This is a genomic window from Flavobacterium jumunjinense (assembly GCF_021650975.2).
Classification (GTDB): Bacteria; Bacteroidota; Bacteroidia; order Flavobacteriales; family Flavobacteriaceae; genus Flavobacterium; species Flavobacterium jumunjinense.
Map to the genome: position 1 here is coordinate 3,112,248 of NZ_CP091285.1, position 115,343 is coordinate 3,227,590.

Consider the following 115,343-nt stretch of genomic DNA (forward strand, 5'->3'; position numbering starts at 1 on the left):
AATAATACGGGTGATGTTTTGTTCCAATAGTTCTCATCTATTGTCCAAATATAGTTGGTTTCTTCTTTTTTTAAAGTAACCAATTCAGCACCCAAAGTAGTTATGGTTGCTGAAAGGGTATTGTTTTTTAGTGTAACTATCATATTTTTTTAGTTTTCTGGTAAACCTTTCCAAGTACGTATGGATCTTGAAAACAGGAATAATGCTATTATTGAAATGATAAAATTAATTAAGAACATATAAGGAACAAAATCAGTTAATGTATAGTAGAATTCTGTTCGAGTATTTGTTCCTAATTCATTAAAAATGTAAGTGTCTTTATAATGTTCAAGTATAATAAAATAGATAAATGGAATTACCATACTAAATGTCCAAGTTGATAAAATTAGAGCAATTTCTGTAAATTTTTTATTCTTTTGAATATGTGTGTTGATGATATAATATCCAATAAAGAACAGGATAAAAAGTAAACAAATTGATAGGTAGGTAATAGTTTCGTCTATAGTATAATTGTATAAATAACGAATTAAAACTGAGCCTAAACCAAAAATAATATTTAAAACCCCAAATACAATTAATGCAATTAACCACGATTTTCCAGAAGTGGTTTTAAAAGAGAAAAGCAATAATGAAAATGCCAATGCTCCATATAAAAATGCCAAAATTGCGTTATATTCAAAAAGTGGGTCTACATGAGCATTACTTACTTTATTATATTTTTCTTTAAGGATATCATATTGAAAAAAGTATTTAGAATATTTTTTACCATTTGTATGTCTTCTGTAGTTCTCTTTTGAGTAATCATAATAGTTTTGATTTTCTCTATCATCTTCTCTAAAATCATAAGCAGTAATATATGAAAATTCAGTAAAATCAGGTGCTTTATAGGTAATAGAAAACCATTTGTTTAAATCTAAATTGGTCTCTAATTGATGTTCTTTATATATTTTTAAGAAATCATTCATTAAGTTTTTTACAGCTACTTTATTATTAGTGTGTAACCAATTTTTAATTTGTTCTTTTAACTGAATTTCTCTTTCGTAGTTTATGATGTCGAAATTATCTATTTGTCTATTAATAAGTGAGTTTTCATTGTATTTTGTGCCTTTATAATATAAATGATCTTTATAGAAATAATGATAGCCGTTTCTATTATATTCTTCATTGTCATACTCATTATATTCATTTTCATCTGCGTTCTCTGCTATATAGTTTTCTTGTTTTATAGAGTCCCTTTCCGTTTCTGCGAAACTTCCATCTATAAAAACATCAGATAAACAAATTGTTTCACATCTTTTTTGTGTTTCTTCATAAGAATAATAACTTCTTTCTCTTAGCTGTTTTCCTAGATAAAAAGGTAATGCAAATGAAATAAAGATGTATGAAATAATGAAAATTTGTAGCCATTCATAGAATAATGCATTTTTGCTTTTTTTGTATAAAGCTTTAAAAGAATTATTTCGTAAATAATAAACAATCCATAAAATAATGATAATTAAGCTTAATAGAAAACCAAAGAAATTAATCGCAACTTCATTATCAGGATCATAAGTTTTTCCTGTAAAATCAATTGAGCCTTCGGCATAGCCTAAAATGAAATAGATAATATGATAAATGAGTCCAATAATGAGCATTGGAACAAATTTTGTGTTCCACAATAATGGATATTTTAGTAAAAGTTTTTTTTGAATATCTTTAAACATGTTGAATGTGTTTTAGTTGACGAAAAAGCGACGTGTTGAGTTAGAAATATTTCGCATATAACTTATTGCAATTGATTGATTAATAATTGCTTTCATAAAATCATGTATGCTAATGTTTTCGGGAAAAGTTGCAATATAAGTTCCACCATTTTGTTCTAATGAAATGATGTTAATAACTGTAAAAGCACTTTTTAAATCGCTCAAACTTTGTGTGCTTTCAAACTCTATAATACAATGCTTTGCAATGTCGTTTTCGGCATTTAAATTCTTTTGGGTTCCTTGTTTTAAAAAAACAACTTGGTTAGAAGTTTTTTCTACTTCATACAATTGTTGCGAGCTTAAAACAATAGCAATGGGTCTAAAGGGAGAATTTGCAATATTTCTAAAATCGTCTAAAACTGTTTGTTGTGCTAAAATGTCAAGATTTGCTAAAGGTTCGTCAATCAGTAATATTTTAGGTTTTCGGAGTAACATTCGAGCCAATTCAAATCGCATTTTGTAACCCGATGATAAACCACTCCAATTGTGGTTTCTGGATTTACGTAGTCCTAGTCGAGTAATTATTAAATCGATAACCAAATTATTTTCTTCAGGAAGATAACCATAGCAACTAGCTGTAAACTCTAAGTTTTCATACATTGAACCTCTCCACGTATCTGTGCGCTGCGGAATGTATACAAGTTTGGTTTTTAAGTCGTAACCATCTTCATAATCAAAATGATACTTAATAGTTCCCGAAGTAGGATTAAGTTCTCCACACAAACTACGAAGTAAGGTTGTTTTTCCGTTTCCATTTTCTCCTACTAAACCAATAATTTCTCCTGTATTTATAGCCAGATTGATTGGTCCCAAGGCAAAATTAGAATTGTATCTTTTTTCTAGATTTTCTACTTCTATAATGGTTTCATGCGGACGAGTCTCTTTTTTGTCTAGAAAATGATAAAGTTCATTAAGAAGTGTTTGTAATTTTTCTTTTCTCCCTGTATCATTTTTCTCATTGCCATCAAGCCAGTTTAAATACTGATTTGTCTTTGCGTAAAATTCGATATTTTCTGTATCGAGAGTAAAATCGATTACTCGTTTTGTTACTTGATTGTATTCTTCAAATTGAAGGAGTTCTTCTACTTCTTTGAACTGTTTTTGAAATTCAGTCATATATTATTGTATAAAATTTCGTTTTAATAAAGAATAAATTACGGAGTCAATAAATCTACCGTCATAATATTCATTTTCAACTAAATGTGCTTCTTTTACAAAACCGTTTTTTTGGAGCACACGTTCTGAACCTGTGTTTTTTGGATCAATTATTGCTTCAACAGAGTGCATCTTCATATCGTTGAAAGCATATTTCAGAATGGTTTTAATAGCCTCAGTTGCATATCCTTTTCCATGATACCCAGGCAGAAACATATAACCAATTTCACAACGAAAATGTTCTGGTTTTATTCTGTAATGCCCAATTAATGCAATGAGTTTATCACTCCCTTTTTCTGTAACTACCCAGTTGATCCCTTCATTTGTTTCAATTTTATCTTGAATCATTTTGATGTGTGCCAAAGCCTCTTCGGTTGTTGTTACTAAAGGTCTAGGAATGTATTTCATGTTTTCGACATTTCCCCTAAGCGCAATTATCTCATTGGCATCATTTTCATTTATTGCACGATATAGTAAACGATCGCTTTCTAGGTTTGGGAAAGGGGAGAAAGTATAGGACATATTTATGTGTTTTTTATTGGGTAAGTTTTTATTGCTTCATCTTGTTTTTTGCTAAAGAAAATAAGCATACAAATGGCTCCAATTGTAGCGACAAGCATGTCTGATTGTGTGTCCCAAATGTATCCTTGTGTTCCTAAGAAGGCATCTCCACCTTCTCCAGTGGCAATTGAAACCCACCATTCAATCCATTCATAGGCTGCACTAATAGCTAAACAAATAGAAACGATTATAAAATTGAAGTAGCTTTTGTTGGCAATTACATTCCTACGAAGGAATAGTTCTCGTATAATCATTGCGGGAACAAAACCTTGTGCAAAATGACCAATTTTATCATAATTGTTTCGTGAATGATGTAATGTTTCTTTTATCCAATCGAAAAAAGGTACTTCAGCATAGGTATAATGTCCGCCAAGAAACAAAATGTAACAATGAATCAGTATAAAAAAATAGGTAAAGTTGGTGAATTGAAAATTTTTATAGGTGAGAACCAATATAAATAAACCTATAATTGCAGGTAATACTTCTAAAAACCAAGTAAAATATTCTTTTGGTTGTATACCCGAAACAATGAATCCGATAAAGAAGAGTAGAATAAAAATTTGTTTCGTTTTCATTTGTAAGAATGTTACTTCATTCAAAAATAGTCAAAACAAATTGTTTTTTCGAAATATGATGTAAAAAAAGTGTCTCTTAATTATTTAAAATTAAGAGACACTTTTTTATAGCAGTAACTATTTACTATTTTTTATTGTTGTATTTTCTAGTAAATAATTTTAAGTTTTCTGGATTGATGTTTCCTTCAAAGTCAACCACATTGTCAAGAAATAGTAATTGTATAATTTTCTCAAAATTTTTATCTATTAATGTAGTTGATAAAACTGTAGTTTCATTTTGAGGAAATACAATTCTCACATAATCGTCATTTAAATAAGATAATGTATTGTTGTTACTAACTTCTATATATATAAGTTCTGTTTTCGATCCTAATTTGAAGATAGAAATTTCACTTCCTAAATTTCGTTTGTCATAATCAAATACCTTTTGGTCATTCGCTATTACGCTACCTCTTTTTAAATCTATTTTTTGTGCTTGAACATTAAACCCTATAATAAATAATAATAGTAGTAATGAGTAATTTCTTTTCATTTGTGTTGTGTTTAGTTAATAACGAAATTCGGAGTGCAAAATTAATACTTTTTTTAATTAAAATAAAACTTTAATCCAACTGATTTTTAGTGAACTAGATGTTTTATCGGCTCACTACATTCAAGAACTATGCCAAAACAAAATGTTTGAAAAAATGGAGATATAAGAAGAGTGAAGAAGAAATATACTTCTTGTTTTTAATATGTTAATTAGTTTGTTTTATTGTTATTAAAAAGCGTTTTTTGTTATGAAATTGTTATTTAAAAATAGTATTGAATGTTCTTAATTCTCCATTTTTAAATTCAAAATATATTTCTGAAAAAGAATCTCTTAATCTATTACAGTATACTTCTTCGATCCATTTTTTGTTTAAAAAGATGAAATTGATATAACAATCATTATTTTTTTGATCTATTATGGATAAAAAATCTCTTTCAATGGGAGTATAATCAAAATCAAAAAATGTGGTTTTATTTATAATTTGTGCAATTGTTTTTAATGTTTGATCTTGACAATCAGAAGAAGATGGGAAAACGTGATAGCATATATCTCCAATATCTATTTTTGATTGAAAACGTTCTAATTTCCAAGCATAGATTTTTAAATCCTTATTTTTTCTAGAATTTTTATTTGGAATAATTTCTAGACTCTCTTTAGCTATTAAACGTATTGTGTCCATTTTTTAACAACCTACACTTGTGTGAATACCTACAGGTTTTATGATTTTATTTTCTTCTTCTGCGGGTTTAGATAAGTATAATGTAGGACTAGAAGCATTATAATGACTCGATGTATCTAGTATTAAATCTAATTTTTCATCTCCATCTATATCACCAGCAAATAGGATTCTGACCATAGTATCATCAAATTGAGGACTTGCTAAGAGCAGTTCTGTTACTTCTTTTCCGTTTACTGTTGTGGTCAAATAGAGTTTGTAGTTCCAAACGATATACCAATCGGAACTTTCTGTCTCTTTTCTTTTTCCGCCAGTTGCAAATAGTTTGTAGGCTTTGTTTTGGTAACTGAATGAGACTGTATCTTGTGGGTAGATGTATTCAGGTAGATTATAGTTTTGAATTTTTCTTTCAGAAAGATAAGGTTGCGCTTCTATTAAAAGAAGCGATGTGTCTTTTGAAGATATTGTTATTTTCCAACCTGTTTTATCCTTTTCGCTTTCGTCTAGAACAACATCATGAATTCGTTTGGCAATTAATTTTGTTTCGGTAAGTTGATATTCCTTTTTGTTTTTTACAAGAGCAAACCATTCTTTGTTTAAAAACGACTCATCTATTTCATCTTCATGAAAAGTACTTTCAATAAGTATTTTGGTGGTTAATAAAGTATCAATCGGATAGTAGTCTGTATCGTAGGTAATAGTATCTATTTCTTCAACAATCTCTTCAATATCACTGATTGTGTCTATTTGAGTTGCTTTAATCTCTGGCTCTGGGGTTTGTTTGACTTTAGTATCATTACAACTGAAAATTGCAATAAAGAGTAGGGGCAAAACTGAAATTCTAAAAACTTTTTGCATGTTCATTATTTTGAAAGTTCGTCTAGTCTTTTACGCTCGTTTGTAGATAGTCCATCAATTCCTTTTTTGCTTATTTTTTCTAACAATTTATCAAGTTCTTTTTGCTTTCTTACTTTTTCAGCATTGTATTTATCGTCTATAGTATAGTATTTATCATCATCTAAGGATGATTTTGCTTTGTTTGAAGAAGAGAATAGGTTTGTTTTCTGTATTAGCCAATAGCCAAAAATGAGAACTATAAGGGGAATTAATACTGATGCATCAGAAAAAGCTAAGTTGTGTAGTAGAAGCGTAAAGGTATTCATTATTATTTTTCTTCGGTTTGCAGTTGTATTTTTTTACGAAGATAAAAAAAGTATTTAAATATTTTTTATTTTGGCACTATATGGTAAACTGAGTTAATGATTTCATTGTTTTATTGCTTCGTATTTTATTTTTTCAATTTTTTCAATTTCATATTTGTCGCCCAAAAAAGTGATAAAAAATAAGGATTCAATAGGACCGTTTTTCTTCTTTTCATAAAGAGTAAATTTTTCCCAAAAACCAGGGTGACAATTTATGTTTATTACTGTTGTGTCATTATAGTTCCTTAAATAATCAATTTCAAAATTATCTAAAGGGTATTTATCGTGTATTTCTTTTTGATAGACTTCAGCTTGTTTTAATTTTTTACTTTTACTCTTCTCTTTAATATGTATGGTGAAACTATTTTCATACGTTCTCCATTTATCATAGCTTTTTAAATGAGGAATATAGATGTTTTTAAATTCTAAAGCTGTATTAAGTACATACCTTGCTTCTTTATAATTATCAGTATAGAATTCGTAATTTTTAAAAGTTGAATCCTTTTCTACAGAGAGGAATGGATTTGTTGTTGTTTTAAAATTACTATTTTCAGTTCGAACAAAATTGCACTCAGAGTTGTAAGCAATTTGCTCAATAATTTTTTTGTCTTTTATAAGATAGATTGTATAATCAAATCCGCATTTGGCTACATAATTAACTTTTTCTCCTTGCCAATTTTGCACTAAAGCTTTTATTTTTTCAGGATTATTTAGAATGATGCTTCTAGCTTTTGTACTATCACTTATAACTCCTCCATAATAATTTATGTATAATTCGTAGCCTGTTTCTATAGTATTAAAGTTCTCAATTATTTGTGTTTGAGAAAATGTACTGCTACTTGTAAAGAAGAGTAGTATTTGTAGTATTGTTTTCATTGAAGTATTGTTACATTACATTATTTGATAGTACTAAAGGATAGCTTTCCTATTTAAGAATTAGATAATCCTTAAAACCTTAAATTTCTAAGAATAATTTTATCGGTAAGCTACCAAATTAGATGAGTTTTTTATTCGATTGATAATTCGATTGTTTCATTAGAATAGTTTGAAAAGCTATCCATATTTCCCTTTTTTAAATCAACTTTCAACTTTAATCTTGGGTCGTTAATAGTATACTTATCAATCAACTCTTTTGAAATAATAATCCTTATTTCTGTTTTCTGATTTGGTTTTAAAACTTCTTTGCTATAATTTATATATGCAATTGCCTTGTTCATTTTAATATCATAAATATGGAAGTCTTTCTTACCAGTATTCTTTAAAACAAAAACATAGGGCTTTGATACGTCTTTTTTTAGTTTTTTATATTTTAATTTATTTTCTGATATTTCAAAACTTATTTCTTTTGTAGGCGCTTCATATTTAATTCCTATTTGAATTTTATTACCATTACTAGAATTAATAGGAAATGATGCGTAATTTCTATTTTCAGCTTGTTCTGCAATTAGTGTTATTTTTAAGTCTCTTGTTTCTCCAACTTTTACAGGTGCATTTCCCCAATCAAATTTTAAGGCTGGACTGTTTAATAAAGTTGGCTTTTCAAACGTAATTTCTTTATTTGAGTTGTTTTTAATACGAATCACTTTGGTTAAGTCTTCTTTTCCATCTGTTTTTCCAAAGTCAACTAGTAAATCTCCAATATTATTTTCTTGGTCGATTGCAAGATCATTCATATTGAGTATTTGCAATCCATATTTCGTTTTAAATTCTGTTGCAAATTTTTCAATTTCGTTAGCACTTGTATCATTTTTTCCTTTATTTTCAATCTCTTCAATAATGTAAGAATTTAGATTTTCAGACCATTGCATTAAGCCTAAACTCATTTGGTCTAATAATAGGGGTTGTTTTTGGGTAATCAATTTCCCTGTTTTTGAATTGAAAAAAGTTATAAGACTATCAATTTCAGATTCTGTGTAATTTTGAGAATAAATGGGTATTACTATTAACTTAAACTCATCAATAGATTTTTTACTAACCTTATTTTTTAAGGCTGTCCAATAATTGTCATGAATTACTAAGTTGCTTTTTTTTTGAAACTTAATTGTTTGAGTAATTTGTTTCTCGATAGTACTAATAGTTCCATCGCGCTCTATTAGTTGTTCTATTTTCTCTTCAATGGTTTGTGCATTTCCTTGAATCGATAGGAATGTTAATATTACCAAGTATATTGTTTTTACCATGGGTTTTGCTTAAATATTATTAATGTTAAATTATTAGTGTAGCATTCATGTAAATCTAGTAAAAAGTTAATAAGTATAAAATTACTTTGATGCTTTTGTAGCAACGCTTTAAAATATAAGGAATTTCCATTTGTACCCATTTGTTGTTGAGTTCTTTATTTATTGATATAGGTTATATTAATGTTACTTTTCACTTTTAATTCGCAACTTGTTACAGCAGGAAATTTTGTATCATTAATAAAATTATAAAGTTTTTTTTCAAAATAATCTCTAAATTTTTCATTTTCCGGATTTTGAAATTTAACTTTCACTTCTAAATTGGATATTCTTCCAGATTTATCTAGGGTGAATTTAGCAGAATTGTATGAAAAATATTTTTCGACTTTGTAAAAATAATCTTTAGGATATTCAAACGAAGCAATGAATTTATGTTCTAAATGATCTAAAAATTGCTGAAAACTTTCTTCTCCATTTTCTGCATAATTTAAATCGCATTCGGACACTTCATATATCCTATTTGGATGTGTTTTAACGTAATCTGTTTCCACAAGATTACATAAAGAATCAATATAATTAATCCCATATTTTTTCTTTATATGATCATGCATTATGCTTTGGTAGCAGTATTTTTCAAATCCAATTATTCGTAAACAACTTGCATCTGAAGGTAAAAAAACTGTATCTAAAATGATATTGTTTTTTGCTAACAACTTCTCCATGAGTTTTAGATGATGATCATAGCTATTATTGAAATTTTTACGGTAATAGATGGAGTAGAGGTTGTGTAGTGATAACTTCCCTTTTTTTATATCCTCTTTAGCTCTTTTCTTCTTGTTAATGCAAGAGGTATCAATAATTATCATCTTTTTGCCGTTATGTTTATAATAATCTTCTTTACTGTATATTTTGATAGCAGACTCTTCCTCTTTTCTATTTTCTTTCTTTTTAGTACATGAGAAAATCAATATAGAACACAAAATAAGGAGTATATGTTTCATGAGTTTTGAAAATTAATTGACGGATATTAAGGCTTATATTGATGCGATTTACAGTTTTTTGTGGGGACTGTTTTTGTTGATTTAATTAAAAATTTCAATTTAAAGATGACTTTGCAATAATTTTATATTTTAAATATAGGAAAAAATGTTAGAAGTTATTCAAAGTATTTTATTTGTAGCGTATTTGGATTCGTATTTTTCTCGTTTAACTTACAGTCTATCTTATGATTATTATTAATTCTATACGTTTTGTTTATTTTTATCATGAGGGTTGAGAATTATGAATTCTAAACTGTGATTATTTTTTCAATTTAAATATTATTACCACAATTTTGTGATAAACTTTTTTTAAAATAAAAAACAATCACAAAAACGTGATAGTATAAAAATTCACAAAAAAAGAATCACAGGATTTAAAATATTTTTGATCTTAAAAAAGTATAGTCCGTTATTTAATCGGTTAACTTTCTCATAACCCATTCTAATGGTCCATTTTTTTTATGTTTTAACCATGTAACAGCAAAAAGTATACAAAGTAAGCTAAAACATAATGCATAAACCACTGAGAACTCAATAGTATAATTACCCATTTTGGATGGGTTTATGAAATCAACAATTCCCATTCCAATGATCACATGTGCAACATAAAAAGTTAATGCTAGTTGTCCAGTTTTATTTAAAGCGTTAATTAGGATATGGTTTTCAAAACGTTTGGCAATAATAATACATGCAGAAATTAAGGAAAAGGCAAGTGCAATACCATTGAACATATAAATTGGTAATGGAGGCATTGGATTTGTTCCAAGTATAGCGGTTAGCTCGGTATACGCTATTTTACTTCCTTCGGATAAAAACAATATGAATAAGTGTGATGAAATTTGTATGGCAATTAATGCTGATAAACTATACCAGAATATTTTTTTTACGATTTTTACGTCATTTAAATTTTGTTTCCCAAACCAATAACCAAATAATATAAATGCAACCCAAGGAATTACAGGATGGAAACCATTAAATAAAAGATTTTTTAAAAAAGCTTTTATCGACCAGAAGTTCAAATATTCTAAAGAATTGAAGTCCCAATCAATTTCATAATTCAAAAGCAACATTAATAAAGGAAAAAAAAGAATTATTAGTACTCCATAAATTAGAATAGTTTTTTCCTTACTTGTTGAAAGCAAAAGAGTAATTAGCATATATACTCCATAAAAATGTAAAATATCAGCTGGCCATATTGTTATATATGAAATTCCAACAACGAATAGGAATAGAGCTCTTTTTGCGACCCTATTTCGTACAGATTTGAGTTTCACTTTATCCTTGTTTTTAATAGCAGTGTTTGTCATTAATGCAAGTCCAATACCTGCTAAAACTACAAAAGTTGCTGCTGCTTTGCCATCCAAAATGTTCGAAAAAGTTTTTAGCCAATTTTGTCCGTTTTCACCAAAAACAACTTTGAAATTCACAATTATCATTCCAATAACAGCTAAAGCTCGAGCTACATCTAATCCTACTATTCTATTGTTCATTCTCTTTCTTATCTATAATGTTTAGAAAGTTTAAAAACCATAATAGCCAAAGTAAATTCAGATAACTAAAATTATTACCTATTCTCATGTTATAAAAATTAGGTAGTCCTATTATTCCTAGAAAATCAGAGTACCATTTATTAAAAAAATTATATTTCATCATTAGTAATTAAAATGTTTTCAAAATTATTATTAATTTAATTTTGAAATTTGTCATTTTCAGACAATTTTACTTTATAGGAATATATATATCTGTAATAAATTTCTTTTTATTTTCTTCGTTTGAATAAATTTCTAAAATTGGTTTGTCTATTAATTCTTGATTAATGGTAGTCATCCAATTTGCAAATATTTTAGTGTAAGTTTCAAATGAACTTTCGTGGCTTCCAATATGTTTAAATTTGGCATATTTTTGCTGATTAATCATTTTTACGTTATATAGACCAGTTTGAGGAAATACTTCAAATTCAGGAATGGTTATAGCGGCATTGTATCTACAATTATTAGTATCGGTTATCTCGTTATCGTCTACTATTTCTGCTAAAAAAAGAGTAGTATCATTTAATAAAATATTTTTTTCTGCATAAGTCAATAATTTGTTCCAGACAGTATCTATTTTTTTTATGTCTTTATAATCGCCTTTGTAGGGTAAATACAAAATTTTATACTTTGGAAGTATTACAATCTCATAATCAATTTCTTGGTTTGATAACGTAAAATTGTGATTATCTAAATAAGTAAAAGGGATATCCACTTTAATAACTTTTTTTCTATACTTTAATGGAGAAATTTCGAATCTACTTTTAAATGCTTTACTAAATACTGCTAAGTCATTAAAACCAACAATTGAAGCAACATCTGCAATTGTAGAGTTGGTGAACTTTATATATTCTGCTGATTTTTCAATTCTAATTCGCTTTATATATTGTCCTATTGATTCTTGATGTATTGCTTGAAAAATTCGATTAATATTTCGATAGGAGTAGAAACAAATATTTTCAATTTCTTTTGCAGTTATTTCTCTTTTAAAATTATCATGAATAAAATCAATTAGCGTTTTGTATCTATCTATTTGAGTTTTATTTTTCACAATTAAATAATCTTAAAAAGGTTAATTAAGAAATAATATAATGTATTTTTTAAATATTTTTCAGACTAGCTGATGGTGTTAATAAATAATTTAAAAAAGGTTTTAAAAATCGCCATAAAAAAGTCACAATAATTAATCCGATAACTATATAAAAAACTATTTCTCCAAATTCCATTTATACGTTTTTTTAGTTGCTAATCCCATATTTGTGGTCGTTCAATTCCAATAGTTCTTAAGTAACTTAAAATTTGTCCTGTATGAACCGATTCATGATATGCAATACGATTTAAATAATCTCCGAGTTTTTTAGACTGTCCAACTTCTTTTCTTTCAATTCTTACGTTTTCTAGATCTGATTCGTTTAGATTACTTATCATATCTAAGAATGCTGTTCGATATTTTTCAGAAAATTCTAGTTCATTTTTTAAATCTGAATATTTAAGCGCTTTCCAAGGTGATGAGTAATTACCTAAATTACCTCTATTCTCAATTATTTTATGAAATAGATGCTCACCTTCTAAAACGTGTCTAATCATTTCAATAATTGTAAAAGCATTTTCATCGGGTTTCCAATTAAGGTACTCATTTGGAATTCCACTCCATAAATTGATACTTCGTCTTCTAATTTCTGAAAAATTTAATAAGATAATTTCGTTTGAATTCATTGTCTTTAGAAGATTGTATTATAAAATACCTCTAGCTTTAATTTCAAGGTATTTATTGATGGTGTCGAGTGTAAGGTTTTCGGGTTGTGTAAGTACCGAATAAATACCGTATTTACGAAGTTCGTTTACAATTAATCGTTTTTCGAATGCAAATTTTTCAGCAATAACTTTGTCATATATTTCTTGTACGGTTTCAGCTTTCTTATTTATTAGATCATTCAATTCGGTATTGTTAAAGAAAACAATAACTAATAAATGGTTTTTTGCAATTCCTTTTAAATAGGGTAGTTGTCTGTGTAGGCCGTCAAGAGTTTCGAAGTTGGTGTAGAGCATGATCAAACTTCTTTGGTTAACGTGTTTTTTGATGTCTACATACAATCGACTGAAATCACTTTCAAAATAGTCGGTTTTTATGTTGTATAAACTCTCCATGATTTGTTGCATCTGACTCTGTCTTTTTTCTGCAACAACACGATTTTCTACTTTTTTTGAAAAAGTAAACATTCCTGCTTTGTCTTGTTTCTTAATAATTACATTAGACAAAACTAGGGTAGCATTTATAGCATAATCAAGTAAACTTAAACCGTTAAATGGCATTTTCATAACACGACCTTTGTCAATTGCCATATAAACGTTTTGCGATTTTTCATCTTGAAATTGGTTCACCATTAATTGGTTGCGCTTAGCAGTGGCTTTCCAGTTAATCGTACGAATATCATCGCCTTGCACATACTCTTTAATCTGTTCAAACTCCATGGTGTGTCCAATTCTCCTTATTTTCTTTAATCCATATTGGAATAAGTTATTTGAAAAAGCCATTAAATCATACTTGCGTAATTGAATGTAAGAAGGATAGGTGGGCACCATTTGATCTTTATTGAACGTGTATCTTTTGGCAATTAAACGTAAAGGTGAAACAGCGTAAAAATTAAGGCTACCAAAAGAATATTCACCACGTTCTGTTGGGCGAAGAAAGTATTGGTATTCGTCGTTTGACGAGGCTTTTACTTTTCGTTTTACTTCAAAATTTCGTTCTTGAAATTGAAATGGAATTTCATCTATAATTTTAGCTACTATCGGAAAAGTATATTTGTTTTTTATCTTAATTATAATAGGATTTTCATCTCCATTAGATAATTTTTCGGGGGTAATTCTGCTTGCTTCTATTTTGTTTCCAAACCCAAATAATAATAAGACATCTATGGCTGTAAAGACTAATAATACATACAACAAATACCATGTTGCGTTATAGAACATGGGAAAAAAATAAGCAACAACGAATAGGAATATGATTCCCATTAGGCAATAAAAAAAGAAATTATTGAGAAAGAGTTGTTTTATAAATTGCTTCATTCTTGTATTTGTTAGCTAACAATATTTTTATTCTTTTTGTTTACCAAAAAGTGTTTTCTAATTTTTATCTTGGAATCTCTACAGAATCGATAATCTGTTTGATAATTTCTGTACTTGTAATACCTTCCATTTCGCGCTCTGGTGTAACAACAACTCTATGTTGTAATACAGGAATAGCAGCTTCTTTAATGTCATCTGGCGTAACAAAGTCACGATTCTTTAGTGCTGCAAAACCTTTAGAAGCATTTAAAATAGCAATAGATGCTCTTGGTGAAGCTCCTAAATATAAAAACGGATTTTCACGTGTGTTTAAAACTATTTTAGCAATGTATTCTACTAAATTTGGCTCAATTAGAACTTGTTTTACCAATGCTTGAAATTCTAGAATATTACTTTTTGTAATTACTTGTGCAATGGTTGCCAATTTATCATTGTTTTGTAGCTCATTTTCTTTTTGAAGTATAGCAATTTCTTCTGATAAATTTGGATAATCGATGTTTATTTTGAATAAGAAACGGTCTAACTGTGCTTCTGGAAGACGATAAGTTCCTTCTTGTTCAATTGGGTTTTGTGTAGCAATAACAAGAAAAGGTAAATCTAACTTATAAGTATGTCCGTCAGCAGTAATTTGACGTTCTTCCATTACTTCAAACAAAGCAGCTTGTGTTTTTGCTGGAGCACGGTTAATTTCGTCAATTAAAACAAAATTAGAAAATATTGGTCCTTTTTTAAATTCGAAACTCGATTTAGATAAATCAAACACAGAAGTTCCTATAATATCAGATGGCATTAAATCGGGTGTAAACTGAATACGACTAAAATCTAAACTTAAGGTTCTTGATAGTAGTTTTGCAGTAATTGTTTTTGCAACTCCCGGAACACCTTCTAAAAGTACGTGTCCGTTTGAAAGAATTGCAACAAGTAGTTGATCTATCATTCTAGATTGTCCAACAATTACTTTTGAAATTTCTGTTCTTATATTATTTACACTTTCTTGAAGCGGTGTTAAATTTAATCTAGATTGAAAATTTACATTTTCGTTTGTATTTTCAAACGTGTTTGTGTTTAATTCTTCGTTGTTTTTGAAATTATTTTCCATATTTTGTTTTTTTTATTGAACGCAGGCAATGCTGGTTTATATTTTATATCTAAAGTAATAAGTACTATATATTTAATTTTTCGATTGCATTATTGAACTCAACTAAATCTTTATCAGAACTATTGGTTTGGTTGCGATATTTTTTGATGAGTCGGATAATGTTTTCTATATCGGTTTTATTTTTACCTGTTTTCTGATGCAGTCGATTGATAAAACTTTCATTTAAATCGAAAGTATCCATTAAGTACTCATTTCTGATTCTTTCAAGGAGAAACTTAATTTTTTTATCAATAATATCTTGGTGGTTTCCTTCTTGATAGTACAGATTTCCAATTGTTTTTGTAAAATCGATAGTAGTATTTTTTAAAGGTTCTATTATAGGAATTACACGTTGTTTTCTTTTGGCATTAAAAAACATGAAAACAAATATACTGATGATTGCTATTTTCCAAGCCCAATTTAATGCGGGTTGACTAAATATATAATCCATTGGATGATCTACGCTGTTGCGTGTTTCTTCTAAATACCAATATACTTTGTCTGTGTTAATATGCGACAATACTTGTTCTGCATATTTGTAGTTTTCTTTATCGAGCAAATAATAATTAGTGAATATTGCTGGTTGCGTATGAAAGTAAAACATTCCATTTTTATATGGAATTCGCACAAAGTTAGGATAAGAATCTTTATTGGTGTTTTTTTGATAGCCTAGGACAGTAGTTTTTGTACTATCGAAATCTTTAATATAAACATCATTAATCCCTTTTAGGTAATTATAACTTTCTTTGTCTTTTATGGAGAACTGAAGTGTATCTGAAAAATTACTAGTATAACCGTAATCAAAGTTCAATGAGTCTTTCAAAATTTCTGGAAAGCTACTTGCGCTAATAAAAATTGAATTTCCGTGAGAAGCAAAATACAAAAGTTCCTCTGTGGATTCATCATCAATCATGAAACCTTCATCAATAAACAACATAGAGCCTTTAATACTGTAACTACTATCGCTATAGGAATATTTATAATCTAGAAACTCATAGGGTGTGTTTCCAAACTTTTCAACTTCCTTATTTTTAAAGAAACCATCTATTTCTTGATTTAAAACATAAAGTCCGTATGGGATTTTATCTTTTATACTATAGGTTGGTGTCCAATCTATAGGTTTTGGTCTGTTAGCATCTATAGTTATTATTCCAACGAGAATAAGAACTAAAATAAAGATGTATATTTTTATACTTTTTGGCATTCTATTTATCTTGTATTGCTTTTAAAAAGGCTGCTTCTGCTTTTGAAAAATCTTTTTCATTAATATCAAATTCACCATACCAGCTATAGTCATAGATGTAAGAAAGGTATTGAAAGCTTTCTTTTAGCTGTGTAGATTTAATTTCATATAGATAATCGGAATTGGTTTTTTCAATGTCCCATTCGATTACTTCTTTATCTGTAAGCGATTTTAATAACCACAAATAATAATAACGAATGGTTAATCGATAATCATTCTCTTGTTTTGATTTTTTGATAATCTCTTTAAAATCTATAGAATGAATGTTTTCTTCAACCATTTCAGAAACGGTAATTTTCTTTTTGTTTTTACCAAAAATCCATTGTCCTTCTTTTTTGATAATTAGTCTAACAATCATATAAATTACAAAACCCACAATTCCGTAGGCTATAATTTTCATTATAATTTCTAAACCAGATATAGAACCATCAATATTACCAAGATCAAATAATCTAGAAATAAAATTGCCAACAGCTTTCCAAAAACGATCCCATGCAGACATTGTTTTCGTGTCTATTACAGTTTCATAAATGAAATCCTTGTCTTTGTATTTTTCTTGAAAATTAGGTTCGAAAGTTTTTGATTCTACTGTTAATACTTCTTTAGTGTAAGAAATAGTATCAGTTGAAGTAGTATAATTCTCGTAGTCTAACAAACTTATTGTATCAATAGCCATTTCAGATTGAGATAATCCGATAGAAGTTATTAAAAGAAAGAGAAATAATAGTTTATTCTTCATTTTGTCCAATTAAATCGATGTCACTTTTAATACTATGGCTTTCTTCTTCATCTTTAACACTGTAATAGATAACTCCTTGATTTACGAAAATTAAGTTTTGAAGTGTAAAACTAGATATAGTGTAAACAATCATAAGGATATTCATTGCAATCATAATTGCAGAGTAAGGTTCTGCGCTTTGAGATTCTGTATCAATAGATGCCATAAAGCCTGCAATAGTAATGATATAAGGAACAAATGAAAAAATACCTACAATCATTTGTACTATAATGTACATTATTACTGTTGAACCAATTATTGGCCAAAATTTCATTTTTAATAGGTTAAAACCATTTCCTAAAGATTGAAAATAACCATTTTCTGTTGTTATATAATCATAATAGCATAAAATCATCCAACTCATTAAAGCAGGACCAACGATTAAAAGTAAAGGTATTCCAATGATTATTATTGTTAAGAGAAACATTATTCCCATTAGGATGAAAATTAGCGGAATCATAACAACTAAAGAGGCTAAAAAAAAGATAATTGTTCTTCCAGCTTTTTCTTTCATTATTGCTATAATGCTTTCTGTAGTAATTGTTTTTTTCTCGGCTACTAATTTTAAATAAGCAATAGGGTAGGTATAGTTTATTAAACTAGCAAGCATGACTATTAAGAAAAGGAAAATTCCAAGACCAATAAAAATTCCTAAATTGCTATTTAGAAACAATGCCATTCCATCCGAATTATTTCTGTTTGCATTAGAAAACATTCCTTCAAAGAATATGCTTGTAAAGAAATATAGTGTGGCAACAAGAAGTAACAGAACAATTCCATTAATAATGAAATAATTCTTAAAATAACTTTTACCTTCAATTTTTAAAAAATCAAAAGTATCTCCAACAAATTCACTAAAACCCCTTTTTTTATATAATTGAAACATTTTTTGCTTTTAATTTTTTATTTACGATGAATGGATATATTAGATAATAAAAACTAATTATCCCTAAAGTAGTTAGTATTATTCCAACACTTAATACCTTAGGCATGTCTATAGAATATCGGGTAATAAATCCTTCTAGAAAACCTGCGATTAGCGTAAAAGGCATTGTGCTTAGGAAAATTTTAAACGTATTTTTAAAACCTATCTTAAAAGAGTTAAATCGTGAAAATGTTTTAGGAAATAATATACTTGCTCCTAAAGCAAAACCTGCTCCAGCTTCTATTACCATGGCAAAAATTTCCATAGAACCATGTATCCAAATTCCTCGAACACTTTCCCAAAAAACACCTTGTTGATAGAAAAATGTTTGAAAAGACCCAAGCATAATACAGTTTTGAAGAAGAACCCAAAAGGTTCCTATTCCTAAAAATATTCCAAACAAATAGGATAATGCTCCAACTTTTAAATTATTAAGAGTTATACCTACAAAGCTTCCCCAATTACTTCCACTTTTATAAACAGCTACAGGATTTCCATCTTTAATGTTTTCTAGCGTCATGTTTACATAATGATCGCCTAAAATTACTCTAACGAAAGAATCATCGTTTTTTGCAGAAACAACACCAATTGATGTTAAGAGGATAAAAATGATAAACGCATAAAAAATATAGCGTCTGTACTCATAAACAAGAAGAGGTACTTCGGTTTTAAAGAAATAAACCAAACGATTTGTGTCTTCTCTTTTTGTTTTGTAAATTTTTTGATAAGTCTGCGAAGCTAAATGATTTAAGTAAATAACAGTCTTACTTTTAGCGTAATATGTTTGTGCATATGCTAAATCATTTACCAAATGAATATATAAACTTGCTAATTCATCAGGATTTTTCTTAGATTTACCGAAAATTGCTTGCTCAAATTCAAGCCATTTTTCTTTATTTTGTTTTATAAATGCTACTTCTCTCATGAGGTGCTAAAATAGAAAATTATGTCACAATTAACTATAACTACTACACAAAATGTTTCAATAAATTTTACAGCAGCGTCTGTAGGAGAAAGAATGCTAGGATTGATCCTTGATTTGCTAGTCATGATAGCCTATTCTATAGTGGTTGCTTTTATAATAGACGCTTCAGGGTTAGATAGTTATATTTTGTCTTTAGATTTTTGGTCTCAAACTGCAATATATATAATTGTTTATTTACCAATTATCTTTTACACAATCGTTCAAGAAAGTATTTTTGAAGGACAAACTATTGGGAAAAGAATAATGAAGACTAAAGTGATAAAAATAGACGGTTATCAGGCGGGTTTTGGAGACTATTTAGTGCGATGGTTGTTTCGTTTAATAGAAATAATACCACCATTCGGTATTATTGGTTTGCTTGCTGTAATTTTTAGTGGTAAAAATCAAAGATTGGGAGATATGGTCTCAGGAACGGCAATAATTTCTTTGAAAAATAAGATAAATATTAATCATACTATTCTTCAAGAAGTAAACGATGACTATGTGCCTACTTATCCTTTGGTGATTAAATTATCTGATAATGATGTTCGAATTATTAAAGAAACTTTTGAAACTGCAGTTAAAAATAGAGACTATTCGACTTTAATAAAATTGAGAGAAAAAGTCATTTCTGTTACAGGAATAAAGAATCAATCAGGAAATGATCAGGATTTTATTAGAACATTACTAAAAGATTATAATTTTTACACACAGAATATGTAGTCAATTTTAAAGGGAATAGTAACTGAATGAAAATCAAAAAGAATATAATTGGAATTTGTGGTAGCGCAAGTCAAAACTCGAAAAATCTTTTTATACTAAGATATTTATCTGAATATGGTAATTCTGATTTTAATTTTGAAATTTTAGATGATTTAACTGTATTACCTCATTTTAAAACAGAATATACTGATGAGAATGTACCTTTAGAAGTTGTTGCTTTTAGGAATAAAATTGCAAATGCAGATGGAATTATTATTTGTACTCCAGAATATGTTTTCAGTATTCCTAGTGGTTTGAAAAATATGATAGAATGGTTCGTGTCAACAACTGTTTTTTCAGATAAACCAATAGGTTTAATAACTGCTTCATCAAGTGGTAATAAAGGACATGAAGAATTGAAGTTAATCATGAAAACTGTACAAACAAAATTCATAGGAGAAACAACACTTTTAATTAACGGAATAAAAGGAAAAGTGAATGAAAATGGAGAAATATCTGACGTAAATACTGAAAAAGAATTGAAAATATTCTATCAATCGTTTAAAGAACTAATAGAAAAATAGAGTGTTTTTCAAGATTTTACCTTGTCAAATATAAATACCCATTCAAAGGCTCTGGATAACTAGGATCGTTAAGGTAGAGTATATAAAAATAAGTTCCGTCTGGGGCATGTTTCGATCCAATTCCTTCTTCAATTTTACCTTTCCAATTGGGTTTGTTGTTGTCTCCTGTCCAAACAAGTTTTCCCCAGCGATTATAAATTTCAAGTTTAAAATCAACAAAAATATCTCTTAAACCATCAATAAAAAAAGAATCATTTAAGCCATCATTATTATCAGAAACAGCATTGTAAATAATTGGAGGACAATTTTCAGTTAACAAAGTGAATGATGTAATAGCAAAACAATCGTTATCTTCAATTCGTATAAAAATTTCTTTCGGAGTAGTTAATGCTTCATAATTTGAAGCATTAAAAATTGGATTAATTGCATTTATAGCATCATCATGACTTTCATAAAAAGTAGCCGAATGGGAAATATCTGTTTTTACTTCGTTTTCATATGCTGAAAAATCAAATATACCTCTAGTTAAACCTAAGTTACAACTCAAGACAGGGTTTAAATCATTAAAATCGGGTGCAACTAATAACTCAATATTTATTGTATTGGTATTGTTGTTTTCTGCTAATTCAGTTACAATTCCAGTGCCATCTCCAATGTCATCTACTACAGCTAAAACAGTGAAATTAAGAGGTGTTGTTGAAGGAACGGTAATAATTGCACTTCCTGTTTCGTTGCCACCAATTGGAATTATATTTTGCGTCTGAGAAGTACCCACTAAAATTCCGTTAACATAGAAAGCAATTGGGGTATTGGATTGTAAATCGTTTGTACTATTTATATTTGAGACTGTATAGGTAATTGGAACTTCTCTTGAATCGCAAGTCACGTTAAAATCATTAAGTACTATAGTCGCATCAGGGAGTTGACTATTTAGTTTTGTAACAATGGCATTAATCATTACATAATCTTGCCCAGAAGTAAGCTCTATAGTAGCACTTGTATCTCCAATCGCTATATTGTTTTGAATATTATAAATATCCAAATCCATATTGTAAAGTTCGTTGGAGTTTGTAACAGTATTAGTTCCATTAAAAGCATTATTTGCAGGGTTTAATGGCGGATTACTTAAAATAGTTCCATTAATCCTTAAGGTTTCATTTACAGCAAGTCCAGAATCGCCTTCCCAAGCTAAAAATCCAATTCGAGCATCTTGATTATCAATAACATTAAGAGCATCTAAATTTACAGTTAATAAATTCTGAACCTGCGAAACTACTTGCAAACCATCGTAAATATTTAATTGATTTAATGGTAATGCGTTATTTTGATAGACAACAATTATAGCCCAGCCCGCAAAATTGGTTCTGTTTTGGTAATGCAAATCAATAAAAGAAGTAACATCTAAATCAGAAACAGTATACGTTCCATTTCCAGTACTTTGTACAAAAGAAGTAATATCTGTAAATGCACTAAAAAAATTAAATTGTGTAAATAGAAGATTAGAGAAAGTTCGTTCCGCAGTAATATCTACACCATTCAATTTAATGTCGAAATCACCTGTTCCACAACCAGCCCAGTATAAATAAGCACGTTCAATAACATCACTAAAATCTAGAGTAAGATCTGCTGATGAACTTGTAAAGATTGAAGGACTTGGTTGAAAAGAGTTTTCTTGTGGGTTTAACGTATTTCCTACGAAAGTAAAATCATATCGTCCATTAATTTGGGTATACAATGATATATCTTGACCTATAGCAAGTAAAGGAAAAAAAATAATAAATAAGTAACCATAGAAAGTACTTTTTAGCTTCATTATAAAGAAGTTGTAGTCGGATTTGAGTACCAATATAATAATTTATTTAATAATAATTAATAGATAGGCAGTTGAAGAATTAAAAAATTAGTAATTTTCGGCATTAATTCTACTATTTTTGAAAAGATATCACGTAAAAAAATATACAAAAGAGTATTATAGGCTATGGAATGACTTTGTTGCTAATGCAAAAAACGCAACATTTCTGTTTCATAGAGATTTTATGGAATATCATAGTGATCGTTTTGAAGATTATTCCTTGTTAATTTTTGATGAGAAAGATAATTTAAAAGCAATTTTGCCTGCAAATAGAGTAGGAGATACAGTGTATTCTCATCAAGGTTTAACCTATGGAGGATTGGTTCTTTCATCAGAAACATTTTTATCGGAAGTGATATTTATGATGAGAGCATTATTATTGTTCACAAATGAGAAAGGAATTAATAAAATGAACTTAAAAATTTTACCTTCTATTTATTCTATTATTCCATCAGATGAAATGGAATATATCCTGTTTTTATTAGATGCTAATTTATTTAGAAGAGATAGTATTGCTGTGTTGGATTTAGAAAATAAATTAAAAATATCGAGGGTTAGAAAAAGAGGCATTAATAAAGGTAATGCTAATGGAATTGTGGTTAAAGAAACGGATTCTTTTGAATCTTTTTGGAATGAGATATTAATCCCCAATTTAAAATCAAGATATAATGTTCTTCCTGTTCATACCTTAGAAGAAATCACCTATTTAAAATCGAAGTTTCCTTTAAAGATAAGACAATTTAATGCTTATCATGAAGACAAAATAGTGGCTGGTGTAACTGTTTTTGAAAAAGGAAGGGTTGCTCATCCTCAATATATTTCTGGAAATAAAGAAATTAATAATACTTTAGGAAGTTTAGACTATTTGTATCATTTTTTGATTGAAAATATTTATGCAGAAAAGAAATATTTCGATTTTGGTATTTCTAACGAAAATGGTGGAATGAATTTAAACGAGAAATTGCATTATTGGAAAGAATCTTTTGGAGCAAGGACAGTTATTCAGAATTTTTATGAAGTTGAAACTAAGAATTTTGTTAAATTAAATGATGTGCTACTATGATAAAATTTCTTGATCTAAATAAATTAAATAAACAATTTGAAGCTGATTTTCAGTCGAAAATGAAACAATTTTTAGATAAAGGTTGGTATATACTTGGAGAAGAAGTAAAAACATTTGAATATGATTTTGCAGCATATTGTGGGACTAAATATTGTATTGGTGTAGGTAATGGTCTAGATGCTTTAGTCCTTATTTTTAAAGCCTATATGCAATTAGGAAAACTAAAAAAGGGAGATGAGGTTATTGTACCAGCTAATACCTATATTGCCAGTATTTTGGCTATTCTTCAAGCCGATTTAGTACCTGTTTTAGTAGAACCAAAAATAGAAACCTATAATTTGGATCCTGATTTAATTGAAGTCAATATATCTAGCAAAACGAAAGCAATTTTAGCGGTACACCTTTATGGTCAATTAGCAGATATGAATGCAATAAATCACATTGCAAAAAAACATAATTTATTAGTAATTGAAGATGCAGCACAGGCTCATGGAGCTATTTTAGATGTTGCAAATGATGAATTTGAGTTTAAAAAAGCAGGGAATTTAGCTAATGCTGCGGGTTTTAGTTTTTATCCTGGTAAAAACTTAGGAGCATTGGGTGATGCAGGTGCAATAACTACAAATGATGATGAACTAGCAGCAGTACTTTTTTCGATGCGTAACTATGGTTCTAAAGTTAAATATCATAATGAAATGATAGGAGTTAATTCTCGTTTAGATGAATTACAAGCCACCTTTTTAAATGTAAAATTGCCTTATTTAGATGAAGAAAATACGACTAGAAGAGCTATTGCGAAACGTTATTTAATTGAAATTAAAAATGATAAAATAATACTTCCATTTTGGAATGAATCAGATAATCATGTTTTTCACCTGTTTGTTATTCGAACAGAAAACAGAGAACAGCTAGCGAACTATTTAAAAGAAAACGGAATCGAGACGATGATCCATTATCCAATAGCACCACATCATCAAGAGGCTTTAAAAGACATGAAATCGATGTGTTTTTCAATTACTGAAAAAATACATGATGAGGTATTGAGTATTCCTTTGAATTCTGGTTTGACCAATGGAGAAGTGAATAAAATAGTAAAAGTAATAAATGAATATTAAATGTACATTACAAATAAAATAATTAAACGAATATTTATAAAGTTAAAGATTTATAAATATAAAATGTTGTCTTCTTGTATTAATGTTAAAGGTAATCCATTAACGCATCAGGCTATATTGTACAATGGAGAAGGAAAGATTTTTTTTGGTAATAATGTGAATATAGGTTTTGAAAAATCAAAAAATTTTTACTCTCATTACGCTTATTTTGAAGCACGCGGGAGTAATAGCGAAATTAGTATTGGGAGTAATGTTTATATAAATAATGCCTTTTCAGTAGAGAGTGTTTCAAAAATAATAATTGAAGATGATGTTTTGATTGGTGTTAATTGTTCAATTTTTGATAGCGATGGACACCATTTAGATGTTGACAAAAGACATGTAGGTATCCCAAACTCTAAGCCAATTAAGATTTGTAAAAATGTATTTATTGGTGACGATGTTACAATCTTAAAAGGAGTAACAATTGGAGAAAATTCAATTATTGGATGTAAATCATTAGTGAGTAAGAGTATACCTAAGAACTGTGTTTATGCAGGTAACCCAGTTAAATTCATAAGAGAAATAAATTAATGGATATTTTAATTAAATCGTTTAATAGACCATACTACTTGGATAGATGTTTATTTAGTATTCAAAAATTTGGCATTAATTTTACAGGTAGTATATATGTATTAGATGATGGAACACCGCAGAAATTTTTGGATAAAATAGTTTTAAAATATCCATATATAAAAATTGTTAAAACTGAGTTTTATGATAAAAAATCAAAATTAATTCAATCAAACTCAATAAAGGAAATTTTAGAGATACCTATTAAAACTTGGATTACTTGTGCAGGAAACACATCAGAATATTTTTTATTGATTGAAGATGATTTTTGGTTCATTAGATACTTCAATTTTGGATTTTTTAATGGAATAGTAAAAGATAATGATTTAGCAATTTTAAAATTAATTTGGTTAGGAAATAAAAAGGTTATTTCAGGAATTACTCAGAGAGAGGAAAAAAAATATTTAATATACAAACCTAATTTAGATAGTTTTAACCCTTTTTATTTTAAACTTTTCTTTTGTACAAATAGATTTAAAATTAGAAAAATATTTAAACAATTAAATGTGTTTTCTGATAAGAAATGTTTAAATTATTATTCGATTTATTCAGTTGCTGGTGCCGTCTTTAATAAAGAATACTTTGTTAATTTATGGAAAAATAATAATGGGAAAGTTGATGAAAAGCTACAAATTTATAACGCATTAAAATTTTTAGGAAAAAAAAATCATTTTAAATTTGCAAGAACAAATGTAGAATATTTCAAAACTGGATTTATTTCTTCTGCTACAAATAAAAAAGATAACAATATTCAGATTGACATGTTTCAGTTTAATAATGTTTTAAACGAATCTTGGTTAAAGGGAGAGTTTCTAACTACACAAGATTTGAAAAATGATATTTGTGAGGAAAAGATAATGAGAGTTTTAGAAAATCATAAAGAAGAAAATCATATAAAAGGAGAATTGTGGAAGAGTTGGGTTTTAAGTTTTAAAAATCAATTTAGAGCTATTGGTTGTAAAATTGATTAAAATGGGTGATAAAGAAGAAGGTTTTCATAAGTCAATTGTAAGGGCTACTGGAATATTTGGCTTTGTACAAGTCATTAAATTATTTGTAAAAGTAATTGTTGGGAAATTTACAGCTATTTTTTTAGGACCAGAAGGTGTTGGTCTTGTTGGTTTACTTACTAATTCGTTAGACTTAATAGGTTCTTTTACTGGGTTAGGTTTTAATATTACAGGTTCTAGAGCAATTGCAATAGCTGATTCTGACTCTGATGATGTAAAAGTTTCAGAAACTATTGTAGTCTTGAATAAATGGGCATTAATAATAGGAGTTTCTGGAGCAATTCTTTCTTCTGTTTTTTCTAAATGGTTAAGTGTTTTAACATTTGGAACAAGTGATTATTATTATTGGTTTATTTTTTTATCATTATATTTTGTTTTTTCAAGTTTTACAGCAGCATATGGTGCAATTCTGCAAGGGAAAAGATTATTGAAATATATTGCTTTATCTTCAATTATTAGTACTTTCATTATTGCATTAACAACTTTTTTACTGTATTATTTTTTTAGAAAAGAAGGAATAGTTATTGTCATAATTGTTACCTCTCTAATTACTGCAATAGTAAATTTTTATTTTGTAAATAAAATTAAAACTGCCAATGTTATTATTTCTTTTAAGGAAATAATAAAAAAAGGAATACCAATTATTAAGACTGGTTTTTTACTATCGATTAATGTTATTTTTGGAAGGATTTGTTTTTACATTATTAGGTTATTTCTTAATCAAGGTGGTGCGAGTGCAGAAATATTAGGTTTCTATGAAGTAAGTCTTGTAATTTTTGTTTCATATTTAGGTATTGTTTTTACCGCAATGAGCACGGATTATTTTCCTCAATTAACCTCTTTTAAAGATGATAAGTTAAAGTTTTTAAAATTAGTAAATCATCAAATAGAGATTAGTGTGTTAATAATTACACCATCGATATTATTTATTTATTTAACGGGACCCTATCTTTTAGAGTTTTTATATACTAAAGACTTTAAAGCGGTATATTTAATATTAAAATTAGGATTGTTAGCAATGCTTTTTAAAGCAATTATTTGGCCATTAGGTTTTATGATTTTAGCAAAAGGTGATAACAGACAGTATTTTAAACAAGAAATTGTTTCAGATTTTATGAATATAAGTTTTACAATATTTTTTTATAATTATTTTGGATTACTCGGAATTGGGATTGCGATGTTAATGAATTATGTACTATATGGTATATATATATATTATTATTTGAATAAAAAATATGATTTTGTTTTTTTTAAAGAGGCAAAAATCATGGTATCTGTCTCTTTTATTCTGTTGTTTATAGCGTCATTATTAGTGTTGTATTTTGATTTTTGTAATATTATTTTCTATTTAATTTTGATTCTTTTAATATCAGTTATTTACTCATTATCAATTTTAAATAGAATAATTGATTTAAAGAAAATATATGAAAATATAAAAAACAAGTTTAATAAATAATATTACATTTGTAGGATAAAACTTTAAACAAATTTGCTTTATGAAGAAATTTTTATTTTTATTTATAGGTATTCCATTCTTAGTTAATGCTCAAATTAATACCTCTTCTGGCGGGGCTTCTAATGTTTTACCAAATGCAACAACTACTAATACAAATGTTGGAATTGGTACGGATAATCCACAGTATAAGTTGCAAGTAAATGGAGAGGTAGAAGCTAAACAAGGTATTTTTACTAGTGGCTTAGAAGATGGAGCTGTATTTAGTCCAGGAGGTGAAAGAAACGATAAGAGTATTGTTTTTGCAGCTGGAAGAAAGATTGGTTCTGGTTCTGGTTATGTTAATACACGGATGGTTAATATTTTTGATTTTCCTGTTTCAAACTTGAATCCAAAATCAGTTATTTGGTTTAATATTGTAGACAGAGCAGATGTGGATAGATATAGAATGTTTGCAAGTACAGGTGGCGATACAAATATGATTTTGTATAATAAAACCCAGCAAGAGATTTTTAAAATTTATGAAGATGGCTCAGATAATGTTTCAGTTCAGTTAGCTAAACCTAATTCTAAAATAGGTATTGGTACTAGTACTCCTTTAGCTAATTTAGAAGTCGCTGGTTTACCGAATGGTACTTATAATTTTGTAGACAGAAATGATAGATGGGAAAAAACGTTACTACTTAATGTAGGGTCTTTAGTTAATAGATCTTCTGGTCCAGCAAATAGATTGTTAACATTTGCAGATTGGCCTGCTTCAAATTTAAATCCTAAAGCAGTATCATGGTTTAGTATTGAAGATAGAAATGATAATAATAGATTAAGACATCGTTCAGAAACAGATGGAACTAGTTCATTTCAAATAAATGATAAAACTCAGTCAAGTGTTTTTTCTATTTATGAAGATGGAACAAATGCTTTTATTGATTTAACAAAACCTGAGTCATATCTTACTGTTGGTGGTAAAGCAGTCTGGCCTGTTGAGCATAACTTTTGGGTTAAAACTGGTTCTTCAAAATTTGAAGGTGATGTCATAGCTGCTACAAATATTGGTATTGGTACATCTACATTTGTTGACGGTGCGGATACATTTAGGTTATCAGTAAAAGGAAAAGTGAGAGCAGAAGAAGTAAAAGTTTATGTTGGATGGGCAGATTATGTTTTTGCAAAAGACTACCAATTACCTTCGTTAGAAGAAGTAGAAGAACATATCAAAGAAAAAGGACATTTAATAAACGTTCCTTCTGGTAAAGAAATTGAAGAAAATGGTCTTTTTGTTGGAGAAATTACAAAAATTCAACAAGAAAAAATAGAAGAATTAACTTTGTATTTAATTGAACAAAAGAAAGAAATTGAAGTTTTGAAAGCCCAAATGAAATTATTATTGGAGAAAACCAAATAAAGGAAATTAGGTTATGAAATATTTATATATAATTTTCTGTGTCTTGTTTTCTTGTTTTTCTTTTTCCCAAGATTATAATAATAATTGGGTTTTAGCTAATTCTAAAATAAGTTTCGATACAAATCCAGCCACTTCAAGCGCTATCTCGAATGCTAATAAATATGGTTTCGCATCAGTAAGTGATCCAAGTGGAAACCTGCTTTTTTATACAGATGGTGTAAAAGTTTATGATAAGACATTTGGTATGATGCAAAATGGGTATCTTACTTACGGGATTAATCTTTTCGATGAAAGAAGAGTGCAGCCTGTTATTATTGTTCCTCATCCTGGGAATGATAAGCAATATTATGTCTTTGTAAGTGACGTTCAGGACACACTTTGCGGATCATGTAGTAGTTTAACTCAGTATAGCTATTTTATTGTTGATTTTCAAGATCCGACTTATCCAAATGGAAAAGTAATAGAACCTTCTACAGGGAGTTCTTTGTTTACAAATACAGGTTATTTTGGACCTTTAACTTTAGTTAAAAATGCCTCGAACGATGGCTATTTTGTGATATTGCATACAAATCCAAGCCAAACAAGTGGTGGTGGATTACACAGTTATAAAATTGACTCAAATGGTATAAATTTAACCCCAATTTTAACAAATTTACCCAATAATATAAATTATTATAATTTTTCTGACGCACGTGATTTTCGTTCTAATACTAAGGCAATAATGAGGTTTGGTATGAATAATACTAAATTTGGAGAGCTTTTAATAACAAATAGTTTTCACCAGGGACCAAATACTAATACTAATTTAAGTAGTTTTTTCACAATGGATTTTAATAATGTTACTGGTACATTCAGTAATTTTCAAATGATTCAAAGTAATTCTTCAAGTGCTTATAAAGATTTTGAGTTTTCAAACGATTCTGAAAAAGTATACTTTGTAAATAATAATGTCTTTGTTAAAGACTTAGCGAATCTAAGTTTACCAGATAGAAAATTAGCTGCGAATAATAGTCCAAGTGCATTTCCTTCAGCTTTACATGTTCAAAGAGATAAAAATAATGATATTATCGTGAGTAATAAAAACTCTAATATTCTATATAAATTGGATAATGTTAATTCTTATAATGCGTCAAGTATTATAACAAATTACTTGTCTTTAAATAGTGCATTAACAGATCATTATTTACCTCAATTCATTCCAAGTTTGTCCGATTCTTGTTTGTCCGATGTGGTGTTAACAACAAATGTTAATTCAGGAAGTGAATTCGTTCAGTCATCAAATTATATAACTGCAAAAAATGCTATTAATTCAAGTGCAATAGCAATTTATCACGCTAACGAAAGAGTGATTCTTGCAAATGGTTTTCATGCTAAGTCTGGAGCAATTTTCAAAGCATATATTGAAGGTTGTACTGGTGTCTTTCAATCAAAGAATAGTGATCAAAAAGACGAGACAAATAATGTTAGAAATGACATTAATGATTTAGTTAAGTTATATCCGAACCCTAATAATGGTAATTTTGTAATTGAGATTGGTGATCATAATTTTAAAAACGGAACAATTGAAGTTTTTGATAGTCATGGAAAAATTATTTATCAAAATAATTATTTATCGAAAGAAATGAATATTTCATTAGAGAATATTGAAAAAGGAGTTTATTTTGTGAAATTAATTTCTAATGACGGTAATATTGTTTTTGATCAAAAATTTATTAAACACTAAATTAATTGAATTTTAAAAGACTTATTTTTAACTAAAAATAAGTCTTTTTTTTTGCTTTAATTGCTAATAATAGAAGTTTTAAAACACTTCTAAAATTTCTGGAATATATAAATTTATGCATTTCAAATGTCATTCGTTTTAAAATTGCTTTATGTTCTCTCTTTGTTTTGTTTAGAACAATTATTTTTTCAAAAATAGTTAAAGTAGATTGATGGAGATGTTTTGATTTTTCATTATTTCTTTTTAGAAAATGTGCACTTAAAGAGTTAGGTAGTTCTCTTTTTTTAGCCAATACTTCAGGAATATATTCAAAATTATATAACCTTGATGCTCTAACCCATAAGTCTAAATCTTCATAAGCAAGGTTTTCGTCATAAAAACCAACAGTTTCAAATACTTCCTTTTTTACCATTGAAGCAATTGAACAAATTTTCGTACTTCTACTTATTACCATTTCATATATATCACCACTTTCAGGTTTTTCTTTTCCGTTATAATAAATAGAAATGAATTTATCATTTTCATCAAAAAGTTCAATATTTCCGTAAACTAATCCTAATTTTTTGAATTTTGAATTTGTAAAAGTCTCAACTTGACGTTTAATACAATCTTTTAATAAAACATCATCAGCAGCTAGATCAACGAAATACTCACCTCTGGCTTTTTTTGCTGCATTATTAAAAGTTTTTGTATTACCCAAATTGACCTCATTTGGGATAAATAAAACATCAGGATGATTGATTAGCCAATCTTTAATAACTTGCTGAGAGCTGTCATTACTACAGTCATCTGTAATTATTAATTCAATATTAGGATAGCTTTGATTCAGTACAGAGTTTAAAGCAGATACAATATAATCTTGATGGTTATAAGAAATACAAATAACACTAACTAAAGGAAATTTTTGCATAGAGATAAATATCTTATAGTATATTTGCTACGAAAGTAAATAAACAAAGGTGATTGAGCAAAATAAAAAATATAAAATAGCAATTGTTGCCTATAATTTAAATACAGGAGGGTTAGCAAAAGTTATAATAAACATATTTTCGCTTTTAAGTAAGGTAGGTAATGTTGATGTTAGTTTATTATTATTAGATAATGAGGTTGAATATGAAGTGCTTGGAAAAGTGATTAATTTTGGAGTCCATACAGGTAGTAATAATACTTGTCATTTTAAGAAAATTAAAAAATATATTTTATTTAAGAACTATTTAAAAAAGCAAAAATTTGATTTTATTATAGATCTACGTTATAGAATTAATCCGATAAGTGAAATTTTTATTACTAAATTTTTATATCCTAGAACAAAAATTATTTATACAGTTCATAGTTCAAAAATTGATACTTATCTTTTAGATAGTACTTTTTTAACAAAGTGGCTGTATGGTAAGAGTTATAAAATTGTATGTGTTGCAGAAGCTAATGAAAAAAAAGTTATACTTAGACATCAATTAAAAAACACCCTGACAATTTATAACCCAATTGATTTTGAGGAAATTGATGAAAAAAGTAATGAAGAAATTGAATTCGATTTTGAGTATATAGTAGCAGTTGGAAGAGTTGTAGCTTTAAAACAATTTGATAAATTTATTGAAGCTTATTCAAAATCGATTTTAATAAATAAGAATGTAAAACTAGTAATTATTGGGGACGGTACTGATTTTGAAAAGATAGATAATTTAATAAAAAAAATGAATTTAACAAATGATGTTTATCTTATAGGTAATTCAAATAACCCATATAAATACATGAAAAGAGCCAAGTTTCTTGTTCTTTGTAGTCAATACGAAGGATTTCCTTTAGTTCTATTAGAATCATTGGCTACTGGTGTTCCTGTTATAAGTTTTAATTTAGATTCTGGTCCAAATGAGATTATTAATCACCAGTATAATGGATTGTTAGTAAAAAATCAAAGTTTTGAAGAGTTAACAAATGCAATTGATCTATTATTTAATGATAAAAAGTTGTATCATACTTGTAAATTAAATGCTAAGTCTAGTGTTTTACAATTTTCTTTGGAAGGAATAACTAAAGATTGGTTAAATTTGATGCAAATAAAATAGTATGAATATAGAAAAAATTCAAATACCTAAGATTGAAGATAGAAGAGGTAATCTTTCTGTTATAGAAAAAAATATAATCCCATTCGAAATTAAGCGTGTTTATTATTTGTATGATGTTCCATGTGGTGCTGAAAGAGGAGGGCATGCTCATAAAGAACATCAAGAGTTTTTAGTAGCACTTTCTGGCAGTTTTGAAGTAGTTTTGAATGATGGAATTAATAGTAGAGTAATTGTTTTAAGTAGGCCATATGAAGGTTTATTGATAGGAAATGGTATTTGGAGAGAGTTAAAAAACTTTTCTTCAGGTTCGGTATGTTTGGTGATTGCATCAGAAGTTTTCGATGAGGAAGATTATATTAGAGATTTTAATGATTTTTTGAACGTAGTTAAATAGTTTTTTTTAATAACTCCTTGTATATTTCTTTTTGTTTATTAAAATGACTTTCAAAATTTCTTGTTTTTGAAAATTCAAATCCATTATTTGAAAATTCTTTTTTTAGGGTAATATTTGTTAGTAATGTCTCTATACAATTTGTTAATTCATCAACGTTTCCAAATTGAAAAACTAGACCACATTTATATTTTATTACTTCATCTTTGAGTCCTAATAAATCACTAATGATAATGGTTTTTTTGAAAGCAAAGCTTTCTAAGACAATGTTTCCGTATGATTCTAAAATTTCACTTGGAGCCACAACAAATTTAGCATTAGAATATACTTTTTTGAGTTCGTCACGATTGGTGTTTCCTAAAAAAGAAACGTCTTTCAGATTATTGATTTTACAAAAATCAATTAGTTCCTCCATTTCACCACCTTCACCTGCAAAAACTAATTTTTCTTCGGGATATTTTTCCTTGATTTTTTTAAATGATTTAAGTAATGTAAAAACTCCTTTTTCTTTAATTAGTCGGCCTACATAAAGAATATAATTGTTATTATTTCCTATGTTATTTTGGGGTGTTAGTAGTAGAGGGTTAGGCAATGTTTCACCTATTAAATCAAAGTGTAATCCAATTATTTTTGTCAGATTTTTAGAAGGAGTAAGGTAATAATCTACATATTTGTTAATGTAATGTTTGTGATATTTTTGTTTTAGTAGTAATAAAGAACCTATAATAAAGTTTTTCTTTGGTAGATGGTTAAAGATACAATCTAAAGAATTTCGATGTTCTGTAATAATTTCACCTCTATTATTTATCATTAAGTTTTTCGGACATATATAATAATAGTCTCTAAAAGAATAAAGTATAGGAATATTCTTTTTTTTAGCATACTTCATAAAATGAGGAGTAACAGGAGCTCCAATGCTATAACAATGAACAATATCAGGATTAAATCGATCAATCAAATGAATGATTTCTTTGGTAGAATTATAATTATATAATTTTTGTATCCAGTTTGTTTTTTTTGTTGAAGAACCATACCATTCATATGTGATTCTAGATTCGTTATTTTCTGAATATTTTTTTAATTCTAATAGGTAATTTTCTACACCACCAATAATTAGTTTATTATTGAAATTATTTATTATTAGAACTTTCATTGTATTTAATCTTTAGTGTACAAAAATAACCTAATCTAAAAAAATTAAACACAAAAAGCTTGGGATAGTTACCAATTAAATTATTCTTAATTGCTTTTTCTAAAACTTTATAAAGTATACTTATGCATATATCTAATTTTGCTTTTTCTAGTTTAGATGTAACCTGAGTAAATTTAATATACTCCTCATCTATAAAATTTTTGTTTGTAATTTCATGTAAATTTTCAAGTGATTGCTTCATTTTGTTGTAAAAAACGTCATTTGTATCTAAATCTTCATGTTGTACAGGATTATTAATATGAAAAACTGAAGCATTTTCTTGCATTAGTTTATATGAAAAAATGGTATCATCATGTCCATACTTTATAAAAACATCATCGAATTTTACTTTTTCAAATAGTGTTCTTTTAATTAATGTATTATTGAATAGTAAACATTTGAAAGGATTTTTAGTCCTAAATATTGGTTTTTGATCCTCCATATACTTTCCATATTTCCATCGTAATAAGTAGTTGCTTTCAGGTTTTTGATCTGAATGTACTCTTCCTCCATAAACTACATCGTATTGTTTGGTTTCGGATATAAAGTTCCAAATATATTTTTCACTTATAATTTTTGAATCTCCATCAATGAATAGTAAATATTCGAACTTTGAGTTTTTTGCTAAAATATTTCGATTCTTTCGATGCGCAACATTATCTTCAAGTTCAATGAAGGAACAATTAGAGAGATTGTTAATTTTCTCGTTTTCCTTGTTTAAAATTGATTTTGATGCATCATCTTGGCATAAAATTTCAAAATTAATTTTATTACTTATACATTGTTTCCATAATTCTTCAACTAAAGGATATGCATTGGTATCATATATAGGAATTAAGATTGAAAGCATTAGGATTACATTTAAAATGATTAATTTTGTTAAAAAGACACAAAGTGAATAGAAATCAATTAGCAGATTTAATTTTCTCAAAAATAGAAAAAAATAAAGATACTTTAGTTAAACAATTTCAATATTCTAAACCCGAAATCGGTTTTTTTTATTTAGACGATTTATTGCCTGAAGATATTGCGTTAAAAATATTTAATTTTTTTCCTAAGCCAGTAAATATGGTTTTGAAAAAAAGCTTGAGAGAAAATAAGTATGTTGCAGCTCAAATGAATCAATATGATAGCATATTAGAGGAAATTATTTACGCTTTTCAAGATATTCGTATAGTTACATTAATTGCTGAAATTTGTGTCATTAATGATTGTTTTCCAGATGAGAAACTATATGCTGGTGGAATTTCATTAATGGAAGAAAAGCAATATTTAAATCCTCATTTAGATAATTCTCATGACAAAGAAAGAGAACGTTGGAGAGTATTAAATTTATTGTATTATGTAACACCTAATTGGAAATTAGAATATGGAGGAAATCTTGAATTGTGGCCAAATGGATTGAAAAACAAACAAATTACTATAGAAAGTAAATTTAATCGTTTGGCAGTTATGGCTACACATAATAAATCTCTTCATTCGGTATCTCCTGTTGTTGTTAATAATAAGAGATGTTGTGTTTCTAATTATTATTTTTCGAATTCACCATTACAAGTAACAGATTCGTTCCATGTCACTTCATTTAGAGGAAGACCTGAAAACAAAATAACAGATATTATTTTGCAAACCGATACTTGGTTGAGAAATGGAATAAGAAAAATTTTTAAAAAAGGAATAAAAGAGAATCCTCATTATTATAATAAAGAAAAATAATTACACCGTCCTTTGTACTACTTCAAAAACTTTTCCAGCTTCAAATTTTAGTGTTTTTGCAGGATATTTTAAAAGTAGTGCATAGTCATGAGTAGCCATGATGATGGTTTTTCCTGTACTATTAATCTTTTTTAATAACTCCATTACTTCAACACTAGTTTGCGGGTCTAAGTTTCCTGTTGGTTCATCGGCTAATATCAATTCAGGATCATTTAATAAAGCTCTAGCAATAGCAATTCTTTGCTGCTCTCCGCCAGATAGTTGATGTGGCATTTTTGAAACGTAGTTTTTCATTCCAACCTTGTCTAAAACTTCATCAATTTTTGTATCCATTTCTTCTGCCTCACTCCAGCCAGTTGCTTTTAAAACAAAAAGTAGATTTTGCTTCACATTTCTATCTGGTAGCAATTTAAAATCTTGAAAAACAATTCCTAATTTACGTCTTAAGTAGGGAATATCTTTTTCTTTTAAATTTTTCAAATCATAGCCAACAATTGTACCTTCTCCTTCTGTTAAGAATAAATCGGCATAAAGTGTTTTTAAAAAACTACTTTTTCCTGAACCCGTTTTTCCAATTAAATAGATAAAATCTCCATTAGTAACATCTAGACTAACATTTGTTAAAATTGGATTTTTTTCTTGAAAAATAGTAATATCATTTAAAGAAAGAATGGTTTCAGACATGGTTTTTTAAAGTTTAATGATGTAAAAGTAATAACTTAGTACTCTCTTTCAAAATTTTAAATCAAAATCCATCAAAAATAGTGTTAATGTTGATAAACTAGTTCTAGTTTATTACAATAATTTGTTAAGTACCTTCGTTTATAGTAGTAATAAATTATATATTTGAAGTCAATAAAATAAAAGCAAAAAATGATAAAAATACTGAAATTAGCCTTACTTATCCTATTTGTTAGTCCACTAATGGTTTCAGCACAACAATCATCTGTTTACACGCATCAATTAAAGGAGTATGATAAAGCAGTAACGTTGTATAAAGACAAACAATATCAATCCGCTCAAATTTTATTTGAAAGGGTTAAAAAAGAGAATTCTAACTTAGAAATACAATCAGATTGTTCCTATTATATTGCGAATTGTGCCATTCGTTTAAACCAAATTGGTGCAGATGATTTAATAGAGCGATTTGTAGAAAATTATCCAACAAGTACAAAACAAAATCAAGCTTATATTGAAGTAGCACATTACTATTTCGATCAAGGTAGTTATGCAAAAGCACTTGAATGGTTTGATAAAGCAAATACGGGTTCAATGTCATATGAGGATCTTGAGAAATTTAATTTTCAAAAAGGATATGCCTATTTTACAGTAAAAAATACTAGCGAAGCATCAAAACACTTTAATAAAGTAATGAATTCTAAAACCTATGGTAGTCAAGCAAAATACTATTTAGGTTATATGTCTTACGAAACAGACGATTACAATAGTGCAAATGAATATTTTGACCAAGTTCAGGATAAAGATAAGTACAAAGAAAAAATGGGCTATTTTCAAGCCGATATGAATTTTAAACTTGGTAATTTTCAAAAGGCAATTGATTTAGGTTTAGCACAAATTGAAAAATCTAATGCTTTAGAAAAAGGAGAACTGTCTAAAATAATTGGAGAAAGCTATTTTAATCTAAAGCAATATGATAAAGCATTGCCTTATTTGTTAGATTATAGAGGTAAAAGAGGAAAATGGAATAATACAGATTATTATCAACTAGGTTATGCTTATTATCAACAGAAGGATTATGAAAATGCAATAGCTCAATTTAATAAGATAATCAACGGAAAAGATCATGTTGCTCAAAATGCCTATTATCATTTGGCAGAAAGTTACTTAAAAACAGATAAAAAGCAAGAAGCTTTAAATGCTTTTAAAACAGCTTCTGAAATGGAGTTTGAAGCAAAAATTCAAGAAGATGCTTATTTGAATTACGCAAAATTGAGTTATGAAATTGGTAACCCATATCAATCTGTTCCTGAAATTTTGAATACCTATTTAGAAAAATATCCAAATAATCCAAACAAAGCAGAAATCAATAACTTATTGATTAACTCTTACATTACTTCAAAAAATTATAAAGAAGCTTTGGTTTTATTAGAAAAAAATAAATCACCAGAGAATAAATTAGCATATCAAAAAGTTACTTTTTATAGAGGTTTAGAACTGTATACAGATAGTAATTATCAAGAAGCTTATGGTTTGTTTAAAAAATCAATTTCAGAGAATAAAGATGCAAAGTTTACGGCTCGTGCAACATTTTGGAAAGCAGAAACGGAGTATAATTTAGACCAATATAAAGAAGCATTATTAAGTTTTAAACAATTTGTTAATTATAAAGAAGCTTCTTCAACACCAGAAATTAAAAATGTGAATTACAATTTGGCTTATTCTTATTTTAAATTGAAGGATTATGATAACGCAATAAAATATTTTAATGATTTTACTAAAGAAATCATGAATGATAATGTTAGAAAAACAGATGCCTTTCTTCGTTTGGGAGATTGTAATTTTATTTCCGCAAAATATTGGCCTGCAATGGATGCTTATAATAAAGCTATAGAAATGAAAAGCGTTAATGCTGATTATGCTGCATTTCAAAAAGGAATTAGTTATGGTTTTGTAAGTAAAAATGATAGAAAGATTGAAGACTTAGAAAAATTTGTAAAAACATATCCAAGTTCGCAATATACTGATGATGCTTATTATGAGTTAGGAAATACTTACGTAAATGAAAATAATGAAACAAAAGCAGTAAGTACCTACGATAAATTAATTGCTAATTATAGTACAAGTTCCTATGTGGCTAAAGCAATATTAAAACAAGGTTTAATTTATTACAACAACAATAAAACGGAACCAGCTTTAGTGAAATTCAAGAAGGTGGCTGCCGAATTTCCTGGAAGCTCGGAATCATTAGAAGCGGTTGCAACTGCACGTTTAATTTATGTTGATAGTGGAAAAGTAGAAGAGTATTCAGATTGGGTTAAAACATTAAGTTTTATTGAAGTCTCTAATGCCGATTTAGATAATACCACATATGAGTCTGCCGAAAAGCAATATTTAATGAATAATGCAAAACAAGCAATTTCTGGATTTAGTGGTTATGTTGCTAAATTTCCAAACGGACTTCATGCTTTAAAAGCAAATTTCTATTTGGCACAATTGTATTTCGCAGATAAATTAGAATCGAATTCAGTGAAGCACTATGAATATGTTGTTAATCAATCTCGAAACGAATTTACAGAACAAGCATTAGCTAGGTTGTGTCAAGTGCATTTAAAAACAAGTGATTTCGATAAAGCAATTCCAATTTTAAAACGATTAGAAAATGAAGCCGATTTTCCTCAAAATAAAACCTATGCACAATCTAATTTGATGAAATCATATTATGAAAAAACAAATTATTCAAGTGCAGTAATTTATGCCGATAAAGTTTTAGCTAACGATAAAATTGATGATAGAATTAAAAGTGATGCTCAAATAATTGTTGCACGTTCTGCTATTAAAACGAATGATGAAACTAAGGCAAAACAAGCCTATGCAGATTTGTTGAAAATTGCAAAAGGTGAATTAGCAGCTGAAGCATTGTATTATGATGCTTACTTTAAAAATAAAGAAGGAAAATTTGATGCATCGAATAAAATTATTCAAAAAATTGCAAAAGATTATTCAGGATATAAATATTATGGAGCAAAAGGATTAGTAATTATGGCTAAGAATTTTTATGGACTAAAAGATAGTTTTCAAGCAACTTATATATTAGAGAGTGTAATTAAAAACTTCGCTGACTATAAAGATGTTGTTGAAGAAGCAAAAGTTGAGTTGACTAAGATAAAAGCAGAAGAATCTAAAACCAATTCATCAATTACTAATTAAATTTCTGTGTAACTCAAAGGTTTATTTAAGAAACCTTACGCAACAATTAAAAATATGAGAAAAATAAAAAATATAGTATTCCTAATTACAGTATTATCTATTCAGTTCACTTTTTCCCAAGTAAAAGATGAGAACATAGGCTCTGAAGTAGTAAATATTGTAAAACCATATACACCAACCATTTCAGATGCTTTTAAAGTTAAGGAAACACCTGTAATGGAAGATGATGATAATACTCAAAAAGAAATTATTAAATATAATATTTTTTCATTTCCAGTAGCATCAACATTTACACCTGCAAAAGGAAAAGCGGCAGGAGTAGACAAAACGGAAAGAGAAAAATTATATCGTAATTATGCAACTTTAGGGTTTGGTAACTATCCAACAGTAAATGCAGAATTATTTATCACAGAGAACTTCGGAAGAAATAGCTATGTGGGTGGAATGCTTCGTCATTTATCTTCTCAAGGAGGTATTAAAGACTTAGTGCTAGATGATAAATATTACAATACAAGTTTAGATGTAACTTATGGAAGTCGCGAAAGAGATTTAAGTTGGAATGTAGATTTAGGTGTTAAAAATCAAATTTACAATTGGTATGGTTTGCCAACCACAAATATCTTTTTTGATGAAGCAACAATAAAAGCAATCAACCCAAAGCAATCCTATAATACAATTGGTTTGGGAGGAAAATTGAATTTAGAGAAGAGTTTCTTTAAAGAAGCAAGTTTAATGTTCAAGCGTTTTTCAGACGGATTTGGTTCAGGGGAAAATCGTTTCTATTTAAAACCTAACTTCAATTTTGATGTAATGGATCAAAAAGTAAAAGCGAACTTTATTATTGATTATGTTGGAGGAAAATTTGAGAGAAATTATACAGCATTAGAAGAGATAAAATACAGTCATGTTATTTTTGGTGCAAAACCAAGCATATTATATCAACAAGATGATTTTTCTGTGCAATTAGGAGCAGGAATTTTCTATTCGACAGGGAAAATTAATGGAATAAGCGATAGTAAATTATTTGTTTATCCAAATATAAAAGCATCTTATAGAATTGTAGGTGATATTTTAGTTGGGTATGCAGGAGCAGAAGGAGGATTAAACCAAAACTCCTATGCAGAGTTTGTAGATCAAAATCCATTTGTTTCTCCAACCCTAATTGTAGCGCCAACAGATAATAAATATGATATTTATGTTGGACTAAAAGGGAAGTTGGCAAATGCAGTAGCCTTTAATGTTCGTGGATCTTTTAATAATGACGATAATAAAGTATTGTTTGTAAGTAATCAATATGTTTTAGGAAACGTGAATACAGAAGGATATACAAATGGAAATTCTTTAAATGTTGTCTACGACAATGTGAAGACAGCAAGTTTCTTTGGAGAAATTAAAGCCGATTTTTCTAAAAGAGTAGCATTAGGAATAAATGCTACCTATAATAATTACACAACAGAGACTCAAGCTGAAGCTTGGAATTTACCACAGTTAAATGTAGGAACTACATTAGATTTCGATATTAATGACAAATGGTATGCTGGAACAAATGTTTTCTTTGTAGGGGAACGTAAAGACATCGTTACTGTTCAAGATGATTTAACAATTAATCCAGGTACATTTTCTCAAAAAGAGGTAAGCCTAGATAGCTATTTCGATTTGAATGCTCATATCGGTTATAAATATAACGATAGGTTAACTGCATTTTTAAGAGGAAATAATTTAGCGAATCAACAATATAATAGATGGTCAAATTTTCCTGTGCAAGGAATTCAAGTGCTTTTAGGAGCGAATTATAAATTTGATTTTTAAGAATTAAATAGAATCATAGACAAAAGTTCATTGAGAAAATTTTTCTTAATGAACTTTTCTCATCTTATATAATTACATAAATGACTTTAAAGCAAAAAGTATACAATTGTTATAATAATCTACTCGAAGAAAAAATAAAGACACTTCGAAATAGAATTGAAGATCTGTCTCAGGATGCTCAAAACGATGCAAAAGGTTCTGCAGGAGATAAGCATGAGACAGCTTTGGCAATGATGCATTTAGAACAAGAAAAACTAAGCAAACAATTAAAAGAAGTAATAGCTCAAAAAAACATTCTAGAAAGTATAAACGATACGGTTATTAATACGAATGTTGGTTTAGGAAGTTTAGTCTATACAGATAAATTTATTTTTTTTATAAGTATTGCAATGCCTAAGATAACTTTAGATAATAACGATATTGTTGCGCTTTCACTTGATTCTCCTTTAGGTATTGCAATGAAAGGAAAAACAAGTAAAGAAGAATTTGCATTCAATAATATGAAGTATGAAATTTTAAAAATAGAATAACTAAATCTATTTTTTTGGATTAATGGTTAAATAAATTGCCCTCTATTTATTTAACCATTTTTGTTTTTTATATTAATAAAATTCTAAATCCGCGGATTTTATTTGCTTTTGTAGGTTTTTTTGTAATTTTTAATTTTAACTATAAATTATTAGGTTTTTTCTTATTTAATAATAAATATTTGTAGAATTTTCTTGTTTATTTTTTTAAAGTCCAGTTCGCTGTGTTTTATCTATTTTTTTAACTTTTTTATTAGGAAAAATCTATTAGTTAAAAATGCGGCTCAGTGTTATATTTTTCCTATAATTCTTGTTAAAGTTTGAGTAGTGGTAAAAAACTAAACTTTTGTTTTATAGTTATTTAATAAAAGTTAGTTTCCCTTCAAATTGCACTTCACAAAACTCCTATTTTATTCTTGAAAAATTGAAAGTAGTTTTGAGTAATAACTTTTAATTTTAAAAAAATGAAAAAAATTTTTACTCTAGTTTTGTCTATCTTTTTAATTATGTCTTGTCAAGATGATAACAGTTCATCTGACTTTAATAATGGGAATGACAAATATTTAATCTCGCAATTGCAGGCTGAAAACATTGCGAAAAAAGTCATTGAAGGAACAGCTAATACTTCCGAAATTACATTAAAATTGAACACTATTTATGATCAAAACCAAACGCCAAGTATTTATGTTTTCAACACAAAAAAACAGAACAAGGATTATTTTATTTTAATTTCTGGAGATAAACGTACAGAAGATATCGTTCTTGGATTTGGAAAAGATAAAATTGATTTGGAAGATGCTCCAGAACAATTGAAATACTGGCTATCTAAATACGAGGACTTAATTAACAATTTTAGAAAAAAATCAATAGAAGATATTACAAAAGTTAATACATTCGAGAAAAGAGTAAATCAAATTGCTTCTAAATATAATGTTTTAGAAAATATTGATTACTATAAGTCAAATCAGAAATCAACTTATGTTTATACTGTTCCATTTGTTACAACTAGATGGAATCAAGGCTGTGTGTATAATACTTATTCACCAGAACAAAATTCTAGTCCGTCATTATCAAACTGTGAAAAATCACTACCTTGTGGTAAAGCATATTCAGGTTGTGTAAGTACATGTTTGTCACAGGTTGTTAATTATTATCAATCAATGCCTGCTTATGATTATTCTTTACTATATGATTCATATGACGAAAGTCATTTAGATACGGCTGCTGGAAATGAAGTAGGTAAGTTGATGAAAAGAGTAGCAGACATTATGAGAATGAATTATACTTGTACGGGATCAGGATCTTATGCTAGCTATTATTTACCAAGATACTCTACTTATACTAGTTTAGGATTTACAAGCCCTTTGAAAAAGTATTATTTTAACGGTACAGATAATGTGCTTTTTTCAAATATTAAAAATGAAATAGAGTCTAAGAATATAGTAGTTTTTTCAGGTCAAGATACTGTGGCTGGTGCAGGACATCTATGGTTAGCAGATGGTGGTTATTTTATAGATAGTTTAACTGGAGGTACTTCTTATCTGCACTTCAACTGGGGTTGGGGTGGAAAAGCAGACGGATGGTTTGCTTATGCAGATTTTAATAGCGGAAAATATAACTTTAATAGTGGAACAACAGCTTTCTATAATTTCAGAAAATAGGCTTTAATAATACACAATCTCGAATTGTTATTTTTTGTTTTTTAGCAGAGACCCTTAAAAATATTTTTTTAGGGGTCTTTTTTTTAATAATTAGTTTTTATTTTCTCTAAAACCTTAAAACAGATCCTTTATTAAATATTTATTTATAGTTGTTAACAAAAAACACATTTTTACAGTCTTTAAATTACATAAAATATGTAAATTATTTATTTTAGTTTTAATTTGTAATTAAAAATGTTTTTATGATTTATTTTTAAAACATAAATATTCAATTTTGCTTTATCAATGAAACGAAAATAAGATATAAAAAAATAAATTATAAAGTTATGTGTGGAATTTTAGCCATTATCGGAAAAGGGAAAGAAGAAACTTTAGTGCAACAATTATCTAAAAGAATGAGTCATCGTGGACCAGACGAAAGCGATATTCATATTACAGAAAACGGACATATACTTTCGCATGAAAGATTATCGATTGTAGATCTACATACAGGAAAACAGCCTATTCAAGGAACATCTTCTGCTTGGATGATACATAATGGCGAAATTTATAATCATGAAACTTTAAGAAAAACAATTTTAAAAGAACATACTTTTAGAACAACATCAGACTCAGAAGTAATTGTGCATCTCTATGAGGAATTCGGATATGATTTTTGCGATTATTTAGATGGCATGTTTTCATTTGTAGTTGTAGATGGAGATGATTTTATTGCAGGGCGAGATCCGTTAGGAATTAAACCATTATATTATGGAATTGACGAAAGAGGAAGATATTATTTTGCAAGTGAAATGAAATCAATAGCAGATCAATGTAAAACTTTTTCAACATTTCCTCCAGGACACTATTATACTGCTAAAACAGGATTTGTTAAGTATTATAAACCAGAATGGGAAGAACAATCTAAAGCTATTGAAGAATTAGATTATACAACAATTAGAGAATCACTTACAGAAGCGGTACGAAAAAGATTAATGGCAGACGTTCCTTTTGGTGTCCTACTTTCTGGAGGATTAGATTCTTCCTTAACATCTTCTATTGCAAAACGTTTATTAGGAGATTCTCAAACACTCCACTCTTTTTCAATTGGTTTAGATGAAAATGCACCAGACTTAGTAGCTGCTAGAAAAGTGGCAAAGGTTTTAGGAACTGAACATCATGAATTATACTTTACTATCGAAGAAGGAATAAAAAACATAGAGAAATTAATTTGGCATCTTGAAACATATGATGTTACTTCAATTAGAGCGAGTACACCAATGTTTTTTATGTCTAAAGAAATTACAGATTTAGGAATAAAAATGGTGTTGTCTGGAGAAGGAGCTGATGAAATTTTTGGAGGATATTTGTATTTTAGAAATGCACCATCAGCAGAAGAATTTCAAAAAGAAACAATTGAAAGGGTGCAAAAGTTATTTACGGCCGATTTATTAAGAGCAGATAAATCAACAATGGCTCACGGTTTAGAAGCGCGTGTTCCGTTTTTAGATAAGGAATTTCTAGAATTGGCAATAAAGATTAAGCCTGAAGAAAAGCAACCTAAAACCTATAAAGGAATTGAAAAATACATTCTAAGAAAAGCTTTCGATACACCAGAACAACCTTATTTGCCAGATGAAGTATTGTGGAGACAGAAAGAACAATTTTCAGATGGAGTTGGCTACAACTGGATCGATCAGTTGATTGAGTTTTGTGCTTCTCAAGTTTCAGATAGTGAATTTGCTAAAGCAAAAGAATTGTTTCCATATAATACACCAACAAGTAAGGAAGCTTTTTATTACAGAACAATATTTCATAAACATTTTCCACAAGAAAGCGCTGCGCAAACTGTAAGAAAATGGATTCCTAAATGGCAAGAAAATGAAGATCCAAGTGGTAGAGCAAACGCGGCACATGTAAAAGCAGATGTAGGTATTGCTAAAGAAAAAGAAACGGTTTAAAATTTGATTTTTTATTTATTTTTAAGACGTCAGCTATATTGGTTGACGTTTTTTTATTTTTAATGGCTTAAAAGTGGTTTAAAATGAAAATTTTCAACATTTGTTAATAACTTCTGCGGAAAAATAATTCTTTATGAACTAAATTTTTTACAGAATCGTTATATTTGTCTGTTTAATAATAATGAGTCTTTTATAAGAATTAAAAATATGAGTGAAGAAGTAAAGAAAAACAATTATTCGGCCGATAGTATTCAAGCATTGGAAGGAATGGAGCACGTAAGAATGCGTCCTTCGATGTATATTGGAGATACTGGAGTTAGAGGGTTGCATCATTTAGTATATGAAGTTGTTGATAACTCAATTGATGAGGCTTTAGCTGGACATTGTGATACTATAGCTGTATTTATAAATGAAGATAATTCTATATCGGTAGAAGATAACGGTCGTGGTATTCCTGTAGATATTCATAAGAAAGAAGGTATTTCAGCACTAGAAGTTGTAATGACTAAAATTGGTGCGGGTGGTAAATTTGATAAAGATTCGTATAAAGTTTCAGGAGGACTGCATGGAGTTGGTGTTTCTTGTGTAAATGCATTATCAGACGAATTAAAAGCAACAGTTTTTAGAGATGGTAAGATTTATGAACAAGAATATGAGAAAGGTAAATCGTTATATCCAGTAAAACAAATTGGAACTACAGATAAGAGAGGAACAATGGTTACTTTTAAACCAGATCCTACAATCTTTACTCAAACTTTAGAGTATTCATATGATACTTTAGCAGGACGTTTAAGAGAGTTGTCTTTCTTGAATAAAGGAATTACAATTACTTTAACAGATAAAAGAAATACAGATAAAGAAGGTAACTTCGTTTCAGAGATATTTCATTCTAAAGAAGGGTTAAAAGAGTTTATTAAATTCTTAGATGGAAATCGTGTGCCTATCATTAGTCATGTTATTAGCATGGAGAATGAAAAGGATAACATTCCTGTAGAAGTTGCACTTATATATAATGAAAGTTATAACGAAAATATATTTTCATACGTAAATAATATTAATACCCATGAGGGAGGAACGCATTTGCAAGGTTTCCGTATGGGATTAACGCGTACATTGAAAAAGTATGCTGATGCTTCAGGATTATTAGAAAAATTGAAATTTGAAATTTCAGGAGATGATTTCCGTGAAGGTTTAACAGCAATTATTTCCGTAAAAATTCAAGAACCTCAATTCGAAGGTCAAACCAAAACAAAATTAGGAAATAGAGAAGTAGTTTCTCCGGTTTCTCAAGCAGTAGCAGAAATGCTAGAAAATTATTTGGAAGAAAATCCAAATGATGCAAAAATTATAGTTCAGAAAGTTATTTTAGCAGCTCAAGCTCGTCATGCAGCTAAGAAAGCAAGAGAAATGGTACAACGTAAAACCGTAATGGGCGGTGGAGGTTTGCCAGGTAAACTTTCAGATTGTTCTGAGCAAGATCCAGCAAAATGTGAAATTTTCCTTGTTGAGGGAGATTCGGCTGGTGGAACAGCAAAGCAAGGTAGAGATAGAATGTTTCAAGCAATTTTACCTTTAAGAGGTAAGATTTTGAATGTTGAGAAAGCAATGCAACATAAGGTGTTTGAAAATGAAGAGATTCGTAATATTTTTACCGCATTAGGAGTAACTGTAGGAACAGAAGAGGATAGCAAAGCCTTAAATCTTACAAAATTACGTTATCATAAAGTAGTGATTATGTGTGATGCCGATGTCGATGGTTCCCATATTTCAACACTTATTTTAACATTCTTCTTTAGATTCATGAAAGAACTAATTGAAGGAGGACACGTTTATATTGCAGCACCACCTTTATATTTGGTTAAAAAAGGAAATAAAAAGGAATATGCATGGAATGATAATCAACGTGATCAAATAGCAATGCAAATGGGAGGAAGTGTAAATATTCAGCGTTATAAAGGTCTTGGAGAGATGAATGCGGAGCAATTATGGGACACAACATTAAATCCAGACTTTAGAACACTTCGCAAAATAACAATCGATAGTTTGTCAGAAGCTGATAGAGTATTCTCAATGCTAATGGGTGATGAGGTTCCACCTCGTAGAGAGTTTATTGAAAAGAACGCAGCTTACGCTAAAATCGACGTATAAATGAAGAAAATCATAACGTGTTTTGTTTTTTTGTTAGCTGTTTTGAAAGCTAATGCACAAGCACCAACTGATTTTGATAAAATAGGGTATCTGTTATCAGATGCCCTTTTGTATTCTGAACAATATATATTACCAATTACAGATGCTGCTGTATATCAATCTTCTTCAGCTTGGGTCTTGTCTCCAAAGAAAAAAAAAGTTTGGGATGTAACATTAGGAATACATACAAATATATTTTTCGTTCCCAAAAAAGACAGAGAATTTACTATTAAAAATTCTGATTTTCAATTTTTCGAGATTGAAGGAAATTCAACCGCTACTGTACCTTCTGCATTAGGAAATGATGATCAAGTTTATCTAACGGGAGAAATTGGAGGAGAACAAGTCCGATTCGAAACGCCAGAAGGTGTCAATCAAGAAAGTATTATTTATCCGTATTTACAGGCAAGCGTTGAGTTACCTTTGGGTTTTGAATTCACAGGTAGGTATTCTACAAGAACAAAACTTAAAAAGGGGTATTATCAAGTGTATGGAGCAGGATTAAAATATAACATAAGTCAACATTTCTTAAATTGGAAGGATAAAAATATTCATTTAGCCATTGCAACAATATATTCGAAAGAAGATATAGGTTTCGATTTCTTAGATATTAATACTGCCTATGGAAATTTAGGAATTAATCAAATTAATGGAAAAGTTGATACATGGCATTTTAATGTTGTTGGTTCTAAAGAATTTAATAATTTTGAATTAATAGGGAATTTCATTGTAAATAATAGTAAATTTGAATACTTAGTAAGTGGACCAGAAGGATCTATTGAAGGATTTATTCCAGTTCAAGCTATAATTAATGATTTGCTAAAAACTATAGAGAAAGATAAGGTCAATTATGTCTTTGAAATCTCAGGTATTTATCATATTAATAAACTTGCTTTGCAAAGTTCATTTGCTTTTGGTAAATTTGCTAATCTCAATTTAGGAGTACAATATAAATTTTAAAAAAAAATAAACATAAAAAAGATGAAAGTAACTATAGTAGGTGCTGGAAACGTAGGAGCAACATGTGCAGACGTAATTTCATATAGAGGAATTGCAAGTGAAGTTGTATTGTTAGATATTAAAGAAGGTTTTGCTGAAGGTAAAGCTATGGATATTATGCAATGTGCTACAACTACAGTTTTTAATACAAAAGTATCTGGAAGTACAAGCGATTATTCAAAAACTGCAGGAAGTAATGTAGTTGTTATAACTTCAGGAATTCCTAGAAAACCAGGAATGACTCGTGAAGAATTAATTGGTATAAATGCTGGGATAGTAAAGTCTGTAGCAGAAAATGTATTAGTTCATTCTCCAAATGCAATTATAGTTGTAGTGTCTAATCCAATGGATACAATGACATATTTAACATTAAAAGCAACTGGATTGCCAAAAAACAGAGTAATTGGAATGGGTGGAGCTTTAGATAGCTCTCGTTTCAAATATTTCTTGTCTCAAGCTTTACAAAAACCAGGAAATGATGTTCAAGGAATGGTGATTGGTGGTCATGGAGATACAACTATGATTCCTTTAACAAGATTAGCATCTTACAATGGTTCGCCAGTTTCAAACTTCTTGTCTCAAGAAGAGTTAGACAAAGTAGCGGCTTCAACTATGGTTGGTGGTGCAACTTTAACAGGTTTACTAGGTACATCTGCTTGGTATGCTCCAGGTGCATCTGTAGCGTATTTGGTAGACAGTATTTTAAACGATCAAAAACGTATGATTCCTTGTTCAGTAATGTTAGAAGGAGAGTATGGACAAAGTGATATTTGTATCGGTGTACCTTGTATTATTGGTAAAAACGGTATCGAAGAAATTGTTGATGTAAAATTAAATGATGCAGAAAAAGCATTATTCGCTAAAAGTGCGGAAGCAGTTCGTAATATGAATGCTGATTTAAAATCGGTATTATAATACTTAAAAAAAGAGTACACGAAAAACTGTCATATTGCTTGACAGTTTTTTTTATATAGTCATCAATAAGATAATAATGAAAAAAACCAGTTTTATTAGGAAATAAAATTGGTTAATCTTATTGTAAATTATATATTTGTTCGTTTTTATAAAATAGAATAATTAATTTATAGTAATAATGCAGAATAAAGGACTAATTAAATTTTTCGCAATTCTTTTCGCGTTGGTTTGTATTTATCAACTTTCTTTCACTTTTGTAGCTACTAAATATAGCAACTTAGCGAAAGAAAAAGCTAAAAATGATTTCACAAAAGAATTAAAATATTTAGATTCGATAGGGAAAGAAGAAGTTTTCTTAGGGAAAACTTACAATGAAGTAAGAGATAATCAATTACAAAAAGGGCTTGACCTTGAGGGAGGATTAAACGTAATCCTTCAAATATCTGTTAAAGATATTTTAGTTGGTTTATCAAATGAATCTAAAAACTCAGGTTTTCTTAAAGCGCTAAAAGATGCAAAAGAAAATCAAGAAGGAAATCAAGATTTTATTGATGCTTTCTTTAAAGAAGCAAATGCAGCTAATTTAAAATTGGCAAGTATTGATATCTTTGCAAACAGAAGTCTAGATGAGGATATAAAGTCAAATATGACTAATGACCAAATTGAGCCAATCATCAAGAAAAAAGTAAATGAATCAGTAGAAAGTGCTTTTGGAGTTCTTAGAAAACGTATTGACCAGTTTGGTGTAACTCAACCAAATATTCAAATGTTAGGAAGCTCAGGAAGAATTTTAGTTGAATTACCTGGAGCTAAAGATGTAGATCGTATTAAAACGTTATTACAAGGTACAGCAAAATTAGAATTTTGGGAAACATACAAAATTGAAGAAGTAGCAAATTATTTAATTGCTGCAAACGAAGCATTAAAAGCTACAGAAAAACAAGAAGTAAAGGCTGAAACTAAAGAAGTTGTTGCTGATTCTACTTCAAATAATTTATCTGAATTATTAACAGATAAGGCAGACACAACTAAAACTGTATTTAATCCATTATTTGAAAAATTACAGATTACTCAACAACAAGGTTTTTCTGTTTTAGGATATGCTAAAATTTCTGATACTGCTTTAATTGGTGGATATTTAGGAAGAAAAGATATAAGAGCAAATTTATCAAACGATATTTCAAATGTTAAATTTGTATGGGGTAAAGCTGATACTAAGAATCCTGAAATTGTTGAACTTTACGGTTTAAAAAGAGGTAGAGATGGTAAAGCACCAATTAGTGGTGGTGTAATTGATGATGCAAGAGATACTTTCGATCAACAAGGTAGACCAGCTGTTTCTATGCAAATGAATGGAGCTGGAGCACAACAATGGGAAAAACTAACAGGAACAGTTTCTCAACAAGGAAATGCAATTGCTATCGTTTTAGATAATATTGTATATTCTGCACCAGGTGTAAGTAGAGGAGCTATTTCAGGTGGTCAATCTGAAATTTCAGGAAGTTTTACAGTTAATGAAACTAAAGATTTAGCTAACGTATTAAGAGCAGGTAAATTACCAGCTGAAGCTAAAATTGTACAATCTGAAGTTGTTGGTCCATCATTAGGAGCAGAATCAATTAGAAGTGGTATGTTATCATTTATTATTGGTTTTTCTTTAGTATTATTATGGATGGTTGTTTATTATGGTAAAGCAGGTTTCTATGCAAACTTAGCTTTGTTAGTAAATATTTTATTCATTTTTGGAGCACTTGCAAGTTTTGGAGCTGTATTAACATTACCTGGTATTGCGGGTATCGTTTTAACAATTGGTATGGCAGTAGATGCTAACGTAATTATATACGAAAGAGCTAAAGAAGAACTAGATTCTGGTAAAACAGTTGAAGAAGCTGTAAATTATGCTTATACTTGGAAAGGTGCAATGTCTTCTATTGTAGATGCTAACGTTACAACTTTCATTACTGCTTTAATATTATTTGTTTTAGGAACAGGACCAATTAAAGGTTTTGCAACTACTTTATTAATAGGTATTTTAACTTCATTAGTTACTGCGATTTTTATTACAAGAATTTTCCTAGACTGGAGTTTAAGTAGAAATGAAAAAATAGAATTTTCAACGTCAATTACTAAAAACTGGTTTAAAAACTTAAACTTTGATTTCTTAGGAAAACGTAAAATTGCTTATATGATTTCTGGTACATTAATTGTATTAAGTTTAATATCATTATTTACTAAAGGATTAAATCAAGGTGTAGATTTTGTTGGAGGTAGAACTTTTCAAGTACGTTTTGAAAAACCAGTCTCCGCTCAAGAAGTAACAAAAGATTTAGTTGCTGTTTTTGAAAGTGCAGAAGCAAAAATATTTGGTAATGACAAGCAATTGAAAATTACTACTAAATATAGAGTTGATGAAGAAGGTACGGGTGTTGATGCAGAAGTAAACACAATGTTATTTAACGCTCTTAAGAAAAACTTACCAGCTAATATGACTGAAAAAACTTTTGTAAATTCTTACGAAGGTAAAAATGCGGGTATCATGCAATCTTCTAAAGTATCGGGAACAATTTCAAAAGATATTAAAACTAACTCTATTTGGGCTGTTTTAGGATCTCTATTTGTAGTTTTCCTTTACTTAATGATGTCGTTTAGAAAATGGCAGTTTGGTCTTGGTGCTGTTGCTGCTGTTGCACATGATGTTATCATTGTATTAGGTATTTTCTCATTCTTTTATACATTCTTACCATTCAACATGGAAATAGATCAAGCATTTATTGCGGCAATCTTAACTGTAATTGGATATTCATTGAATGATACGGTAATTGTATTTGACCGTGTTAGAGAGTATTTAGATTATAATTCATCATCAGATTTCAAAGGATTAGTAAATAAAGCATTAAATACTACATTAAGTAGAACAATTAATACATCTGCAACTACATTAGTAGTATTGCTTGCAATTTTCTTCTTCGGAGGAGATTCAGTAAAAGGATTCGTATTTGCTATCTTAGTGGGTATCTTAGTAGGAACTTATTCCTCTTTATTCGTTGCAACACCTGTAATGAATGATACTATGAGTGATAAAGAAGCTAAGAAAATGGCTGAGTTTAAAAAAGAAGAATAGTTTTAACACATTATATATAAAAAAAGACCTGAATTTTCAGGTCTTTTTTTTATATTTATAATTCTAAAATATATAAAATGAATGTATATCGTTATTTAATGCTTGTTGCTTGTTGTTTATTCTTATCATGTAATAAAAATGTTGTTATTAGTGAGTTTGATAATGACTTTAACGACAATAGATGGCTTACATCTGAAGTTAAATCATTTCATGTAGCATTAGAAAGTGATGTTGAAAATTCTAATTTACAATTGAATTTTAGTCATATTTATGATTTTCAATTTCAGTATGTTCCATTTGAAGTTACAATAACTTATCCAGACGGGAGAAAAGAAGTTGTTCCAATGAATGTGAAAATTAAAGATGATAACGGTAAGGATTTAGCTGATTGTTCAGGTGATATTTGTGATTTGCACACTATTATTAAGGAGAATGTCAACTTAAAAAAAGGTGCGTATACATTTGAAATTAAAAATGGATTTAATGGTCAGTTTTTACCTAATGTATTAGGTATTGGAATACTTGCTGAGAAAAAATAGTATTATTCTATATTAACAATTTTGTTTTTTATTGCATAAAGGACTAAACCTATTCGAGTTCTTATTTCTAGTTTAGCAAAAAGATGCTCTCTATATCCATCTATAGTTTTCGGACTTAGACACATTTCATCTGCAATTTCTTTGTATGTTTTTTCTGTGCAAGCATGTTTTATAAAAATAATTTCTTTTTCCTTTAATTCAAGTTTGATATTTTTATCATTATCTAATCTGTTAATTAAAAGACCAGAAACTAACTCTGTAAAGAAAAAACCTTTATCGGAAACTGTTTTCAAAGCTTCTTCAAAAATTTGTGGGGAAGTATCTTTTAGTAAATAGCCTTTTGCTCCATTTTTCATCATTTTTATAATTGTCTCTTCATCATCATTTACAGAAAGGGCAATTACTTTCAATTCTTCTTTGTTAATCTTTATCCATTCCATGGTTTTTAAACCATCCAAAATAGGCATATTAACATCAAGTAAGACAATGTCTATAGCATCTAAATCTATCTTATTGGCTGTAACACAATCAATAAAGTCTTTACCATTTTCAAAATTATTAACCACAGTGAAATCTTCGAAACTATTAATCAAAAACTTTAGGGATTGTGAAAATAATAAATGATCATCTATTATTATTACTTTGTTTTTAGCTTTCATTTTTTTTGTTTAATGTATATTCTAAAACTAGAATAGTTCCGTTATTGTTTGATTCGATTATTGCATTTGCTCCTATAAGTTTAGCTCTAAATCGAATATTGTTTAGACCTAATCCTTTACTCCCTTTGTTAACATCAAAACCAACTCCATAGTCTTTCAATTTAATCAATAATTTTTTGTTCTCACAAATAACATCCATTTCTAATTTTTTACTTAATGAATGTTTTAAACTATTATGTATTGCTTCTTGAAAAATACGATAAAGTATTAACTCATGTTCAACATTAATTTTCGGAAAATTATCTTCATGATTAAAAACACATTCAATGTTTTTTAACTTTTGAATCCTATCAAAATCATTTTTAATAGATTCTATAAAATTAGTATTAATTAAATTATCTTTATTTATTAATCTCGATAAAATTCTAATTTCATCAAGAGATTTTGCTAAAACGTCTTTATGCTCATTTAAATCCTCAACCGTAACTTTATCTTTATCTTTCAAGTAAAGGTTCACTTGCATGATAGCAACGGATATTATTTGACCGATATTATCATGTAGTTCTTTACTTATCTCTGTTAGTGTTTGGTCTTTAATTTCAACTCTCGTTTTTATCAGTTCCGATTGAAAATGAATTTCTGATTCCATTTTGTCAATAAGAAATTGAGTTTTTTTCTTCTGAAAATAAAAAAATAAAGCAAACAATAATATTAATAATGTAAAGAATACAATACTAAGGGAAATTACTAATAATTGTATCTCTTCTCTGTCCATACGAATCCTATTATAAAACAACAGTGCATTAATAAATTTAAAACAAATAAGACGAAACTATATATAGACTCTACACGTTCAATTAAAAACCAATCAATGGCTAACATAAAAGGTAAAAATGGAAGATGAAACAACAACACTCCAAGTATAAACCAAAAATAAATAGAACGTTTAAAGTTTAATATTTTTTCCGAATTAGAAATTTCTATTAAATATAAACAAGATAAAATTAAAACAAAAAACACACCTAGAGTAAAACTGTTAGTAAAGGTTTGATCTATGTTGTGCTGTATGAGAATGAAATTAATAATGTAAAAAATGATAAATAAAACTAAAAAGCAATTGGCAATAACTTTATAAATAATTTTACTTAATAATAATTTTAGTAGGTATATATAATAGAAAAAGCTTATTAATATGTAGAAATTAAAAATGAAATAGTTAATCATTCCTGTCCATTTACTGAAATTTATTCCTAAAAATTCAATGACAACAGATAACCAAATCATAATTAAAATAGATTTAGCTTTGTTATTTGGTAGTTTGTGATAAAAAAACAAACCAATAATTCCAGATAACAAAGCTAAATAAATAGTATAAAATCTTATGTTTTCTAGCATTTTTTAATTTGATGGATAGACCATTTTTGGAGGGTTTCCCATTGAACCATAGTTCATTGGACTAATTTCATTAATATCATCACTCTGTGCTGAATCATCTTTTGCAACAAAATTTAGTGCTGCACCTTTCATTGCATCAACCTTTTGACCAGTTGGAGTTAGAAAGATAGTACTTTTTCCAGCTTTTTCAGCATGTTTAGCATCATTAGGATACGAACCAAAATAGAAACGAATACCATCAACTTTATAACCTTTTTCATTTCCCTCTTTTTTAATAAAGTTAATATAGTTTTCTAATTCTTCAATAGAATACCAAACCGCATTTGCATCATCACTATTTCCATTTTTAGAACTATGATTACTGCTAAGTTGTTTTGCAAAATCTTGTGTTATTAATTGTTTTGGATCTGTCAAGTTAGCATCGAAATCATTTAATTGTAGATCAATAGTTTGTAGATCTTCTGATATTAGTTTTTTCATAATAGTTTTGATTTTAAATTGATATTGTACAAAAGTATCTCTAAGAAAAACGCTATACAAGGGGAAAAATACCCTTTTTTTTTAAGTGTTTCCAACTTTTTGTAAGTAGAAATACGATTTACTCCCTTTTTTATATCCTAAAATAAACCTCGAAATGCCTTGAATAAAAAGGGGTAAAGTACTCTTTTGTAGTTTTTTATGTTTTGTCAATTTTACCAAATCAAAATGAGCTCAAAAATTTGATAGGTGTATCTGAAAAACCTTAAAAGAGTAAGAAAAATTTATTAAGACAATATATTATGAGTTTATATCAAGAAGTTTTTGATGGAGAATCTTTCAGTGAACAAGATTATTTTGAAGCAGTTAGATATGTTTTAGGACCTGAATATTCGGATTTAAGTGAGAATGAACTAGAGGATGAATTACTTTCTAGAGTTGATTTAATGTCTGAAAGTGAAGCAGAAGGTTTTTGGTCAAGTCTTGGAAACGTAGCTAAAAACGTAGGTTCTGGTGTTTTACGCGGTGTTTCTGCAATTGCTCCAATCGCAGGAACTGCTGTTGGAACCTATTTTGGATCACCTCAAATTGGAGGAGTAGTTGGAGGTTTAGTTGGAAATTTAGCGGGTTCTGCAAGTACAGCTTTGTCTAACGTTAACATTCCAAATAGAACACCAAGAAGACAACCAAGACGTTATTCGCATCCTAGACGTCCACAAACACAGCGACCAAATCAATTAGGGCAAACATGGAGAAACACTACAAACTATCTTGCAAATGCAGGTAGAGCAGTTCTTCCCGCTGTGCAACAATATGCACAAAATAATCCTGTGCGATTGAACCCAAGGACAGCAAGAGATATCGGACGAGTGCAAGGATTATATAATCAATTAGGAGGTATAATCAATAATCCACAATTTCAAGCTGGTCAGGCACAACAAAATTTAGGAACAGCTAGTCCAAATGCACCTATAGAAAGTCATTCATTTGCCGAACTTGTAGAGTCGATTAACTATTTGACTGAGAATATTTTATATGAATATTACAATGATGGATTAATTCCAACTGAAGATTATCATATAGATGATTATGGACAGTTTATTGGTTCATATTCTCCTAATAGAATCGATAGAATTGAAAGTGCAATAGCATCACTTTAATCTTTTAAAAAAGTATAGTTATGGAAGCGTATATGAAATTATTGAGAGAACAAAACCCTGAAATAGCAAAGTATTTAGATTTAATGCAGCCAATGATGGAGAATAAAGAAATTGAAGTTGATGCAATCGTTGAAACTAAAAAAGTAGATCCAGAACTTCAAAATCAAATAAATAAACTCAAAAAGATAAATCGGAAACTTTTCACAATAGTTGAAGGCTTAAAAGTACAATTAGAATTAGAACTAAATCAAAATGATGATTTGGCAAAAGCTATAGGAGCTTGTCTAGAGTGTTTTGGGGAAAATTCTGAGTGTTCTGAATGTTTTGGAACAGGAAAACCAGGTGTCGCTATTCCCGATTTTATTTTGTTCAATAAATATATAAATCCTGCTATACAAAAATATAATAAACATTATTTCAACAAAAATTAAAAACAATAATAACAATTAAAAATTAAAATTATGTACGAATTTGAAAATTATTTAGACGAAGATTTGTTAAATGAAGATCTATTAAGCGAGGATTTATTAGAAAGTTTTGATGAAGATTTCGATGAAGCAAAAAGAAGAGGCGGAAGAAGGTTTGGTAGAATTAGACCAACTGTTAGACCACGAGTAAATCAACAATCTAATTTTGGTAAATCATTAAGCGGAAGTGCTCGTGATTTTGCAACAAAGAGCGATTTAAAAAAAGCATTAGACACTATTTCGAGTGATGTTAATGAGTTGAAAAAAACTTCAATTTCAACAAATAAAGCACTTTCAGCTTTAGATGGAAAACACACAGAATTAGCAAAATTAGATGCTAGAAAAAATGATAACCAGACCAAGGTACTTCGTAATATGCAAATGATGAATATGATGGGGTCATTATTGAATCAGCCAAAATTGAAAACAGAGAATTTAGAAATTATTCAAATTAAGGACAAAGAAGGACAAATAATTTCGGAAAAAATTCAAGAAGTGAATGGTAAAAAAGCAATTGAAGTAGATCAAACGATGTCGTTAATGTTACCAATGATGACAACAATGGGAGATTCTTCAACTGGTAAATCAGACAATAACATGATGCTACCATTAGTTTTAATGATGAGTCAAAACAAAGATAATAGCAGTGATAATAACACAATGCTACCTTTAATGATGATGATGATGATGCAAAATCAGAAATAAGAAATGTATAAAAAGGGTGATAATCTTTTTATTACCCTTTTTTTATTTAATCATAAAAAATAGAAACTATGAATCCAATGAATATGATTATGAACTATCTAATTGCAGAAAGTAGATCGAAATACTACAATGTAACAGATAAACAAAAAGTTCAAACAACTGCGCTATTAATGGGAGCAATTTCTCAAAATACTATGGTTGATTATTTGATTATTGAAAATCAAGCAAAAAGCCTTCAGGCAAAGAACATTGAAGTGGTAGAAGTTATAGATATTTCGGATGGTTCTGGAAATTCAAATACAGATTCAAACGCAAATAACTCTACGCAAAACACAGTTAAAATTAAAGAACTAAATGAAAAATTTGAAAAACTAAGAGAAACAATAGAGCAAAATGCAAAACAGGTTACTATGGTAAATAATAGCTTAGAAGAAATAAAAAGTAAACTGGTGCATTTAACCGATAAAATCACTTCTAATGAAAGTGAAATAAAGGAAATTTCATTGAGAGTAACTAAGCTACACGCTCCTTTAGAAACAACTGTACCTATTGTAAAACCAAAAACTAAAAGAAAATAATATGCAAACAGTAGATATAAACATTGAAGATATAAAAAAGCAAAATGAAAAAATCTTAAAAAAGCTGAATGAAGTTTATCCTGAACTAAAATTAACAGCTAATGCAAAAAGAGAACGAATTAAATTCTTTGATCATTTTTTTTTAAAATACATAAATATCCTTGAGATTAAAGAAGATATCAAATACATACTTACACATAAAAATAAGGAAGAGCTTTTAACAAAAGAGGAGATTGATGAAGTTGAAACTATAGAAGCTTTTTTTGAAAGTGATTTTTATGCTGAACTTACAAGAAAATCAACCCGTTTTTTTATGCATAGAGAATTTGTCTTGATACCTATAATTATTGGTAATCTGAACACTATTAAGTATAAATTAAAAGAATAAATCATGGATCCAAGACTCAAAATAATACTTTACGGAAACCCAGAGGAAGAGTTGTCATTATTAATGAGATTGGAAAATCAACAATTTATTCCTCAAAACTGTAAAATCATTTCCCAATTTGATGATATAGTTAGTTGTAGAATTAAAAGAAAGCATCTTGATAGTGTTTATAATAGTAAAGAAGTGAAAAGCTTAAAAGCACCAAATGTTGTTCCAGCGGATGATTATTTTAATGACAATCAAATAAAATATAATTATAACAACCATAATTCAGAATCAGATAGTATTACCTCTAATGTTGTTTTTGGAGTGATAGATTTTGGTTTTGACTTTACACATGAAGATTTTATTGATAATGGTAAATCTAGAATTGAAAAAATATGGGTTCAAACAGGTCAATATACTCAACCTAATAAATATGGTTACGGAAAATACATAAATAAACATCAACTAAACGCGGCATTAAAAGATAAATTGCCATTTAAAAAACTTGGATACCATCCTGGAATAACCGATTTGTTTGGTACAGGAACACATGGTACACATGTTTTAGGAATTGCTTGTAGTAATGGAAAAGTGGCAAAAAAAGGATTTGCTTCTAACTCTCCAATTATTGCAGTAGATATGGGATCAAACTTAGTTAATGGTTCTAATTTATCGTTGGGAGATTCTGTGAAATTAGTCGAAGGATTAGATTTTATATTGAATGAAGCTGGAAATAGACCTGTAGTGATTAATATGAGCCTTGGAGGACATGGAGATGCTCATACAGGAAAAACGTTAGTGGAACAAGCAATAGATACTATTCTTATTGAAAGAAAAGGAACCGCAATTGTTCAAAGTACTGGAAATTATCATCAGGCTAGAGCACACACTTTTGGAGATATCAAAGAAAATGAAAAAATAAATATTCCATGGTTGTTTAAGAAAAGAGACCAAACACCTAATGAATTAGAAATTTGGTACGGTGGCAATGATGTAATGACTGTGAATATTATAGACGATAAAGGAGAAATGCTACTAGAATCTATTCCTTTTGAAGATGAAATTATAAAAAGTAATAATGATGAAGTAGGAATATGTTTGCATCGAGAAAAAGAACCAAATACAGGTAAAAATCACATCAATATTTTAATCAATGGGAAACAAAAATCTAAATTTTGGACGATTGAATTAGTAGGAAAAAAAATAAAAGACGGAAGGTATCATTGCTACATTGAAAGAGACGATAAAGGGCAATCTATTTTTTTACCCAATATTGTGCAACAAACACACACTACAAATTCCATTTGTAACTCGAAATACAGTATTGTAGTTGGTGCTTATAATCAATTAGAAAAAGACAAACCAATTCTACCTTTTAGTAGTTCTGGACCAACAGTAGATGGGAGAATGAAACCAGAACTGATTGCTCCTGGCTATAAAATAAAATCTTCTTGTTCTGCATCTTCAAGAGACTCAAAAGCGAGTCATAAGTTGACATCTAAGAGTGGCAGTAGTATGGCTGCTCCTTATGTTGCTTCTCTTATTGTGAAAATTTTAGAAAAAGAACCTCATTTAAACATTCTACAAATTAGAAAGAAATTATTTCATTCTTGTGATCCTTTTCAAGTAAAAGAAAGTCAACTGGAGATATATAGAGCTGGAAATGGATATGTAAATCCAAAGAAAATAATTTAATAAACAAAATGAAACATGGAAAATTATAGTATACAATCAACACAAGAAAATCAAAAGTCATATAATAAACAAAGAACAACTTCTATAAGTAATAGTGTTGGAATCAATGCAGTAAATAACTCAAATGACGTTGCAATAATTCAAAGATTATTAATAAACAAAGGATATTCTCTTAGTGAAAATGGTCATATTAACGCCATTCAATCTGATCCTACAATAGTATCCATTTTAAACTTTCAATCGAATAACAGTTTAAGGATTACGGGTAATATCTATCCAAATGACGATACATTTAAACATCTGAATTTGAATCATAATCCACAAAATAGTACAGAAAGTGATGATGAATCGGTACATCAACCATTTGCAACTAATGCTTTTTTCTTCAGACGAAAAGCAAATAATGCAAATACTTTGAATGTTATTTTTGAAGGAGATTCTTGGTTAGATTATCCAGTACCAAGAGTTTTAGATTTATATGATACAATAAGTGATAGGAACCAACGATTAAATTTAAATACACTTCATTTAGCTAAATTTGGAGAGACTACTTCAGATATGTATAGAGATAGATCAAATTTTATACAATATATTTCGAATTATAGAATTGATAGAATCTATTTCAGTGGTGGTGGAAATGACGTTTTTCCTAAATTAGATAGAATTGTTAAAAGTACGCACACAACTTTTCAAGACAATTTCTTTACAAATGCATCTAAATTAGCAGAATTGAGAACACTTTCTGGAGATGCTCTAAAAAGAAAATGCATACAGTATAGAAGGTATTTAAATACAACAGTGTTTGATAATGCAATATTTAACAGAACAAACTTAAATTCAATTTTCGGAAGTGTGTACCAAAACTATATGTCTTTTGGAGCAATTGTTAACGCCCACACAAGTGAGAGAACACGTTTTTATATGCACACTTACGATTATCCAATGTTTAAACTAGGAGTCAAGCCTTCTCTAGCGGGTGTTAGTCTACCATTAGGTCCTTGGGTACAACCTGTTTTTGATCAATATCGAATTACAGATGACATTTTGAAAGCGTATATTATCATTCGATTATTAGATAAATTCTATTACTTATTACGATATATTAAAAGTAAATTCAGTGAAAGATTTCGTTTTCAGACAGAAATTATAAACTTTAGAGGTGTTTTAAATGATTCTCGCTATTGGAGAGACGAAATTCATCCAAATTCTGATGGGGCTAGAAGATTAGCTACACGCGTTAATTTTTAGAATAATTTAGAAATGTCAATTAATACTTTTGTTAATTGACATTCTCATTTTTTACTTATTTAATTTTAGTAACTGAATTCGCATAATAATTTAATTTCATGTATTTTTCAATTATATTTGTTAAAAATATAGAATTGATTATGAGTTATAAGATTAATGAAAAAATAGAAAAAGGGTATAGTTTAGATTTAGGAAAAGTGATAGACGATAGTTTTGAAATATTCAAAAAAACGTTTCTAATTTCTGGATTAGGCTATTTGCTTGTAGGGATAGTGATGGCTGTTTTATATTTTTTTCTATTTATAGTTGTTTTTGGTGTTGCTGACATGGCAAATTTTGTAGTTGAGTTAGAAGTTATGAAGACTACTTCAGCCTATATTGTAGGAATGTTAGGTTTTACAGTTGTTTACACAGCATTAATAGCACCATTGAACGCAGGTTTTCTTAAGTTATGTTATTTAGCAAAAAAGAATCAAACATTAGAAATCGGTGCAATTTTTGAATATTATAAAGGAAAGTATGCTAAAGATATAATTGTTGGTTCTATAATAATATCATTTGCAACAGTTGGTTTATCAACTTTATTTGAATTAGTCGGTTTGTCGTTTTTAGGATTTATTGTTCAAATAATATTATCTTGGTTTACAATATTATTTTTACCCTTAGTTATTTTTGGAAATCAAAATTTTGGTGAAGCTATTGAAAAAAGTGTTAAATTAGTAGTTAAACAACCTTTTCATATATTAGCAGCATTAGTGATAGCTTTTATTGGAGCTCTATTGGGTTTTATAGCATTATGTATTGGGATTCTTTTTACAATACCATATTGGCCAGCAATGACTTTTGCTTTATATGATAACATAATTGGTGTTGAAGAAAAAAGTATTATTGATGAAATTGGAACATCTGAATTTAAACTTTAAAAAGATATAATTTATGAAATGGCAAGGAAGAAGACAAAGTGATAATGTAGAAGACAGAAGAGGAATGTCTTCAAAAGGGAAAGTAGTAGCTGGTGGTGGAATTATTGGTATTATTGTATTGTTATTGCAAGTTTTTGGAGGTGATACTGGAAAAATGGTTGCTCCAATGTTAGAACAAATGAATCAAGGGCAAGCAACAGAACAAACTACAGAACAAAGAGCACTAACTCCAGAAGAAATTGAGTTAGGGGGTTTTGCTAAAACTGTTTTTGCTGATACAGAAGACATTTGGACAAAGATTTTTAGGGATAATCAAATCGGTACATACGAAAAACCAAAAATGGTATTGTTTACAGATGCTGTTCAAACCGCTTGTGGTAGTGCAACTGCTGCTTCGGGACCATTTTACTGTCCAGCTGATAAAAAAGTATACATGGATTTGCGATTTTTCGAAGAATTACGCACACGTTTTGGAGCAAAAGGAGGCGATTTTGCCATTGCCTATGTAATTGCTCATGAAGTAGGTCACCATGTTCAAACATTATTAGGAACTTCTCAAAAAGTAAGACAACAACAGCAAAACCTAAGCAAAGTTGATGGGAATAAATTATCGGTATGTTTAGAATTACAAGCCGATTTTTATGCAGGTCTTTGGGCTCATTATAATAAAAAATATTTAGAAGAAGGAGACATTGAAGAAGCATTAAGTGCAGCACATGCAGTAGGAGATGATGCCATTCAAAGTAAAATGCAAGGACATGTTGTTCCCGATTCTTTTACTCATGGAACGTCAAAACAACGTATGAAATGGTTTATGAAAGGTTACAACTCTGGAGATATTAATTTACACGATACTTTCAAAGAAGAATTATAAAATATAAAGAATTATATAAAATACCCCAAAAAGTGAAATACTGTTTTGGGGTATTTTTTTTTAAATTATATAAATATGAAAAAGAATAGTTTAAAATATTTAATATTAACGCTAATTGGTTTATTGTGGCTTAAAATATTTTTCCCTTTTGGCGACTATTGTTCAGGTCTTTTAGATGGCTTAATGATGTTATTCTTTGGAGGGATTTTTACGTTATTATTCATTATTTTATTCTTTGTAAACATATTCCATGTGAATAAACAAAACAGAAAATTCGATTATATTTTAGTTTTAATTTTTCTTTTTTTTAGTTTTTTCTTTTTCATCATGATAAATTTAAAACAAGATAAATTTTGGACAAGAATAATTTGGGAAGGTGACATGGATGTGAATAAAAACTACGATATAGGAAATTTAAAGCTATATAAGAATAATACTTTTGAAGCAATTTATGAAGAAGGATGTTATAAATGTGTAGCTGTTGGGGATTTCAAAATGAAACACGACACACTATATCTATTAAGAAAAGATATAGTTCAGAAAACAGATAGTGTATTCACAGATAAATATTTATTTAATAAAAATAAAACAAGGCTACTATCTATTCAAAACTCTTTTATAAGTTTAAAAAAAGTAGAATATTAAAAAAGATTATTTCTTGTTATTAAAAAACCTTTTTAACTCACTAGTAATACGGTTCGCTTTTATTTTTTTTCCTTTGTATGTTCCTTTAGATATGTTGATTGGCTTATATTTTTGATATTTAATACCAAAGTTTTCATTCCAATAGCCATATTTTAAAGTCTCTTCACTATCAATTTTTGGAAATACAAAAGTAGAATTCGTTATTGCATTTATAGTTTCTTCATGAGATGTTGGAATATAAAAACAATTCAATTTCTCATATGCAGCTCTTCCTAATAGAATCACATTTTTGCCAGCAAACGCTGCTTCTGCACCAACCGTAGAACCAAATACAACTATAATATCACTTTTGTTGATTAAAGCATAAGTATCTACGCTATCTTCTGCTCCAATAATTTCTATACTATCAATTGTCTTTAATTCTTCTTTTATAAATTTATTCTGAGCATTATCAATACCTTTTAAATTAGGATGTATCCTAAGATATAGTTTTATATTTTCATGAGCTGAAAGAGATTGGGCAATCTGTTTAATTCCTAAATTATCGTTTTCATAAAAATAAGGACCAAACCCTTCTAAACCTTCATATTCATCTAATGAAGAATTAAAAATAGTGATGACTTTTTTACCTTCATTATGTTTAAAACTTTCAGGTAGTCGACCTTCTTGCTGCTCTTTTGTGAATGAATACCAAGCGTCTTCAACACGTTCTATTCTATTGGTATAAAAGCGTTTTCCGATCTCATTTTTATCATCTTCTGCGTTTTTCCATAAAGATTCCATTTCCTTACTTACAGTTTCAATTGAATGCGGAATTGAATTTTCTCTAAATAAGAAAGTATTTAATTTACCACCTCTTTCATGAGTAGCATATTTAATATTATTTTGTTGACAAGTACGTAATAATGGACGATTTTCAACAAAACGACCATTAAAAAAGATTACTAAATCTGGATTAATGCTTTTCGTTATTGTATTAAAAGTTTCAAACAAATAAGCTCCCGTTTTAATACCATCTGCAATAAAATTTTGATGATTATCTAATTTAGGTTCATGATCTCTAGTAAATGATACTAAAGAAGAAGCTGTTGCCATACCTAAATCATAATCATTATAAGAGTAACTTTTTAATTCTTGAATAGATTTGAAATCAAGTTTTAAATTTTGTTTCGATACATATTCTTCAAACTTTAAATAATTTGAATATTCAATAATAATTAAATTTTCTGGATTTTTAGCGTTTTTTTTAACTTCTTGAATTCCCTTTTTTTCTCTAGAAATACAAACATTACAAATCCATTTATCATGTGTAGGATTGTTAAAACAGACTTTGAAATCTTTCTTACAAACTAACCAATAGATGGTATTGTTTTGTGCTAATAATCGTTCTGCAATTTCCATTTCCGTTTCTAAATGTGGAGTAGGGTGGAAAGAACTTTGTATTAGTATGGTTTGATTGTGTATCGTATCGAGTGGATTCATTTTTATTGTATAAAGTCTAAAGACATTGGTGTTCCTTTTTCTAATTTTTGATTGGCTTTTTTTCCTAAAATGCCATTGAAATGCTTAGGATGTAAACCAAAACCAGGACGAACAGAACGCAAATTACTTTCTGTAAACACTTCTCCTTCAGTAATATTTTCTGCAATGTATAAAGAACGGCTAAAGTCTTTTCCTTTAGCTTGTTTTTCTGTTAAAGTATAATCAACATTTCCTACAGCTTTTTCAGCCTCACGAACAGCTTTAACCATTGCTGTGAATTCTTCTTCGTTCATTGAAAAAGAAGCATCTGGTCCACCAATACTTCTATCCAGAATAAAATGTTTTTCAATAATTTTTCCACCTAAAGCTGTTGCCACAATTGGAACAGTTGCGCCCATAGTATGATCGGATAAACCAGAAATGACATTAAATCGTTCTGCTAAATCTTTTATCATACTCATATTTGCTTCTTCAACAGGAGCTGGATAACTTGACGTACATTTTAATAACGCAATATCATGATTGCCAACGCGCTTACAAGCTTCAACAGCTAGCTCAATATCAGCCAATTCAGCTATTCCTGTAGATATAATAATAGGCTTCATTTTAGAAGCTGCATATTCAATCAAAGGAATATCAGTTATCTCGAAAGATGCAATTTTATAAGCAGGAGTATTCAAGTTTTCTAAATAATCGACAGCTGTTTTGTCAAAAGGAGATGAAAAACAAATTAAGCCTTCAGCTTCAGCCGCTTTGTAAATTTGTTCATGCCATTCCCAAGGCGTATATGCTTCTTTGTATAAATCGTATAGTTTTCTTCCATCCCAAATTGTACCTTTAATTACAAAATCAGGTTTGTCAGAATCTAGTGTAATAGTTTCGGCAGTATAGGTTTGCAATTTTATACAGTTGGCACCAGCTCTTTTTGCTGCTTTTACAGTTTCTAAAGCGGTTTCTAAACTTCCGTTATGATTGGCTGACAATTCTGCAATAATGAATACTGGAGAATTTTTATGTATTTCGAAATTTGCTATTTTCATTTTTTAAATATATAATGATAACTAGTATGATTTTGATATTCCAAAACAATATCTAATTGATAACCTGCTTTTTTAAAAGACTTTTCTGAAGCTTTATTTTCTAATTTAATATAAGCACTAATGGTATAATTTGGATTCTCTTCTATAAATTGTTTTGAAGCGATTGCTAACATTTCATTCGCATATCCTTTTCCTCTATGATCTTTATCGTTTGAAATTCCGATTATAGCAATTTTATCGTCTTGTTTTTGAATACGAACTTGACCAATTGGTTGCTTCAAATGATTTTCAAATACATACATAGCACAAGAATCGTCTTTTATTTTAGCTAAAAACCATTTGCTATGATTTTCTAACGAAATAACTTCTGATTGATAAGAATTTTCTCTAACCGAAGTATCGTTTGTCCAATCAAAATATAACATTAAATCATCTGTATTCGCTTTTCTTAAGCTAACATTACGGTTCATTTTAGCATGATAAACAACATCTAAATGCTTTCCATTAAAAAAACAATGCTCCTTTAATCGCGCTTCTTCTTTAAATCCGCAACTTTCTAAAGTTTCATATAAATGCGGTCGTAAATCAAATGCATAAGTAAATATTTTATGAAAATTTAAAGTTTCAAACGCTATTTTTTCAAGTAAATTAAGATAATTAGACCAATATTTTGAAAAATGTTCTTTTTCCAATTCAGTTTTCATTACAAATGAAATCTCTGCATTTTTATCAATCCAATTGATATGTACTAAACCACCATAACCTATAAATTCATTGTTTTCAAAAAATGAGAACAATAATTGACTTGGTTTTTCAACTTCAAATAAAGCAGAAATAACAGTAGAAAAATATTGTTCTTGTTTCTCTTTGGTTAAAGGTTCAGTTTGTCTTAAATGAAATAATTGTGAGTTACGAATGTCTAAAATAGCGTATTTGTCTTCATCACGAATGGGTTCGATATGAAAACCATCCGCGTGAAAAAGGTTGTTTGTTAAACATTTGTATTTTCTCATTTTATAACAACTTTCTAAATACAGCTTTTGCTGGACTTCCTTTTAATAAACCTTCGTATCCTTCTTTTAGGGCTTGTTGGTACACTTTGATACTTTCGCTAAATGCCTTTGCAAAATAATAAATATCTTCTTCGGTATGAGAAAAACAAGGAACAAAAACACCTTGAAATAGTATACCACGACGAATCATTTCTTGTAAAAATAACGTTCTAAATCCTTGACATGCTTGCTTGTTTTGATCTTTGAATACGAAAACAGGCATCCACACAGAAGGCATAATATTGATATAATCGTTAAGATTATTTTCCTGAATTAATTGGCTACATAAATCAATTAATTTTTTACCTAAAGCGTGATTGTGTTCGATTACATTATTGTTTTTAAACACATCAATTGTAGCAATTGCAGCAGAAAGTCCGTGGGTTTCTCCCCCATGAGTAGTTGAGATTAAAAATACTTTTTCTTCACCTTCACGAGTAATTCCACCTAATTCCATGATTTCTTTTTTACCTGTTAAGGCACAAAATGAAAATCCGTTGGCAATTCCTTTTCCCCATGTTGCCATATCTGGTGTAATTCCATATTTTGTAATTGTTCCAGGAAATTCAGTTTTGAATCCTGTTACCATTTCATCTGCAATAAATAAAGCTCCATTAGCATGACACAGTTCGATAGCTTGTTTTAAGTACTCTTCATTAGTATTCTCACAAGTACAATTCGCACATTGATTCTTTTCTGGTTCAGAAATTACACAAGCAATTTGGTCTGGATATTTTTCAAATAGCTCTTTTAATGATTGAATACTACAACCTTTAAAAGTTACTGATAATTCGGAAATTTCATCTGGAACTCCTTTATTACAAGCCGTTTTACCAATAAACCAATCATCATAGCTATAAAAAGGATGATCTCCAGGGAAGGCTACCAATTTTCTACCGGTATGTGCTCTTGCTAATTTAACTGCAGCAGTTGTTACGATAGATCCGTTTTTGGAAAACTTAATCATATCATGACCTGGAACTAAATCTAAGAATTTTTCTGCAATTTCTTTTTCTAAATGAGAAGGTCTTTGAAAATTGACACCATTGTTTAATTCGCTTTTTACAGCTTCTACAACAGAATCATACGCATGACCTAAACTTACACTTGTTAATCCCATAGAACAATCTAAAAATTGATTGTCATCTACATCCCAAACGTAAGCTCCTTTTCCTTTTACGATAGCTGCTGGAGAAAGAATTGGGAATTGGTCATCACCTTTAGAATAGGTATGACATCCACCAGGAATTAATTGATGAATCGTTTTTCTATATTCGTCTGAAGCAACAAAATTAGTAATGTTGCGTAGTTTTATTTCTTCAAATTTACTTTTCATATAACCTTGATTTCTAATTATAGAACCATTTATTTCTTTTATTTTTGGATTATTTAAAATATAATCCGCATATATTTCCCAAGATTGATTTGCTCCTAAAGTTTCAATTAAGTGCTCAATTACATTAAAATCTAAAACTTCATCAACTGTAATTCTTATTTTTGAATACTTTTCATCGATTAAATCATTTGAATATTGAGATAAATCTACTTTTCGTCTGATATAAGGTGTAACATGTTCTCTATCTGCTTTTAAAATCGCATTTTCCCAAGCTTCTTCAAGCTTTTTAAAAGAAAAAACTTCAACATCTAATCCGTCAGGGTATTTATCTTCAAAGACATTAGAAAAATAATCTAATTTATTAGAAATACAAAATTGAACCGTTTCATCAATTAATGTAGCATCAATCAAAGGACAATCGGAAGTTACTCTTACCACATAATCTGCATTTTCATCTTTTACAGCTTGATAAAAACGATCTAATACATCGTCTAAACTTCCTTTATAAAATTGCAAATTTACTTTGGTTGCAATATCACAAATAGCATCCGATTCTGCTTCATTTGTTGTAGCAACTATCCAGTTATTAACGAATTGCGATTGTTTAATTCGTTCTAAATGATACTCTAAAAGTGTTTTATCTTTAATTTTAAGTAACACTTTTTTAGGTAATCTTGATGAACCTATTCTTGCTTGTGTTATGCCAACTATTTTTACCAATTTGCAGGATTTAATAATTCTTTATTTGTAACCTTAATAGCACTTATTGCTTCAAAAATGGAGTTATCTAAATTCCAATTATTAACAGCATTGATATTGTCTGTCAGTTGTTTTTCATTTTCAACACCTATAACTACTTTGTCGATGTTTTTATTCAAACAGGCAAAGTTTAGCGCTAAATCGGCTATGCTTATTTTATACTGATTTGCAATTTCTTTTAGCTGATTTAATTCTGCTTTTAAAGGTATTAATTTTTCTGGTAAGGATTCTGTATTTAAAAAATATAAACCTTGTAAAAAGACAGAACGACAATGTATTTCAATATTTTTATTCTTTAACTCCTCAAAATATGGAGTGAACTTTTGATCTAATAGACTAAAAGGAATTTGAATGATATCTGGAATTAAATCCAATTGTAATAATGCCTCTAATTGTTTTGGAGTATATAAAGAATAACCTATTTTCTGTACTTTATTCTTTTCTTTAAAATTAACTAAAGTTTCCCATAATTTCAGATTTTCAATTAAAAAATCACCATTATGAGCCATAAAACCATATAAACGATCTTGTTTTAATCTTATGATGGAACGTTCTATGTTTTCTTTTAATTCTGAATTTGAACTATATTTTGGGAATTTAGAAATAATTTGAGCTTCATTAGGTAAAAAATCAGCAATTCGTTCTTCTGCATTACCATAAGCAATTGCAGTATCGAAAGTGAGTATATTGTTTTTTACAGCAGTTTCAAAAATTTGTGATACATCCAAATCCGTAGGAACTCCTTTGGTATTAGAAATTCCATATTGTAAGCCAAACTGAACGGTTCCTAAGGCAAGTTTCAAATTATTTATAAAAATTAAGAATGGTTGCTATTACAAAATCTTGTTCTGTTTCGGTTAAAGTAGGATACATAGGTAAACTAATACAATTTTTATAATAGTTTTCCGCAATTGGTTGATTTCCTTCTTTATTACCTTGTGCTTTATAAAAAGGCATCAAATGGCATGGGATATAATGAATTTGTGCGAAAATTTTGTTTTCACGCAAATGATTGTATAATCCTAATCTGTTTTCAACTTCAATAATATAAAGATGATAAGCGTGTCCTTCAATTACACCAGATTGTCCTTTGATGAATGATGAATTTTGAAAAGCCTCATTGTATCTTTTAGCAATAGCTCTTCTTTTCTCAATGCCAGTTTTAGCCTTCTCTAATTGGCTAATTCCTAGTGCCGCTTGAAAGTCGGTAAAACGATAATTATATCCTAAAGTTTGCATTTCCATGTACCAACCTGGATAATTTCCATTGTGCTTATCTGTTCCATTAGCTAGTTCTAAAGAATTCTCGAATACATTAGTATCCCTTGTAATACCATGCGTACGAAGCATTAATAACTTTTTATATAACTCTTCATCGTTCGTCGTTATCATTCCACCTTCTCCTGTAGCAATATGCTTTACAGGATGAAATGAAAAAATAGCTAAATCAGCAAAATTACCATTTCCGCAATTTTGTTGTACTCCTTTACTATCTATAAAATAACCTCCTGGAGAATGACAAGAGTCTTCAATGATCCAAAGATTATATTCATCAGCAATTTTTTTAAGTTCTTCAAGGTTTACAGCTCTTCCTGCAAAATCGACAGGAACAATTCCTGAAAACGTACCTTTTGGTTGACTTTCCAATAATTGTTTAATTTTTGGAATATCAATTAGATAGGTTTCTTTGTCTATATCTGAAAAAACAACTTCACCACCACAATATTTAATACAATTTGCAGAAGCTGCAAATGTAATGGGTGTTGTAATTACTTTTGAATTTTCATTTACATCTAGTGCTAAAGCACACAAATGTAGAGCAGCAGTTCCATTAGCGACAGCTACACTATATTTACAACCAATATAAGTTGAGAATTTTTGTTCAAATTCTAATATAGTTGGTCCTTGGGTAAGAAAATCACATTTCAAAGCATTGGTAACTGCTAAGATGTCTTCTTCTGTGATATTTTGTTTTCCGTATGGTATCATTTAATTAAGCTTCAAAATCTGGATATAAATGCTCTTTTATTAAACTTCTTAAAGTTTCGACAGTTTCCCATTCTTCATTATCTCCAGAGTTATAATTGAATCCTACAGGTACTTTTTTTGCATTAAAAGTTTTGATGTATTCTTCCATGTTCCAATTGGTAACTTGTGGTAGAATTACATAGTATTTGCCTAAATCGTAGGTTGTAAACGAATCAGATGAAGTAATCATTTCTTCATGTATTTTTTCACCTGGACGAATTCCAACTATTTCTTGCTTACAGTTTGGACCAACTGCGTCTGCAACATCTGTAATTTTATAAGAAGGTATTTTTGGAACATATAATTCACCACCCCAAGCCTCATCTAACGCATGAAGCACCATATCAACACCACCTTTAAGTGAGATGTTAAAACGAGTCATATTAGGATCTGTAATAGGCAGAACTCCTCCTGCTTTTTTATTCATGAAAAATGGAATTACAGAACCATTAGATCCCATTACATTACCATAGCGAACGACAGAAAATTTAATATCTTGTTTCCCTCTAATATTATTTGCAGCAATAAACAATTTATCTGAAGTTAATTTTGTAGCTCCATATAAATTAATCGGTGCACATGCTTTATCTGTTGAAAGAGCTACTACTCTAGAAACATTGGAAGTTAAACAAGCTTTTATTACATTTTCGGCACCACCAATATTTGTTTTTACACATTCATCTGGGTTATATTCCGCAATATGTACATGTTTCATAGCAGCAGCATGAATTACATAATCAATATCTGTAAAGGCTCTTTTTAATCTTTCTAAGTCTCTAACATCACCAATAAAATAACGTATTGCAGGATATTTTGATTCAGGAAATTCTTGCGCCATTTGAAATTGTTTTTGTTCATCTCTTGAATAGATGACTAACCTTTTCACATTTGGCCATTTTTCTAAAATAGCTTTAGTTAATTCTTTTCCTAAAGAACCAGTCCCTCCTGTAATTAAAATTGATTTATTGTTCAGCATGTCTTATTTTTTCTAACTGCAAATATATGAAGTCTAATTTTATTTTCTTTTTATTATTATAATATCTTTGTCAAATAATTTATAAATAATGGATGTAAACAAAGAAATTCATAATGCTTTCGAAGTTATAGCGAATGGAGGTATTATTCTTTACCCTACAGATACGGTTTGGGGTATAGGTTGCGATGCTACAAATGAAGAGGCGATTAAGAAGATTTATGCTTTAAAACAAAGAGAAGAAAGTAAAAGTATGATTGTTTTGGTTAACGGAGAGAGGATGATGCATCAGGTGTTTAATGAAATTCCTGAAGTGGCATGGCAAATTCTTGATTTTGCAGAAAAACCAACTACGCTTATCTTAGACAAACCAAGAAATGTTGCTAAAAACATTATTGCAGAAGATAATTCTTTAGCTGTTAGAATGGTTAATGAGCCATTTTGTTTTAAATTAATGGAAAGAATGAAAAAACCATTGGTTTCTACTTCGGCTAATGTTTCAGGTATGTTTACACCTAAAACTTTTAAAGAAATTAGTCCAGAAATTTTAAAAGGTGTTGACTATGTAGTAAATTTACAACGTGATAAAATTTGCAAAAACCCTTCTTGTATTATAAAATTAGGATTAGATAGCCAAGTGAAAGTAATCAGAAAATAAAATTCTTTAAAAGGGAAATGAATTAGCAATAAACTATGAAATTATAAATGTCAAGTTGATTTTGTAGTTTATAATTGAATTATATTAGAAATAAAAACAGTAGATTGTTTTAATAATTGTCATTATAATAAATGTCTAAATTATTTAAAAATATCTGAAAATAAATTAGCAATCTTAGCAAATTTTAACTTGTTATTACTTGAATATAAGTATGTATCAGTTATGAAAAAAAATAATTTTAAAATTTGCGGTAATTAGAAATATGAATTATAAAAAACATTTAGAACATAAAATATTTGAAATAATTTCTCAAGCAGCCAAAGAATTAAACTTAGAATGTTATGTTATTGGTGGCTTTGTTAGAGATATATTATTAGATAGAAACCATAAAAAAGATATCGATATCGTTGCTGTTGGAAGTGGTATTGAATTAGCAGAAAAAGTGGCTAAATTAATACCAAATCAACCTAAGGTTCAGGTTTTTAAAAATTATGGAACAGCAATGTTACGTTTTGAAGATATGGATATTGAGTTTGTAGGAGCACGAAAAGAATCATACAATAGAGATAGTCGAAATCCAATAGTCGAAAATGGAACACTAAAAGATGATCAAGATAGGAGAGATTTTACTATAAACGCATTAGCTTTTTCTTTAAACGAATCTTCTTTTGGTAACCTTGTGGACCCTTTTAATGGAGTTGAAGATTTGAAGAAAAAGATTATTCGTACACCTTTAGATTCTGATATAACCTATTCTGATGATCCATTACGAATGCTACGTGCAATTCGTTTCGCGAGTCAATTGCATTTTGAAATTGAAATAAAATCACTTCAAGCGATTGTAAGGAATAAAGAACGAATTAAAATAATTTCGGGTGAACGTATAGTAGATGAATTAAATAAAATACTTCAATCAGAAAAACCTTCTGTAGGTTTTTTATTGCTTTATGAAACAGGACTTTTGGATATTATTTTACCAGAGCTCACTGCGTTAAATCAAGTTGAAGAAATTGAAGGACATACCCATAAAAATAATTTTTATCATTCATTAGAAGTTGTCGATAATATTTGCCCAAATACAGATGATGTTTGGTTGCGTTGGGCTGCTTTGTTGCATGATATTGGTAAAGCACCAACAAAGAAATTTAATAAAAAACAAGGTTGGACATTTCATGGACATGAGTTTCTAGGAGGGAAAATGGTGAAGAAAATATTTGAACGTTTACACATGCCATTAAATCAAAAAATGAAATTTGTTCAAAAAATGGTTGCTATGAGTTCAAGGCCAATTGTTTTAGCACAAGATATTGTTACAGATTCTGCTGTGCGTCGTCTAGTTTTTGATGCAGGTGAAGATGTAGAGAATTTAATGACACTTTGTGAGGCAGATATTACAACTAAAAACCCTAAGAAATTTAATAAATACCATCATAATTTTAAAATTGTACGTGAAAAAATTGTTGAAGTAGAAGAGCGCGACCAAGTACGTAATTTTCAGCCACCAATTTCAGGCGAAGAGATTATGGAATTATTTGGATTAAAACCATGTAGAGAAATTGGGACATTGAAAGAAGCTGTTAAAGAAGCAATTTTAGAAGGAGAAATACCAAATGAATATGAAGCAGCTTTGACTTTTGTTTTAATGAGAGCAAAGAAAATGGGATTAAATAAAGTTTAACTATTGTTATAGAACATTCTGTTTTACAAAACTTAATTTTACAATTTGAAAAAGAAATCAAAATGAGAAACAACAAATCAGTAGTATATTGGCTTTTATTGGGCTGTGTTTTACTTTTCGTTATGGTTATGGTTGGTGGAATTACTCGTTTAACAAATTCTGGATTATCAATGACCGATTGGCATTTGGTAACCGATACTTTTCCTCCTTTAACTGATGAAAAATGGGTTGATGCGTTTGAAGAATATAAGAAATTTCCAGAATATCAAAAAATTAATATTCATAACGATTTTACACTTTCTGACTATAAATTTATTTATTTTTGGGAATGGTTTCACCGTTTTATAGGAAGAATTATAGGAATCGTTTTCATTGTTCCTTTTATTTATTTTTTGATTAAAAAACAATTAAATAGTGAAACAATAAAGAAATGTTTTGTGCTACTTTTAATGGGTGGATTTCAAGGTTTTCTAGGTTGGTATATGGTTAAAAGTGGATTGATTGATAATCCGGATGTGAGTCATTTTCGTTTGGCATTGCATTTAACTTTTGCATTCATAACTTTTGCCTATACACTTTGGGTTGCCTTAGATATTATTTATCCTGAAAGAAAACCAGCTGTAAAATCTCTGCAAAGAATTGCTCAGATAGCTCTTGTTGTGTTAATTATTCAAATTATTTATGGAGGTTTTGTTGCAGGATTAAACGCTGGATTAGTACATAATCATTGGCCTTTAATGAGCGATGGACAGTTTTTTCATGAAAGTATTACAATAGAGCAATCAACACTTTTAAAATCGTTTACAGAAGGTAGGAGTGGTGTTCAATTTATACATAGGACATTTGCTTATGTAGTCGTTTTCATGATGATGATGTTGTACTTTAAAAGCAAAAAAAACCGTTTAAATAGAATTCAAAAGAAAGGTGTTAAAAGTTTAATTTTAATTGTTTTTATACAATTTGCATTAGGAGTATTTACAATTTTATTTCATGTTCCTTTATGGTTAGGTTTAGCACATCAATTAGTTGCTTTTGTCTTATTATCTGCAATGGTGTTTACATTGCATAGACTTTCAAAATAAAAGACTATTTTTACAACCCGACTATATTGTCACAGATTATTGTATTATAATTTTAAATGTCAAAATTAAATAAGGAAGATAAATTTTTAGATTTATCAGACTATGGACGTTCTTTCGGTAGAGTTTTAGCTTATCAATTAAAAGAAACACGATTTACTCCCATACATGTTACACTACTTTTTGGAATAGTTGGATTAATTGCAACTTATTTTATTTGGAGCAATCATTATATCTTAGCAAGTATCTTTATCCTTCTTAAATCTGGAATAGATGCTGCCGATGGAGAATTAGCTCGGTTAAAAAAAACACCTTCATATTCTGGTAGATATTTAGATAGTATTTTTGATATTATTTTAAATTTTATTTTTTTAATGATAATTTGCTATGTATCTGAAACATCGTTTTGGCTAACATTACTTGCTTTTTTTTGTATTCAACTGCAAGGAACGTTGTATAATTATTATTATGTTATTCTCAGAAATAGATCTTTTGGTGGAGATACTACGAGTAAAGTTTTTGAATATAAAACACCAAAAGCACTTCCTGGAGAAAGTCAGAAAACAGTAACAATTCTTTTTAAATTGTATTCGGTTTTATATGGTAAATTTGATAAAATTATTCATTTCCTAGATGCAGATGCATATAAGGTAAAATCATTCCCAAATTGGTTTATGACCTGTCTTTCAGTATATGGTTTAGGTTTTCAATTATTAATTATTGCTATCATGCTACCTTTAGGTTTGATAGAGTTCATTATTCCATTTTTTATCGTATCAAGCATATTAATTGTCTTTTTGATAAGTATAAGGAAAAAATATTTTCATTAATTTATAACAGAAGAAGTGATTTATGATTATTACAATAGTTTTTCTAATTCAAATTTAACTTCAATTACAGTATCATCTCTTTCAATTAGCATTTTGATAATTTTTCCTTCTTCAGATTGAAATAGATTGGTTATTTTTTGAATGGTATAATTATAGGCTTTTCTTCCATTAATAGATAAAATCATATCGCCTTTTTTAAGACCCGCTAATTGAGCAGGCGAGTTTTCTCTTACAGAGTATATTTCAAACACAGGTTGAAGTGAAAATTTATAATTAAAATCGTGTTCCTTATCATAAACAAACGTTTTGGAATTTGTATTCGTAAATGTGCTGAAGTTTAATTTTTCAGAAACCCAAGTTGAACCAGCATGTTGCACTTCAATTCCTGACATATTATAATTGAATGAATCATTAAAATTTGTATTTTTTTTAAAATAGAATGTTTCATTTTTATAATCTAAAATCCAATTAAATCGTTTTATTATTTCACCTCCTAATGAACCGTTTCTTCCTTTTACAAAGTCTAATTGATTAAATGAAATCGTGTCTGGGTAAGATACTAATGCTTCTTTGAGGATTAATTCATTCAATTCTAATTTTTTAACTCTAGATTTTTTACCCTCAATATCTCCACCTAGACCTTTTCCAAGAAGATCATTAAAAAAAAGTGTTCCGCATTTAATACTATCGTTTTCAAAAAGCCATAACCCATCTCCAAGTCCAGTATCCATTAATAATTTAATGTCCATTTTTTTAGTGTTATTAATGTCGGTAATCATTTTTAAATAAGGCTTACCATCAATAACTTCAACTTTTTTACTTTTGTATCTTCTTAGTTTTTTAGTAATAGACTTTTTATGTTCTTTATGAAGAATCACTTTTTTACTTTGATAGTTAATTTCTACTAAATAATCTTTAAAAAAGGAAGAGCCAATTATTCCATTAATTGGAACACCAAGTTTATTAACTAAACTAATGTCTCGATCAGTTATTAAGAGTACTTCAAAGTCTTCGTCTAAATAATCTTTGACTTTTAGTTTGTTTTCTCTTGAAATAATAGCTTCTAATGATTCTCCATTTCCTAAACCATTAATCTTTATTTTTCGAGTATCATAAAACAAAATACTATCATTTTCGGGAAAACTAAATAAAAGATTTTTATCTGAACCAGTATCTAAAAGCATGTTAAGTTTTACATCGTTAACTTCAGTTTCAATAATTATAAGGTTATGTGTTAATTCAAAAGGAATAACAATTTTATTCCTTTTAGACAACCATGAAGTTTGGCTAAAAACAGATACATAAACAAATAAAAAGGAAAGTATAGCAGGTATTTTTCTATTCATAGAGATAGTATTTATCTTAAAAATAAGAAAATTATTTGATATCTGTAACAATCTTTATTATTTTAAAAAGAAAACTTTATAAAAATTTGAGAAAAAAAGTGCAATTTTGCATTTTAAAAAACAAACAACAATGCCAAAAATATCTCTAAAAGGCTTACAAATGCCTGAATCACCAATTAGAAAGTTAGTCCCTTATGCTGAAATAGCAAAGAAAAAAGGACATAATGTATACCATTTAAATATAGGTCAGCCAGATATAAAAACACCTCAAGTAGCTTTAGATGCTGTTAAAAACGCAAATATAGAAGTGTTAGAGTATAGTCATTCAGCTGGTTTTGATAGTTATAGAGAAAAATTATCTAGCTATTATAAAAATCAAAATCTTCCAATAGATAAGCAAGATATTATAATTACTACAGGTGGTTCTGAAGCATTGCTTTTTGCATTAGGGAGTACTATGGACTCAGATGATGAAGTTATTATTCCTGAGCCATTTTATGCTAATTATAATGGTTTTGCAGTAGCATCGGGTGTTAAAGTTGTACCAGTAATTTCAAGTATTGAAACAGGTTTTGCTTTACCTCCAATTGAGGATTTTGAAAAACTGATTACTTCAAAAACAAAAGCAATCTTAATTTGTAATCCTGGAAACCCAACTGGATATTTATATTCTGAGGACGAAATTAACCAATTGGCAAAAATTGTAAAAAAGCACGATTTATTTTTAATTGCTGATGAAGTATATAGAGAGTTTACATATGACGGATTTAAACATAATTCTATTATGACAGTTGATGGTTTAGAAAATCATGCAATCATGATAGATTCTGTTTCTAAACGTTTTAGTATGTGTGGAGCAAGAATTGGTTGCATCGTTTCTAAAAACAGAGAAGTTATGACTGCTGCAATGAAATTTGCACAAGCAAGATTAAGTCCGCCTACTTATGCTCAAATTGCAAGTGAGGCTGCCTTAGATACTCCACAAAGTTATTTTGATGAAGTTATCACCGAATATAAAGAGAGAAGAGATATTTTAATTGCAGAATTAAATAAAATTGAAGGTGTACAAGTTGCAACACCAAAAGGGGCTTTCTATTGTATTGCTAAATTACCAATTAAAGATGCAAACAATTTTGCACAGTGGCTTTTAGAGACTTATGATTTAGATGGAGAAACTATTATGGTTGCACCTGCAGCTGGATTTTATTCTTCTCCGAATGTAGGTTTAGATGAAGTTAGAATTGCTTATGTTTTGAAAAAAGAAGCATTAGTTCGTTCTGTAGAAATTCTAAAAGAAGCTTTGATTGCTTATAATAAATTATAAGATTTTATATAATAAATGAAAAAGGTTGTCTATATATTATAGGTAACCTTTTTTTTATGTTTTCAATTCGTGAATTATTTAGAATTGACATTTAAAATAAAAAATAATTTTGTCAAGAAAACTAATCTTATTAAAATAACCAGAATCATTTTTTACATACTTAAAAAAAGTAGTATTATGATCTTTAGAGTTGCGTATTGTTCTAATAATCATTCTATCAATATGTTCACAAAAAATAGCTTGATTATAAACTTTTAATTTATCATTTTTTTGTTTTAAAACTTTAGAAGCTTCTATGGTTTTAATAATGTCTTCTGCATTCTGTTTTCTTTTTAATGAAACAGCATTAACGTAATATGAGCTATTTTCATCGTTTGAATCTATTTCTAAACGCTCTAATTGTCTTTTTTTAATTGCAACTTCTGCAATTCTTAGGTTTTCTTCTTTTGTTTGGCTAATATTTCCAGGATGCCAACGATACCTTACTAATGATTCTGGAATATTATAAAATTCTGATTTCGCTATAAACTCACTCCATAATCCGTAATCTTCTGCAGGTACATATTGATGTTCAAAACGTAAATCACCAATCATAGACTTTCTAAACATTACGGTAGAATTTCCTAAACCGCAACTATGCAAAAATTGTACTTTTAAATCTTCATGCTTTTCAGAATGTTTAAGTACTTTTTCTTTTTTATCACCAAAAATAGTAAACCATGTACCACAAAGTCCTAAACTAGGATTAGTATCAAGTATGTTTATTTGTTTTTCAAAACGTGTAGGCATAGCAATATCATCAGCGTCTAGGAGCGCAACATATTCTGTTTTAGCCATTTCAATACCTTCATTTCTCAAGTTTGCAGGACCTTCGTTTTTAGTTTTGTTTATTAAAATAATTCGATTGTCTTTTTCTCTTATTTTTTCAATTATTGCAACAGTACCATCTGAAGAATTATCATTTAAAATAATTAAATCAAAATCGGTAAATGTTTGATTAACGATACTATTAATAGCTTCTTCAATATATAGTTCACCATTATAAACTGGCATTATTACAGATAATTTTTTCATTTTAGATTGCTATTTTTAGATATGATGGCAAATGTAAGATTTAATTAAGAAAAATTTAACCTTATATTTGCAAAAAAAAACGCATGAGTAAAATTCAAGTTGGATTTTTAGTTTCCTATGATTATGAGCTTTTAAAATTTGCAATACCTCCAATTTATGAGGATTCAGACACTATTTTTTTAGCGATAGATAAAAACAGAAAAACTTGGAATGGATCGGATATACAAATTGATAGTAGTTTTTTTGAATGGATAAAAACGTTTGACACTCAAAATAAAATTGAAATCTATGAAGATGAATTTTATGTGTCGGGCTTAACAACTATGGAATGTGAAATTCGTGAAAGAAAACTTTTGGCAGAAAAAATGGGAATTGGGAATTGGTTGATTCAATTAGATTCTGATGAGTATTTTTTCGATTTTAAATCATTTACAAAATATCTAATAGCTAATAATCACTACCTAACAAGTAAAAAACAAATTCAAATATGTTGTTTTAAAATTAACTTATACAAAAATGTAAAAGGAGGAGTCTTATATGTTGATAAGTTTGACAAATTCATGGTGGCAACAAATATTCCTAATTATAAAGTAGGTCGTCATGGTAAATGTCGTTCTATATATGTATCTTCAATTGCTTTGCATGATTGTTTATCTAGAGAAAGAGAGGATCTCATTAAAAAACTTGATAACTGGGGACATAATGGAGATATTGATAAAGAAAGTTTTATGAAAAAATGGGACACTGTAAATGAAACAAACTATAAAGATCATGAAGGTTTCTTTTATTTGGAACCAATGCATTGGAAAACGTTACAATTCATGAAAGGAAATTCTTTAAGTGAAATTTTAAATAATTTTAAAAATGATAAATCAATGAGGATAAGCGATTTGTTTTTAAAGATGAAGAACTTTGGTCAATGGTTTAAATTTTTATTCAAATAGATATAAAGTTTAAAAGAGGATGTTTAAGTACTTAAACATCCTCTTTTAAATTATGAACTATATAACTCTAAATACTCTTTCGCTGCTTTTTCCCAAGAAAAGAAATCAGCTCGTTCTCTGATTTTTGGAGCGTAAAATGATTTATTATTATTAAAATCTTCAAGTTTAGACAATAAAAAATCTTTCATATACTTAGCATCGAAATTATCCCAATAAAAGGCTGCATCGCCACCAATTTCTGGTAGTGAAGTTAGATTAGAAAGGAAAACTGGTTTCTCAAACTTCATTGCTTCAATTGGAGGTAAACCAAAGCCCTCTCTTATAGAAGGAAATAAAAAAGCAGTACAGTTTTCTAAATAATATTGTTTTGCTTCATCACTCACTTTACCCGTTAAAATTACACGGTCTTGTAAGTTATTATCCTTAACATATTTTTCAATTTCATAACCATATTCTTTATTTCTGTTTCCAGAAATAATAAGCACATAATCTTCTATTGTTTCCATCATTTTCACAATTGAAAGGAAGTTTTTTCTTGGGATAAAATCGCCAATAGAGTAGAAGAAAGGCTTCTCTAAGTTGAAAGAAGGTAGGAAAGTATTGTTTTCTATTCTTTTTTCAGAAGGATTACCATTATATATGATATGTTCAGGAACATTTGGAACATTAAAATAACGATGTGTTTGTTGTTTTGCGAATTCAGAAATATACGTAATTATGTCTGCACGATTTAATTTTTCAATAAATCTTTTATTGACTTTGTGCTTCATGTCTGAAGAGATTTCTTCAACAAAATTGACATCATGAATGGTTAAAATGTACTTCTTAGGTTTGAAGAAAGGCTCAACTTTAGTATTCTGATTTAAACTATGCCAAACATCATATTTTTTCTTTTTACGAAATAGAAAATGACGTTCTAAACTAGTGTATTTTGAATATTTAAAAATATTTCCAAACTCATTTTCTAGTTTTTCTGGATATTTTGCATTCAGTGTTATCGTTTTATTCGAAATATCCAGTTTTGAAATGGCTTTAATGACTTGATAATTAAAGGTTCCTAAGCCACCAGCTTTATTGTTTATGTTGTGAGACTCTAAAAAAATGTTCATGAAATAAATTTCAGTAAAAATAAGATATGTTTCTAAATAATTAAACAGATATCCTTATTTTTGAAAAAAAAAGATGTTAAGCATTTTTCCTACTTATATCAACTTCAAATCAATAATAACTTCTAGTATAGAAAATTTTCATACTACAGGAGAACTATTTGTAGCAGGTAAAAGAAATACAATTAAATTATTTAAAGTAGATGAAACTTTAACTTTAAACATTAAGTCGTTTAGAAAGCCAATACTAATTAATAGAATCATATATAAATACTTCCGAAAATCTAAAGCAAGAAGATCCTATGAGTATGCTACTGTTTTGTTAGAAAATGGAATTGGAACTCCAAAGCCAATTGCTTTCAAGGAGAATTCTAATGGTATTGGGTTAAAAGATAGTTATTATGTTTGTGAACATATTTTTTGTGACTTAACATATAGGGAATTAGTAGAAACGGATTACCCAGATGGAGAAAATATTTTACGTCAGTTTGTTCATTTTACTTATAAAATGCATAAAAACGGTATTGAATTTAGAGATCATTCACCTGGGAATACTTTGATTAGTAATAATAATGATGGAACTTATGCGTTCTACTTGGTCGATTTAAATAGGATGAATTTTCATGAAGTAATGAGTTTTGAAGCAAGAATGAAGAATCTTTCTAAGATTACTCCTAAAAAAGAAATGATTGAAATAATGAGTAATGAATATGCGAAAATTTCCGGTGAGAATGAAACAGATGTTTTTAAAACAATGTGGCAATTCACTGAAGATTTTCAATATAGATTTCATAGAAAAAAAAGACTAAAAAAGAAATTAAAGTTTTGGAAAAAGTAGTATTTTCAATTGTTTGTACTATTTTTGTCGGAATTGCTACAAGGCGTTTATATTAATCTATTTAATGTCTAAAAAGTATAATATAAAAAGACATTTTACCCTTTTATTTTTGAATGAAGTTATCTGTAATAATTACTACTTACAATTCCGAAGAATGGCTTAAAAAAGTTCTCATTGGTTATGAAAACCAAACTGAGGATGATTTTGAGGTAGTTATTGCTGATGACGGTTCTACAGATGCAACCGAAAAAATAATTAAACATTTTTCGAATAAATTTAAATATCCAATTGTTCATGTTTGGCAAGAAGATAATGGTTTTCAAAAATGTAAAATTTTAAATAAAGCCATCTTAAAATCAAATTCAGATTATATTTTGTTTACAGACGGAGATTGTATTCCGAGAGAAGATTTTGTTGGAGCACATTTAAAATATAAAGAGAAGGGCTATTTCCTTTCAGGAGGGTATTTTAAATTGCCTTTAAAAACATCACTATCAATTTCAGAATCTGATATTTTTTCTAAAAACTGTTTTAATCCTTTTTGGTTATCTAAAAATAGAGTAAACAAGAATTTTAAATTGGCTAAATTAATACGATTTAAGCCTTTTACTTTGTTTATGAATTGGTTTACACCTACAAAAAAATCATTTAACGGACATAATACTTCTTGTTTTAAAGAAGATTTAATTGCTGTGAATGGTTTTAATGAAGATATGAAATATGGTGGTTTAGATAGAGAGATAGGTGAAAGAATGTTTAATAATGGAATTTTATCCAAACAAATACGCTACTCTGCAATTTGTTTACATTTAGACCATGCAAGAGGGTATTTCAGTCAAGAAGAATGGAATAAAAATCTAAAAATTAGATCTAACAATATTAAGAACAAAATAGTTAAAACTAAAAACGGAATTCTTAAACTTTAGTATCTAGAAACTTTTTTAAGTTCGTTAAAAGTAAATTGGGTTCAAATAAATTATAATATTTTAAAGCTTTTCCTTTTAACTCTTTTTCAGTTTTCCCTTCAAATATTTCTGGAAGAAAATCTTTTAAATGAACAGAAGTATGGTTTATTCCATCTTCAAAAGTGGCCCATATTTTCTTTTCAATCCACGGAGAAAAAATAATAAAAGATGATTTGCCTAATGCCTTTGCCATATTAATAGCTCCACCATCATTACCAATAATTAATTCACAATTATTCATTAAGCCCATATAGTCTCTCAAACTATCTCCAAATAAATCAAAGTATATTTTAGATTGTGTTTCAAGTGAACAAGAATTGTATACCTTTCTAGCTTGTTCTAATTGTTTAGGAAAGTAATTAAATAAAATATTAACATTGTAGTTTGTTCCAATATAATCTACAACTTTAGATATAAAATCTAATGGATACGTTTTTATTTCTTCACTTCCCAAAAGACTAATCATAATAGTTTTTCGAGAACTATCTATTTTATGTTCTATAAAGGCCTCATTTGCTTTTTCAATTTCATCTGACGAAAGATATAGTTTTGGAGTTGTCTCTTTGTCTAGTGTTAATTTTAATGGCTCTAGAAGCGATAAACGTCTTTCAATTGCTAATCCTAAATAAGTTTCTGGTGAATCAGCAAAAGGAACAGTATCTGTATAAATAAACGCTCTACCTTTTTTTCTATAGGATATTTTTTGCTTGGCTCCACTTAAAAAAGAAACAACCCAACTTTGTAGTTTAGAATAAGCATCTATAACTAAATCATAGTTATTTTTTCTAATTTTAATAGCAAATTTTAGAAGTTCCCAAATGCTTTTTTGTTTATTACCATCAAAAATTACTATGTTGTTTATGTTCGGGTTTCCTTTTAAAATATCTACAGTATTGTTATTCACCAAATAATCAATTTCAGCATTAGGATAAGCTTTTCTAAGGTTATCACAAATGATACTACTCACTAAAACATCACCAATCATTTTATGTTGAATAACTAAAATTTTCATGCTACAAAACTAATTTATTATTTATTAAGCGTGTATTAAACGATTGTATATAAGCCTTAATAAAGTTTTCCATTTTAGTAGATATTTCTTTTTCAGATTGTAAAAGATTGGTTTTTAATAATTCATCTTTTTTAAAATTATATAATCCAATTGCTTTTTTTCCATCGAAAGCCATATAATAATCGCCATCAATATAATGATAAATATTATCTAAATAGTAAACTACAAAATCCTTTTCAGATTTGTAAGGTTTTCCAAAAGTAATCATTTTTGTCTTTATATTTAACAAATCAATGATAGAAGGAGTAATGTCAATTTGTTGCATATTTCTATAGCTCAAACCACCAAAAGTTTTATCACCTGGATTAAAAAACAAAATTGGAATTCTAAACTTACCAACATTGGTTTTGAATTTGTCTTCAATTTGTTCAGAAGAAGTGTGATCTGAAGTTAAAACAAACAAAGTATTATTATACCAATCTTGTTTTTTAGCACTTTCGAAAAATAGTCTTAAAGCATAATCTGCATATGCTACACTTTCATCAATTTTTGTAAGTCCTTTTGGGAATTTACCTTTGTGTTTTTCAGGAATTGTATAAGGATTATGTGAGGAAATGCTAAAAATAGTAGTAAAAAAAGGTTCTTTAAACGTTCCCATTTTTTTACAATAAAATTGAAAAAAATCTTCATCAAATACGCCCCATGTACCATCAAAAGATTCTGGTCCATCATATTCATCTTTTCCAAAATAGTTATCGAAGCCAGCAACTTTACAATATTGATCAAAATTTTGGCTTCCATTAAAAGCACCATGAAAGAATGAAGTGTTGTAGCCGTTATCTTTAAGTATTTTTGGTAATCCGTAGATCTCGTTAATAGAGTAACTAGACGTAATGAGTGAATGATTCATTAAACTTGGAATACTCGAAAGTGTTGAAGGAACTGCATCTATAGATAGTTTTCCATTGGCAAAACCATTTTCAAAATATAACGATTTCGTAATTAAAGAATCTAAAAAAGGAGTTTGACCACGTTGAATATTTTCTCTTCCAAAACTCTCAAGAATAATAATTGCTACATTTTTTTTTGTAGCATCTTCTTTGGGATTGTTTTCAAAAACAGGATTGAAATAAGCATTTAATTCTTCTTCAGAATAAAAATTAGGTATTTCTAATGTTTCCTTTTTACCAATTGTTTTTAAGATACAAAAAGGAGTGTTTAATACAAAAGCAGATTGATTAATTGAACCATAATTTACAGCATCAACAATTTTTATAGGCTTCTTTTGAAATCCGCCTCTTCCGAAAAGAAAGACAACACCCATTAGAAGGATGAAAACTCCAGATTGTTTTAAAATCTGGAGCTTATTATTACTTTGTTCAGTACTTAACTTTAAATTAGGTATCACTTTCCAAAATAGAACAGCTAATACAATGGCGATTATCGGTAAGTGCCAAAATTCAGCTAAAAACGAAAAAATTAAACCACCAATTTCATTCTCCATTCCGCTAGCAGTAATCATTCCGTAAGTACTTCTTCTTCCTGTAAATTTATAATATTCAAAATCTACAAAATTGGTAAGTATAAAAACAAGGTTTACAATAAAAAAACTAATTTTTAATACCTTTTGATATCTTGGTTTATTTTTAAAATTACCAGGAATGAAATGAAAAAGAGCAAATAATAAATTAATATAACCAATGGCAGATAAATCAAAATGTAGACCTCCTAAAGTGCTTTTCAGACTAATGTCATTAAAATTATTTCGATTGAAGAAGAGAAAAAGTCCTCGACAAACTTGATAAATAATTAAAACAATAAGAAAACGTTTAAAAAAAAGTTTTACACTTTGTAGGTAATTTTGCATGCTCTTACTCAGGGATTAATATTTTAAACTGCTACATTATATTCACGTAAAGCATCATTTAATGATGTTTTTAAATCGGTTGAAGGCTTTCTTTTTCCAATGATTAATGCACATGGAACTTGATAGTCTCCTGCTGGGAATTTTTTGGTATAACTTCCTGGAATTACTACACAACGTGCTGGAACAATTCCTTTATATTCTACTGGTTCTTCACCTGTTACGTCAATGATTTTTGTAGAACCTGTTAGTACAACGTTGGCTCCTAAAACAGCTTCTTTTTCTACGCGAACTCCTTCAACAACAATACAACGAGAACCAATGAATGCACCATCTTCGATAATAACTGGAGCTGCTTGTAACGGTTCTAAAACACCACCAATACCAACACCACCAGACAAATGAACGTTTTTACCAATTTGTGCACAGCTTCCTACTGTAGCCCAAGTGTCAACCATTGTTCCTTCATCAACATAAGCACCTATGTTTACATAACTAGGCATTAAAATTACACCTTTAGAGATATAAGCACCATGACGAGCAACTGCATTTGGTACAACGCGAATTCCCTTTTCTGCATAACCTCTTTTTAAAGGCATTTTATCATGATATTCAAAAATACCAGCTTCTAATGTTTCCATTTTTTGAATAGGGAAATACATTACTACAGCTTTTTTTACCCATTCATTAACTTGCCAACCGTTTTCAGTTGGTTCTGCAACTCTAAGTCTTCCAGCGTCTAAAAGTTCAATAACTTCTCTAATCGTTTTTTGAGTAGATTCTTCTTGTAGCAAAGCTCTGTTTTCCCAAGCTTTTTCTATTGTAGATTGTAAATGTGTCATTGTAAAAAATTTGTCGCAAAGATAATTCGATTTTTTTTAAATAGGCTTTGTTTTTAGTTACATATTTATTGTTTCAACATTTTAATGTGTGTTTTGTAAGTATTAATAATATGTTAAATTGTTATATTATTTCTGTAAACTTTTTCCTCGTATAACTAATATTAGTTGTATTAAAACTGATTTTTATCAGGTTTTAAAAATCTATGTTTTTATAATTTTGCGGGAAGATTAAAGCTGTTAGAAACCAGAATTAATTAGTAATAAAATATTTAAAAAAATAAAATGAATTTAGACAGTCAAGCTTCAAACAGACCAGTATTAATCGATAAGGAAGTTTCTTGGGACAAAACTCAAATAATCATGAGTAAAACCAATCCAAGAGGAATCATAGAATATGCAAATGAAGTTTTTGTAGATGTTTGTGGGTATGAAGATTATGAATTAATGGGGCAACCACATAATATTATTAGACATCCAGATATGCCAAAAGTTATTTTTAAAGTACTTTGGGAGAAACTTAAAAGCGGAGAAAACTTTCATGCTATAGTTAAAAATTTAGCGAAATCAGGGAGGTATTATTGGGTAATTACCGATTTTGAAATTGCAAAAAATGAAAATGGAGAAATATCGAATTATTTTGCAAGGAGAAGAGCAATACCACAAGAAGTAATAACAAATCATATAGAGCCTTTGTATAAAAAACTACTACAAATTGAATCAGCAAGCGGAATAGAATATAGTGAAAAGTATTTAAATGGCTTTTTAGAAGAAAAAAGTAAAACTTATGTTCAATATATTATGGAATTGATATATGAACAAGAAAAAATAAATAATAAATCGACCAAAGTGGATGAGGAAAAAGGATTTTTTAGCAGATTCTTTGGGAAATAACAATTGTTTTTTGTTTTTATAGTTATGGTTAGAAGCACACTTGTTTTTTATAGCAGGTGTGTTTTTATTTTAAAGTGTCATTTTTCCACAATTGTAGGCCTTATTTGTTATTTACTTAATTAATATATTCTTTTTGTGTACATTATTAAAGAGTATACATTTTACAAAATAAAACACTGTTAATTGTGTAACAAAATAATGTATTTAGGATACTTTTTTGAGTTTTCAATTCATCCATCGAGTCGTTGTTATAACTATCTTTGTATCACAAACTAGGTAAGAGTTAAGTGAATTAAAAGAAGTATTGAAATGGAAGAACCAGATGTTATTTTAATTGGAGCAGGAATAATGAGTGCAACATTAGGGATTTTAATCAAAGAGTTAGATCCAAATTGCAAAATTGAAATTTATGAGCGCATGTCTGAAGCTGCATCAGAAAGTAGCGATGCGTGGAATAATGCAGGAACAGGTCATGCTGCTTTCTGTGAATTGAATTATACGCCCGAAAAGGAAGATGGTTCAATAGATATTTCTAAAGCATTGAAGATTTCGGAAGCGTATGAAGTTTCAAGACAGTTTTGGAGTTATTTGGTACAAAAAGAAATTATTAAAAATCCAGAAGATTTCATTCACTCTATTCCTCATGTTAGTTTCGTTTGGGGAGATGATAATGTTCGTTTTTTAAAGAAAAGACATGATGCATTAACTGAAAAAAGTTTATTTAAAAGAATGCTTTTCAGTACAGACAAAGATTTGCTAAACAATTGGATTCCTTTGGTTGTTAAGAATAGAGATGAAAACATTCCAGTTGCGGCCACTTATATGCCTATTGGTACCGATGTGAATTTTGGTTCACTTACTCGTTTACTTTTCGAATATTTAAAAAACCAAGAAGGAGTTTCGTTATATTTTCAAACGGAAGTAGAGAAGTTAAAAAAACAAGATGACGGAAAGTGGAAAGTAAAAGTGAGAGATTTAGCTACAAAAAAATCTAGAAAAATAAAATCACCATTTGTTTTCATTGGAGCAGGAGGAGGATCATTACGATTACTAGAGAAAGCAGCAATTGAAGAAGGAGATGGTTTTGGAGGTTTTCCAATTAGCGGACAATGGTTGCGTTGTATGAATCCAGATATTATTAAACAGCACAATGCAAAAGTATATGGGAAAGCAGCTGTCGGTTCACCACCAATGTCTGTACCTCATATCGATACAAGAATGATAGATGGGAAACAAGAATTGCTTTTCGGACCGTATGCTGGTTTTACAACAAAATTCTTAAAAAATGGTTCGTATCTTGATTTAATAAAATCCATTCAAACCGATAATATTGTGCCAATGCTTTCAGCTGGAGTAAATAATATTCCATTGACAAAATATCTTATAGAACAAGTAATGCAATCGCAAGGAGATAGAATGGAAGCTTTAAAGAATTATTTTCCAAATGCAAAAGCAGAAGATTGGGTATTAGAAACTGCTGGAAAACGTGTTCAAGTTATTAAGAAAGATAAAAATGGTAAAGGAGTTTTAGAATTTGGAACAGAAGTAGTCAATGATGATGATGGTTCATTAGCCGTTTTATTGGGTGCTTCTCCTGGTGCATCAACATCGGTTTCAATTATGATTGAAGTGATTAGTAGATGTTTTCCAAATAAATACAATTCAGAAGAGTGGCAAGCAAAATTGAAAGAAATGATTCCTGCTTTTGGTGAAACATTAAATGATAATGAAGCGTTGTGTACCCAAATTAGAACCATGACTAGTAAAATATTGAAGTTGGTCAACTAATTAGTTATTAAGATTTACCGTAAATTCGCAAATTAAAAGAATCAATAGTTTTAATTAATTTGCGAATTTGCGGTTTTAATACTAAGTGAGAAATGAAACTATTTTTACTTTCCGTATCTTTGTTTCATAAAACAAAACTATGCCCAGAATACTTTCCATTGATTATGGTTTAAAACGAACTGGAATTGCGGTTACCGATGAAATGCAAATCATTGCTTCGGGTTTGACCACAATTGCTTCTGATACTTTAGTTGTTTTCTTAAAAGAGTATTTTTCGAAAGAAAATGTAGAAAAAGTAATTATTGGAGAGCCCAAACAAATGGATGGAACTCCTTCTGAAAGTGCAGCAATCATTGAAAAATTCATAAAAATTTTCCAAAAAGAATTTCCTGAAATGAAATTGGATAGAGTAGACGAGCGTTTTACTTCAAAAATGGCATTTCAAACGATGATTGATAGTGGTTTGAAGAAAAACCAACGTAAAAATAAAGCTTTAATAGATGAAATTGCAGCAACCATTATGCTACAAGATTATTTGCAATATAAAAGATAGTTATTATGAAAGATAATATTTTAGGAAAAAGTGTAGTTGCTTCATTAATAGATTACTTTATGATTTTTATTTTATTTTTAATAATTTCATCTGTCTATTTATTATTCTCTAATGTTTTAAAATTTAAAATTGACCATATTGAAATCATTATCATAGCAATACTTTGGTTTACTTTTCTGGTAATTCCTGAATTTAAATTTGGAAAAACTTTAGGGAAAAAAATTATTGGAATAAAACTGATTTCTACTGAAAACAATAAATTATTATTTCGTCAAGTACTTATCAGGAGAGTTTTTGATATAATCGATATTTTTGCTTTAGGATTAGTTTCAATAATTATGTTATCAAATAATAACCAAAGATTTGGTGATAAGTTTGCTAAAGTATTCGTAGTAGATAAGAATTTCGAATTTAATGCTATTTAAAAATGAAAGATCAGATAGACACCAAAGACCAATTAATATTAGAAATTCTTCAGAATGATTCCACCATTTCTGTTAAAGATATTGGTGAAAAAATCGGACTTTCGTTTACACCAACATACGAGCGAATCAAAAATTTAGAACGAAATGGTGTCATAAAAAAATATGTCGCTTTGGTGGACCGATTTAAAATTGGTGTTGAAATTGTAGTCTATTGTAATGTTACTTTAAAAGAACAATCAAAAGAAGCTTTAGACGAATTTGAGCGAACGATTACACCTATTCCACAAGTTTTAGATGTAATAAGTCTATCTGGAAATTACGATTATATGCTTAAAATTGTAGCCCACGACATTAGAAGTTATAATGATTTTGTAGTGGATGTGATTTCAAATATTCCAAATATTGGTCAATATCACAGTAGTATTGTAATGAATGAATGTAAAAAGGAAACAGCTTATCCTTTGAAGGTGAAGTAGTTTTTTAAATATTTAAGTGATTGATTAAGAACTAAATTAATTTGTTAAAAAGATGAAAAATATATTTTTAATTATTCCATTTTTGATTTTAATCTCTTGCAAGGAAAACTCAGAGAAATTTGAAATTCAATCTAATAATAGATTTGAAATTTTTAAGAAAAATTTTTCTAATTCTGAAATTCTTTCAATTGATATAGTTGAAATCGACCATCCAATGCTAGGTGGAATAATTGAAACCGTAAAACTTAGCGAATCTCAAAAAAAGAGATTTCTAAATGATTTAGATCATTTAAAGAAAAAAGGAATGTTAAAATGCGGAGCAAAATATGTAGTTAGGTTAAATATGAAATTAGACACTTTAAGACTTAAAGTTTGTGGAACTAATGTAGCAAATAGATTTAACGATTTTTATTATGTATTGGAAAATGATAAAAACATAATTGATGAATACATAAAAATCAAATAACCTTTGTCAAAGTTTAAAACTTTGACAAAGGTCAACTATGACAAACTTTCAACTATATCATTAATATAATTTTGATTCTTTTCTTTAAGAAAAATTATTTTTATATGTAGTGAACTTGGTATTTTATCTTCTTTTTGCTCATTTATAAAAATTTGATAATTTGAATAATATTCTGCAAAATCAATTTTCTCAGTACCTACTTCTGTAATATAAGTCATGACAATTATTGCATGGTCAAAAATTACGTTACAATTTAATGCAGTATTGGAAGTCATCGTTAAGCAGTCAAATGTTCTATTATTATCCTTACTGTAACATTTGTCATTTATATCCTCTATACTCTTTATTTTAGTCATATTTAAATCTCTTTAAAATTACTACGAATATATAAAATAAATTACGTTTACTTAACTATCTTAAATAAACCTACTCTTCACTTCCTTAAAATTTTCAACAATCAAATCATTTCTTAGATTACCAATACTTCCTTCGTGTGAATGTTGTACGTTATAATTAGGTTCAAAGGTATTGTTTTCTATGGCTAAGCCGATGTTTTTATAAGCATCTCTAAACGCAATTCCTTCTAATACTTGTTGGTTTACATTTTCTACACTAAACATGTACTTGTATTTCTCGTCTTTTACAATTTCTGGTTTAATTTGAATGTGTGCCAACATGAAATCGAACATTTCCAAACATTCTTTTAAAGAGATAATCGCAGGAAAGAGAATTTCTTTAGTCAATTGCACATCTCTATGATAACCAGAAGGTAAATTATTGGTAACCAATATTAATTCGTTTGGAACCGCTTGAATTCTATTGCATTTGGCTCTCATAATTTCAAAAACATCTGGATTTTTTTTATGAGGCATAATGCTACTTCCAGTAGTTAGCGAATCGGGAAAAGAAATAAATCCAAAATTTTGATTCAAATACAAACACATATCAAAAGCAAACTTGCTCAATGTTCCAGCCATAGTAGCTAAAGCCATTGCAATAGCCTTCTCCGATTTTCCTCTAGTCATTTGAGCATATACAGCATTCACATTTAGGGTTTTAAAACCTAATAGTTTAGTAGTTAGGGTTCTGTTTAGTGGAAAGGAAGTACCATATCCAGCTCCAGAACCTAATGGGTTTTTATTGACGATGTTATGGGCGGCTAAAAACAATTCTAAATCGTCAATTAAACTTTCTGCATACGCGCCAAACCAAAGTCCGAATGAAGAAGGCATCGCAATTTGTAAGTGTGTGTATCCTGGCAAAAGGATGTCTTTATGTTGGTTGCTTAGTTGTATTAAGGTGTTGAAAAGTGTTTCTGTAAGGGAAACAATTGCTGAAATTTCAGCTTTGAAATATAATTTTAAATCGGTTAAAACTTGATCGTTTCTAGAACGACCACTATGGATTTTTTTACCAATGTCACCAATTCGCTGAATCAATAAGTGTTCTACCTGAGAATGTACATCTTCAATTCCTGCTTCAATTTCGAAATTTCCGTTTTCAATTTCTGTAGCAATATTTTTTAATTCTTTTTGGATGACCAACCACTCTTCATTGGTTAACAAACCGATAGAATTTAACATTTCACAATGCGCTAACGAACCTTGGACATCATATTTTGCTAATTTATAATCAAAAATAATATCGTTACCAACTGTAAATTGCTCTACAATAGAAGCGTGTTCTTGATTGGAGCTTTCTTTTTTCTGCCAAATTTTAGTTGCCATTTTAAAGTATTTGGGTTAAAATTGAAATATGAATTTGAATGGCTTCCTTAATTTCATCTAAATAAATAAATTCATCACTACTATGCGAACGAGTCGATAAACCTGGACCCATTTTTAAAGAAGGGCAAGGAATTACAGCTTGATCGGATGAAGTTGGAGAACCATAATACGTTCTTCCAATAGCTAGACCTGCTTTTACATAAGGATGATCCATTGGAATAGAAGAGGAGTTCAATCGTAAAGAACGAGCCGTTACTTTTGAATTCACGTTTTCTTGAACTAAATGATACACTTCTTCATTAGAATATAATTCGTTTGTACGAACATCCACAGTAAACGAACACGAATTTGGAACCACATTATGTTGGGAACCACTATTAATAATGGTTGGTGTCATTTTAACTTCCCCAAGAATTGGAGATACTTTATCAAATTTATATTGGGTAAACCAATGGATATCTTTTACAGCATTTAAAATGGCATTATCATCATTAGGATGTGCAGCATGTGAAGAAGTTCCAGAAGCTTCGCAATCTAAAACCAACAATCCTTTTTCGGCTATAGCCAAATTCATTTCCGTTGGTTCACCTACAATTGCAAAATCAATTTTCCCTAATTGTTTATAAATCGATTCTACACCATTTACACCAGAAATTTCTTCTTCGGCTGTTGCAGTTATGATGATGTTGTAATTCAAGTTCTCTTTTTCGTAGAAATATAAAAAAGCACAAATTAAACTTACTAATGGTCCACCAGCATCATTACTACCTAATCCATAAAGTTTCCCATCTTTTTCAATTGGTTCAAAAGGATCTAATGTATAACCTGTATTTGGCTTCACGGTATCGTGATGGGAATTCAGTAAAATTGTTGGTTTGGAAGCGTCATAATATTTGTTGTAAGCCCAAATATTATTCATACTTCTATTTGTTGGAATTTCATGAGATTTAAAAAAATCTTCAATGATAATTGCTGTTTTGTCTTCACTTTTGCTAAAGGAAGGCGTGGCTATTAAATTTTTTAGTAGCGAAAGTGTCTTTTCATATAAATCAGTAACAGTATTATTCGATAATTGTTGTGTATTCATGGGTTGTTTTGTTTAAAAAGCCTAACAAATTAGTGGCTTTTAAGATTCCTATTGCTGAAACTCCGTTTTGTAAGGCATTAAAACAATTATCTAATTTAGGTAACATTCCTTTTGAAATTGTACCATCGTTTTTTAATTGTTCGTATTGTTGATGATTCAAAGTTTTAATTACTGAATCATCATTACTGGGGTCTAATAAAACTCCCTTTTTTTCAAAACAATAGAGCAAAGACACTTCATATTTTGAAGATAAACTAACCGCTAAAGCATTAGCAATAGAATCGGCATTTGTATTTAATAATAGACCATTACCATCGTGCGTTATTGCGTTCACAACTGGTGTTAAGCCAAAATTTATTATATTTTCTAGAAAATCTGTGTTCACGCTTTCAGCATTTAAATCACCTACAAATCCATAGTCGATTGTTGGATGAATTCTTTTAGTTGTTTTAATCAAATTAGCATCAGCACCAGACAAACCCAAACTGTTTTTATTGTTTTTTTGTAATAATGCCACAATGTTTTTATTGATATAACCAGCATAAACCATAGTTGCTATTTTAATGGTTTCTGCATCTGTAATTCTTCTGCCATCAATCAATTGCTGAGGAATGTTTAGTTTTTCAGCTAAATCAGTGGCTAACTTTCCTCCTCCATGAACGAGAATAAAAGGTGTATTAATGGTGGCAATAGTCTCTAAAAATTGTGCTAATTCAAACTTATTGTCGATACTATTACCACCTATTTTAATAATTAATAACTTTTGGTTATTCATTGTTTTCTAGAATTTTTTGTATTACAATTTGTGCTGCAAAAGTTCTATTATAAGCTTGTTGATAAACCAATGAGTTTTCGCTGTCAAGTACTTCATCACTAATTTCAACATTTCTTCTAACAGGTAAACAGTGCATTATTTTGGCATTATTACTTCCTTTTAATTTCTCATTGGTCAATAACCAATCTTCTTCTACTGGAACCAATTTTCCATAATTTTTAAAAGAAGACCAATTTTTCACATATACAAAATCGGCATTTTCTAACGCTTTTTCTTGGTTATATTCAATTGTTGCCTCTTTAGTAAATTCGGTATCTAATTCATATCCTTCTGGATGTGTTATTACAAACTCATAATCACTTGCATTCATCCATTGTGCAAAGGAATTTCCAACAGCTTGCGGAATGGGTTTTATATGTGGTGCCCAAGTTAAAACGACTTTTGGCTTTTTATCTTTTGGTAAATTTTCTTCAATTGTAATACAATCGGCTAAACTTTGTAAAGGATGCAAAGTCGCAGATTCTAAAGATATTACAGGAACTTTCGCATATTTTTCAAATAATTTGTACACTTTTTCAGAAACATCATCTTCTTTATTAGTTAAACCCGCAAAACAACGAATCCCAATAATATCGCAATACTGACTCAACACGTTTGCTGCATCTTTTACGTGTTCAACTGTGTTCCCATTCATAATTGCACCGTCTTCATATTCCCAAGTCCAAGCTTCTTGAGCAGCATTTAATAAAATAGTATACAAACCTAAGTTATGAGCCGCTTTTTGAGTACTTAATCTTGTACGTAAACTCGAGTTTAGAAATACTAAACCTATTGTTTTCCCTTTACCAAGGTGAATATTTTGCTGAGGTGCTTTTTTTAAAGCAATTGCCTCCTTTATAGTTGCTTGTAAATCTGTTATGTCATTAACAGAGAAGAATCTTTTCATCTCTTAAACTCTTGTTTATTAATTTAATTTTGCACTAATCACTAATCACTAATCACTAATCACTAATCACTAATCACTAATCACTAATTATGTTAGTACCGTTTTTCTGTTTTGGTTTACTTCTTCTTTTTTTGCATTTAATCTTGCAATTGTTCGAAAAGCACTTATAAAAATGTCTAATTCTTTTTTAGTAATATTTAAGGCAGGTAAAATTCTTAAAGTATTTGGACAAGAAGCGTTACCTGTTAAGATTCTAAAATCTTTTAGTAGCTGATTTCTAAAAGGAGCACAAGGTGTTTTTAATTCGATACCAAACATTAACCCTATATATCTTATTTCTTTTATGCTTTCATTATCTTTTAATTGTTCGTAAAGATAATCGCCCATTTCTTGAGCATTTTGCATCAATTTTTCAGATTCGATTACTTCTAAAACGGCTTTTGAAGCTGCACAAGCTAAATAGTTTCCACCAAATGTGGTTCCTAGTAAACCATGTCTTGCTTCTATTTTGGGAGAAATAATGACACCACCCACAGGAAATCCATTACCCATTCCTTTTGCAACCGTAATAATATCTGCTTGTACGTTTGCATGTTGGTGTGCAAAGAATTTACCAGTTCTTCCATAACCCGATTGAATTTCGTCAGCAATGAATAATGATTCATAACGGTCACATAAAACTCTAATTTTTTGTAAAAAAGCGGTTGATGGGATTTGAACACCGCCAACACCTTGAATACCTTCAATAATAACGGCTGCAATTTCATTTGATTTAAATGTGTTATCTAAAGCTTCAATGTCATTGAATGGCAAAAAGATAAAGTTGTCTGTTTCATTTATAGGTGCAATAATCTTTTTATTATCAGTTGCTGCAACTGCTGCAGCTGTTCTTCCGTGAAATGCTTTTGTGAAACAAATTACTTTTTTTCTGTTAGTATGAAAAGAAGCTAATTTTAAGGCATTTTCATTGGCTTCAGCTCCAGAATTACACATAAAAAATTCGTAAGTATCATAACCACTAGCTTTACCTAATAATTTGGCTACTTCTTCTTGAATAGGAATGCGAACAGAATTCGAATAAAATCCAATATTATGCAATTGTCGCGTAATCATTTTTACATACGTTGGATGGCTGTGACCAATAGAAATCACAGCATGACCTCCATATAAATCTAAATATTTTTCGTTTTTATCACTCCACAAATAGCTGCCTTCAGCTTCAACGAAGTTTAAATCGAATAACGGATATACATCAAATAATTTCATTTGTCGAATATTAATTGTTTTTTTAAAATGCGGAAGCTTTTAATTTCAAGCCTAATGTAGGTTCCCAACCCAACATTAAATTCATATTTTGAATCGCTTGACCAGAAGCTCCCTTTACTAAATTGTCTATTATAGAGTGAACAACAACTTGTTCCCCTTGTTTTTCTATATGAATCAAACACTTATTTGTGTTAACTACTTGTTTTAAATCGATAGTATTTCTAGAAACAAACACAAACGGATTCCCTTTATAAAAGGCTTCATAAATAGCATAAATTGATTCCATTGATAAATGAGATTCTAATGTTGAACTTGTAAAAATTCCTCTTGTAAAATCACCTCTCCAAGGCACAAATTCTAATTTTACTTTTTCTTTATTTAGGCTTTCCAAAGTTTGACAAATTTCAGGAACGTGCTGATGATTCAAGGTTTTGTAGGCAGAAATATTATTAGTTCTCCAACTAAAATGTGATGTTGGTTGTAATTGTTGACCAGCTCCAGTTGCTCCTGTAATTCCAGTAGTATATACTTTGTTCAATAATTTTTCTTTTGCCAATGGAAGCAGAGCCAATTGAATAGCTGTTGCAAAACAACCAGGATTCGCTATATAATTTGCTTTTTTAATCGCTTCTTCATTGGTTTCGGATAATCCATAGATGAATTCACCTTGACTGAAATTTCCGTCTAATCTGAAATCATTTCCTAAATCAATTATTTTTATTGGGTTGGAAACCGAATTATTTTCAATCCAAACTTTACTTTCTTTATGAGGCAAACACAAGAATAATAGGTCTACATTGTTAGCATATTCATTGGTAAACTCTAAATTAGTTTCTCCAAACAAATCGGCATGAACCGTATACACTGGTTTATTTGCATTGCTTCTACTTAAAGCAAAACCAATTTCAACATTTGGATGATTTAATAACAAACGAATCAATTCTCCACCTGTATAACCTGCTGCACCAACTATTCCAACTTTTATTTTAGTTTGCATCTACTTCTGTTTGATTAGCATTAACTTTATGATAAATTGAAAGCGAATTACTAATAATTTTTGAATATCCTTTTACATCTTCGCCTGACCAACCTAAATTCATTTCTCCATAACTACCAAATTTTGCATTCATTAAGTCATTATCCGATTCAATTCCGTTAAGGATAAAACGATAGGGAAGTAGCGTGATAAAAACTTTTCCATTTACTTTATCTTGAGTGTTTTCAAAAAAGACTTCAATATCTCTCATGGCTGGATCTAAAAATAAGCCTTCGTGCAACCAACTTCCATACCAATCTGCTAATTGCGATTTTAGGTTTAATTGGAATTTAGATAAAGTGTGTTTTTCAAGTAAATGATGTGCTTTTAAAATTAAAATAGCAGCAGCTGCTTCAAAACCGACTCTTCCTTTAATACCAACAATAGTATCACCTACGTGAATGTCTCTACCTATTGCATATGGAGTTGCAATACTTTCGAGATATTGAATGGCTTTTACAGGATTTGAAAACGTTTTGTTATTAATACCTTGTATTTCTCCCTTCTTAAAGTGAAGTGTTAGTTCGGTAGAAGTAGCTGCTGTATTTTCTAATTGTGAAGGAAAGGCACTTTCTGGCAAATAGCCATGTGAAGTCAAGGTTTCTTTTCCTCCTACAGATGTTCCCCAAAGTCCTTTATTTATGGAATATTGTGCTTTCTCAAAGTTAATTTCAAAACCATTTTCAGCTAAAAATTGAATTTCAGCCTCTCTAGATAATTTTAAATCTCTAATAGGAGTTATAATTTCAACTTTTGGACATAGAATATTAAATATAACATCAAAACGTACTTGATCATTTCCAGCACCTGTACTTCCATGAGCTACTGCGTCTGCATTTACTTCAATAGCATATTCTGCAATTGATTTTGCCTGAATAGTTCTTTCTGCACTTACTGAAAGGGGATAAGTATTGTTTTTTAAAACATTCCCATAGATTAAGTATTTTACGCAAGAAGTGTAATAAGCTTCTGTTGCATCGATACATGTGTAAGAGTAAACACCCAATTCATAAGCACGTTTTTCTATTGCTGTTATTTCTTCTTCTGAAAAACCACCTGTATTGATGGTAACAGCATGAACTTCGTAATCTAGTTTTTTTGATAAATATACAGCACAGAATGAAGTATCTAAACCACCACTATAGGCTAAAACTAATTTCTTTTTCATTCTTTTAAATTTCATTTTAACTGTTTTTAAAAAAGGTTTTACTTTTTCTCTTAAATTTTAAGGATATGATTTTAAGTAAAGAATGTTTCTTCTTCATTCGACTCAATCGTTCTTTTATCAAAATCTTTTCTTCCTTTTGCCTTTTTTGTAATACATCATTATTTTTGTCATACATCATTGCTGTGCATAAACAATTTTTTCTGTTTTTTGAGATTAAAATATCATAGTTAACACAACTTTTACATCCTTCCCAAAATTTTTCATCTTGTGTAATTTCTGAATAGGTTATTGGTTCATAGCCCAATTCACTATTAATTTTCATAACAGCTAAACCTGTGGTTAAACCAAAAATTTTAGCATTTGGAAACTTTTGTCGTGACAATTTGAAAATCTCTTTTTTTATTTTCCGTGCTAATCCTAGTTCCCTGTATTGGGGAGCTACAATTAGCCCAGAGTTGACGACAAATTTTTCTTCACTCCATGTTTCAATATAGCAGAAACCAGCCCATTCATTTTGCTCTGTAAGTGCAATGATAGCATTACCTTCTGTTATTTTTTTATTTACATATTCTATGGAACGCTTAGCGATTCCAGTACCTCTAACTTTAGCAGAACTTTCCATTTCTGTAATAATTGCTTCACAAAATATAGAATGTTCGATGTTAGTTTGCTCAATTTTGATCACCATTATACCAAATTTTCGACAAATGTAAATTAAATATTTGTTTAAAAACAAATAAAAAGATAAAATAACTTAAAATAATTTTAAAAAAGATAAATTATCTTTTTAGATTTTATAAAAGACAGCAGTAATTTAGAATGTTTTGCTTTTAAGTTATTTTTAAGAAATATTTTGCTTAATTTTGCGTTCTAAATTTTTGAAGATGATTTTACCGATATATGGCTATGGCGAGCCGGTTTTGAGAAAAGTAAGTGAAGAAATAACGAAAGATTATCCTAATTTAAAGGAGACAATTGCCGACATGTTTGAAACAATGTATCAAGCATATGGTTTAGGTTTAGCTGCTCCACAGGTAGGAATGCCTATTCGTTTATTTGTAATTGATACAGAACCATTAGCAGATAGCGATGAAGTTTCAAAAGAAGAAGCAGAAGAATTAAAGACATTTAAGCAAGCGTTTATTAATGCTAAAATAGTGAAGGAAGAAGGAGATGTTTGGGGATTTAATGAAGGGTGCTTGAGTATTCCAGATGTGAGAGAAGATGTTTTTCGTCATGAAACAATTACAATTGAATATTATGATGAAGATTTTATTAAAAAAACAGAAGTATTTTCAGGCTTGAGAGCTCGTGTAATACAACACGAATATGATCATATTGAAGGTATATTGTTTACAGATCATTTATCAATGTTAAAGAAAAAAATTATTGGTAAAAAGCTAATGAACATTATGGAAGGGAAAACAAAGCCTGACTATAGAATGAAATTTGTTAACAAGAAAGGAAGATAAGTAAAAGGGGTTAGTAATTAATGTTATACTATTTTGAACTTTCGACTTTTTAGCTTTTAAACTTTAAACTAAAATTATATATTTGCCAACCTTAAATAAAAAAGAAAAATGAGCATTCAAAAAATATTAGCTATTTCTGGGAAACCAGGTTTATTCGAATTAAAGATTCAAACACGTACTGGTTTTGTGGCAGAAGCATTATTAGATGGTAAAAGAATTACTGTTGGAATGAGAAGTAACGTTAGTTTATTATCTGAAATTGCAGTCTATACTTATACAGAAGAAATTCGTTTGGCAGAAGTTTTCAAAGCAATTGCTGTAAAAGAAAATGATGGACTTGCAATTTCTCACAAAGAAGACGATACTAAATTAAAAGCTTATTTTAGAGAAGTATTACCCGAATTTGATGAAGATAGAGTATATACATCAGATATTAAGAAAATCTTAAACTGGTATAATACTTTACAACCTAAAGGATTCGTTTCGGTTGAAGCTTTATCTAAAGAAGAAACAGAAGAAGTAGACGAGACAGCTGAATAATTAGCTAAAAGTATATATTTTAAAAAGTCCTCAATTTTGAGGACTTTTTTGTTTTTAAATATGTCCCGTCCTGAAATAAGTTGACATAAAATCGACTTATTATGAATAAATCAGAAAACAGGCCAGCAAAGCGTAGTCAACGCGATTATAATCTGGGCTTTAAATTAGCTGTTATTTCTCAAGTAGAAAAAGGCGAACTTACCTATAAGCAAGCTCAAAAGAAGTATGGAATTCAAGGTAGAAGTACAGTTTTGGTTTGGTTAAGAAAATTTGGTAATTTAGATTGGAGTAACCCCAAGCTTTTGTTTATGGTCAAATCTAAAGAAACTCCAGCCCAAAGCATTAAAAGATTAGAGAAAGAATTAGCTGATGAGAAGCTTAAAAACACAGTGCTAAACACCATGATTGATATCTCAGATAGTCAATACGGTACTCAAATTAGAAAAAAGTTTTCACCCAAACCATCCGACGCATCCAACAAGAAGAAGGCATAAGTATGTCCAGAACTTGTAGATTGTTTGGGGTAAGCCGACAAGCTATTTATCAGCAGGAAGCACGTTGTTTAGAACGAGAGAAAGAATTATTAATAGTAAAGCAACTCGTTGAAAAACAAAGAAGAATTATGCCTCGATTAGGCACAAGAAAACTTTATTTTTTACTAGAACAATCTTTTGTTGAAAATAGAATTAAAATCGGGAGAGATGCATTTTTTGCTTATTTGAAAAGAGAAAAAATGCTAGTTAAACCAATGAAAAATTACACAAAAACCACCTTTTCTAAACACTGGTTACGTAAGTACCCCAATTTATTTAAAGATATCGATATCAACAGAATAGAACAGGTTTTTGTTAGTGACATAACTTATATAAAATCTAATAAAAGAACTCATTATCTATCATTAGTTACAGATGTTTTTAGCAGAAAAATAGTTGGTTATCATTTGAGTGATGACATGAGTGCAGAAAGTGTGGTTAAGGCCTTAAGAATGGCAGTAAAAAACAGAAAAACAAACCTTCAATTAATACATCACTCAGACAGAGGTTTACAATATTGTTCTAAAATTTATCAAAATGAATTAACCAAAAACAATATTATTGCTTCTATGACCGATGGCTATGATTGTTATCAAAATGCTCTAGCGGAAAGAATAAATGGTATTCTAAAACAAGAATTCCTCATATACAAATGTAAATCAGGTGATGAACTTAACCTTTTAGTTAGAGAGTCTGTGGAATGCTATAATAGTAAAAGACCTCATTTGAGTTTAAATATGAAAACACCTAACTTTGTATATGAAAAAACCAGTGAAGTTAACTTCACTGGTTTTAATTAATTTATTGTAAAACTCGTCAACTTATTTTAGGACGACTCAATATGCTTATTAAATTCGACAATTCCGTTTTTATATTCTTCAAAATTATAATGAATGTGATCAAAACCTTTATTGATAGTCCATTTATTATCTTTATATAAAAAAGAGATAAATGACCAAAGTATTGGTCTTACTTTAAAACGATATTGTTTATTTGTATATTCTAGGTGCATCCAAATCATATCATTCTCTTTAGGTAAATAATCAAAATCAAAAACATTTTTTGAATTAAGAATCGGAAGTATATTTTCAGTAGTTAATTCATCATAATTTAATTCTTTAGCAGATGATTGATGGTGCCAATCTAGACCATTATAAATATAGTCACCAGAATATTTTCTAAGTCTCCAATAGATTGTTTTAGTTTCATAATTTTTTTCATTCCAAACTTCTTTTATTTTATTTCGTCTTGAGTTTTTATTATGAATAACAGGTTTAGGTTCCAAGTTGGAATTGATCAAAGGTTCAATAGTTATGAATTTTATTGTGAAATTTGAATGTGCCATTTTTAGGTTTTTAAAAGAAGTAATAAAAATGATTTCTGTTACCAGCTGGTTTTTACTCTGTTCTATATTTTTTACATTCCTTTATTGGAATCGGTTCATATTTTATTTTTTTACAATATGAGTAAATTCAGTCAGAATTTTTTCTAATTCTTGAATTGAGTTCAACCGTTCTTTCTTTGTATTTGCCTGATACCCAAAAACAATTAATATTCAAAATAATTAGGAGCTATAATTGGAATCTAAGTATTTTCGGCAGGTCCATATTCAATAAAAACTTTTGCTCTTTCATTGATGCGTCTAAAGACATATCTGTTATTAGATTCCTTAGTCAAAACATTTCTTATCAGATATACGCACAGCAAATATGTTCTACTGATATATTTTATGTATTTAACTCAATTAACTGTTCCATTTTATTTCAGTTCTTTGTTGGGCACAGTTTTTTTCTTTTCTGACTTTTTATAAATCCATTCCAATAAAAAACAAAATCCAATAATGGCTATTGAAATTATAACACCAATAGTATTGGAAGCGTATTGTTGTTTTATCAAAATTATGGTAGCTGTTATACATAAAACAAATCCAACTAAGGGAATTATTTTATTACTATTTGTTTCTTTAGATAATCGATATCCAACAAGATTAACAAAACCAAAAATGAGTAAAAAACCAACACTTCCTGCAGTTGATATGCTTTCTAGCTGAAGTAGATTGACTAAAATTAATGTAGCTATCGCTGTAATCAATAAACCAATTGGCTGATTCCAAACTTTTGCTAAAAAGTGATGCGGTAGTTCATCGTCCTCGGCGATTTCATAATTGACTTTACTTCCTCCATAAAGAGAAGCGTTAATTGCAGAAAACGTTGAAATTAAGGCAGCAACTGTAATGATAGAAAAACCAATTTTTCCTAACATCGGTTTAGCCGCTTCTGCCAAAACATAATCTTGTGCTGTTGCAATTTTTGCGAATGGAAGTGATCCTACAGTTACGAGCGCAATAATAATATATAGCACAATCACGAAAATCACAGAATAGTAATAGGCTTTTGGTATGTTCTTTTCAGGATTTATTATATCAGGTGCAGCGTTTGCAATAAGTTCAAAGCCTTCATAAGCAACAAAAATAACCATTCCGCCTGCAAATAATTTAATAGGTGCTTCCCATTGTGAAATTGCTAATTGCGCTACATTTGGATTGCCAATCAATCCATAAGCACCAATAAAAATAAAGGAAATTAGAATTACTAATTTGATAATTACTGCGTAAGACTCTATTTTACCAACTACAGCAATACTATAATAGTTAATAGCTGTAGCTAAAATAATAATTGCACTAGCATAAATGTGCGAATCAATTATTATGTCGTGCGTTAATTCTAAAAGGTTTGGTGCGTAAGACCCAAATGCCGAAGCATAAAGTGAAAGCATAATAATGTAGCTTATCCACAATAGATTATTAATTCCACCACTAAAAATTGTTTTTCCGAAACCTTGGTTAATAAATTTAACGGTTCCACCACTATCAGGATACTTTTTTGATAGCTTCACATAACTGTAAGATGTTATTAACGCTAAAATCCCAGCAAACAAAAAGGCAATTGGTGTTCCTCCTTTGGCAAGCGATACTGCAAGTCCAAGGACTGCAAAAATCCCACCACCAACCATTCCGCCAATTCCGATAGAAATAGCTTCTTTCAAATCTATTTTTTTATTCATATGGTGTTTTTTACAAATTATTCCAAACGTGTTGCCGTTTGATGCAGTTGCGTAAATTTATAACAAAAGATTACAAGTAAAAAACGCCTCATAGAATTTTTGGAGACTCGAGCACTATGTGCGAACTAGCGAAGCAAAATTTTGAACACAAACGAAGCTTATAAATTACTACAAATGGCTGTACTTGTTGCACAACTAATAAATTTAAATTGAATACTGATTTTATGATTTTTATAAATATCAGAATAATAACGTTTTTAGTTTTTTAAAATGATTAAAAAATAAGAATCATAGCCTTTAATTAGTTGTACAATAGTCATATATGTTAGCAGTTGCTTTTTAATCTATTTTTATTAAAGTGAATTCAGTTTCCTCTATATTACCCATTTTGCATTTTACTTTGACGGCTTTTCGTTCGGTTTCTATAATTTTAGAGGTTAAAATTTCTCCAACTTTCACAGGATAATCTGGAATTGTAACTTCAATAACCGTTGATTTATATTCACAATCAGTTATAAATTCTATTTTACATTTTACATAATATTTTCCGTTAGAAATATACTCTGTTTGGATACCGTCTTCAATTATCATATAGTAATCATTTTGATCATATAATAAACTTAGAAATTTTCCATTCAACATTATTTTACAATTTGGTTCTGAATCAGGTTCTGTAAAAATAGTTTGTGCATTGAGAGAAGTAGAGAATAATAAAAATAGAATTATGTATTTTTTCATTTTAGCTGTACCTTAATATTTAGTCAAATTTACTGATAAATTGTTTATATACTTAGTTTTTTATTCTTCAGTTGAATATATGTAATGTGTATTGATTTACTTAACTAGTATTGCGTACTTTTTAAATATATAAATAATTAAATGTAATCGGATATGTAATCGGTTTACTTCACTAAAATCCACTTTTATTCATGTTCAATGATTATAAAACGACCCACGTTGTGATGAAGAATACAAAAAAACAATAGAAGCAAATGAATAAATCTTTAGTTGTTTTGTAGCTTTTTTATCTCAATAAACTGTCAAGTAGTATCGTCAAAATCATTATTATAAGCATAATTCCAGCAACTTTAAAATACATTTTTTGAATTTTTTTTTCGTCACGATAATCAGAAATAAAGATGGTTTCTGTATGCGCTATTATTTCATTTTTGATGAAAATTTCATCAAGCTTTATTCGGTCAATATCTTGAATGAAATATCTAATTCCATTTTCAAACATTGACTGATTCTCAATATCGCAATAATATTCAACTTTCTGTTTTACAAGTTCACTTTCAAACCTTATTTTGTCTTTAGGTAAAACATATATTTTGAAATGTTTTTTGAATAATATTTTAGGATTATTTTCTTGCACTTGGTTACTATTAAAATTGACTATAAAGGTTTTTTATAAAATTAAGCACTTGATTTAGTTGATGAAAATAGAATGGATTTTCGTAAGTAGGCGAGTAGGTACATTTTTTTGTAGATTTTTAAACGCAGACTTTATTTTTCTTTCAGATTTTCTTTTCCTTTAAATACATTACTTATTTCAAAATAATAAACTTTCTTTTCTCCGTTTTTATCTATAACTTCCATTTGATCACAGATTCCACCAGCTATCTTTTGTGTATCTAATTCAACATTAAGCATATTTAAAATAAAATATTCTTCAGATATTTGAATTACAGACCAACCATTTTCACATGATTTTCCGTCTCCATTATTTATTATCGATTTTAAAAGTCCAAATTGAATTGTTTTATATTTTTTTGCATTTAAAGTATCTCCAACAATTGTATAAGTTTGCCTTAATATTTTATGAGCAATCATGCTTGTGTAGTCAATACTCAACATCTTTTTTGTTGTAGTAATAATACTATCGTATTTTGATTCAGACATTTGTCGATACATTTCTTTTTCTAATTCTCTAAATTTACTACTTTTTTTAGATGCGATTTTGAATTGTTTACTTTCTATAAAACTTTCTCTGAATGATTTATAATCGATGTCAGTTTTTCCACTTTCAAGTATTTGTACGGTTTTACTATAATTATCATCAAATTTAGGAACCTTTACTTCCATTTCAGTCTGTCCAATTACATTGTTGAGATTGAAAAACAATGTTAAGGTTATTAAGAGGAGTTTAATCATAACAGTTATAATTGTTATTTATATTGAAAGTTACGTGTTTCTCAACATTGCTTTAGCTAAAAACAGCAATTTTTATATATATTTTTGTGTAATGTTTTATTTTTCTTTTAAAGGTTTGTTTTTTATTCTATTTAGTATTGATTTTAAGTCAATTTTCTTTTCTTTTTTGTCTATAAATTGAGTAATTTCAATTAATGTTTCAGAAAGACTCTTCGATGCTGATTTCTTTATGTATAAAAATGGTAAAGATTCCATTTTCTTAAACGTTTCATAAAGGAAATATTTCTTGTAATTAATGTAGTCGTTTGGATTGATTTTAAGCTTTTCATTATAATAATATTCCTCATTCATTTTGAATACTTTTCCTTTATAGGGTAGTTCGTATTCTGTTAATAATAGGTTTAATTTTTCATTGTTTATTAACGTATCGTTTCTAGTTTTTACTAAAACTTTAAAATTATTAGCTCCGTTTAGGTTTGTGGTATTTTCCCAATATAAAGTATCGTTGTAATTATATTTTGTATACTTAATATTTTTCTTTTTTATATATAACTGAAAATCCAATCCAATAGAATCTTCTCCTTTATAATCTCTAAAGTAGTTTCCTCTTTTATGATATTCTACAAAATATTGACCAAATTCTCTTTTTGAATATTCACTATAATTCAGATTAACTTCATTGTTTTCATCATATAAATTTGATTCAAAACGATATGTAATTGTTCCTTCGAAGTATTTAGAAGAACTACATGAAACTAGAAAAAATAGTATCAGTAAAATTAAGGTGTATTTTATTTTCATTCTGTTTTTTAATGTGTTGTCCTAATAATTCTTGGATGTTCCAGAAAATGAATTAAACCAATTTGAAGAGAAAGCTCCGTCAGTTTCTGTCGGAATCGTCTACTCGACTACCAGTAGTTTTTTATTCTATGCTGAATTTTTTTTCAAAAGGTATGTCGATTTTACCTTCTCGTTCATAATATCTTAATGTACCATTTAAATGATATGTACCTTTTTTCAAAGAGTCAAATTTTATATCGGCAAAAGAATAATTGTCTTCTATTTTATATTTTAGTTTACTTTCTTTACCGTTTAAAATTAAATTGTTTATTAGAATATGTCTGTTTTCTCTATCTATTTGCCCATTTTTGGAAGTAAGTGTTAGTTTTACACCTTTTTTATATTTTGATGACATAATACTGTCAATTTCTACAAGAATTAATCCATCACATGAAATTGTTTTTAAACTTGCATATTCAAATGCATATGACATTGAGATTACAAGTTTGTTTTTTAAATAATTTAATCGAACTTCATCAGATTCTAATTTTAGATAATCCAATTTATCGTACTCAGTTGTCAAATAATCTTTCCTATTATTTACTATTTTAGTCAATTTTTGTAATAATTCTTTGCTTTTTGACAAAATCAATTTATTACTTGATTTTTTTTTAGACTTCTCAATTTCAAAAATTAAGTTAATAAATATAGAATCTAATTCATTTATTTTTTCTATTTTTCGTGAAGGATTGTCTGAAATTAGATTGTAATAAGTTGCTTTATGTTTATTTAGAACTCTATTATTAAATTCATAATTAGTTTGTAAAAAAGAATTCAATTCATCTATTTCAATCTGATTTTTTTTACATGAAAAAAAAGATAATATCAAGATTATAAATAAAATATAGTTTTTTATATTCATTTTTTTTAAATTACTTGCAACGTCAGTCAGTTTGTTTAAAAACCTCCGTTTATTTTAATTTGTGTTATAAATTGAAGTAAAAATAACTGATTTAAGCTACACAAAAAACTTTTTTGGATGTAATGTTTCATGATTACAAAAAATAAATTTTCATAATAAAACCCAACGAGCAATACAGGATTTAGCTAAATTGTTGAATCCTAAGTTACGAGGATGGATAAATTATTATGCAAAAATAAGTAAGAGGAGTTTATATCCTGTGTTTTATTATCTACATCAAAGAATGATAAAATGGATAACCAATAAATACAAAAGGTTTAAATGGAGCAAAATTAAAGCAGTAAAAAGGTTTCGAGAAATTGTAAAATCCTATCCAAACTTATTTTATCATTGGGAACTAGGCTACAAATTAGTTTAATAAAGAAGGCTAAATCGACTGCATAATAAGAACCGTATGAATTGAGAGGTTCATGTACGGTTCTGTGAGAGGTAAGGGGGACGTATTTATTCCTCTAACTTGGCATATAAATCTAGAATTAACTTCTTTTTTGATATATTATAAAGAAAAATTTTATCACTGAATATGGTCTCTATGGTAATGTATTTTCGTCCTAATGATCTGATTTCATATGGTCTAAAACCATGTTCCCACTCTGACTGAAAGTCAAATTTCATTGTTTCCGATATTGTTTTATACTCAGTACCGTCATATTTATAATCCGCTTTTATGATGGTTAAGGAATTTATGTCTGTGAAAATAAAAAGCAAATTATAGATTGGAATTTCAAATTGTAAAATCTTGTCTACTTGTGCAACTTCTGTCACGCTTCGATTTTGATGAGTTAAAATATGATAAATTCCATTTTCATAGAAGTAATCAAATGAATAATCAAAAGAACTAGGATATTCAATTTCTGGTACATCATTTGGCCTATACATCTTGTTCAAATGGATTGTTTTTACAATTTCTGAAGGATCTGAATTGTACCATGTTAAAAGCTTGTTTCTTTTTTTATCAAGTGATTTTTGATTTGTAATAATAGTTTCAACTAAACTCAAAGTTTTTGAAATATTAGTTTCAAATTCAGGAATCCATATATTCAAAATTTTTTGTTGACTTTCTTCACTTCCAAAATAAGCTTTAAATTTCAGTTCTCTATTTGGCCAAAGATATAGATTAATAGAGTCTTTGTGTCCAAGTTCATTGAGAAGTAATTCAACATATTTTGCAGTTATTATGTTTTTGTTTATGTCTTCTGTGTAATAAGGCGTAGAAGAAATGAGATTAACATTTCCATATGATTTTTGGAACATTACATTTTTATGTGCATAAATTAAACTGCAGGTAAAAAGTAGTAATATGTTTAGAAATTTCGTCATTTTTTACGGTTTGGATATTATGTTGCACAACTCGTTTATATGTATGACTCTGTCATGCATATATGTACAAAAATGGTTGTATATGTATGATAAATGTCCTATTTTATTTTTTTCAAATATATTATTTTTCTCCTTACAAATCATCTAAAGGACTTTAACCTGTTGTAAGTTTTTAGTTCTTATGCGTGTATAAATTTCTATAGTTTTACTACTGCTCTGTCCTAATAATTCTTATATATCCTAGAAAATGTATTGAACCAATTTGAAGAGCAAAGACTGTTAGTTACAGAAAGAGTTGTCTACTCGACTGGCAAATTGTTTTCATTCTTTCAATTGGTTATAAATTTCTTTTAAACCCTTTTCCATAACTCCTGAGTACTCGAAATATTTAGGAATGAATAGAATTGATTTGAAGTAAATTTCACCCATTTTTGCAGTTTCTTTTTTTTCCACAAATACAGATAAGTAAGCATTAACTGATTGGAAAACATTTCCAATATTTATTTGTTTATAGGATTCTGTTTTGTCATAACCAATCCAATCAAAGTCCTTAAAATCAAACGATGTGTATTCGTAATATGGTTTTCCATTAAAGGTTGGTAATTTATCTGCAAATTCTAATAGTTTATCATAATTTTTAAGCATTTGTAAAACCTTAAATCTTTGTGTCATAGCATCTGTTAAAGCAAAGTAGAGTATTGCCCTTTCAGTTTCATTTTTTAATCCATAATCATTAACGTCAAAGTTATATTTACTTAAATCAGCAGCATTGAATATTTTTACAATTCCACCTCGAATGTGATAATAATAATTATTTAATAGCCATCTTTCGTCAATTTCTCTTTTGAGTACTTCTTTTGCAACAATATTGTTAGGTCTAGGTTCGTGTTCACTTGATACGTTATTGTAATGAATTTCTCGGATAACATACCAATATTTTAATTCAAGTTCATTTGGTCTTGAAAGAAACTCCTTTGTCAAAAGTTTCTTGTCTTGTTTTTCAACTGCAATCATACAGTCAATTATATGGTCAAGATTTGATGTTCTTAATTTTTCAACCGAATTTTTAAATTCATCACCAGTTGCGTTGAAACTTTTTGAATAAATTTCTCCAAGTTTCACAAGATTTTCAAAGTCTTGATTTTCTTCTTGTGCATAAATGAAAATAGAAAATAGTAAAAGTGTTAATGTTAGGGTTTTGTTCATTAGTTTCGTTTTCTTAAATGTTTAACAACTCACTTATATTTATGATGATAGTTCTATTTTATCTTTTCTTCAAATTCTATTTAAGAAATAATCCTTTTTTTAAGTTCTTAAGCTCTGAACTTAATTATTTTGATTCCTTTTCTTTATTATTTAAGATTTTTTTTGTCTTAATAATTTTTTGGTCAAACTCATTATTTGAAATAATTGATTTATTTTTAAAGTTTTCAAGATTATTTATTGGATTTTTTTTTCAGAACTTTTAAAAAAATAATATGCTGCTGAAAAAATTATAAGTATTCCTCCACCAATTTGGAGTATTTTTTTTTGTTCTTGATTTTTTCTGTACTCAACATCATTATTTATAGAGTTTATATCCGTGAAGTAACCAACATTATTTCCATACATTTCATTAATAGATTTAGTTCTATTATCAACAACTTTAAATATAATTATACATAAAGTAAATACTATTAAAATTAAAACCCCATTGCTTGACTTCATTTTGTTTTTTTGTTTCTTTAACGTGTTTTAAACTATAGCAGCTAACTCGTTTATATGTATGACTCTGTCATACCTATACGCACAAAAATGGTTGTATATGTATGATAAATGTCTTATTTTATTTTTCTTAAATATTTTATTTTTCTCCTTACAAATCATCTAAAGGACTTTAACCTGTTGTAAGTTTTTAGTTCTTACGCGTGTATAGATCTCTGTAGTTTTACTACTGCTCTGTCCTAATAATTCTTTGCATACCCTAGAAAATAAATTGAACCAATTTGAAGAGCAAACGCTATTAGTTTATGGCAGGACTATAATACTCTATTGTGAGCCGTTTACTATTTAATTAGTATCTTTTTAGTCATCCATTAAACCAAATCCTTCTGGTACTTTTTTAGAATTTACCCTGTTATACGGCCAAATATAAATTGTTTTAACAATATTAAAATCAGTATCTAATAAATTGTATTCATCTATTGGTGCGCTAACAATATTATTTTGCATTGAACCAGTCCTTCTCCATGTATATTGAGATGATCCTGGTTTAATATAAATTAATCTATCTAAATATTTCCTCGATTCTGAAACACTTGTTAAAAGTATCGGATTGTCTTTAGAGAATCCAAATTCACCTTTATGATTGGGTAATTCGTTTTGGTCTGTACCTTCTTCTTCTTTAATTTTTTTTACCATGGCTTCCATTTTTGCCATAAAATCGTCTTCCGATGCTACATTTTTCTTTTTTCTAAATAAATTAAATAGTCCCATTATATTTTGTTTTTTGGTTATGAAATGGATTACAACTTGTTAATAGCTATGACAAAAGAACACAAAGCTATCGTTTTTCAGGTAGCTATTTTTGATATATGCCTCATTCGTTTTCAAATATATAAATATTCATTTACAAATTGTCTAAAGAATTTTTACCTCAGACGCAATGCGTTTAGCGTCAAAAGTATTTTTTTTACCTCAGACGCAATGCGTTTAGG

Annotated in this window: 113 protein-coding genes (1 of these 113 only partly in view); 51 read left to right on the forward strand and 62 right to left on the reverse strand. The window is 28.8% G+C overall.

Annotation, left to right across the window (positions count from 1 at the left end; genetic code table 11):
• The 21 genes from L2Z92_RS14035 to L2Z92_RS14135 form a co-directional block, all read right to left on the reverse strand.
• On the reverse strand, positions 1 to 143 hold the 5' end (the start) of the coding sequence (locus L2Z92_RS14035; protein WP_236454714.1) for an aldose 1-epimerase family protein. 709 nt of this gene lie to the left of the window's left edge; only the first 143 of its 852 coding nucleotides appear in the window; it begins with the start codon at positions 141 to 143; the stop codon falls past the left edge of the window.
• A 6-nt stretch (positions 144 to 149) separates the two neighbouring features.
• The gene (locus L2Z92_RS14040) at positions 150 to 1,703 is read right to left on the reverse strand and encodes a hypothetical protein (RefSeq protein WP_236454716.1); all 1,554 of its coding nucleotides are present in this window, start codon (positions 1,701 to 1,703) and stop codon (positions 150 to 152) included.
• Positions 1,704 to 1,715: 12 nt separating this feature from the next.
• Complete coding sequence (locus tag L2Z92_RS14045; protein ID WP_236454719.1) at positions 1,716 to 2,858, reverse strand: ABC transporter ATP-binding protein; 1,143 nt, start codon at positions 2,856 to 2,858, stop codon at positions 1,716 to 1,718.
• A 3-nt stretch (positions 2,859 to 2,861) separates the two neighbouring features.
• Positions 2,862 to 3,419 (reverse strand): GNAT family N-acetyltransferase, encoded by a 558-nt coding sequence (locus tag L2Z92_RS14050; protein WP_236454722.1) that lies wholly within the window; start codon positions 3,417 to 3,419, stop codon positions 2,862 to 2,864.
• Positions 3,420 to 3,421: 2 nt separating this feature from the next.
• On the reverse strand, positions 3,422 to 4,033 hold the full coding sequence (locus L2Z92_RS14055) for a DUF2238 domain-containing protein (RefSeq protein WP_236454725.1): 612 nt from the start codon (positions 4,031 to 4,033) through the stop codon (positions 3,422 to 3,424).
• A 124-nt stretch (positions 4,034 to 4,157) separates the two neighbouring features.
• Entirely contained in the window at positions 4,158 to 4,565 is a 408-nt protein-coding gene (locus tag L2Z92_RS14060) for a hypothetical protein (protein WP_236454727.1), read from the reverse strand.
• Between the two features lie 256 nt (positions 4,566 to 4,821).
• The gene (locus tag L2Z92_RS14065) at positions 4,822 to 5,244 is read right to left on the reverse strand and encodes a hypothetical protein (RefSeq protein ID WP_236454730.1); all 423 of its coding nucleotides are present in this window, start codon (positions 5,242 to 5,244) and stop codon (positions 4,822 to 4,824) included.
• A 3-nt stretch (positions 5,245 to 5,247) separates the two neighbouring features.
• On the reverse strand, positions 5,248 to 6,099 hold the full coding sequence (locus L2Z92_RS14070; protein WP_236454732.1) for a hypothetical protein: 852 nt from the start codon (positions 6,097 to 6,099) through the stop codon (positions 5,248 to 5,250).
• A gap of 5 nt (positions 6,100 to 6,104) precedes the next feature.
• The gene (locus tag L2Z92_RS14075) at positions 6,105 to 6,404 is read right to left on the reverse strand and encodes a DUF6576 domain-containing protein (protein ID WP_236454735.1); all 300 of its coding nucleotides are present in this window, start codon (positions 6,402 to 6,404) and stop codon (positions 6,105 to 6,107) included.
• A 102-nt stretch (positions 6,405 to 6,506) separates the two neighbouring features.
• Positions 6,507 to 7,319, reverse strand: coding sequence for a hypothetical protein (locus L2Z92_RS14080; RefSeq protein ID WP_236454738.1), 813 nt, complete (start codon positions 7,317 to 7,319; stop codon positions 6,507 to 6,509).
• A gap of 131 nt (positions 7,320 to 7,450) precedes the next feature.
• Positions 7,451 to 8,623 (reverse strand): DUF2059 domain-containing protein, encoded by a 1,173-nt coding sequence (locus L2Z92_RS14085; protein WP_236454740.1) that lies wholly within the window; start codon positions 8,621 to 8,623, stop codon positions 7,451 to 7,453.
• A 155-nt stretch (positions 8,624 to 8,778) separates the two neighbouring features.
• The gene (locus L2Z92_RS14090) at positions 8,779 to 9,621 is read right to left on the reverse strand and encodes a hypothetical protein (RefSeq protein WP_236454743.1); all 843 of its coding nucleotides are present in this window, start codon (positions 9,619 to 9,621) and stop codon (positions 8,779 to 8,781) included.
• A 452-nt stretch (positions 9,622 to 10,073) separates the two neighbouring features.
• Complete coding sequence (locus tag L2Z92_RS14095) at positions 10,074 to 11,150, reverse strand: DUF418 domain-containing protein (protein WP_236454746.1); 1,077 nt, start codon at positions 11,148 to 11,150, stop codon at positions 10,074 to 10,076.
• 229 nt (positions 11,151 to 11,379) lie between these two features.
• Complete coding sequence (locus L2Z92_RS14100; protein ID WP_236454749.1) at positions 11,380 to 12,240, reverse strand: AraC family transcriptional regulator; 861 nt, start codon at positions 12,238 to 12,240, stop codon at positions 11,380 to 11,382.
• A gap of 194 nt (positions 12,241 to 12,434) precedes the next feature.
• On the reverse strand, positions 12,435 to 12,905 hold the full coding sequence (locus L2Z92_RS14105; protein WP_236454752.1) for a DinB family protein: 471 nt from the start codon (positions 12,903 to 12,905) through the stop codon (positions 12,435 to 12,437).
• A gap of 18 nt (positions 12,906 to 12,923) precedes the next feature.
• Positions 12,924 to 14,204: a DUF58 domain-containing protein gene (locus L2Z92_RS14110; protein WP_265210521.1), complete on the reverse strand. Its 1,281-nt coding sequence runs from the start codon at positions 14,202 to 14,204 to the stop codon at positions 12,924 to 12,926.
• Between the two features lie 118 nt (positions 14,205 to 14,322).
• Positions 14,323 to 15,357, reverse strand: a complete 1,035-nt coding sequence (locus L2Z92_RS14115) for an AAA family ATPase (protein WP_236454759.1) — start codon at positions 15,355 to 15,357, stop codon at positions 14,323 to 14,325.
• Between the two features lie 64 nt (positions 15,358 to 15,421).
• Complete coding sequence (locus tag L2Z92_RS14120; protein ID WP_236454762.1) at positions 15,422 to 16,600, reverse strand: DUF4350 domain-containing protein; 1,179 nt, start codon at positions 16,598 to 16,600, stop codon at positions 15,422 to 15,424.
• A 1-nt stretch (position 16,601) separates the two neighbouring features.
• A complete protein-coding gene (locus L2Z92_RS14125; RefSeq protein ID WP_236454765.1) occupies positions 16,602 to 17,378 on the reverse strand; it encodes a DUF4129 domain-containing protein in 777 nt (258 codons plus the stop codon).
• Positions 17,368 to 18,303: a hypothetical protein gene (locus L2Z92_RS14130; RefSeq protein WP_236454767.1), complete on the reverse strand. Its 936-nt coding sequence runs from the start codon at positions 18,301 to 18,303 to the stop codon at positions 17,368 to 17,370. The genes L2Z92_RS14125 and L2Z92_RS14130 overlap by 11 nt, the downstream gene beginning before the upstream one ends.
• Complete coding sequence (locus L2Z92_RS14135; RefSeq protein ID WP_236454768.1) at positions 18,287 to 19,267, reverse strand: stage II sporulation protein M; 981 nt, start codon at positions 19,265 to 19,267, stop codon at positions 18,287 to 18,289. Before L2Z92_RS14135 ends, L2Z92_RS14130 begins: the two co-directional genes overlap by 17 nt.
• 21 nt (positions 19,268 to 19,288) lie before the next feature.
• Here L2Z92_RS14135 and L2Z92_RS14140 point away from each other — a divergent pair, with 21 nt between their 5' ends.
• Positions 19,289 to 20,029, forward strand: a complete 741-nt coding sequence (locus L2Z92_RS14140; protein ID WP_236454771.1) for an RDD family protein — start codon at positions 19,289 to 19,291, stop codon at positions 20,027 to 20,029.
• A gap of 26 nt (positions 20,030 to 20,055) precedes the next feature.
• The gene (locus tag L2Z92_RS14145; RefSeq protein ID WP_236454773.1) at positions 20,056 to 20,592 is read left to right on the forward strand and encodes an NADPH-dependent FMN reductase; all 537 of its coding nucleotides are present in this window, start codon (positions 20,056 to 20,058) and stop codon (positions 20,590 to 20,592) included.
• Positions 20,593 to 20,608: 16 nt separating this feature from the next.
• Here the strand turns inward: L2Z92_RS14145 and L2Z92_RS14150 are convergent, their stop codons facing one another.
• Positions 20,609 to 22,405, reverse strand: coding sequence for a T9SS type B sorting domain-containing protein (locus tag L2Z92_RS14150; protein WP_236454775.1), 1,797 nt, complete (start codon positions 22,403 to 22,405; stop codon positions 20,609 to 20,611).
• A 118-nt stretch (positions 22,406 to 22,523) separates the two neighbouring features.
• On the opposite strand from L2Z92_RS14150, the gene L2Z92_RS14155 reads away from it, so the two are divergent.
• Genes L2Z92_RS14155 through L2Z92_RS14185 form a run of 7 tightly spaced genes read left to right on the forward strand, consistent with a single transcriptional unit; the run spans position 22,524 to position 30,822 of the window.
• Entirely contained in the window at positions 22,524 to 23,507 is a 984-nt protein-coding gene (locus tag L2Z92_RS14155) for a GNAT family N-acetyltransferase (protein ID WP_236454777.1), read from the forward strand.
• Positions 23,504 to 24,622 (forward strand): DegT/DnrJ/EryC1/StrS family aminotransferase, encoded by a 1,119-nt coding sequence (locus tag L2Z92_RS14160; protein ID WP_236454779.1) that lies wholly within the window; start codon positions 23,504 to 23,506, stop codon positions 24,620 to 24,622. Before L2Z92_RS14155 ends, L2Z92_RS14160 begins: the two co-directional genes overlap by 4 nt.
• Complete coding sequence (locus L2Z92_RS14165; RefSeq protein ID WP_236454781.1) at positions 24,623 to 25,195, forward strand: acyltransferase; 573 nt, start codon at positions 24,623 to 24,625, stop codon at positions 25,193 to 25,195.
• On the forward strand, positions 25,195 to 26,205 hold the full coding sequence (locus tag L2Z92_RS14170) for a hypothetical protein (protein WP_236454782.1): 1,011 nt from the start codon (positions 25,195 to 25,197) through the stop codon (positions 26,203 to 26,205). Before L2Z92_RS14165 ends, L2Z92_RS14170 begins: the two co-directional genes overlap by 1 nt.
• A gap of 1 nt (position 26,206) precedes the next feature.
• The gene (locus tag L2Z92_RS14175; protein WP_236454785.1) at positions 26,207 to 27,700 is read left to right on the forward strand and encodes an oligosaccharide flippase family protein; all 1,494 of its coding nucleotides are present in this window, start codon (positions 26,207 to 26,209) and stop codon (positions 27,698 to 27,700) included.
• A gap of 40 nt (positions 27,701 to 27,740) precedes the next feature.
• Positions 27,741 to 29,099 carry a hypothetical protein gene (locus tag L2Z92_RS14180; RefSeq protein WP_236454787.1) on the forward strand — a complete coding sequence of 453 codons (1,359 nt, stop codon included), beginning with the start codon at positions 27,741 to 27,743 and terminating at the stop codon, positions 29,097 to 29,099.
• Between the two features lie 13 nt (positions 29,100 to 29,112).
• Positions 29,113 to 30,822, forward strand: coding sequence for a T9SS type A sorting domain-containing protein (locus tag L2Z92_RS14185; RefSeq protein WP_236454789.1), 1,710 nt, complete (start codon positions 29,113 to 29,115; stop codon positions 30,820 to 30,822).
• Positions 30,823 to 30,853: 31 nt separating this feature from the next.
• Here the strand turns inward: L2Z92_RS14185 and L2Z92_RS14190 are convergent, their stop codons facing one another.
• Positions 30,854 to 31,732, reverse strand: a complete 879-nt coding sequence (locus L2Z92_RS14190; protein ID WP_236454791.1) for a glycosyltransferase family 2 protein — start codon at positions 31,730 to 31,732, stop codon at positions 30,854 to 30,856.
• A gap of 49 nt (positions 31,733 to 31,781) precedes the next feature.
• Between L2Z92_RS14190 and L2Z92_RS14195 the strand changes: the two genes are divergently transcribed.
• Together L2Z92_RS14195 and L2Z92_RS14200 are read left to right on the forward strand one after the other, a co-directional pair.
• A complete protein-coding gene (locus tag L2Z92_RS14195; protein ID WP_236454793.1) occupies positions 31,782 to 32,888 on the forward strand; it encodes a glycosyltransferase in 1,107 nt (368 codons plus the stop codon).
• Position 32,889: 1 nt separating this feature from the next.
• Entirely contained in the window at positions 32,890 to 33,282 is a 393-nt protein-coding gene (locus tag L2Z92_RS14200; RefSeq protein ID WP_236454795.1) for a sugar 3,4-ketoisomerase, read from the forward strand.
• Here the strand turns inward: L2Z92_RS14200 and L2Z92_RS14205 are convergent.
• Entirely contained in the window at positions 33,275 to 34,432 is a 1,158-nt protein-coding gene (locus L2Z92_RS14205) for a glycosyltransferase family 4 protein (protein ID WP_236454797.1), read from the reverse strand. The genes L2Z92_RS14200 and L2Z92_RS14205 overlap by 8 nt on opposite strands.
• Positions 34,410 to 35,321 (reverse strand): glycosyltransferase family 2 protein, encoded by a 912-nt coding sequence (locus L2Z92_RS14210; RefSeq protein WP_236454799.1) that lies wholly within the window; start codon positions 35,319 to 35,321, stop codon positions 34,410 to 34,412. The genes L2Z92_RS14205 and L2Z92_RS14210 overlap by 23 nt, the downstream gene beginning before the upstream one ends.
• 26 nt (positions 35,322 to 35,347) lie before the next feature.
• Between L2Z92_RS14210 and L2Z92_RS14215 the strand changes: the two genes are divergently transcribed.
• Entirely contained in the window at positions 35,348 to 36,184 is an 837-nt protein-coding gene (locus L2Z92_RS14215) for a 2OG-Fe(II) oxygenase (RefSeq protein ID WP_236454800.1), read from the forward strand.
• Here the strand turns inward: L2Z92_RS14215 and L2Z92_RS14220 are convergent, their stop codons facing one another.
• Positions 36,185 to 36,868 carry a cell division ATP-binding protein FtsE gene (locus L2Z92_RS14220; protein ID WP_236454801.1) on the reverse strand — a complete coding sequence of 228 codons (684 nt, stop codon included), beginning with the start codon at positions 36,866 to 36,868 and terminating at the stop codon, positions 36,185 to 36,187.
• Positions 36,869 to 37,057: 189 nt separating this feature from the next.
• Here L2Z92_RS14220 and L2Z92_RS14225 point away from each other — a divergent pair, with 189 nt between their 5' ends.
• The 10 genes from L2Z92_RS14225 (at position 37,058) to L2Z92_RS14270 (ending at position 53,770) form a co-directional block, all read left to right on the forward strand.
• Positions 37,058 to 40,072: a tetratricopeptide repeat protein gene (locus tag L2Z92_RS14225; protein WP_236454802.1), complete on the forward strand. Its 3,015-nt coding sequence runs from the start codon at positions 37,058 to 37,060 to the stop codon at positions 40,070 to 40,072.
• Between the two features lie 54 nt (positions 40,073 to 40,126).
• A complete protein-coding gene (locus tag L2Z92_RS14230; RefSeq protein WP_236454803.1) occupies positions 40,127 to 41,881 on the forward strand; it encodes a porin family protein in 1,755 nt (584 codons plus the stop codon).
• A gap of 80 nt (positions 41,882 to 41,961) precedes the next feature.
• A complete protein-coding gene (locus L2Z92_RS14235; protein WP_236454804.1) occupies positions 41,962 to 42,411 on the forward strand; it encodes a hypothetical protein in 450 nt (149 codons plus the stop codon).
• A gap of 461 nt (positions 42,412 to 42,872) precedes the next feature.
• Positions 42,873 to 44,069 carry a C10 family peptidase gene (locus L2Z92_RS14240; protein WP_236454805.1) on the forward strand — a complete coding sequence of 399 codons (1,197 nt, stop codon included), beginning with the start codon at positions 42,873 to 42,875 and terminating at the stop codon, positions 44,067 to 44,069.
• Positions 44,070 to 44,395: 326 nt separating this feature from the next.
• Positions 44,396 to 46,009: an asparagine synthase B gene (gene asnB, locus L2Z92_RS14245; RefSeq protein WP_236454806.1), complete on the forward strand. Its 1,614-nt coding sequence runs from the start codon at positions 44,396 to 44,398 to the stop codon at positions 46,007 to 46,009.
• Positions 46,010 to 46,216: 207 nt separating this feature from the next.
• Complete coding sequence (gene gyrB, locus L2Z92_RS14250) at positions 46,217 to 48,157, forward strand: DNA topoisomerase (ATP-hydrolyzing) subunit B (RefSeq protein ID WP_236454807.1); 1,941 nt, start codon at positions 46,217 to 46,219, stop codon at positions 48,155 to 48,157.
• Complete coding sequence (locus L2Z92_RS14255) at positions 48,158 to 49,156, forward strand: DUF6588 family protein (protein ID WP_236454809.1); 999 nt, start codon at positions 48,158 to 48,160, stop codon at positions 49,154 to 49,156.
• Positions 49,157 to 49,177: 21 nt separating this feature from the next.
• A complete protein-coding gene (locus tag L2Z92_RS14260; RefSeq protein WP_236454811.1) occupies positions 49,178 to 50,110 on the forward strand; it encodes a malate dehydrogenase in 933 nt (310 codons plus the stop codon).
• Between the two features lie 178 nt (positions 50,111 to 50,288).
• Complete coding sequence (gene secDF / locus L2Z92_RS14265) at positions 50,289 to 53,231, forward strand: protein translocase subunit SecDF (protein ID WP_236454813.1); 2,943 nt, start codon at positions 50,289 to 50,291, stop codon at positions 53,229 to 53,231.
• Between the two features lie 77 nt (positions 53,232 to 53,308).
• A complete protein-coding gene (locus L2Z92_RS14270; protein ID WP_236454815.1) occupies positions 53,309 to 53,770 on the forward strand; it encodes a gliding motility lipoprotein GldH family protein in 462 nt (153 codons plus the stop codon).
• A gap of 2 nt (positions 53,771 to 53,772) precedes the next feature.
• On the opposite strand, the gene L2Z92_RS14275 is transcribed toward L2Z92_RS14270, so the two are convergent.
• The 3 genes from L2Z92_RS14275 to L2Z92_RS14285 form a co-directional block, all read right to left on the reverse strand.
• The gene (locus tag L2Z92_RS14275) at positions 53,773 to 54,429 is read right to left on the reverse strand and encodes a response regulator transcription factor (RefSeq protein WP_236454817.1); all 657 of its coding nucleotides are present in this window, start codon (positions 54,427 to 54,429) and stop codon (positions 53,773 to 53,775) included.
• Positions 54,419 to 55,204, reverse strand: coding sequence for a sensor histidine kinase (locus tag L2Z92_RS14280; RefSeq protein ID WP_236454818.1), 786 nt, complete (start codon positions 55,202 to 55,204; stop codon positions 54,419 to 54,421). The genes L2Z92_RS14275 and L2Z92_RS14280 overlap by 11 nt, the downstream gene beginning before the upstream one ends.
• A gap of 623 nt (positions 55,205 to 55,827) precedes the next feature.
• Positions 55,828 to 56,304 (reverse strand): hypothetical protein, encoded by a 477-nt coding sequence (locus L2Z92_RS14285; RefSeq protein ID WP_236454820.1) that lies wholly within the window; start codon positions 56,302 to 56,304, stop codon positions 55,828 to 55,830.
• Positions 56,305 to 56,603: 299 nt separating this feature from the next.
• Between L2Z92_RS14285 and L2Z92_RS14290 the strand changes: the two genes are divergently transcribed.
• From L2Z92_RS14290 to L2Z92_RS14335, 10 genes are all read left to right on the forward strand, one after another.
• Entirely contained in the window at positions 56,604 to 57,461 is an 858-nt protein-coding gene (locus L2Z92_RS14290; RefSeq protein WP_236454822.1) for a hypothetical protein, read from the forward strand.
• Positions 57,462 to 57,481: 20 nt separating this feature from the next.
• Positions 57,482 to 57,892: a hypothetical protein gene (locus L2Z92_RS14295; RefSeq protein WP_236454824.1), complete on the forward strand. Its 411-nt coding sequence runs from the start codon at positions 57,482 to 57,484 to the stop codon at positions 57,890 to 57,892.
• Positions 57,893 to 57,922: 30 nt separating this feature from the next.
• A complete protein-coding gene (locus L2Z92_RS14300; protein WP_236454826.1) occupies positions 57,923 to 58,633 on the forward strand; it encodes a hypothetical protein in 711 nt (236 codons plus the stop codon).
• A gap of 68 nt (positions 58,634 to 58,701) precedes the next feature.
• Positions 58,702 to 59,211, forward strand: a complete 510-nt coding sequence (locus tag L2Z92_RS14305; protein WP_236454828.1) for a hypothetical protein — start codon at positions 58,702 to 58,704, stop codon at positions 59,209 to 59,211.
• A 1-nt stretch (position 59,212) separates the two neighbouring features.
• Positions 59,213 to 59,599, forward strand: a complete 387-nt coding sequence (locus L2Z92_RS14310; RefSeq protein WP_236454830.1) for a hypothetical protein — start codon at positions 59,213 to 59,215, stop codon at positions 59,597 to 59,599.
• Positions 59,600 to 59,602: 3 nt separating this feature from the next.
• Complete coding sequence (locus tag L2Z92_RS14315; protein ID WP_236454832.1) at positions 59,603 to 61,279, forward strand: S8 family serine peptidase; 1,677 nt, start codon at positions 59,603 to 59,605, stop codon at positions 61,277 to 61,279.
• A 15-nt stretch (positions 61,280 to 61,294) separates the two neighbouring features.
• Positions 61,295 to 62,527 (forward strand): peptidoglycan-binding domain-containing protein, encoded by a 1,233-nt coding sequence (locus tag L2Z92_RS14320; RefSeq protein ID WP_236454834.1) that lies wholly within the window; start codon positions 61,295 to 61,297, stop codon positions 62,525 to 62,527.
• Between the two features lie 140 nt (positions 62,528 to 62,667).
• Positions 62,668 to 63,450, forward strand: coding sequence for a hypothetical protein (locus L2Z92_RS14325; RefSeq protein ID WP_236454836.1), 783 nt, complete (start codon positions 62,668 to 62,670; stop codon positions 63,448 to 63,450).
• Positions 63,451 to 63,463: 13 nt separating this feature from the next.
• Positions 63,464 to 64,324 carry a KPN_02809 family neutral zinc metallopeptidase gene (ypfJ, locus tag L2Z92_RS14330; RefSeq protein WP_236454838.1) on the forward strand — a complete coding sequence of 287 codons (861 nt, stop codon included), beginning with the start codon at positions 63,464 to 63,466 and terminating at the stop codon, positions 64,322 to 64,324.
• A gap of 75 nt (positions 64,325 to 64,399) precedes the next feature.
• Entirely contained in the window at positions 64,400 to 64,969 is a 570-nt protein-coding gene (locus L2Z92_RS14335; protein WP_236454840.1) for a hypothetical protein, read from the forward strand.
• Between the two features lie 6 nt (positions 64,970 to 64,975).
• Here L2Z92_RS14335 and L2Z92_RS14340 read toward each other — a convergent pair whose 3' ends face one another.
• Genes L2Z92_RS14340 through pseB form a run of 7 tightly spaced genes read right to left on the reverse strand, consistent with a single transcriptional unit; the run spans position 64,976 to position 73,642 of the window.
• Positions 64,976 to 66,451 (reverse strand): capsular polysaccharide export protein, LipB/KpsS family, encoded by a 1,476-nt coding sequence (locus L2Z92_RS14340; RefSeq protein WP_236454842.1) that lies wholly within the window; start codon positions 66,449 to 66,451, stop codon positions 64,976 to 64,978.
• 2 nt (positions 66,452 to 66,453) lie between these two features.
• Positions 66,454 to 67,491 (reverse strand): pseudaminic acid synthase, encoded by a 1,038-nt coding sequence (pseI, locus tag L2Z92_RS14345; protein WP_236454844.1) that lies wholly within the window; start codon positions 67,489 to 67,491, stop codon positions 66,454 to 66,456.
• Positions 67,488 to 68,504 (reverse strand): GNAT family N-acetyltransferase, encoded by a 1,017-nt coding sequence (locus tag L2Z92_RS14350; protein WP_236454846.1) that lies wholly within the window; start codon positions 68,502 to 68,504, stop codon positions 67,488 to 67,490. Before L2Z92_RS14350 ends, pseI begins: the two co-directional genes overlap by 4 nt.
• A 1-nt stretch (position 68,505) precedes the next feature.
• Positions 68,506 to 70,599 (reverse strand): glutamate-1-semialdehyde 2,1-aminomutase, encoded by a 2,094-nt coding sequence (locus L2Z92_RS14355; RefSeq protein WP_236454848.1) that lies wholly within the window; start codon positions 70,597 to 70,599, stop codon positions 68,506 to 68,508.
• Positions 70,593 to 71,441, reverse strand: coding sequence for an aldo/keto reductase (locus tag L2Z92_RS14360; protein WP_236454851.1), 849 nt, complete (start codon positions 71,439 to 71,441; stop codon positions 70,593 to 70,595). Before L2Z92_RS14360 ends, L2Z92_RS14355 begins: the two co-directional genes overlap by 7 nt.
• Position 71,442: 1 nt before the next feature.
• Positions 71,443 to 72,627: a UDP-4-amino-4,6-dideoxy-N-acetyl-beta-L-altrosamine transaminase gene (pseC, locus tag L2Z92_RS14365; RefSeq protein WP_236454859.1), complete on the reverse strand. Its 1,185-nt coding sequence runs from the start codon at positions 72,625 to 72,627 to the stop codon at positions 71,443 to 71,445.
• A gap of 4 nt (positions 72,628 to 72,631) precedes the next feature.
• Entirely contained in the window at positions 72,632 to 73,642 is a 1,011-nt protein-coding gene (gene pseB / locus L2Z92_RS14370) for a UDP-N-acetylglucosamine 4,6-dehydratase (inverting) (protein WP_236454862.1), read from the reverse strand.
• Positions 73,643 to 73,730: 88 nt separating this feature from the next.
• Here pseB and L2Z92_RS14375 point away from each other — a divergent pair, with 88 nt between their 5' ends.
• The 5 genes from L2Z92_RS14375 (at position 73,731) to L2Z92_RS14390 (ending at position 77,884) form a co-directional block, all read left to right on the forward strand.
• Positions 73,731 to 74,297 carry an L-threonylcarbamoyladenylate synthase gene (locus L2Z92_RS14375; protein ID WP_236454863.1) on the forward strand — a complete coding sequence of 189 codons (567 nt, stop codon included), beginning with the start codon at positions 73,731 to 73,733 and terminating at the stop codon, positions 74,295 to 74,297.
• A gap of 90 nt (positions 74,298 to 74,387) precedes the next feature.
• The gene (locus L2Z92_RS21530) at positions 74,388 to 74,555 is read left to right on the forward strand and encodes a GxxExxY protein (protein WP_379677212.1); all 168 of its coding nucleotides are present in this window, start codon (positions 74,388 to 74,390) and stop codon (positions 74,553 to 74,555) included.
• Between the two features lie 4 nt (positions 74,556 to 74,559).
• Positions 74,560 to 75,975, forward strand: coding sequence for a CCA tRNA nucleotidyltransferase (locus L2Z92_RS14380; protein WP_236454866.1), 1,416 nt, complete (start codon positions 74,560 to 74,562; stop codon positions 75,973 to 75,975).
• 62 nt (positions 75,976 to 76,037) lie between these two features.
• The gene (locus L2Z92_RS14385) at positions 76,038 to 77,057 is read left to right on the forward strand and encodes a COX15/CtaA family protein (RefSeq protein WP_236454868.1); all 1,020 of its coding nucleotides are present in this window, start codon (positions 76,038 to 76,040) and stop codon (positions 77,055 to 77,057) included.
• A 56-nt stretch (positions 77,058 to 77,113) separates the two neighbouring features.
• On the forward strand, positions 77,114 to 77,884 hold the full coding sequence (locus tag L2Z92_RS14390; protein WP_236454869.1) for a CDP-alcohol phosphatidyltransferase family protein: 771 nt from the start codon (positions 77,114 to 77,116) through the stop codon (positions 77,882 to 77,884).
• A gap of 29 nt (positions 77,885 to 77,913) precedes the next feature.
• Here L2Z92_RS14390 and L2Z92_RS14395 read toward each other — a convergent pair whose 3' ends face one another.
• Positions 77,914 to 79,230, reverse strand: a complete 1,317-nt coding sequence (locus L2Z92_RS14395) for a PDZ domain-containing protein (RefSeq protein WP_236454871.1) — start codon at positions 79,228 to 79,230, stop codon at positions 77,914 to 77,916.
• 130 nt (positions 79,231 to 79,360) lie between these two features.
• On the opposite strand from L2Z92_RS14395, the gene L2Z92_RS14400 reads away from it, so the two are divergent.
• A complete protein-coding gene (locus tag L2Z92_RS14400) occupies positions 79,361 to 80,554 on the forward strand; it encodes a pyridoxal phosphate-dependent aminotransferase (protein ID WP_236454873.1) in 1,194 nt (397 codons plus the stop codon).
• A gap of 78 nt (positions 80,555 to 80,632) precedes the next feature.
• On the opposite strand, the gene L2Z92_RS14405 is transcribed toward L2Z92_RS14400, so the two are convergent.
• A complete protein-coding gene (locus L2Z92_RS14405; RefSeq protein ID WP_236454875.1) occupies positions 80,633 to 81,628 on the reverse strand; it encodes a glycosyltransferase family 2 protein in 996 nt (331 codons plus the stop codon).
• Between the two features lie 83 nt (positions 81,629 to 81,711).
• Between L2Z92_RS14405 and L2Z92_RS14410 the strand changes: the two genes are divergently transcribed.
• The gene (locus tag L2Z92_RS14410) at positions 81,712 to 82,572 is read left to right on the forward strand and encodes a hypothetical protein (protein WP_236454877.1); all 861 of its coding nucleotides are present in this window, start codon (positions 81,712 to 81,714) and stop codon (positions 82,570 to 82,572) included.
• Positions 82,573 to 82,622: 50 nt separating this feature from the next.
• Here L2Z92_RS14410 and L2Z92_RS14415 read toward each other — a convergent pair whose 3' ends face one another.
• Positions 82,623 to 83,681 (reverse strand): glycosyltransferase family 4 protein, encoded by a 1,059-nt coding sequence (locus L2Z92_RS14415; protein ID WP_236454879.1) that lies wholly within the window; start codon positions 83,679 to 83,681, stop codon positions 82,623 to 82,625.
• A 73-nt stretch (positions 83,682 to 83,754) separates the two neighbouring features.
• Between L2Z92_RS14415 and L2Z92_RS14420 the strand changes: the two genes are divergently transcribed.
• Positions 83,755 to 84,516: a lipopolysaccharide kinase InaA family protein gene (locus tag L2Z92_RS14420; protein ID WP_236454881.1), complete on the forward strand. Its 762-nt coding sequence runs from the start codon at positions 83,755 to 83,757 to the stop codon at positions 84,514 to 84,516.
• Positions 84,517 to 84,629: 113 nt separating this feature from the next.
• A complete protein-coding gene (locus L2Z92_RS14425; RefSeq protein ID WP_236454882.1) occupies positions 84,630 to 85,442 on the forward strand; it encodes a glycosyltransferase family 2 protein in 813 nt (270 codons plus the stop codon).
• On the opposite strand, the gene L2Z92_RS14430 is transcribed toward L2Z92_RS14425, so the two are convergent.
• From L2Z92_RS14430 to L2Z92_RS14440, 3 genes are read right to left on the reverse strand one after another with little or no spacing between them, the layout of a single operon-like run.
• Positions 85,432 to 86,493, reverse strand: a complete 1,062-nt coding sequence (locus L2Z92_RS14430; RefSeq protein WP_236454884.1) for a glycosyltransferase family 9 protein — start codon at positions 86,491 to 86,493, stop codon at positions 85,432 to 85,434. The two genes, L2Z92_RS14425 and L2Z92_RS14430, sit on opposite strands and share 11 nt — an antisense overlap.
• Position 86,494: 1 nt before the next feature.
• A complete protein-coding gene (locus L2Z92_RS14435; protein WP_236454886.1) occupies positions 86,495 to 88,360 on the reverse strand; it encodes an LTA synthase family protein in 1,866 nt (621 codons plus the stop codon).
• A 23-nt stretch (positions 88,361 to 88,383) separates the two neighbouring features.
• On the reverse strand, positions 88,384 to 89,199 hold the full coding sequence (locus tag L2Z92_RS14440) for a 2,3,4,5-tetrahydropyridine-2,6-dicarboxylate N-succinyltransferase (protein WP_236454888.1): 816 nt from the start codon (positions 89,197 to 89,199) through the stop codon (positions 88,384 to 88,386).
• Between the two features lie 282 nt (positions 89,200 to 89,481).
• Between L2Z92_RS14440 and L2Z92_RS14445 the strand changes: the two genes are divergently transcribed.
• The 6 genes from L2Z92_RS14445 (at position 89,482) to L2Z92_RS14470 (ending at position 93,798) form a co-directional block, all read left to right on the forward strand.
• Complete coding sequence (locus tag L2Z92_RS14445; protein WP_236454890.1) at positions 89,482 to 90,090, forward strand: PAS domain-containing protein; 609 nt, start codon at positions 89,482 to 89,484, stop codon at positions 90,088 to 90,090.
• 309 nt (positions 90,091 to 90,399) lie between these two features.
• On the forward strand, positions 90,400 to 91,878 hold the full coding sequence (locus tag L2Z92_RS14450) for a malate:quinone oxidoreductase (RefSeq protein ID WP_236454891.1): 1,479 nt from the start codon (positions 90,400 to 90,402) through the stop codon (positions 91,876 to 91,878).
• 139 nt (positions 91,879 to 92,017) lie between these two features.
• Entirely contained in the window at positions 92,018 to 92,431 is a 414-nt protein-coding gene (ruvX, locus tag L2Z92_RS14455) for a Holliday junction resolvase RuvX (protein WP_236454892.1), read from the forward strand.
• 5 nt (positions 92,432 to 92,436) lie between these two features.
• Positions 92,437 to 92,856 (forward strand): RDD family protein, encoded by a 420-nt coding sequence (locus L2Z92_RS14460; RefSeq protein WP_236454893.1) that lies wholly within the window; start codon positions 92,437 to 92,439, stop codon positions 92,854 to 92,856.
• A 2-nt stretch (positions 92,857 to 92,858) separates the two neighbouring features.
• Positions 92,859 to 93,332 (forward strand): Lrp/AsnC family transcriptional regulator, encoded by a 474-nt coding sequence (locus L2Z92_RS14465; RefSeq protein ID WP_236454894.1) that lies wholly within the window; start codon positions 92,859 to 92,861, stop codon positions 93,330 to 93,332.
• Positions 93,333 to 93,384: 52 nt separating this feature from the next.
• Positions 93,385 to 93,798, forward strand: coding sequence for a hypothetical protein (locus L2Z92_RS14470; protein WP_236454896.1), 414 nt, complete (start codon positions 93,385 to 93,387; stop codon positions 93,796 to 93,798).
• A 35-nt stretch (positions 93,799 to 93,833) separates the two neighbouring features.
• On the opposite strand, the gene L2Z92_RS14475 is transcribed toward L2Z92_RS14470, so the two are convergent.
• The 9 genes from L2Z92_RS14475 to L2Z92_RS14515 all read right to left on the reverse strand — a co-directional run bounded on the left by L2Z92_RS14475 (position 93,834) and on the right by L2Z92_RS14515 (position 102,491).
• Positions 93,834 to 94,154 (reverse strand): hypothetical protein, encoded by a 321-nt coding sequence (locus L2Z92_RS14475; RefSeq protein ID WP_236454898.1) that lies wholly within the window; start codon positions 94,152 to 94,154, stop codon positions 93,834 to 93,836.
• A 60-nt stretch (positions 94,155 to 94,214) separates the two neighbouring features.
• On the reverse strand, positions 94,215 to 95,525 hold the full coding sequence (argH, locus tag L2Z92_RS14480) for an argininosuccinate lyase (RefSeq protein ID WP_236454900.1): 1,311 nt from the start codon (positions 95,523 to 95,525) through the stop codon (positions 94,215 to 94,217).
• Position 95,526: 1 nt separating this feature from the next.
• Positions 95,527 to 96,612, reverse strand: a complete 1,086-nt coding sequence (locus L2Z92_RS14485; protein ID WP_236454902.1) for a M20 family metallo-hydrolase — start codon at positions 96,610 to 96,612, stop codon at positions 95,527 to 95,529.
• Positions 96,587 to 97,387: an acetylglutamate kinase gene (gene argB / locus L2Z92_RS14490; RefSeq protein ID WP_236454904.1), complete on the reverse strand. Its 801-nt coding sequence runs from the start codon at positions 97,385 to 97,387 to the stop codon at positions 96,587 to 96,589. The genes L2Z92_RS14485 and argB overlap by 26 nt, the downstream gene beginning before the upstream one ends.
• Complete coding sequence (locus tag L2Z92_RS14495) at positions 97,380 to 98,333, reverse strand: Rossmann-fold NAD(P)-binding domain-containing protein (RefSeq protein ID WP_236454907.1); 954 nt, start codon at positions 98,331 to 98,333, stop codon at positions 97,380 to 97,382. The genes argB and L2Z92_RS14495 overlap by 8 nt, the downstream gene beginning before the upstream one ends.
• A gap of 87 nt (positions 98,334 to 98,420) precedes the next feature.
• Entirely contained in the window at positions 98,421 to 99,599 is a 1,179-nt protein-coding gene (locus L2Z92_RS14500) for an aspartate aminotransferase family protein (protein WP_236454909.1), read from the reverse strand.
• Positions 99,600 to 99,621: 22 nt separating this feature from the next.
• A complete protein-coding gene (gene argC / locus L2Z92_RS14505) occupies positions 99,622 to 100,596 on the reverse strand; it encodes an N-acetyl-gamma-glutamyl-phosphate reductase (protein WP_236454910.1) in 975 nt (324 codons plus the stop codon).
• Complete coding sequence (locus L2Z92_RS14510) at positions 100,586 to 101,803, reverse strand: argininosuccinate synthase (RefSeq protein ID WP_236458866.1); 1,218 nt, start codon at positions 101,801 to 101,803, stop codon at positions 100,586 to 100,588. Before L2Z92_RS14510 ends, argC begins: the two co-directional genes overlap by 11 nt.
• 16 nt (positions 101,804 to 101,819) lie before the next feature.
• The gene (locus L2Z92_RS14515) at positions 101,820 to 102,491 is read right to left on the reverse strand and encodes an N-acetyltransferase (RefSeq protein WP_379677209.1); all 672 of its coding nucleotides are present in this window, start codon (positions 102,489 to 102,491) and stop codon (positions 101,820 to 101,822) included.
• Between the two features lie 196 nt (positions 102,492 to 102,687).
• On the opposite strand from L2Z92_RS14515, the gene def reads away from it, so the two are divergent.
• From def to L2Z92_RS14530, 3 genes are all read left to right on the forward strand, one after another.
• Positions 102,688 to 103,275: a peptide deformylase gene (gene def, locus L2Z92_RS14520; RefSeq protein WP_236454912.1), complete on the forward strand. Its 588-nt coding sequence runs from the start codon at positions 102,688 to 102,690 to the stop codon at positions 103,273 to 103,275.
• A 108-nt stretch (positions 103,276 to 103,383) separates the two neighbouring features.
• Positions 103,384 to 103,815: a DUF5606 family protein gene (locus tag L2Z92_RS14525; protein WP_236454914.1), complete on the forward strand. Its 432-nt coding sequence runs from the start codon at positions 103,384 to 103,386 to the stop codon at positions 103,813 to 103,815.
• A gap of 101 nt (positions 103,816 to 103,916) precedes the next feature.
• A protein-coding gene (locus L2Z92_RS14530) for an IS3 family transposase (RefSeq protein ID WP_236454916.1) occupies positions 103,917 to 105,148 on the forward strand; the annotation gives its coding sequence in 2 pieces (ribosomal slippage) (positions 103,917 to 104,277 and positions 104,277 to 105,148; 1,233 coding nt in all).
• Between the two features lie 26 nt (positions 105,149 to 105,174).
• Here the strand turns inward: L2Z92_RS14530 and L2Z92_RS14535 are convergent.
• From L2Z92_RS14535 to L2Z92_RS14565, 7 genes are all read right to left on the reverse strand, one after another.
• Positions 105,175 to 105,693 (reverse strand): hypothetical protein, encoded by a 519-nt coding sequence (locus L2Z92_RS14535; RefSeq protein ID WP_236454917.1) that lies wholly within the window; start codon positions 105,691 to 105,693, stop codon positions 105,175 to 105,177.
• Between the two features lie 413 nt (positions 105,694 to 106,106).
• Positions 106,107 to 107,411, reverse strand: coding sequence for an APC family permease (locus tag L2Z92_RS14540; protein ID WP_236454919.1), 1,305 nt, complete (start codon positions 107,409 to 107,411; stop codon positions 106,107 to 106,109).
• 339 nt (positions 107,412 to 107,750) lie between these two features.
• Positions 107,751 to 108,149, reverse strand: coding sequence for a hypothetical protein (locus tag L2Z92_RS14545; protein ID WP_236454921.1), 399 nt, complete (start codon positions 108,147 to 108,149; stop codon positions 107,751 to 107,753).
• A gap of 286 nt (positions 108,150 to 108,435) precedes the next feature.
• The gene (locus L2Z92_RS14550) at positions 108,436 to 108,786 is read right to left on the reverse strand and encodes a hypothetical protein (protein WP_236454923.1); all 351 of its coding nucleotides are present in this window, start codon (positions 108,784 to 108,786) and stop codon (positions 108,436 to 108,438) included.
• A gap of 131 nt (positions 108,787 to 108,917) precedes the next feature.
• Positions 108,918 to 109,565, reverse strand: coding sequence for a DUF4919 domain-containing protein (locus tag L2Z92_RS14555; protein WP_236454925.1), 648 nt, complete (start codon positions 109,563 to 109,565; stop codon positions 108,918 to 108,920).
• Between the two features lie 96 nt (positions 109,566 to 109,661).
• Entirely contained in the window at positions 109,662 to 110,366 is a 705-nt protein-coding gene (locus L2Z92_RS14560) for a hypothetical protein (RefSeq protein ID WP_236454927.1), read from the reverse strand.
• A gap of 121 nt (positions 110,367 to 110,487) precedes the next feature.
• On the reverse strand, positions 110,488 to 111,267 hold the full coding sequence (locus L2Z92_RS14565; protein WP_236454928.1) for a hypothetical protein: 780 nt from the start codon (positions 111,265 to 111,267) through the stop codon (positions 110,488 to 110,490).
• Positions 111,268 to 111,409: 142 nt separating this feature from the next.
• On the opposite strand from L2Z92_RS14565, the gene L2Z92_RS14570 reads away from it, so the two are divergent.
• Positions 111,410 to 111,685, forward strand: coding sequence for a group II intron maturase-specific domain-containing protein (locus L2Z92_RS14570; protein ID WP_262913015.1), 276 nt, complete (start codon positions 111,410 to 111,412; stop codon positions 111,683 to 111,685).
• A gap of 86 nt (positions 111,686 to 111,771) precedes the next feature.
• Here the strand turns inward: L2Z92_RS14570 and L2Z92_RS14575 are convergent, their stop codons facing one another.
• The 4 genes from L2Z92_RS14575 to L2Z92_RS14590 all read right to left on the reverse strand — a co-directional run bounded on the left by L2Z92_RS14575 (position 111,772) and on the right by L2Z92_RS14590 (position 115,122).
• Positions 111,772 to 112,647, reverse strand: coding sequence for a hypothetical protein (locus L2Z92_RS14575; protein ID WP_236454932.1), 876 nt, complete (start codon positions 112,645 to 112,647; stop codon positions 111,772 to 111,774).
• Positions 112,648 to 112,968: 321 nt separating this feature from the next.
• Positions 112,969 to 113,853 carry a hypothetical protein gene (locus L2Z92_RS14580; RefSeq protein WP_236454934.1) on the reverse strand — a complete coding sequence of 295 codons (885 nt, stop codon included), beginning with the start codon at positions 113,851 to 113,853 and terminating at the stop codon, positions 112,969 to 112,971.
• 234 nt (positions 113,854 to 114,087) lie between these two features.
• Positions 114,088 to 114,354, reverse strand: coding sequence for a hypothetical protein (locus L2Z92_RS14585; protein ID WP_236454936.1), 267 nt, complete (start codon positions 114,352 to 114,354; stop codon positions 114,088 to 114,090).
• Positions 114,355 to 114,711: 357 nt separating this feature from the next.
• On the reverse strand, positions 114,712 to 115,122 hold the full coding sequence (locus tag L2Z92_RS14590) for a hypothetical protein (protein ID WP_236454938.1): 411 nt from the start codon (positions 115,120 to 115,122) through the stop codon (positions 114,712 to 114,714).
• Between the last annotated feature and the right edge of the window lie 221 nt (positions 115,123 to 115,343).

Coding starts and splice junctions, on each gene's coding strand:
- L2Z92_RS14040 (WP_236454716.1), bottom strand. CDS start 1,703: ATGTTTAAAGATATTCAAAAAAAACTTTTACTAAAATATCCATTATTG.
- L2Z92_RS14045 (WP_236454719.1), bottom strand. CDS start 2,858: ATGACTGAATTTCAAAAACAGTTCAAAGAAGTAGAAGAACTCCTTCAA.
- L2Z92_RS14050 (WP_236454722.1), bottom strand. CDS start 3,419: ATGTCCTATACTTTCTCCCCTTTCCCAAACCTAGAAAGCGATCGTTTA.
- L2Z92_RS14055 (WP_236454725.1), bottom strand. CDS start 4,033: ATGAAAACGAAACAAATTTTTATTCTACTCTTCTTTATCGGATTCATT.
- L2Z92_RS14060 (WP_236454727.1), bottom strand. CDS start 4,565: ATGAAAAGAAATTACTCATTACTACTATTATTATTTATTATAGGGTTT.
- L2Z92_RS14065 (WP_236454730.1), bottom strand. CDS start 5,244: ATGGACACAATACGTTTAATAGCTAAAGAGAGTCTAGAAATTATTCCA.
- L2Z92_RS14070 (WP_236454732.1), bottom strand. CDS start 6,099: ATGCAAAAAGTTTTTAGAATTTCAGTTTTGCCCCTACTCTTTATTGCA.
- L2Z92_RS14075 (WP_236454735.1), bottom strand. CDS start 6,404: ATGAATACCTTTACGCTTCTACTACACAACTTAGCTTTTTCTGATGCA.
- L2Z92_RS14080 (WP_236454738.1), bottom strand. CDS start 7,319: ATGAAAACAATACTACAAATACTACTCTTCTTTACAAGTAGCAGTACA.
- L2Z92_RS14085 (WP_236454740.1), bottom strand. CDS start 8,623: ATGGTAAAAACAATATACTTGGTAATATTAACATTCCTATCGATTCAA.
- L2Z92_RS14090 (WP_236454743.1), bottom strand. CDS start 9,621: ATGAAACATATACTCCTTATTTTGTGTTCTATATTGATTTTCTCATGT.
- L2Z92_RS14095 (WP_236454746.1), bottom strand. CDS start 11,150: ATGAACAATAGAATAGTAGGATTAGATGTAGCTCGAGCTTTAGCTGTT.
- L2Z92_RS14105 (WP_236454752.1), bottom strand. CDS start 12,905: ATGAATTCAAACGAAATTATCTTATTAAATTTTTCAGAAATTAGAAGA.
- L2Z92_RS14110 (WP_265210521.1), bottom strand. CDS start 14,204: ATGGGAATCATATTCCTATTCGTTGTTGCTTATTTTTTTCCCATGTTC.
- L2Z92_RS14115 (WP_236454759.1), bottom strand. CDS start 15,357: ATGGAAAATAATTTCAAAAACAACGAAGAATTAAACACAAACACGTTT.
- L2Z92_RS14120 (WP_236454762.1), bottom strand. CDS start 16,600: ATGCCAAAAAGTATAAAAATATACATCTTTATTTTAGTTCTTATTCTC.
- L2Z92_RS14125 (WP_236454765.1), bottom strand. CDS start 17,378: ATGAAGAATAAACTATTATTTCTCTTTCTTTTAATAACTTCTATCGGA.
- L2Z92_RS14130 (WP_236454767.1), bottom strand. CDS start 18,303: ATGTTTCAATTATATAAAAAAAGGGGTTTTAGTGAATTTGTTGGAGAT.
- L2Z92_RS14135 (WP_236454768.1), bottom strand. CDS start 19,267: ATGAGAGAAGTAGCATTTATAAAACAAAATAAAGAAAAATGGCTTGAA.
- L2Z92_RS14140 (WP_236454771.1), top strand. CDS start 19,289: ATGTCACAATTAACTATAACTACTACACAAAATGTTTCAATAAATTTT.
- L2Z92_RS14145 (WP_236454773.1), top strand. CDS start 20,056: ATGAAAATCAAAAAGAATATAATTGGAATTTGTGGTAGCGCAAGTCAA.
- L2Z92_RS14150 (WP_236454775.1), bottom strand. CDS start 22,405: ATGAAGCTAAAAAGTACTTTCTATGGTTACTTATTTATTATTTTTTTT.
- L2Z92_RS14160 (WP_236454779.1), top strand. CDS start 23,504: ATGATAAAATTTCTTGATCTAAATAAATTAAATAAACAATTTGAAGCT.
- L2Z92_RS14165 (WP_236454781.1), top strand. CDS start 24,623: ATGTACATTACAAATAAAATAATTAAACGAATATTTATAAAGTTAAAG.
- L2Z92_RS14170 (WP_236454782.1), top strand. CDS start 25,195: ATGGATATTTTAATTAAATCGTTTAATAGACCATACTACTTGGATAGA.
- L2Z92_RS14175 (WP_236454785.1), top strand. CDS start 26,207: ATGGGTGATAAAGAAGAAGGTTTTCATAAGTCAATTGTAAGGGCTACT.
- L2Z92_RS14180 (WP_236454787.1), top strand. CDS start 27,741: ATGAAGAAATTTTTATTTTTATTTATAGGTATTCCATTCTTAGTTAAT.
- L2Z92_RS14185 (WP_236454789.1), top strand. CDS start 29,113: ATGAAATATTTATATATAATTTTCTGTGTCTTGTTTTCTTGTTTTTCT.
- L2Z92_RS14190 (WP_236454791.1), bottom strand. CDS start 31,732: ATGCAAAAATTTCCTTTAGTTAGTGTTATTTGTATTTCTTATAACCAT.
- L2Z92_RS14200 (WP_236454795.1), top strand. CDS start 32,890: ATGAATATAGAAAAAATTCAAATACCTAAGATTGAAGATAGAAGAGGT.
- L2Z92_RS14205 (WP_236454797.1), bottom strand. CDS start 34,432: ATGAAAGTTCTAATAATAAATAATTTCAATAATAAACTAATTATTGGT.
- L2Z92_RS14210 (WP_236454799.1), bottom strand. CDS start 35,321: ATGCTTTCAATCTTAATTCCTATATATGATACCAATGCATATCCTTTA.
- L2Z92_RS14220 (WP_236454801.1), bottom strand. CDS start 36,868: ATGTCTGAAACCATTCTTTCTTTAAATGATATTACTATTTTTCAAGAA.
- L2Z92_RS14225 (WP_236454802.1), top strand. CDS start 37,058: ATGATAAAAATACTGAAATTAGCCTTACTTATCCTATTTGTTAGTCCA.
- L2Z92_RS14230 (WP_236454803.1), top strand. CDS start 40,127: ATGAGAAAAATAAAAAATATAGTATTCCTAATTACAGTATTATCTATT.
- L2Z92_RS14235 (WP_236454804.1), top strand. CDS start 41,962: ATGACTTTAAAGCAAAAAGTATACAATTGTTATAATAATCTACTCGAA.
- L2Z92_RS14240 (WP_236454805.1), top strand. CDS start 42,873: ATGAAAAAAATTTTTACTCTAGTTTTGTCTATCTTTTTAATTATGTCT.
- asnB (WP_236454806.1), top strand. CDS start 44,396: ATGTGTGGAATTTTAGCCATTATCGGAAAAGGGAAAGAAGAAACTTTA.
- gyrB (WP_236454807.1), top strand. CDS start 46,217: ATGAGTGAAGAAGTAAAGAAAAACAATTATTCGGCCGATAGTATTCAA.
- L2Z92_RS14255 (WP_236454809.1), top strand. CDS start 48,158: ATGAAGAAAATCATAACGTGTTTTGTTTTTTTGTTAGCTGTTTTGAAA.
- L2Z92_RS14260 (WP_236454811.1), top strand. CDS start 49,178: ATGAAAGTAACTATAGTAGGTGCTGGAAACGTAGGAGCAACATGTGCA.
- secDF (WP_236454813.1), top strand. CDS start 50,289: ATGCAGAATAAAGGACTAATTAAATTTTTCGCAATTCTTTTCGCGTTG.
- L2Z92_RS14270 (WP_236454815.1), top strand. CDS start 53,309: ATGAATGTATATCGTTATTTAATGCTTGTTGCTTGTTGTTTATTCTTA.
- L2Z92_RS14275 (WP_236454817.1), bottom strand. CDS start 54,429: ATGAAAGCTAAAAACAAAGTAATAATAATAGATGATCATTTATTATTT.
- L2Z92_RS14280 (WP_236454818.1), bottom strand. CDS start 55,204: ATGGACAGAGAAGAGATACAATTATTAGTAATTTCCCTTAGTATTGTA.
- L2Z92_RS14285 (WP_236454820.1), bottom strand. CDS start 56,304: ATGAAAAAACTAATATCAGAAGATCTACAAACTATTGATCTACAATTA.
- L2Z92_RS14290 (WP_236454822.1), top strand. CDS start 56,604: ATGAGTTTATATCAAGAAGTTTTTGATGGAGAATCTTTCAGTGAACAA.
- L2Z92_RS14295 (WP_236454824.1), top strand. CDS start 57,482: ATGGAAGCGTATATGAAATTATTGAGAGAACAAAACCCTGAAATAGCA.
- L2Z92_RS14300 (WP_236454826.1), top strand. CDS start 57,923: ATGTACGAATTTGAAAATTATTTAGACGAAGATTTGTTAAATGAAGAT.
- L2Z92_RS14305 (WP_236454828.1), top strand. CDS start 58,702: ATGAATCCAATGAATATGATTATGAACTATCTAATTGCAGAAAGTAGA.
- L2Z92_RS14310 (WP_236454830.1), top strand. CDS start 59,213: ATGCAAACAGTAGATATAAACATTGAAGATATAAAAAAGCAAAATGAA.
- L2Z92_RS14315 (WP_236454832.1), top strand. CDS start 59,603: ATGGATCCAAGACTCAAAATAATACTTTACGGAAACCCAGAGGAAGAG.
- L2Z92_RS14320 (WP_236454834.1), top strand. CDS start 61,295: ATGGAAAATTATAGTATACAATCAACACAAGAAAATCAAAAGTCATAT.
- L2Z92_RS14325 (WP_236454836.1), top strand. CDS start 62,668: ATGAGTTATAAGATTAATGAAAAAATAGAAAAAGGGTATAGTTTAGAT.
- ypfJ (WP_236454838.1), top strand. CDS start 63,464: ATGAAATGGCAAGGAAGAAGACAAAGTGATAATGTAGAAGACAGAAGA.
- L2Z92_RS14335 (WP_236454840.1), top strand. CDS start 64,400: ATGAAAAAGAATAGTTTAAAATATTTAATATTAACGCTAATTGGTTTA.
- L2Z92_RS14340 (WP_236454842.1), bottom strand. CDS start 66,451: ATGAATCCACTCGATACGATACACAATCAAACCATACTAATACAAAGT.
- pseI (WP_236454844.1), bottom strand. CDS start 67,491: ATGAAAATAGCAAATTTCGAAATACATAAAAATTCTCCAGTATTCATT.
- L2Z92_RS14350 (WP_236454846.1), bottom strand. CDS start 68,504: ATGAGAAAATACAAATGTTTAACAAACAACCTTTTTCACGCGGATGGT.
- pseC (WP_236454859.1), bottom strand. CDS start 72,627: ATGATACCATACGGAAAACAAAATATCACAGAAGAAGACATCTTAGCA.
- pseB (WP_236454862.1), bottom strand. CDS start 73,642: ATGCTGAACAATAAATCAATTTTAATTACAGGAGGGACTGGTTCTTTA.
- L2Z92_RS14375 (WP_236454863.1), top strand. CDS start 73,731: ATGGATGTAAACAAAGAAATTCATAATGCTTTCGAAGTTATAGCGAAT.
- L2Z92_RS14380 (WP_236454866.1), top strand. CDS start 74,560: ATGAATTATAAAAAACATTTAGAACATAAAATATTTGAAATAATTTCT.
- L2Z92_RS14385 (WP_236454868.1), top strand. CDS start 76,038: ATGAGAAACAACAAATCAGTAGTATATTGGCTTTTATTGGGCTGTGTT.
- L2Z92_RS14390 (WP_236454869.1), top strand. CDS start 77,114: ATGTCAAAATTAAATAAGGAAGATAAATTTTTAGATTTATCAGACTAT.
- L2Z92_RS14395 (WP_236454871.1), bottom strand. CDS start 79,230: ATGAATAGAAAAATACCTGCTATACTTTCCTTTTTATTTGTTTATGTA.
- L2Z92_RS14400 (WP_236454873.1), top strand. CDS start 79,361: ATGCCAAAAATATCTCTAAAAGGCTTACAAATGCCTGAATCACCAATT.
- L2Z92_RS14405 (WP_236454875.1), bottom strand. CDS start 81,628: ATGAAAAAATTATCTGTAATAATGCCAGTTTATAATGGTGAACTATAT.
- L2Z92_RS14410 (WP_236454877.1), top strand. CDS start 81,712: ATGAGTAAAATTCAAGTTGGATTTTTAGTTTCCTATGATTATGAGCTT.
- L2Z92_RS14415 (WP_236454879.1), bottom strand. CDS start 83,681: ATGAACATTTTTTTAGAGTCTCACAACATAAACAATAAAGCTGGTGGC.
- L2Z92_RS14420 (WP_236454881.1), top strand. CDS start 83,755: ATGTTAAGCATTTTTCCTACTTATATCAACTTCAAATCAATAATAACT.
- L2Z92_RS14425 (WP_236454882.1), top strand. CDS start 84,630: ATGAAGTTATCTGTAATAATTACTACTTACAATTCCGAAGAATGGCTT.
- L2Z92_RS14430 (WP_236454884.1), bottom strand. CDS start 86,493: ATGAAAATTTTAGTTATTCAACATAAAATGATTGGTGATGTTTTAGTG.
- L2Z92_RS14435 (WP_236454886.1), bottom strand. CDS start 88,360: ATGCAAAATTACCTACAAAGTGTAAAACTTTTTTTTAAACGTTTTCTT.
- L2Z92_RS14440 (WP_236454888.1), bottom strand. CDS start 89,199: ATGACACATTTACAATCTACAATAGAAAAAGCTTGGGAAAACAGAGCT.
- L2Z92_RS14445 (WP_236454890.1), top strand. CDS start 89,482: ATGAATTTAGACAGTCAAGCTTCAAACAGACCAGTATTAATCGATAAG.
- L2Z92_RS14450 (WP_236454891.1), top strand. CDS start 90,400: ATGGAAGAACCAGATGTTATTTTAATTGGAGCAGGAATAATGAGTGCA.
- ruvX (WP_236454892.1), top strand. CDS start 92,018: ATGCCCAGAATACTTTCCATTGATTATGGTTTAAAACGAACTGGAATT.
- L2Z92_RS14460 (WP_236454893.1), top strand. CDS start 92,437: ATGAAAGATAATATTTTAGGAAAAAGTGTAGTTGCTTCATTAATAGAT.
- L2Z92_RS14465 (WP_236454894.1), top strand. CDS start 92,859: ATGAAAGATCAGATAGACACCAAAGACCAATTAATATTAGAAATTCTT.
- L2Z92_RS14470 (WP_236454896.1), top strand. CDS start 93,385: ATGAAAAATATATTTTTAATTATTCCATTTTTGATTTTAATCTCTTGC.
- L2Z92_RS14475 (WP_236454898.1), bottom strand. CDS start 94,154: ATGACTAAAATAAAGAGTATAGAGGATATAAATGACAAATGTTACAGT.
- argH (WP_236454900.1), bottom strand. CDS start 95,525: ATGGCAACTAAAATTTGGCAGAAAAAAGAAAGCTCCAATCAAGAACAC.
- L2Z92_RS14485 (WP_236454902.1), bottom strand. CDS start 96,612: ATGAATACACAACAATTATCGAATAATACTGTTACTGATTTATATGAA.
- argB (WP_236454904.1), bottom strand. CDS start 97,387: ATGAATAACCAAAAGTTATTAATTATTAAAATAGGTGGTAATAGTATC.
- L2Z92_RS14495 (WP_236454907.1), bottom strand. CDS start 98,333: ATGAAAAGATTCTTCTCTGTTAATGACATAACAGATTTACAAGCAACT.
- L2Z92_RS14500 (WP_236454909.1), bottom strand. CDS start 99,599: ATGAAATTATTTGATGTATATCCGTTATTCGATTTAAACTTCGTTGAA.
- argC (WP_236454910.1), bottom strand. CDS start 100,596: ATGCAAACTAAAATAAAAGTTGGAATAGTTGGTGCAGCAGGTTATACA.
- L2Z92_RS14510 (WP_236458866.1), bottom strand. CDS start 101,803: ATGAAAAAGAAATTAGTTTTAGCCTATAGTGGTGGTTTAGATACTTCA.
- L2Z92_RS14515 (WP_379677209.1), bottom strand. CDS start 102,491: ATGGTGATCAAAATTGAGCAAACTAACATCGAACATTCTATATTTTGT.
- def (WP_236454912.1), top strand. CDS start 102,688: ATGATTTTACCGATATATGGCTATGGCGAGCCGGTTTTGAGAAAAGTA.
- L2Z92_RS14525 (WP_236454914.1), top strand. CDS start 103,384: ATGAGCATTCAAAAAATATTAGCTATTTCTGGGAAACCAGGTTTATTC.
- L2Z92_RS14535 (WP_236454917.1), bottom strand. CDS start 105,693: ATGGCACATTCAAATTTCACAATAAAATTCATAACTATTGAACCTTTG.
- L2Z92_RS14540 (WP_236454919.1), bottom strand. CDS start 107,411: ATGAATAAAAAAATAGATTTGAAAGAAGCTATTTCTATCGGAATTGGC.
- L2Z92_RS14545 (WP_236454921.1), bottom strand. CDS start 108,149: ATGAAAAAATACATAATTCTATTTTTATTATTCTCTACTTCTCTCAAT.
- L2Z92_RS14555 (WP_236454925.1), bottom strand. CDS start 109,565: ATGATTAAACTCCTCTTAATAACCTTAACATTGTTTTTCAATCTCAAC.
- L2Z92_RS14560 (WP_236454927.1), bottom strand. CDS start 110,366: ATGAAAATAAAATACACCTTAATTTTACTGATACTATTTTTTCTAGTT.
- L2Z92_RS14565 (WP_236454928.1), bottom strand. CDS start 111,267: ATGAATATAAAAAACTATATTTTATTTATAATCTTGATATTATCTTTT.
- L2Z92_RS14575 (WP_236454932.1), bottom strand. CDS start 112,647: ATGACGAAATTTCTAAACATATTACTACTTTTTACCTGCAGTTTAATT.
- L2Z92_RS14580 (WP_236454934.1), bottom strand. CDS start 113,853: ATGAACAAAACCCTAACATTAACACTTTTACTATTTTCTATTTTCATT.
- L2Z92_RS14585 (WP_236454936.1), bottom strand. CDS start 114,354: ATGAAGTCAAGCAATGGGGTTTTAATTTTAATAGTATTTACTTTATGT.
- L2Z92_RS14590 (WP_236454938.1), bottom strand. CDS start 115,122: ATGGGACTATTTAATTTATTTAGAAAAAAGAAAAATGTAGCATCGGAA.